Raw genomic sequence first — 115,343 nt, 5'->3', positions numbered from 1 at the left:
TGACCAGAATGAAATCCACTTCCGCGCCCAGATTCTTCCGGAGTTCCAGAGCTTCTTCAGCGGTATCCCACGACTGCGTGAACACGACGATACGTTCCGGATCCACTCCCAACTCCATGGCGGCGTCAGCCATGACCTTGGCATGAGGAACCGGGTCGAAAATCGCTCCGCCGGTGAAGACGAGCACGCTCTCCGGCAACAGGCGATGCAACCGGATTCCTTCGATCAGCCGCGCCTGGGAGGCGTCCGACAGCCGTCCCGTATGCGGCAGACGTCCATCGGACTCATGCCCTCCGCCCAGGACAACGACATGGCGGATATGCGAGAGCCCCTCGACAGTCCGGAGCGGATCATGCCTGCGTTCAAACGGATCCAGCAATCGATCCGCAATCGGACTCCATCCGGCGCCGAGAAAAAAAACAGTCCCCAGCACGAGCAGCGCTTTCCCCAATCTCTGACGCTGGGTGCGGCACAAAACGATCAGGCCGACGAGCAGCATCAAGCCCGCGAGACTCAATGGCATACAGAGCAGGCCGATAATTTTTTTCGCTATGAACATGAAGGATTATTGGGTTTGAAACCTGGATACCCAGCCAGGCAGTGTGGTTCTCAAATGCCTGAGGCGCATGTACAATCGACCCTGTGTACGCTAGATCTCGAACACGACCAACGCCGTACAGCTATCTACATACAGACCAGTTCTTTCTGACTTGATGTCGTTTTTTTCACCACGAAGGGCACGAAGAGCACGGAGGAAGATAAAAAAACGAAGTAACTGCTCAGCAGAGCCAGAAAAGACCTGGATACCGGCCTTCGCCGGTATGACTAGCGTGGGAAAGGCTTGCCCAGATACGTCATTCCGGCGAAAGCCGGAATCCAGTGCTGGAGAATGATCATGCACCGTATGTGCTGAGTAGTTGCAAAACGAAATCCCTTTTGCCGCACGACGCATCCGCAATCGTGATTATCCGCACACAAGCCCATCCTTCGTGTCCTTCGTGCTCTTCGTGGTGAATCATCCTGGCCATGGATTAGCTGAGAGTGGTTACTCTACGTCATCATCAACAAGGAGATTGACATGCCGATTTTTGAATATTCCTGTCCAGACTGCAAACATGTTTTCGAGGACCTGGCCCGGGCTTCGGATCAGAGCGACAAGACCTGCCCCCGCTGTGGTTCCGTCATAGCCGCGAAGATTCTTTCCGTCTGCAGCAAGCCGATGACCACGGGCTCTTCCGCTGACTCGTTTGCCGGTCATTCCGCCCCGGCTTCGGGCTGTTCTTCAGGGAGGGGATTTTCCTGAGGAGTGTAGTTCGGCTTCAGGTCTGAAGCCATTCATCCAGTCCGCACCGACGACACCCTGGACAGCCCGGCCCTGGTTTGTCCGAGACGAGCAATGAAGGGCACGGCGGGGTTTTGCGCCGTGCCCCGACTTTTTCCCATTCCTGCCACAGATAATCCCGGCTGACTCCCAGATCGACGACTTCCCAGGGGAATGCTTCACCGCGCCCTCGCTCCCGGTCCAGGTACCAGGAAGGATCACCGGACCAATCGGACAGGGCATCGTTCCAGACGTCCTGTTCCCGGCCTTGCCTGGCCGCGGCCAGGTGAATCAACTCATGAACGCGCATGTCTCCCCGGGCCAGCAGGCCCTGCAGGCGTGCCAGCCAGGGCGAATCCGAGCGCACCTGTACGCCGGGAATCTTTTTGGCCGACCGGCGCACCAGGGCAATTCGTTCCTTGAAGGTCTGCTCACCGGCCATGGTCGCCCACTGGAGCGGCGTCCAGGGCTTGGGTACAAGACAGCCGAGCCCCAGGGTGATCAACTTCAGGCTGGTTTTGCGCTTCACCGCGCCGCTGGTTCTGGCCGTATCCACTTCCAGAAGAAAACGTCCGAATTCTTCCCAGTCCGCTTCCGTCTCGCCCGGCCACCCCACGAGCAAGTAGATTTTCAGATGGTTGAAGCCCTTGCGTGAAAGCAGTTCAACGGTGCGCAAGAACGCTTCTTCCCGGACATGCTTGTTCATGGAGCAGCGCAACCCATGGCTGGCGCCCTCCAGGGCCAAGGTCACGGTCCGCGTACCCAATCCCCGCAGGATGTCCAGCAGCTCCTCGCTCACACCCTCGGCACGCAGGGAGGACAAGGAGACATCCACGTTCTGCTCCCGCAGCCAGGCCAGAAACGGAATCAAGTCCGGCCAGTCCGTCAGGGCCGTGCCCACCAGCCCCACCTTGCGCGGCTTCGCCTGGAGCACGTGCTCTTTCAGAACCTCCATGCGTGCCAGACGGGGGGGGCGATACATGTAGCCGGCGGCGCAAAACCGGCACCCATGCGGACAGCCGCGATTGACCTCCAGCAGCAGGGAATCCCGGAACACGGCGTCCGGCGACGTGAAGCAGGAGGAAACCGGTGCGGCAAGTTCGTTCGCGGACCGGTTGCCGACATGCACGGCCCGACGCACCGGAAGCCGGCTTTGTCCGGGCACGAAAACACCCGGCAGGGCGGCCACCGTCTCCAGAGCCAGCGCACGGGAGCCATTGCGAATGTAGATATCGGCCAGGGTCGTCAGACACTCAGCCAACCCGGCCTCGGCCTCGCCCACCCAGAACAGATCCACGCTGGGCGTGATCGGGGCGGGATTGAGAAAAGCCAACGCCCCTCCGGCCAGAATCAGTGGCCAGGAGGGGCGTTGGTCGGCCATGGGAGGAATGGCCGAAACATTCAGGATGCGCAGCAGGGCAAGATAGTCGAATTCATAGGTCAGGCTGAAAGCCACGACGCCATATTCGTTCAGCCCTCGGCTTCCGGCAGGCCGCACGAGCTTGCCCTGATCCGGATCCCAGAACACCGGCTCAACCGTCAGGTTGCTCTTGGCCTCCAGCAGTTGCAGGACCGCCTGCCAACCCAGGCTGGAATAGGCCAGGTTGGCCTTCTGCGGAAAGACCAGGGCAATGGGCAGACGCCCTCCCCAGTCCCGCTCCGGGACGGAAATGAGTCGGGCTTCCCGCCGTCGGCGCCTCACCCGGTCCTCCGCGCTGAATGACGAGTCGTGCTAATCCGCCTGTTTGCGCAAAAAGGAGGGAATCTCGAACTCCTCTTCATCAAAAATAAAGTCCTCTCCCCCGCCGCCGGCCGCAACCCGGAGCATCTTGTTCGGAGCCTGAGCTGAAGGGCCGGAATGCCCTCCGTGCGCGGAATGGCCCGGATGAGCCGCATAGCCACCATGGGCGGAATGGCCCTGTTCGGATTTCAAGCCCTTGCGCAGGTACGCCGGGATGCTTCTGTCTTCGTTGCCGGTCGGAACATACGGCCTGCGCACGACATTTCCGGAATTGCCGACGTTGTTGCGTACCCCGCCCAGGTCAATCACCCGGGAAACGTCCTCGCCGCGTCCGCATGCCGCGGATGCCGTGCCGATGCCCGTGGCAATGACCGTGATCCGCATTTCGTCGCCGGCTTCCTCATCGAAGACCGTACCGAAGAAGATTTTGGCATCGTCATGGGCTGCTTCATGGATGATGCTGGCGGCCTCGCTGACTTCGTCAATGGTCATGTCCGGAGCGCACGTGATGTTCAGCAGCACGCCCTTGGCCCCATCGATGCTCACGTCTTCGAGCAGCGGACTGTTGATGGCCTTCAATGCCGCTTCCCTGGCCCGGCCTTCGCCCTTGGCAATGCCGGTACCCATCATGGCCAGCCCCATTTCAGACATCACGGCCTTGACGTCCGCAAAGTCCAGGTTGATCAGGCCGGGAACCATGATCAGGTCCGAAATGCCCTTCACGGCGTAGAACAACACTTCGTCGGCTTTTTTGAGCATGTCCAGAAAAGCTGCTTTCTGGGAGGCCAGCGACAACAGTCGGTCATTGGGAATGGTGATGATGGTGTCCACGGCATCAGCCAGGGCTGCCGCGCCCTTTTCGGCCTGAAGCAGTCGTTTCTTGCCTTCGAAGTAGAACGGCTTGGAAACCACGGCCACGGTCAGGGCGCCCATTTCCCGGGCCACCTGCGCAATGACCGGCGCGGCGCCGGTTCCGGTTCCGCCGCCCATGCCCGCGGTCACGAAAACCATATCCGCCGGTTCGAGCATCTTGCGGATCTGGTCCACGCTCTCCAGGGCGGCGTCCCGGCCGATGTCGGGATTGGCGCCGGCTCCCAGCCCCTTGGTCAGCTTCTCCCCGAGCTGGATCTTGTGCTCGGCCCGAGACCGGTTCAAGGCCTGCAGATCCGTGTTGGCCGCGATAAAAGTGACTCCCTTCAATGCCGAGGATATCATGTTGTTCACGGCATTGCTTCCGCCCCCGCCCACACCGACGACCTTGATCAAGGCATTGGTGTCATTCTCAAGTTCCATGAATTGCATATCCTGCTCCTCCCTGCTTCGGTTTCCCATGTTCAAATTGTCATCAATCAGAATCAGCTTCGCACCAGCGCTCTTCCGACATCTCACTCTTTGTTTTTTCTTGCGTACCTTTTGCAAAATTCCAGAAGAAGACCTGGATACCGGCCTTCGCCGGTATGACTGATGTGCAAACGGCTTGGGCTCGACACCTCATTCCGGCGAAAGCCGGAATCCGGTGCAGATAATCAGCCAAACACATGGTGTGCTGAATGGTTACATTCCGCCCACCCATTCCCGGACCCAGGTCAGGAGACATCCGAGAACCACTTCCGCATCCTGTTCAGAATGCGGTTGAAAATATGCGTGTCCCGAATCCGAAACCGCTGATCCAGGCCTTCCTTGCGCGCCCCGTACATCAGCAATCCCACCGCGGTGGAATACATCGGATTCATGACCACGTCCTTCAAGCCGCCCACGTCCCGGGGGTACCCCACCCGGGTCGGCAGATTGAAAATCTGCTCTCCCAGTTCGGCCATTCCGTCCAGCAGCGACGACCCTCCGGTCAGCACGATTCCCGCGCCGATCAGGTTCTTGCAGCCGGACTGGTTGAGGTCCTGCTCCACCAGAGCCAGAATTTCCTCCATCCTCGGCTCGCAAATTTCCGCCAGGACCCGCCTGGAAACCCGCCGTGGCTCGCGCCCCCCGACGCTGGGCACATCGATGATTTCATCCTTTTGCACGATGTCCGTCAGTGCGCATCCGTACTTGATCTTGATCTTTTCCGCGGCCAGCATGGGCGTACGCAGGCCGAAGGCAATGTCATTGGTCAGGTTGCTCCCGCCCAGGGCCAGGACCGATGTGTACTTGATGGAATTGTTGGAAAAAATGGCCACATCCGTGGTTCCGCCCCCCACATCGACCAGGGCCACGCCGATCTCCCGCTCCTCCGGGGTGAGCACCGCTTCCGTGGAGGCCAGGGATTGCAGGACAATGTCCGCAACATCCAGTCCGGCCCGGTGACAGGAGCGGATGATGTTTTGCGCGCTGCTTACCGCTCCGGTGACGATGTGCACCTTGACCTCCAGGCGCACCCCGGCCATGCCGATGGGGTCGGCAATGCCGCTTTGTTCGTCCACGATGAATTCCTGGGGCAAAATGTGGATCACTTCCCGGTCCAGGGGGATGGCCACGGCCTTGGCCGCGTCGATGACCCGCTCGACGTCCTTCTGCGTGACCTCGCCGCCCTTGACCGCGATCACGCCATGGCTGTTGAATCCCTTGATATGACTGCCGGCGATGCCGGAATAGACCGAGCGAATCTCGCACCCCGCCATCAATTCCGCTTCTTCCAGGGCTTTTTTGATGCATTGCACGGTCTGTTCAATGTTCACCACGACGCCTTTGCGCAGTCCCGAGGACGGAGCCGTTCCGATACCCACGACGTCAACGCCGCCGGGAGTGGCCTCTCCAACCACGGTGCAGATTTTCGTGGTTCCGATGTCCAGACCGACAATGAGATCGGACTTGGATGATGCTTTCTTGGCCATCCTTTTGCTCCTCGATAGTTTTTCCGTCAGGGCTGTCTCAACTGGACCCACGCCTTGCCCGACATGACCGTCAACCGCTCGGTGTTCCGGAGTTCCCCTCTCGCCGTCAGGTCTTCCCAGACCCGGTTCATGATCCCGCGGTGCTCGCGCCACCCGGAAAGGTCAAAATGAACCATCATGCCTCGGTCCTCGAGATATATGCGCACAATGTTGGCGTCCTCGACCTTCAGCCAGGCCACTTCCGGGAAACTGAACGGAAATTCCAACCGTTCCACCGCGCGCACCCATTCGTCCAGCAACCGCCAGTTCGGCTCAATGCCTTCCTCGATGATCAGGGCCGGCAGGGAAACAAATTTCCCGATTTCCAGGGGAACGATGGGCATTCCGTTCCGGTCCGCGTAATACAATGCGCTGTCTCGCTGAATCCAGAAAAACGGTTCCCGCTCCACAATGTTGATGATCAGGCCGTCGGGCAAAGTCCGCCGGACGGTCACGCTTTCAATCCAGGGATTATTTTGCAGCTTGCGGCTTACCTCTCCCAGGCTGACTTCCAGGATGTTCATTCCCAGGCCGACTCCGCCCAGGCTCAGAATCTCCTCCGTGGACAACTGTCGATTGCCATCGATTTCCACTTGAGAAACCGCGAAGTGCGTGGAAGATGTCAGGGAACGGTATCCGTAGATCAGTCCCAGACTGATCCCTCCCAGCAGAGCCAGGATAAGCGCCAGAACAAGGATCCACCCCATGGCCCGCAACAGGACCACGAAGAATGCCAACGTCAAGCCACCCCTTCGGGCATGCGCGGATGCAACGTTCCTGGCAGCCTTGGCCGGCCTCTGCCGCGAGGAAGCAGGGGCTGCCTTCTTGCGCGTCCATTTGTTGCTCTTGCGCGAGGCGGATGCAAACCACCCGCCCGACCGTTCCCGAATGACGGCCACGCTCATGGGATGACCCTGACCTCGGTGGCCAGCGCCACCCCGAAAAGGGTCCAGACCCGCTCTCTGGCCATGGCCAGCAGCTCAAAAGCGTCACTGGCCGTGCCGCCGCCGAGGTTGATTAAAAAGTTGGCATGCTTGTCTGAAAAGGCCATTTTTCCAAGTTCAAAGCCGCGCAAGCCGGCCTGGTCCAAAAGCTTGCCCGCGGGTTGTTCCGGAGCCGGATTCTTGAAGACGCACCCCGCCGAGGCCATGGTCACGGGCTGGGTCTGCTTCTTCCGGGCATAGGACTGCTGCATCCGGTTTTGGACCACAAAAGGCGCGGCCAATCCAAGCCGCAACCGGATCGCGACCACGATCTGCAAGCCGTCATCCAGCCTTGAGTCGAAATGCCGGTACCCGAATTCCATTTCGTCTACGTTTCTCCAGATGCACCCATGGGTGGGCGTCCAGATCCGGACCTGTTCCAGAACATGAACCATTTCCACGCCGTACGATCCGGCATTCATGGCCACGGCGCCGCCCACCGAACCGGGGATTCCCGTCCACTGCTCCAATCCGCTGAACCCCCGGGAACGGCACCACGCAAGCAGGCGAGGCAGGCGCAATGCCGCGGGCGCCTGAATCAGAACAAAATCCCGTCCCGATTCCAGAACCTCCGGCTCTCCAGGTTGGGCCAAACGGACCAGCACCAGGGGCAAGCGCCCGTCGCCGGCCAGGATGTTGCTTCCCTCGCCGAGAACCAGCGTCTCGCCGCCCAGGGTCGCCAGCTGCATCGCCAGACCGTCCAGGTCCCGCTCATCCTCCAGGATGATTTCGGCAATGGCCGTGCCTCCAAGGCGCAGCGTCGTCCTTTCGGACAGGACCGGATCACTCAGAATTTTCACACCGCCTCCAGATAACTCTGGCCCACCTGCCATACGCTTCCCGCGCCCAGAGTCAGCAGCACGTCCCCTGGCCGCAGGATCTTGGGCAGGGCCGCGCCGGCCTTTTCCATGTCCGGAAAGAACGTCACCGGGGTCTTGCTGACCTGCCGAATGCCTTGGGCCAGGCTGATTCCGCTGATCCCCGGCAACGGAGCCTCGGATGCCGGATAGATTTCCAGGAGCAGCAATTGCCGGACTCCCTCGAAAGCGCGGCAGAAGTCTCCGAACAGGGCCTTGGTCCGGGAAAAACGATGCGGCTGGAACAGCACCACCAACCGGCGTTCCGGAAAATATTCCAGCGCGGTTTGAATCGTGGCGACGATCTCCTTGGGATGGTGCCCGTAGTCGTCCACCACGGTGACGCCGCCGCGCTCCCCCTTGATCTCGAAACGGCGGCCCACTCCGCCAAAGTTTGTCAGCCCCCGCAGCACGGCATCCCTGGGCAATCCGGTTTCAATGGCCACGCCCACCGCGCCCAGCGCGTTCAGGACATTGTGCCGGCCCGGATGCCCCAAATTGACCTCGCCCCACGGCTCACCGCGCCAGAAGATCTGAAAATGATTGCCGGGACGATCCCGGAGCGGCAGCCCGCGCACGTCGTTGTCCTGGCCGAAGCCATAGGTCACCACGGGCCGGCGCACCTGGGGCAGGACGTCCTGCACGCCGGGATCGTCGCCGCAGACCACGTTCAGCCCATAAAAAGGGATCTTGTTCATGAACTGGACAAAGGCGCTTTTGATGGTCGCCAGGTCCGGATAGAAGTCCAGATGGTCGGCATCGATATTGGTCACCACGCTGATGATCGGAAACAGGCACAGAAAGGAGCCGTCGGATTCATCCGCTTCGGCGATAAGGTACTCCCCCTGCCCCAGCAGGGCGTTGCTGCCGTAGCTGCTCAAACGACCGCCGATGATCACCGTGGGATCAAGACCGGCCTCCATGAAAATGGTTGCCAGCAGCGACGTGGTGGTGGTCTTGCCGTGGGTTCCGGCCACGGCAATGCCGGTGCGCAAGCGCATCAGCTCCGCCAGCATCTCCGCCCGCGGGATGACCGGTATGCCGCGTTCCCTGGCTTCCTGCACCTCGGGATTGTCGTCCCTGACGGCAGTGGATTTTACCAGGACCTGGGCCCGGCCCAGATTTCCGCGACTGTGTCCCACCGACGTGATTGCGCCCAGTGACCGCAAATGGTCCAGAACCGGTCCGGTGGCCAGATCCGACCCGGACACTTCATAGCCCAGGTTCAGCAGCACCTCCGCGATGCCGCTCATCCCGGACCCGCCCAGGCCGACCATGTGTATGGATTTGACTTTCGACTTCATGTTCCGTGTACCAAACCTTCAAGTTCTCGAACCACCGCGGCGCCGGCATCCGGCCGCCCCAGTTTCCAGGCAGCCCTGCTCATGTCCCGCAGCTTGCCGGGAATATCCAACAAATCCTTGACTACCGCCCACAGCTGGACCCGGGCCAGATAACTTTCCATCAACACCATGGCGGCTCCGGCCTGTTCCAGATGCCGCGCGTTGAGCATCTGGTGGTTGTGGGTGGCATAGGGAAAGGGAATCAGCACGCTGGGCTTGCCCATGGCCGTCAGTTCCGCCAGAGTGGTGGCTCCGGCCCGGCAGACCACCAGGTCCGCCCAGCCGTAAGCCTCGGCGACATTATCAATGAACGGCTCCACCCGGGCCTTGTCCCACCCCGACTGAGCGTATGCGTTGGCGACACGCTCCAGATCCGCTGCTCCGGTTTGATGCCATAACGAGATCCCCTCTTCCCGAAACCCGTTCAGGGATTCCAGCACCGCCTGATTGACGGCTTTGGCACCCTGGCTGCCCCCCAGAATCAGGACATTGCGCCGGGGGCTTTCGCCGGCGGGCTCCAGGGTTCGCAGTTCCCGCACGGCTTGCCGCAAGGGGTTGCCCGTGTACACGACCTTGCCCGGATCGAAGAACCCGCGTTCGTCAGGCAGGGAAAGCAGAACCTTGCGCACCAGCCTGCCCAGAAGCCTGTTGGTCATGCCCGGAAATCCGTTCTGTTCATGAATGGCCGTGGGAATGCGGCTCATCCAGGCAGCCAGAACCGTGGAAAACCCGGCATACCCGCCAAGCCCCAGGACCACTTCGGGTTTGAAGCGGCGCAAAATCCCCATGGCCTGGACCACACTGCGCGGAAGCCAGCCCAGAATTGCCAAAGCCCGCCAGCCCCGCCCCAGGACCCCGGCCACGGGAAGGGCCTCGAAAGGCACTCCGGCTTGGGACGCCAATTTTTCCTCAGGCCCTCGCGTGCCGCCGACAAACAGCAGTTCAATCGCGGGATGGCGTGCTCGCAGCTCCTCGGCCACGGCCAGGGCCGGGAAAATATGGCCGCCCGTGCCGCCCGTGGTCAGGATCACCCTGTTCATGCGCGACCGCCTGTCCGGGAAAGGTTCAACAGCACGCCCACGCAGAACATGGAAATGACCAGGCTTGATCCGCCGTAACTCAAAAACGGCATGGGCACCCCCTTGGGCGGAACCACGCCCAGCACCACGGCCATGTTCAGCACGGCACCCAATGCCAGAATGAGCAGCATGCCAAAGGCGATGAACCGTTCCTGCATGCCCTCCTGGATTCTGGCGATGCGCATGCCCCGCCAGAAAAGCAGGGCCATGAGAATGAAGATCATGGAAATCCCGATAAATCCGAGTTCCTCGCCGATCACCGCCAGAATGAAGTCGGTGTGCGCCGCGGGCAGAAAAAAGAGCTTTTGCTTTCCCGCTCCCAGACCGGCGCCCAGCCATCCGCCGCTGCCCAGCGCGTAGAAGGACTGCACCAGCTGATAGCCCACGTCCTGGGCGTCCTGGAAAGGATCAAGAAACGCAAACCACCGCCGGAAGCGGTAGGGGGAACTCATGACCAGGAATATCGCGGCCATCAGGGCGAGGAAGGAAGTCGCTCCCAGGTGAACCAGGCGTGATCCGCCCACCAGGCTGATGCAGAACAGCAACAGCATCAGGGATGCCGCGCCGCCGAAATCCGGCTGGGCCAGCAGGAACAGACACAGCATGCCGGTGATGCACAGCGGCGGCAGAAAGCCCACGCTGAAGGAGCGGATCATTTCCTGCTTGCGGCTGAAAAACGATGCCAGATAGAGAACCAGCGCCACCTTGGCAATCTCCAGCGGCTGGACCGTCAAGGGCCCTAGTGACAGCCAGCGCTTCGCTCCCCCGGCCTGCACTCCCAAGGGCGTGAAGATGGTCAGCGCCAGCAACCCCGCGGCCACCGCCAGCCAGACATACACGAACCGCAAATAGAGCTGGCGAGGAAGCAGCGCCGCCACGGCCATGACGCAGAGTCCGACAATCAGAAACACCACGTGCCGTTTGAAAAAAAAGTACTTGTCCCCCCAGAACCGCTCCGCCATGATCCCGGTGGAACTAAGAACCATGATCAATCCCAGCCCGCACAGCACGAGGGTCAGCGTCAGCAGCCAATAATCCAGGCCGGGCTGCGTCCCCGCGTTTCGCCCCGCGGCGCTCTGTCCGGAAAGAAGACTAGCCATGGCCGCGCTCCGCCAGAACTTGGGCATGCCGCTGAAACGCCATGCCTCGCTCTTTGTAATTCGCGAAGAGATCAAAGCTGGCCGTGGCCGGGGAAAGCAGCATCACGTCTCCGGCTCGGGCCGTTGCCCAGAGCCGGTCCATGGCCGATTCCAGCGTCGGATCCCAGGACAGTGGAACACGGGCTTCGGCCCAGGCCTGCTCAAATATATCCCGACTCGCGCCGAACAGTCCGACCTGGCGCACCTTTTGCGTCAGCAGGGGCTTGAGACCGGCCAGGTCGCCTCCCTTGAACACCCCGCCGGCCAACAGCAGCAGGGGACGGTCAAAGGCTTCCAGAGCCGCCTGCAGCGCCTGAACCGTGGTGCCCTTGGAGTCGTCCACGAAGAGCACGCCGAAGTGTTCCGCGACTCCCTGCAACCGGTGAGGCAAGGCCGTGAATCCCTCCAGAACCTTCTGTGCGGTGGGCTCATCCAGCCCGAACGGCTTGCAGGCCTGAAAGGCCGCTTCGATATTGCCTTGATTGTGCCTGCCGGGCAGGGCCGGACAGGACAGCCGGGAAACCGGCTCGACATACACTTTCCGCGCCCGAATTTCGGGGTGGCTTTGCACCAGTGCCCGCAGCTCGACGGCAATGATCGCCGTGTCCCGGGGTTCCTGCCCCGCGAACAGAGAAAGCTTGGCCTGGACGTACTCATCCATGTCCTGGTGGTAATCCAGATGATTCGGGCTGATGTTGAGCAGCACGGCCACTTTGGGACGCAGGGACGAGGTATTCAAAAGCTGGAAGCTGCTCACTTCCAGGACGAGAATGTCCGCCTTATTCCGATTCTTCTTCAGCCGGTCCAAAACATAGCTGGCTAGCGGCGTGCCGATGTTCCCGCCCACGAAAACTACGCGGCCCATGGCTTCCAGAAACACGCCGATCAGTGTCGTGGTAGTGGTTTTTCCACTGGTTCCGGTCACCGCGATGATTGGTTCGTCAACAAAGCCCAGCGCCAGTTCCAGCTCGGACAGCACCTGACCCGGGCCAAGATGCTCCAGCCAGGGCGCCAAGTTGCGACGATTCACCCCGGGGCTCAGAACCACCAGTTCCGCTCCCGAGAACTGCTCCGGATCATGTCCGCCTTCCCGTATTTCCCAACCCCGCCTGGTGGCGATTTCGCGGATCGGATCAGCAAGCCTGCCCGAATCCACGATCCGCACTTTGGCCCCCAAAAAGTCCAGAAGCTCCGCCGCGGCCAAGCCGGACGCTCCCGCCCCCACCACCACGGCGGTGGTGCCGTGGGAGATGTGCTTTGCGGCGTGGAGGGGCAATTTGGAGTGCATGGTTTTCATGTCTTTCGCAGGGTTAGCGCAGTTTCAGGGCGCTCAGGGAAATGAGGGCCATGATGATCGAAAAAATCCAGCAGCGCACGATGATCTTGGACTCCGGAACGCCCTTCAGTTCAAAGTGGTGATGCAACGGAGCCATGCGGAAGATGCGCTTGCCGCCGCTGACCTTGAAGTAGCCGACCTGAAGAATCACCGAGAGGGTTTCGACAACAAACAAACCGCCCACAACCAGCAGCAACAGTTCCTGCTTGGCCAGCACCGCGATGAATCCCAGCACGCCGCCCAGACTGAGACTGCCCACGTCGCCCATGAACACCTGGGCCGGATAGGCGTTGAACCAGAGAAAGCCCAGGCCGGCTCCCACCAGGGCGGCGCAGAACACCGTCACTTCGCCCACTCCGGGCACGTGGGCGACCTGCAGGTAATTGGCGATGTGGACGTGGCCGGCCACATAGACAAAAATGCCGAAACAGGCCCCCGCCACCACCAGGGGGCCGATGGCCAGTCCATCCAGACCGTCGGTCAGGTTCACCCCGTTGGAGGAACCGACCATGACCAGCACGGCAAAGGGAATGTACAGCCAGAGCATGTCGGGCTGCAGCATTTTGAAAAACGGAAAGTAGAGAATCGTGGAGTACGCGGGCTGCAGCAGCAGCAGGGAAATGGCTCCCAGTGCAACGACAACTTGCCCCATCAGCTTGCCGCCCGCGCTGAGACCTTGATTTTTCTTTTTGACCACCTTCAGGAAATCGTCCCAGAATCCGACAATTCCAAAGCCGACGAAGACGAAAATGGTCAGCCAGAGATAGACGTTGGTCAGGTCTCCCCAGAGCAGCACGCTGGTCAGCAGGGATACCGCGATGAGCAGCCCGCCCATGGTCGGCGTGCCGGCCTTGCCGTTGTGCGTGGTCACGTCCTCCTGGATGTATTGACCGCATTTGAGGCGTTTGAGCCAGGCAATGAAGCGGGGACCGAGGAGAATGGAAATTATCAGAGCCGTGAGCAGGGCGTAGATGGAACGGAACGTAATATAGCGGAAGACGTTGAAGAGGATGTATTCACTCCCCAGGGGAAAAAGTAGGTGATAAATCATGCGTCCAGCTCCGTGCGCAGCACGTCATAGTAGGTTTCCATTCCGCTGGCCCGGGAGCCCTTGAACAAAACGACTCCCGCACCGCCTGGCGCCTCCCAGCGTCGCCACTGGTCGAGGAATTCCGCGGGGGATTCGGCAGGAACGAGCCGTCCCTGCCATGAACATTCTTCCAGTCCGCCACGGACATCATCAAAGTGGCGACCATGGTAAAAAATGGTGGAACATCCCATTTCGGACAGAAGTCGCCCCAGCTTGCGATGTTCGTCCGTGGCCACCGCACCAAGTTCCAGCATGTCGCCCATTGCGCAGACCAGTCGCCCATTGCCCGCCAATTTCCGGGCCCTGCCCAGGGCCAAGGCCATGGACAGCGGGTTGGCGTTGTAGGTGTCGTCGATAATGGTCCAGCTGCCATGGCGCTGAACCGTGAACCGTCCCTGAAGTTTCATGGGCGCGGACAAGCCCTGCCCGACGGATTCCGGATCGATGCCCAGCAGGCTCGCCGCCGCGGCCACGGCCAGTACGTTCGCGGCTACCGGAGCCTGGTCCGCGGCCCAGGACAGTTCCATGGTTTGATCCTGAAGGCGCAGTTCCATGCGCACATTTCCCGACGGCGTCAACGTCTGTCCGTTGGAGTAAAACTCCGTGTCGGAATCCTGGAGGGAAAAAACGTGGATCTGGCGCCCGTATCTCAGGCTTTCACGCAGCAGTTCCGGGCAGTCCCGGTTGACCAGGGCGATGCCGCCGGGACGCAGATAGTTGGTCAGCCTGGCCTTGTCCTTGGCCACCTGCTCAACGCAGCCGAGTTCCGCCAGATGGGCCGCTCCGGCATTGATCAGCAGCGCCATGTCCGGCTGCAGGATCCGACCCAGATCGTCCATGTCCCCGGGCCGGCTGATCCCGGCTTCCAGAACCCAGTACGCCGCTTGGCCGCTGCAGGAGAGCATGGACATGGGCAGGCCGATCTGATTGTTCAGATTCATCTGGTTCTTGCACGTTGCTCCGGCCAGGGAGCAGACCTGAAAGAGCATTTCCTTGACCGTGGTCTTGCCGGCCGTGCCGGTCACCCCGATGACCTTGCCCGGGAACATCCGCCGCCAGGCCGTGGCCAGTTCGCCCAGAGCGGCCACGGCGTCGGAAACCACCAGCACCGGCACGCGCTTCGCGAGTTCCGACAACTCCCGGGTCGCCAGGACAGCCGCCGCCCCGCCCTCCACGGCCAGGGGCGCATGATCATGTCCATCGGTCCGGGTGCCAGGAAGGCAGACAAACAGGTCGCCCGGCCCAACCCGGCGGCTGTCGATGCAGATTCCTGCAATTTCGGTCTTCTGGGCTTCGCCGGGAAGAGGAACGCGCAGGACATCGGCCATCCAGGTGAGCGTCAGGCGCATGGACGCACCTCCTGAAGAACCTGGCCGGAAGATGTGCCGAAGGCAGACCCGGGGGTGTCGGCAAGGATGCCGCGGATTACCGTAGGGTCATGAAAGGGAAGGTATTCGTCGCCGATCTGTTGGGTGGCCTCATGGCCTTTGCCGGCCACCAGCAGAACATCATTGGGTCGCATCACTTCCAGGGCTTTTTCAATGGCCCGTTTTCTGTCCACTTCCCGGATCACCACGGCGCAATCCCCGAGCCCGGCCTGGACATCGTCCAGAATCGTTTCCGGATTTTCATGCCTGGGATTGTCGGAGGTCAGGACCGCGATGTCCGCGAGACGACAGACCGTCTGGCCCATGAGCGGTCGCTTGGCCCGGTCGCGGTTTCCGCCGCAACCGAACACGACGATCAGACGCTCAAACCGCAACTCCCGAAGCGTCTTCAAAACGTTTTCAAGAGCATCCGGCGTGTGGGCGTAGTCCACGAATATGTCCAGCCCCATGGGGTTGGTGACCCGTTCCAGCCGTCCCGGCACACCGGTAAAGTTTTCCAAAGCGCTCATTTGGGAGGGTTCCAGGCCCAGACACAGTCCCACGCCCTGGGCCGCTAAAAGGTTGGCTGCATTATGTCGTCCCACCAGGGTGGAGCGCAGAATCCAGCTCTGACCCTCAAAGAGCATGCGCAGTTCCAGGCCGCTTCGGTCACTGGATTTCATTTCCCCGCGCAGCACGCGAATGGCCGTGGAAGAATCCCGACCCAGTTCCGGAAGCCGGCCGTCATCACACAGGGTGCAGGCAATCCCTCCCCATTGGCTCAGCAGCCGTCGGCCATAGGGATCATCGGCGTTGATCACCCGGTGCCTGGGGCCGTCCGGCTGGGAAGCGTTGGGGGCGAACAGGCGGGCCTTGGCCTGGTAGTAGGTTTCCATATCTTGATGGTAATCCAGATGATCCTGGGTAATGTTGGTCAACACCGTTGCCTCGAATCGCAAGCCGGCGGTTCTTTTCTGTTGCAGGGCGTGGGAGGACGCCTCCATGCAGGCATGGGTCACGCCGCTATCGCGCATCCGGGCCAGAATCTGGTGCAGAGTCCAGCAGTCCGGCGTGGTCATGTTGCTGGCGAAAGCGCCTCCGGGCCACGTGGCGCCGATGGTGCCGATCAGTCCCACTTGTTTCCCCGCCAACCGCAGCAGATGATCCAGCAGATGAATGATCGTGGTTTTCCCGTTTGTTCCGGTCACGCCCACCAGAAGCGGGCCGGCCCTCTCCGTGCCGAAATGCGCCGCGGCCAGTTCGCCCAAAGCTTCCCTGGGATCAGGGTGTTCGAGAAGCAAAGTCCCGCCGGAAACATCTTTGCCTTGACCGGGACCGGCCACCACATAACCGGCATTCCTGGCAACAGCCTCGGCGATGTACGTCGATCCGCTGACCCTGGTTCCGTCCAGGGCCACAAAAACGTCGCCCGGCTGGACCTGGCCGGAGTGCGTTCTGACCATGCGCCCGTTGCGGACTTCGGTTTTCAAGGCGCGCCATGCTTCATTCAACAACATACGATGATCCCTCAGGACAATTCCAGCCAAAGCGTCAACTGCCGTTCCGGCATGGTCCACGGCTGGCCGGGTTCCGGCGACTGTTTCGAGACAATGCCCCCGCCGCCCTCGATCACCGGCATCACTCCGTATCCGCGCAGCTGTTCCACGGCACGTCGCACGCTCAGACCCAGCAGATTTGGAACCATGTCATCCCGGTTCTCGTCAACGACCAGACCGGTGACCAGGGAAGCATTCACGAAATTTTCTTTCCCGATCCGACCGCCGTAGGATTCCGCCACCACGGTGCGATAGGCTTCATGCTGATTCTCTTCCGGGAGTTTCCCGGCATACGCCAGCGCCCGAAGACCGATGTCGCGCACCGCCGGAGCGGCCACAACGCCCCCGTAATGCTGGGGGTGCGGTTCGTCCACGGCCACATAGATGAAATACTCAGGCCTGTCCCCGGGATAGAACGCGGCAAAGGAGGCCAGATACTTGTCTCCGTAGCGGCCTTCCGCCGTGGCCTTCTGGGCCGTACCGGTCTTGCCCGCGCCGATCACTCCGGGAATGCGCGCCGCCGTGCCGGTTCCGTCTTCCTCCACGACTTCCTGAAGCATGCTCATCACGGTCTGGGCGACCTTCTCGCGAAAGATCACGGTCATCGGTTCCAGCTCCTGTCTCGGCTCCAGGACGATCTGCAACGGTTTCATGACGCCGTTGTTGGCCAAAACAAGATACGCCCTGGCCATTTGCAGGGCGTTGGCGGACATGCCTTGACCGAAGGAAACAGCGGCCAGATCCACGGGGAACCAGGACCTGGGAGGTCGCAACAAACCAGGATTTTCACCCGGCAAGGGCAGGCCGGTCCGTTCGCCGAAACCCATTTTCCGCAGGTAGCCGTGATATCTGGTCGCCCCCAGATCCAGTCCGATTTTTGCCGAACAGATATTGCTGGAATACCGTAAAATCTTGTTGGCGGGGAGCCATCCCCGTCCCTTGACGTCCCGGATGTTCACGCCGGTCAGCCGCCACCGGCCTTCCTCGCAATAGTAGATCGTATCGTGATTGATGATGCCTTCTTCCAGGGCGGCGGCCATAAGCATTGGCTTGAGGGTCGAACCGGGCTCCAGGGCGTCCAGAGAGATTCTGTTGCGCCATTGTTCGGAATTTTGGCGAGGCATGTTGGGGTTGAAGAAGGGATAGTTGGCCATGGCCAGAATTTCCGCGGTGGGGACATGCACCACCAGGGCCACTCCGGACTTCGCGTTGAAGGACTTGACCGCGGCTGCCAGGGCTTCCTCGGCGAAGAACTGGATTTGCGCGTCCAGGGTCAAGGTGATGTTGGCGCCCCGCAAATCCTCTTCCCGGCCGTGGGCGTCCAGATACATGCGCCGCCCCGAGGCGTCACGCTGCGCGATGAAGGTGGCCTTTTTTCCCGCGAGCATATTGTCGAAGGTGCGCTCGATGCCTTCCAGCCCCTCGCCGTCCAGGCCCACGAACCCCAGGACCTGCCCGGCCAGGTGCCCATGAGGATAGAACCGGGCCGACTCCTCGGTCAGATAGACTCCCCGCAAACCTGCATTGATGATATTACGGGCATTGCGATCGCTGATCTGCCGCGCCAGCCAGACGAAGTTCTGGGGCCGCTGCAGCTGGTTTCGAACCTGGTTGACGGGCATTTCCAGGGCCGCGGCCAGGATCGGCGCGGCTGCCGCGGGATCTTCCAGTTCGAGTGGGCGGACATAAACCGAGTGAACAGCAGTGCTTTTGGCCAGCAATCGACCTTGGCGGTCGAATATTTCACCGCGCATGCCCCTTTCGAACTCCGCGGCCTTGTGCTGCCTGGCAGCCATTGCCGTCAGTTCGGGCCCGCGCAGGATCTGGACCTGGAACGCCCGGAACCACAGCCCGCCCCAGAGCATCAAAATCAACACGCCCACCAGAAGCATGCGCATCTTGACCCAATCCCAGGACGATTTTTTTTTGTTCCGATCCTTTTTCATGGCGAGCGTTTCCGTCTGTATCCGCGTGAAAATCAGGGCGTCAGGGTTCTGATCTGGCCCTGTCTGGCCTGCTGTAATTCGCTTTTCTCGGCCAAGGACCGCAATCGTGAGGAGGACAGGAGATTCATCCGCTCCACTTCCAGCTTGGCCTGCAAATTGGTCTTTTGCTCCAACTCTGTCTGCAACTGCTTCAACTCATAGGCCAGATCCAATCGCTCGATATTTATCCAAGCCAGCAGCAGGCCCAGCACCAGCACTCCGGTTCCGAGCAACGCCGTCAGCCAATGGATGGCGGATGATCTTTTCACGTTTGCGGCCATCAATCCCTCGAATCGAGCATCTCGATGCGTTGCGCCGCGCGCAGCTTGGCACTGCGACTGCGGGGATTACGAAGATTTTCTTCCTCTGAAGCCATGACCGGCTTTTTGGTCAGCACCTTCAAGGTCGCCGTGTGACCGCACGTACAGTAGGGCTGACGGGGAGGACACAGACATTTCTTGGCCTGATTCAAAAAGAAGTGCTTGACGATCCTGTCCTCAATGGAATGAAAGGATATGATTACAACACGACCGTTCTCAGCCAGATATGGAACAATTCCATCCAGAAAGCGGGTCAATTCTCCGACCTCGTCGTTCACGTACATGCGCAGGGCCTGAAAGGTCCGGGTCGCCGGATGGTTGCGGGCCTGGGCCCGCCTTGCGGGCGGATAGGCCTGTTCAACGATCCGGGCCAGTTCCAGGGTGGAGTCGATATGCGCGTATTGTCGATACTCGTCGATTCGCCGGGCAATCTTGCCCGCCAGGGGTTCTTCCCCAAATTCACCTATAATCTTGGCGAGTTGCCTCACAGGATAGGAATTGAGCACCTCACGTGCCGTCAAGACCGTCCCTTGCGGATCCATGCGCATGTCCAGCGGTCCGTCCGCCAGGAAACTGAAGCCGCGTTCGGGCGTGTCCACCTGGAAGGAAGAAAACCCCAGATCCAGCAAGGCGCCGTCAAGCCTGTCCCAACCCATTTCGTCCAACACATCCGCAAAACGACTGAACCGCTCATGCCGCAGGACGAGCTGGGCTTGGGGCCATGAACGGCGCAGTTCCTTCGCGGCCCAATCCAGGGCATGTTGATCCTGATCCAACCCCACGATTTCGGCGTCGCCATTGGTTTTCGCAAGCACCGCGGCGACATGGCCTCCGAAGCCAAGGGTTCCGTCCAGGTAGCGTCCACCGGGTAACGGGGAAAGATGCTCCAGCACCTGTTCCACCAGAACGGCTTGATGCGGTTTGTCTTCCAAAGGGTCTGACATCGGTTTCCCTGCGATACCGTCTGCTGACGCCAATCACCCGAATTAGATCCGCAACTCGCAATCGCTTTGGGCCAAGGCATCCATCACCTGGTCGAAGTCTTCTTCCATTTTGCGACGCTGTTCCTCGAAACGCTCCTGATCCCAGATTTCAAATTTTCGTCCCACACCGGCAAGCACGACTTCTCTGGTCAGGCCGGCGTAGGTTCGCAGATGCGGGGGGATAAGAATCCTGCCCTGCTTATCCAGTTCCAGCTCCATGGCTCCGGAAATAAAAAATCTCTGAAAATCACGAAGCTGTCGGTTGAGCATGTTGATGCGCTGGAAACTCTCTTCAATTACTTCCCACTCCTGGAGTGAATATCCCACCACGCATCCGTCAAAATTTGTCAAAATAACCCTTCCATGCTGCCCTGCTGAAAGAACAACATCCCGAAATTCCTGAGGAAGCATTAAGCGTCCCTTGGGATCCAGGCTTCGATAGGCATGTCCACGAAAGGTCATCACTTTTCCACTCATTCCCACATTTTCCCACTTTTTCCCACTTTCTTCCGCACATCCTCCTAAATGTCAAGGAATTTGAACTTTACCCAAAAAAAAGGGTAAATTTCCAAAATCAAATGAAAAGCAGACTTAATCCAGCGAGATCAAAATCATAAATTGAATATCCGGAAATTCAGCCCTATCCAGGATTATTAATCAAAAATCTTCTTACTCTAGTGGGATGCATCGCTCTCTGTCGCCTCTGCTGCAAAGTCCCAAAAGTATGCATCATCAGTGTTCGCGTCGGCACTGGAAAGGCTTTTCTGAATCCAAAACTTGAATTTCGCACACGTTGCGAAAAATTCACGGCACATCATTACGGGTGAAGAACGCATTGGATCCGGCGAGAGATAAATCCGCGAATGCATTTTTATTACAAGTAGGTTTCGAGATCCGTATCTGTTCAGCACATCCAGTGCTTGGTCATTGACCTGCACTGGATTCCGGCTTTCGCCGGAATGACTTCTTGCCGCAAGCCGTTCCAGATCAGTCATACCGGTGAACCGCCGGCACCGAGATCTCCTTCTCGACATTTGCTGAATGGATGCCGATATGTTTCCATGGAAAATTCGCAAACTGTAGAAAAGGCTGCAAATGAGAGGTTGCTTTTTGAGCCGCAATCACATTAATTGATATTGGGCTTGCAAGAAAGATATGCTGACTATTGACCTTGTTTGACCGATCGTTCGCCGCGGAGAAACGAGTCGGTGCTTTTTCCTTCGGAACGGATGCCGTATGCTCAGCATATACGCGGAGAATCCCGAGTATCACGTCACACTCAGCAGGCAGGCGCTTCGCCGCGGTGCAGGCAACAATGCTTTCTGCTTCCGGATGCTGCTGCCCCCTGAAACAGGCACTCCAGAATGAAAAACATCACGACGCAACCACTCGATCTTCATGAAGAATACTACCAGGCCAGCCCGCGCATTCTGGAAAGTTTCCCCCGCTTTCGGCCGCCCTTGGACATATTTTTTTTCAAGGAACAGGTCGCCCAGTTGCTTCTCCTGTCAAAGGCAAACGAACGTATCAGTGCCGAACAGCGCGAAGAGATCCTGAAAAAAAGCAATCACGGCTTGATCTTTCTTTCCCGTAAGGATCATCCCATTTACGCGCGGCACATTAGCAAACAGCTCGACCTCGTCCTCATGGACACCAATCTGAAGCCGGCGGAGATCGCGCTGATCTTTCAGCACGCCCTCACCGAACAGGTGGGGGCCTTCATGGATCAACCTGTGGCTCCGGTATTCGAGAAACTGCAGTCCGACTCCCTGGTTTTGACGGAATACCTGTGGCAAGATCCTTTTCGAATCAAGGAATTCAGGAAATGTCTCTGGCCGGACCACACATTGGCCAAGCACAGCGTCAACACAACGTTCGTCGGCCTGGCAATCTATCTGCGTCTCAACGAGGGCGAACTTCGCCGCAAACATCTTGACGAAGTCGCCCTTGGGCTGCTGGTCCATGATCTGGGCATGAGCAAGATTCCAGCGTTCATCCGCCAAAAGACCACCCCGCTGACCAGGGACGAGCTGGAAAAGATCAGGGAACACTGCTGGGTGGGAGCAAAATCTCTGCATTCCCTCAACATTCGTTCGGATATCGTGCTCAAACAGATTCTGGAGCATCAGGAACGACTGGATGGGAAAGGCTACCCTCAGAAAATATCCGGCAAACAGATCAGCATCGTCGCCCAGATCTGCGCCGTGGCGGATTCCTACTGCGCCATGATCACCCACCGCCCCTATGCCGAGGCCCAATCTCCCGAAGAAGCGGTCAAGGCTCTCAGTCAAAGCCCGGGCTTGAACGCTAAAATCGTGCGCATCCTCCAGGCGATCATATTAGGGTAGCCAGGGGAACAGCGGGAAAAAACCGCGGGGAATGGGGGGAAGTGAGATTTCTGGCGGTAAGCTGTGAGGTTCGTGAGTATTTGGTTACTGCTTGTTCCCTTCCATCAGTCGAAATCAGCCAGCAGGGCTCCGATGTGCATCCCGTCTCCGAGGCTGACCTGCTGGTACTCGGTCCGAATCCGCCACAGAGCCTGCTGGAGCTGGTCGCTGCTGATCCCGTTGCGCAGGGACGTGTACGCCTCCATGAAGGCCGCCAGGTTGTCGCAGACCTTCAACAGCATGCCGTCCTTGGGGTCGAAGCGGTCCTGGTTGTAGGGTTCCTGCAGCTGTTCCCAGGTCACTTCCCGAATCAGCCCTTGAAGGATGATCGTGCTCGTGAATTCGGAGCCCACATTCAGCCCGAGAAAGTAGGACAGGCGCTCGGCAAGATGCGCATACCCCCCCTGCTCCAGGGGTGCGAAGACCCGCTTTTCCAGCTCCTTCATCTCGTATTCCCGGATCAGGTCGCCGATCCGGACCACGGATCGCTTGACCGGGGAAATGATGTCCCGGGTCAACAACTCCGGCAGATCATGGACCAGGCCGGCAAAGAAATTGTTCTGGCTTCGGGCGTTGCAGGCTCCCACGGCCATGCTGAAAAAATAACTGTAACAGGCCACCACGAACATATGTCCCAGGACCGACGTCTCCGGAACACGCGGTGTCTGCGACCAGCGCTTCTGGAACCGCAACTGCCCGCTGAGATGGGCGAGCCTGCCCAGGTGGCTCCCCGTACCCTGCAGCAGCTCGGGCATGCCCAGCAAATCACGGTGCGTTTCCAGCTGCCCCCGGAAGCTTTCCTCGATCTCCTCCAGTTCGTCGTCGTAACTCCCGATATTGGTGATCAGGTGAAACTCCCAGCGGCTGGCGTAGCTGTGAGCTGCATCCAGAATCCTCCGGGCCAGATCGCCTTCCTCGGGATGGTCCAGCCAGAGCCGGAACCGTTCCCAGAAAGAGGCTCCGAGGCAGTCGACCCGGGGCTTCAACTGTTCCAGGACCCAGTCCGTTAATTGGCGGTAATGGGCCGGATTGGCCTTGATCTGATAAAATACCGGGGGCTTGATGTCCGTGATCACCAGCCGATACAGGTACTCGAAAATCCCCCCCTCCACGATCCGTCGACCGAGAATCAGGCGCTGATCATGGTCCATGTCCCGGGAGTTCAGCTCAAAAAGCATCCAGGCCACGATCATCTTGTGCGCCTGCTTGTCCACCTCCAGCAACTCCATGGGCCGCAGCTTGTCGTTCCAGCGCTTCATGAAGGAACCGGCGAAAATGAGCTGCAAGAGACTCTTGCGGATACTGGCCATGGCTTGATCTCCTTGTGTGGACTTTACGGCCTGGTGTCGGCAGTTCCAAACAATAGCCACTAGCATGATCAGGGATCAAAATCCACAGGACAATCCGCCGGGCCAGACTCTCTGGCCCGGGCTTCTGCCATGGCAGCACCTGCTCTGCGGCTGGATCCTCGGCATGCTGGCCTGGGAATGGCCCCTGCCCGCGACCACGGCCATACTTCTGTACCTTTGGGCTTTGCTTGGATCCTCGCTCAAGCCGGCAATATCTGCGCTCCCACCACAATTCCCATGGCACGGTTCCACGCTCAGCACGGAAGCCACTTCGGCAATCCTTCGCCAGGCCCGCCTATCGGTGTTCCTCGTTTTCACGTTTCTGGCCGGCATCGGAACCGTTCACCTGCTGCATCCGCAAAAGCCCCCTCCGGGAGCGTCAACTCCCTCGATGGAACGCGCGCTTGTGGAGATCACCGGCCGGGTGGCCGAGGTGCGGCCGCGTCCGGGACAACTGTATCAGATCATCCTGGACGACGTGCGGATTCTCGACGGGGTGAAAGAGGCCGTTCCGCTGGGCGGGAAATTGCTCTGGAACCGGCAGACTTCCGTCGACGTTCCCGGTCCGGGCAGTGAGGTGCGCACCACGCTGCGCATCCGCCCGATTCAGGGCATGGCCAACCCGGGCATGTCCCGCAGCGAAACCTACTGGGCGCGACAAGGAATCCGACACCGGGCCTACTCCCGGGGAGACAATACCGACATCCAGGTGTCCGGCGCCGCCAATCCCGCCTGGGAGAAGCGCCTCCGGATCCGGAGGGATCTTCTGGAAGCCAGCCCCCCGGGACAGGGACAGGCAATGCTTTTGGCCCTGCTCATGGGCGACCGCTCGCTGTTGCATCCGGAAACCATGGATGTCATTCAGCGGGCATCCCTGGCGCACAGCATGGCTCTTTCCGGCATGCACCTGGGATTCGTGGTCGGCCTGGGCTGGCTGTCGGCGACGCTGATCGGCTGGGCGTCGCCGGGAGTCTATCTCCGCCTGCCGCGCCCCAAGCTGGCCGTGCTGCTCAGCATCCCCCTGGTCCTGGGATACCTGTGGCTTGGCCAGGCAGTCCCGTCATTGACGCGCGCCGCCCTGATGTTCGCCTGCTGGGGCATTTTGCTGATGTTCAATCGCCAGCGCGTGCTCCTGGACGGCCTGTTTCTGGCTCTGCTTGTGATTCTCCTGCTCGATCCGCTGACGGTTTTTGATCTGCGCCTCCAGCTTTCCGCCCTGGCCGTGGCCGGACTGGCCCTGGTCTGGCCCTTGGGACGAGAAGCCATGCGTTTCACGCAGCGGCCCTGGTGGCAAAAACCCCTGGCAGCCGGATTGGGCATTCTGGCCGTGAGCACAGTGGCCACCCTGGCCCTGCTTCCGTTGCAGGCCTGGTATTTCGGACGTATCAGCCCCCATCTGTACCTGAACGTAATCTGGCTGCCGTTGCTCGGGCTGATCGTCTTCCCCCTGGGACTGACCGGTCTGTTCTTGCTGCTGCTTCCAGGCGCCGCCGAATTGGCCGGACCTGTTCTCAGCCTTGCCTGTCTTGTCCTGGAAAAGATGGTCCAGGGACTGCATTTTCTGGATGGAGCAGGCTGGCTTTGGGTGAGCATCCCGGCCAGACCGCTCTGGCCGCAGTTCCTGGGCTACTGGATGCTTCCGCTGGCCGTGGCGGCCTGGTGGACGCAACCGCGCACGCTTCGGCCGGGTCTGGTTTTCGCGGCCGTCGGGCTGCTGATGATTCCCATCTTGCACACCCTGTTTCAGGAACAGCGCCAAGGCATTACCCTGCGCATGCTCGACGTGGGACAAGGACAGGCCGTGCTGCTGGAATTGCCGAAAGGAAAACGCTGGCTGGTGGACGGCGGCGGATTCTGGACCTGGAACTATGACCTCGGGCAGGCAGTCATCACGCCGACGCTGACCCGCGGAAAACCGCCAAGACTCGACGGCATCGCGCTCAGCCACGCGGATTTCGACCACTACCGAGGCCTGTACTACCCTCTGCGCCATTTCCGAGTCAGGGAATATGCCTCCCAGGGAAGAGGGCCGGAGGGACATGACGGGCAACTCCTGGAAGAGATCCTGACCAGCCGGAACATCCCCGAACAGGTCTGGAGAAAGGGAGATTTCATCAGTCTGGGGCCGGATGTGGGCTTTGAAGTCCTGCACCCGGATGATCGATGGACGGGAGCGAACAAGGACAACGATGCCTCGCTTGTCCTGCGGCTGATCTGGAAGGACCGTCCTCTGGCGCTGCTCACCGGCGACATCGAACTGCCGTCCATCGCAGCCTTGCTGCAAAGTAACGCGGACCTGAGCGCCGAAGTCCTCATCGTTCCACATCATGGCAGCCGGTCCAGCTTCTCGCCGGAACTTTACGCCCGGGTGCGCCCCGGCTTCGCCCTGGTCAGCACCGGTTTTCTCAACCGCTTCAACCATCCTCATCCGGAAATCGTTCGTACCCTGCTGGATATGGACATTCCCCTCTACAATTCGGCGGAACATGGCGCCGTGACCATCCGCTGGAAAAATTCATCAGCCCCGCCGACCATTCGCTCCGAACGCCGCGGAAGGATCGAACATCCATGAATGACCAGGACTTCCAGCGAAAAGTCTCCCATGATACAAGCACGTTATTGAACGACTCATCGTATCTGCTCAGCAAATTGCTGTTGCCGAGTTTGGCATCGGAATCAGATTCGAAATCGGAGTCAGTATCAGGGTCGTTATCGGGAGCGAAGGCAATATGGAATTTTCGTAACCGATTCCGACCCCGATACCGATAACCGGAGGAAGATCGCAAACAGAACTTGCGCTCACGTAGTTACAAGGAAAGTACTTGTCCAATATTTCGGCAACAGACCGCCAGGTTCATCTTCAACCTGGTTCGGGAAACCGGTTCACATTCAACAGGAGGAGAAAGCGGATGCGGAAAATGATGATCTTGCTTGCGGGAATCAGTCTTGTATTGGCGGCGTCAAGCGTGACATGGGCTGGAAGCAATGCCCTGGAGCGAGCCCACCAACTATGCCTGGAAGAGTGTGTTGAGATGGACGAGGCGGTTTGCGCCGCATGTTGCGAGAGTGCTTTTCAACCCATTGTCATGGAATGCCGATCGATGTTCGTCCAATGCCTGGACGGCTGCCGGGACGATGACTGCAGAAACAGATGCATCTTCAAAATCGCCGACTGCGGAAGCGACTCCAGAGGCGTCCATGCCTGCCCTTGACGTCGTGTGGCAAAAGCTCTTCGCCTGAAGATCTTTCAGCCCGCTGCCGCGATAATGTCGCGCAACAGGTAGGTGGCGATGGAGAAATAGATCAGCACGCCTCCCACGTCTGCAATGGACGTGACCAGGGGAGCGCTGGCCGTGGCCGGGTCCATTTTCAGCCTGTTAAGCAAAAAAGGCAGGGACATGCCGACAAGGCTGCCGAAGAGTACGGTGCAGACCATGGTCAGGGCCACGACAAATGCCACTTCCGGACCAGCCCGGAAGATGCCGATGAAGGAGACCGCCACGCCCAGGCAGATGCCCAGAACGGCCGCAACCAGCACTTCCCGGCCCAGAAGGTGGAACCAATCGCCAAGCTGGGCCCGGCCTGTCGCCAGGGCGCGGATCATCAACGTCGAGGCCTGGCTGCCGGCATTGCCGCCGCAGTCGATGAGCAGCGGCAGAAAGAAGACAAGGGCCACCACCGCCGCGATGGTGTCCTCAAAATAGGCAATGCCCGCGCCGGAAAAAATGTTCATGAAGACCAAGACCAGCAACCAGGGCAGACGCTTGCGGACCATCAGCCAGAACGAGACGTCGCGCATGTTCAGAGTGGAAATGCCCGGTGGCTCCTGGTGCGAAACACCGCCCATGCGGTGAAAATCCTCGGTGACCTCCTGAACCATGATGTCGTGCACGTCGTCAAAGGTGATGATACCGGCCATGGCATCCTCGGTGTCCAGCACCGGGATGGCCAGCAGGTCGTACTCATGGAGTTTGGCGGCTACGACTTCCTGGTCGTCGTCCACCCGCACGAAAGGCGGATCGAACAGCATGACGTCCCCCACCCTGGTTTCTGGGCGGGCGATGATCAGCTTGCGCAGGGAGACCGTGCCCACTAGGCGGCGCTGGTCGTCCAACACGTAGACGGAATAGATGGTTTCCTTGTCCGGCGCCTCCCGGCGCAGCCGGTCCAGGGCCTGCCGCACCGAGATGTTCGCGCTCAACGAGGCATAGTCCGAGGTCATGACGCTCCCGGCCGTGCCTTCGGCATGGGAGCTCAGGTTGCGGATGTCCTCCCGTTCCGTCCTGGCCATCATGCCCAGCAGCGTTTCCCCCCGCTCCGGCGGCAATGTCTTGAAGAGATCCACCCGGTCGTCCGCGGGCATGTGGGAGATGATTCGGGCCAGCTGCGCGTCCGGCAGCAATACCGCGATTTCCTGTTGATCGTCGTGCTGCAGGCGACAGAACACCTCGGCGGATGTTTTAGGGCCGACCATTGCAAAAATTCGCAACTGTTCATCCCGTGAAAGACTGGTCAGCAAACCGGCCAAGTCTTCCGGATGCAGCATGGCACAGTATTCCCTGGCCTCCTGCTCCCTGTCCTCCACCAGCAACTGATTGATGGTGTTGAGCATCTCATCCCTGCTCATGAATCACCCCCCTAAATTTTTCGTCAAGACAACCGGGACGTTTGCGTCCGGCAATGGATCGATGAACGAATCCTGGCTCAGTCAGACAGGCGATGCCGAAAATCGAGACAAGCCGGAACAATCCAGGTCTTGTTGCGAAATGTGCTGTGTAGTTACCTTCTGAAAAAGGATAGGTACTGAAGACCCGATTCGCAAATCGCTGACGAGGATCAGGTTCTCCTCTCTGCAAGACGATCCATGATCTGCTTTACGGCATGCAGGGCGGTTTCGAAATCCAGTTTGCTCAGACTGTCCTGCAATGCGCTCAGCTGGGCGTCGACACCGTGTCCGGAGAGTTGCGGGGCAAGGGAGATGAATTGTTTGCGGGCCCGGAGATTGTTGTCCTGGAGCAGGGTTGCCAGTTCGGACAAAGCGGCTTGGGCTTGCGAGGGCTCCAGAAGAGAGTGCGTGGTGCGGGCAGGAAGCGGCGAAAGCTGTCCGGCGGGGGGGAAAACAGTGGTCACCGCTTTCAGGGCCTGCTTCAGGAAGACATCCAGCTTGTCCAGCAGGGCAGGGAAGTTGTCGTGTCGACCGTCCCGGAGTGCCGTTTCGACATTTCTGGCTGCTTCAGCGAGATCGCCGGCTTCCAGGGTCGCGGCCACGCCTTTCAGGGAATGCGCAAGGATACGGGCATCCTTGAGCTCACCTTGACGAACCATGGCATGCAACCTGGACATGGTTTCGGCATGCTCCTGCCCAAAACTCGTCAGCAGTCTCTGCAGCAGGTTGCGTTTCATGTTGCAGCGGAGCAGGGCTTTGGGGATGTCAAAGGGAGGAAGGACGTCAGGCAGACCTTTCGATGCAGTTTCGCTCTCCAGCGCTCGATTACCGGAGCCTGTCCCATCTCCACCTGGACGGGAGGCCGCCTCCCTGCTTTCAAGGTCGTGATATTCGCTCCGAAGCCGGTGCGTTGACGGGATCCATCGAAGCAAGGTCTGCTTCAGCTTTTCCGGGTCCACGGGCTTGGTCAAATGATCGTCCATGCCCGCCGCCAGACTGCTCTCCCGGTCCCCGGCCATGGCATGGGCGGTCATGGCGATGATGGGGATGCGGGGATGATGGATGCTGCTTTCCCATTTTCGGATCTCCCGAGTCGCCTCCAGACCGTCCATCTCGGGCATCTGCACGTCCATGAAAATCAGGTCGAAGGATTTTGTGGTCGCCAGCAGAACGCCCTCCCGACCGTTGACCGCCATCTCGACGGTCAGGCCTGTGTCGGAGAGCAGCTCCTTGACTAGATCGCGGTTCAAGGCATTGTCCTCCACCAGAAGCACCCGGCGGCCGGACAGGTCCTTGTTGGAAAGGGGAGCGGAGCGGAGTGACGATGGCCGTTCTTTGCTTTTGCTCTCCCGGGAAGGATTCGGTTGAAGAGCCTGAGCCAGGGCATCGAGGAGCATTGATTCGTTCATGGGCTTCAACAACAAGCCGGCTTCGATTTCCCTGGCCTGATGCATGATTTCCTCCCGGCCGAAGGCGGTGACCAGGATGAATTTCGGAATGCTTGTCAGTGATGCATCGGACCTGATCCGACGGATGGCTTCGATGCCGTCCACGTCGGGCAACCGCCAATCCATGAGCACCAGGTCATAGGGGCTTCCCAGGGCCGAGGCGTCACGGATCATGGCCATGGCCCGGTCGGCGTTTTCCGCGGCGACAACGTGGAAGCCGTGGTTTTGCAGCATGACGACCAGCGCCTCCCGGGCCTCCTCCATGTCTTCGACCACCAGCAGGCGATGGGCGGCGAGCCGGGAATCGGCATGTTCCATCCGAGCCAATGACTGTTGCTGATTCCCGGCCTTTTCCAGAAAAACCGTAAAGCTGAAGGTGCTGCCCCGCCCGAACTCGCTATCCACCTGGATGGTCCCGCCCATCATCTGCACCAGTTGCCGGCAGATGGCCAGACCCAGGCCGGTGCCGCCGTGCTGGCGGGTGACGGAAGCGTCTCCCTGGGTGAATGCCTGGAACAGTTGGGCGAGCTGCTCCTTTTTCATGCCGATGCCCGTATCGCGGACCGTAAAGAGCAGGCCGACATGATCCCCGGAGAGATGAGACACGGGCAAGGCTGAAGGCGGATTGGTCGGAGAGGGTTCGACGGAAAGAACCACGTTGCCCTGCTTGGTGAACTTGATTGCGTTGTTGACCAGATTGATCAGAATCTGATTCAAACGCAGGGCGTCGCCCACCAGCCGACGCGGCGTTTCCGGAGCCACGGAGAAGACCAGTTCCAGTTTCTTCTCCTCGGCCTTGAGTCCGACAATGGATGCCAGACTGCTGAACACCTCGTCCAGGTCGAAGGGGGCATGCTCCAGTTCGAGCTTTCCGGCCTCGATCTTGGAAAAGTCCAGAATGTCGTTGATGATGCCCAACAGGGATTTGGCGGCATTGTCGATCTTGGTCAGGTAGTCCTGTTGCTTGGGCGTCAGGTCGGTGCGCAGGGCCAGGTAGGACATGCCGATGATCGCGTTCATGGGGGTGCGGATTTCATGGCTCATGTTGGCCAGAAATTCGCTCTTGGCCCGGGTGGCGGCTTCGGCCTGCTCCTTGGCCTGTTGCAGCTCCCGTTCAAACTGGTTTCTGGAAAGAGCGTCGCCGAGGATGTGGCTCATGATCCGCAACAGCTGGACCTGCTCCGGATCCAGGATGCGAACGTCCCTCACCGCGTCATGGCCGAAATAGCCCAGCAGCTTGTCGTTCTTGACGATGGGCAGGCAGAGCATGGAACGCACTTTCTGGCGCAAAAGCAGCTGCTTGTCCGGACCCTCCGGCAGCACATCAACATCCCGGACCTCGAGCATTTCCCGCTTTGCAGCGGCCTCGGCGAGCCAGGGCAGGTTTGCCACGGCAAAGTCCCGCATGTCGGCGTTGACCGCCTCGATGCCCGGTGCACACCATTCGTGGGTGTTGGACATGTGCTGCTCATCCTGGGAGAACTGGAACAGGAAGGTCCGGTCCACACGCAGGAACTTCCCGTACCGCTCGAGCATGGCGTTGATCTTGTCGTCGATGTTCGACGTCGTGGCGTTGATGAATTCCGCGGACACGCGGGCGATCAACTCCTGGAGGTCGTTCTTGAAGCGGATTTGTTCCTCCAGGTGCTTGCGATGGGTTATGTCCACGTCTGAACCGCGAAAACCCCGGACTCGGCCATTCTCGTCGAGCAGAGGCACCCCGTTGGACAGGACCCACAAGATCCGCCCATCCTTGGTCTGAATCCTGTTTTCCATGTTTTCGATGGATTCCTTGGCTGAGATTATCCGCAATCCCATGACCTTGATGTTTTCCCGATCCGAATCGGGGACGAGATCCCAGAAATATTTTTTCTCAACCAACTCCACGGGTTGGTAGCCAAAAATTATCTCGCAGAGCGGACTGATGTATGTATACAGGCCCTGGGCATCCACTTCCCAGATCACGGTCCGACTCTGCTCGGCGAGCTGGTGGAAACGGCGTTCACTGTTGCGCACGGCCTCTTCGGACAGCTTGCGCTCGGTGATGTCCACGGCCACGCCGAGGATCGCCGGCTTGTCCAGCTCAGGATGTTGATAGGGAATCTTTATGGTCTGGAACCAGCCCATGGACCCGTCCTTGCGTAGGACTTTTTCCTCGGGAATAAACATCGGACGACCACTCTCGATCACCGCCAGATCCGCCTTGCGGTAGAAGTCCACCATCTCCTGCGTCGCCCCGTGGCCATGATCGGTCTTGCCCACAACCTCATCCGGCGACAGACCGAAAACATCGGCCATGGCCTTGTTGGCCAACAGAAACCGGCCGTCGATGTCCTTGGCGAAAATGTAGTTGGGTACGGTGTCGATCACCAGGCGCAGATGGTCGCTATGTTCCTTAAGCCGGCACTCGATCTGCTCCCGGGTGGCGATGTCGGACTTGAGCTGCCTGCCGAGCTCCTCCAGGCGTTTGTTTCGTCGCCGGATCTGGCCGCTCCAGGCCAGGGCGAGCAGGGCAAGCATCGAAAATCCGAAGCCGACCTTGAACAAATGTTGATAGTCGACGGGCGTTTCCACGACGATGTTCACGTGCTCGTTGACGATGCGGTCCCGCTCCCGAGGGGTGATGGTCAGGATGGCCTTGCTCAGGATGTCGCGCAATTCAGGCATGTCCATGACCACACCCATGCGCAGCCTGTTGAAATAATTCGGATACTGTCCGGCGATTTTCAGGTTGAACCAGCCGTCCCGGCGGATGGTGTAGGCCGCGATGGTCAGCGAGCGCAGGGTCATATCCGCCTTGCCTTCCGAAACCATTCGAAAGGCCTCGTTTTCGCTCTCCACTGTGATGATGTTCAGGTTCGGGTAGTCTCGACGCAGGAATTCCTCCATGGAGGTGCCGCGGGGCAGGACTACGGTTCTGTCCACAAGTTCCGCGGGGTCGGAGATGAAGTCATGCTCGTTGCGGGTGATAAAGACATTGGGGTTCGTGAACAACGGCTCGGTGAAGATCAGCCATTCCTCCCGGGCCGGTGTCTGGTTCAGGAAGGGGATGATCATGCACCCGCCGCGCTGGGAAACTTTCAGTGTTTCATCCCAGTCCACAGTGGGCACGATGACAAAGGGAATATTCAGACGCTGGGAGACGATGGCCACGAGATCCGCGGCGATGCCGGTAAAATTGCCCTGCCCGTCCAGCCGTTCGTAAGGTTCCCAGTCCGGATCCACGCACATGGTCACTTTGCCGAGTTCCCGCAGGTAGGCCTGTTCGGCCGGAGTGAGTTCAAGAGCGTCGACCTGCAAGGGCAGCAACAGCAGAACCAACACGATTAGAAAACGGTACGGTGCGGGCAAGCTCGTCATCCTTGTTTTGAAACAATCAGAATTGGGTAACTATTCAGCACATGATGTGCGATCTGCCTCCGACATCGGGGTCGGTGTCGGGATCGAAATCGGTTTTGAAAAATGTTGAGAAGACCTATGGATGGCTTCGCCTGCGATCCCGATTCCGATACCGACCCCGATCCCGATGCCAAAGTCCGCAGGGCAGTAGCATGCTGAACAGTTACAGAATTGATAACTATTCAGCAAAGTCAGAAAAAAGACCTGGATTCCGGCTTTCGCCGGAATGACTTATCGATGTCCGCAATTCACTTTGAATGAAAAACAAATTTGGTTTCGACCCTGGGATTTGGCCCGATACAACTCCTGATCAGCGTGGGCCACAATTTGGGAAGGGGTGATTTCCTGGGTGCAGCATGTGCCAACAACCCCAAGGCTGACGGTGACATGGTCCTCGGTGGGCGAGTGATCGTGGGGTATGCCCAGTGCTTCGACCCCCTGACGAATCCGTTCCGCCACAGCCTGGATTCCATTGCTGGATTTCGTATCCGGGAGGATGCAGGCGAACTCCTCGCCGCCGTAGCGTGCCGCCAGGTCCGTAGCCCGGTGCAGGGATTCCCGCAGAACTCCGGCCACGGCCCGCAGGCAATCGTCGCCCCGGACATGACCGTAGGTGTCGTTGAAGAGCTTGAAATGATCGATGTCCAGCATGATCAGCGCCAGTTCCGTCCCGGACCGGACATGACGGGCATGCTCCATAGCCAGGACTTCGTCGAATCGGCGTCGATTGGCCAAACCGGTCAGACCATCCGTCGTGGCCAGTTGGGACAGTTGGTCCCGGGCGCGTTTCAGCTCGATCTGGTTGCGAACGCGCATTTTGACCACCGGAGGATTGATGGGCTTGGCGATATAATCCATGGCCCCCAGTTCCAAACCTTTCGTTTCGGCCATGGTATCGCCCAGACCGGTGATGAAGATGACGGGGATGTCCCTGGTCAGCGGATCAGCCTTCAGCCGGGAGCACACTTCAAATCCGTCCATTCCAGGCAGCAACACGTCCAGCAGGATGACGTCCGGTGCGGAAGCCATGGCGATTTCCAGGGCTTTTTCCCCATTGACAGCAAAAAGCACCTCATGATCCTGATCGAAAATATCGGCGATCAATTCAATGTTTACGGGTTCATCATCCACCATAAGAATTCTGGCCTGACGTTCCTCAACCATCATGATTCTCCGTTTGATGCTTCAATGGCGTACATTGCCGAATGCCGCTCATGTGGTGCTTTTTCGCACAATGTCACTGATATTTGATACTGATGATGCATAGATGGAACACAAGAAGAGGTCAACAAATCATCGCAAATCGACATAACGTTCCCTGTGATGAACACCCCCTCAGCTGGTTTCAGGCAGAAGTGGCGTTATCACTACAGCGACATTATTTTGCGCGGAAGTCGGCAACAGATTGAACTGCGAGGGGGAACAAGATTGCGTTACAAGATGCACCACTGCAATGGGCAGGAGAGTTGATCATCCTGGTCGGCTGGCGAATGGACGTTTCGTTTCAGCATTATGCGACAGGCCGACAGGTGATATGTTCACGCTGGTTCATTCCCAGGAGACAGAACACCTCATAGGTGATGGTTCCCCACCAGGTGGCCAGTTCTTCCGGAGATATGGTCTGGCCGCCCTGCTCACCCAGCAATACGGCCATGTCGCCTGGCGCAACACCGGCAATGTCCGTGACATCCACGGCCGTGAGCTGCATGCAAACTCGACCGAGAATTTTGGCCCGCTGCCCACGGATGAGTATCCAGCCCTTGTTGGTAAGGCCGCGGGAATAGGTATCCGCGTATCCAGCGCCGACAATGGCCACTGTCTTGTCCTCATTGGCGACATAGGTTCGGCCGTAGGAAATGGAGGCGCCTCTCGGCAATGGATGCACGGCCAGTACCGGGGCCTGGACCTGCATGGCCGGGCGGAGTTCCCGTCCAAGGTGCGCCAGTTCCGTGCCGTGAAAGGGGTTGGCGCCGTAGAGAGCGATGCCGGGCCGTTGGGCGTCCCAGGCCAGTTCCGGAAAGGCCAGCAACCCGCCCGAGTTGACCAGAGAACGCCGCAAGGGAAATCCGGCATGGGAAAATTTATCGGAGATGCGCCGGAAGCGGGCGGCCTGCTCATGGACATAATCCGCCTGCTGGGGCTCGTCCGCCGTGGCCAGGTGGCTGATCAGCCAATCCGGACGCAAAAGATGCGCCTCACTCAGGGAGCGCAAGACCGTCTCCACGTCGGATTCGGCAAAACCCAGCCGCGCCATGCCCGTATCGAACTTCAGGGCAATGGGGATCTGCCGTCCCACACGGGCCGCTTCCCGTTGCAATCCGGACAGCTGATCGAGTCGCGCCACAAGTGGCAAAATGCCCTGTTCCACCACGACCCGGAAATCATCAGCGGACTGCGGCCCCAAAAGGGCCAGCACGGTTCCCTGCACAGCAGGCCGCAACCTGGCCGCCTCCCCCACCGTGCCCACGGCGAAGAAATCCGCGCCGACATCCGCCAAGGCCCTGGCCACGGGAATCAGGCCATGGCCGTAGGCATCGGACTTGATCACGGAAATCAACCGTGTTCCCCGGGTCGACAGCAGACGATAATTGGCCTGGATGGCTCGCAAATCAACGAAAACCTTCAGAAGGTTGTAATCAATAGCCATGATGGGTCGTCCTTGAGATGATAAACGCTCAATTCATTACACATGCCGAGAACAAACATCAGGCGCATATCTAACCTCGGCGAAACTCTCCCGGAATATCTGTCCCGGAGTTTGCTGGACGTCCGTCTCTACCCGCGCCATTTCCATTCTGATTTTCGCCAAGCTACTTTTTATGTTAGGTAAGTTGAGGCCTGCTTTTGCTCCAGATTCATTCAGTTTTTGAAATTGTTCCTGTCCTTTTCTGCTTGAAAAAAAACCTCCCAACCTGCCGATCAGGATAACCTTGTTGAGCGTGCCGTCCATGATCATTCTCCGTGTTGGAAGGTTTCCATCTCATTCAAAAAAACTGAATTTTGCTACCCGCATCAAGCGATCAAATCAAGAAAATAGCAGCCTTCAAAAAGCCTCAATGTACAAGCACGCTCGGCATTCTTTCCGGTCGGGCCACAGTTCCGCCGAACTCGGCGACCAATATATCGTCCATGTCATCGACAACCTCGCAGAACCGCTTCATGGCCTGGATGACATGGTCAACAACAAATGGGGCACCAGGAGTGTCGGTCACCGCAACTACCCGGTTCCTGTAATGAAAGAAATGCAAATATCCGCCCTGACGTTCAACTCGTTCAGCCTTTCATAGAGCCTGGGGCTTGGTTGGATATTGGAAAGCACGGGGGAATGAAACCGCACCAGCGGAGGATCGGCCTGGCAGCGGATGAACACCACCATGCTGCCAAAGGTGACGGCGGTATCCCTGTACTGGTCGAATTCCAGGTCAACAAGTCCGGTATACTCCCGAATCGTCTGTAGCAGTCGCTGCCGCATGATCTCTGGCTGGGAATGCTCGCACTGCACTTCGCGTTGTACTCCAAGATCCGCGTAGACTTGCGAATTTCCTTCAGTATCAAAACCTTTGTAGACGAGGGCTTCCAGACCTGTCACACTCAGGATCTCGGCTCTATTCCTTAGTTTTTTTTGCGCCTCTGCGTGAGAACACTTTTTCGGGTTGCGGGCTTTGCCCGCGTTGGATTTGTTTACGGATGCGGAAGTTGTCCGCGGGGATTGAGAGTGACTGGATTTCCATTTAGGTATTGTCACAAACAGTCATTGCATCTTTTTGCCAAATCATCCGCCATGCCCGTTATGGATGAAAGAAAAAATCGAATTTTTTTCAGATACATAAAGAGTGTTGTTATTTTTTTTACAGGCTTTAAGAAATCTCGGACCAACCCTCTGGAGACAATTTTTGCACTTCGAATATTCCTCAAGATGCCGGCCGGTGTTCTTTGGATCAGGTGTCGGGCCGGAATGGTTGTGGTGCAGCGATCGAACAATGGCTTCGCGCAAATGGCATTCATTAATTCTGGTAGCCCCAGTCTAAGGAAATATCTCCCTGAACCAGGGCATTGCCCTGGGCTGACATACTCAACCTTAAATGGAGGTCGCATGCAGATTGCCGCGGAGAAGAAACGGGAAATGCTCTGGACCATGCTGCTGTCCCGGCATTTCGAGGACGCCCTGGTCGATTTGTGCAAGATCGTCGGCAAGATTCCGGGGATGATGATCCTCTGCACGGGACAGGAGGCCGTGGGCTCCGGAGCCTGCGCGGCTCTGGAGCCGGAGGACGTGATCATCACCAACCACCGCAGCCACAACCATCTCTTGGCCAAGGGCGCGGACCCCAATGCCCTGATGGCCGAAATCTTCTGCAAAAGCACCGGCTGCAACAAGGGCAAGAGCGGCACGCTGCATCTGGCCGTGCCCGAAGTCAACGCGCCCTGCACGTCCACTGTGGTGGGGGCGAGCCTGCCCATTGCCGTGGGCCGGGCCTTTGCCCAGCAATACAGGGACGAGCAGCGGGTGACGGTCTGCTTTTTCGGCGACGGCGCGGCGGACGAGGGCTCCTTTCACGAAGCCTTGAATCTGGCCAGCCTATGGCAGCTGCCGGTGATCTTCGTCTGCGAGAACAACCTTTATGCCGGAGCCCAACGCTGCGAGGAGCATACCCTGGTCACGGACATCGCGGACCGGGCATCGGCCTATGCCATGCCCGGCGTGATCGTGGACGGCAACGACGCTTTGGCCGTGTACCAGGCCGTGCATGAAGCCAGACAACGCGCCCTGGCGGGCGAAGGTCCGACCCTCATCGAATGCAAGACCTACCGCTGCCGGGGCCACGGAGAAACAGACCCGCAACATTACCAGCCCCGGGATGAAATTTCGGCATGGCAGCAAAAATGCCCCATCCCCCGCCTGCAGGACGATCTTCTGCGACAGGGCATACTGACCGCAGACGACCTGCGGGAAATGCAGGCCAAGGCCGAGGCAGTTGTCCGGGATGCGGTTCAGTTCGCCGAAGACAGCCCCTACCCCGCTCCGGAAGAAGCCTTGGAGGATGTCTGGGTCGACTGACCTGCTCCCATTTCCAAACGATTCCAAAATCGCAATCGCAACCGAAATGCAATCGAAATCGAATCGAAATCGAATCGAAATCGAAAAAAACGGAATCATTGGTAAAAGGTCAACCAGCCAAGGACACGAACATCAACAGGAGCTGAACGAGCGCACTCGGAGCGGGAGTCGATTTCGATTGCGATTTCGATTTCGATTGCGATTGCGATCGGACCGAGGACCATATTCACTGGAGCACCTTTGAAAAACAACCCCCAGCGGGGTCAGCATAAATGGAGAGCACCATGCAGAAACTCGGAATGGGACAGGCCGTCAATCAGGCCTTGCGGGAGGAGATGCGCCGGGATCCCAACGTATTCATCGCCGGGGAGGGCGTCGGGGTCAGCATTCACGTCAACCCCATGTTTCCCACCACCGGATTGCTGGAGGAATTCGGACCAAAGCGGGTCAAGGACACTCCTGTATCCGAAGCGGCCATTGCCGGGCTGGCCGTGGGCGCGGCCGAGGCCGGTTTGCGGCCCGTGGTGGAGATCATGTTCAACCCCTTTTTCACCCTGGCTTCGGACATGATCGTCAACCATGCGGCCAAGCTGCGCTATCTCTCCGGGGGCAAGTCCAGCTTCCCCCTGGTGGTGCGCATGAAGACCGGCGCGGGATTCGGCGCGGGCTGCCAGCACTCCCACAACCTGGAGGCCTGGGCGGCCCATTGTCCGGGATTGAAGGTCGTCATGCCCGCCACTTCAGCCGATGCCAAAGGCCTGCTCAAGTCGGCCATCCGGGACGACAACCCCGTGCTGTTCATCGAACATATGGGGCTTTACTTCGCGCCCATGCCGGTTCCGGAAGAGGAATACCTGACCCCCATCGGCAAGGCCGAGGTCAAGCGCCCTGGAAAGGACGTCACCGTGGTGACCTGGTCCAGCATGCTGGGCGCGGCCATGGAGGCGGCCGAACAGCTGACCGGGGAGGGAATCGAGACGGAAATCGTGGATCTGCGGACCCTGGTGCCTCTGGACAAGGAGACCTTGCTGGCTTCTGTCCGGAAAACAGGTCGGTTGGTGGTCCTGCACGAGGCCACGCGGACCGGCGGTTTTGGCGGCGAAGTGGCCGCGGTGGTCATGGAGGAAGCGTTCGCCGATCTCAAGGCCCCCCTGCGCCGGGTCACCGGTCCGGACATTCCTGTTCCGACCAGTCCGCCCCAGGAACAGTTCTATATTCCCAACGCGCAAAGACTGATTTCGGCGATCAGGGAGATTTTGTAGAGGAATTGGCAATGGGCGGATATCTCCATCTTTCGTAACTATTCAGCACGTTGTATGATCTATCTCCGGAATCGGGGTCGGTGTCGGGGTCGGAATCGGGTTTCGAAAATTTTGAGTATCCCTCCACATTGCTTCTGTTCCGATCCCGATCCCGATCCCGATTCCGATACCGATACCGATACCGATACCGATACCGATCAGATACCGATGTCCAATCTCGGCTACGGCAGAGTATTTTGAATAGCGACCATCTTTCCCCCATCCTTTCAACACCGGAGGAATCATGCAAATCAATCGACGAAAATTTCTGCACTATTCGGCCCTGGTCACGTCGTCCTTGGCCCTGGGCGGAATTCCGCTGTACGCCTACGATGCCGCGGCGGGTCCGGGGAACCGGGACGAGGTCCGGCGCAGCTACTGCGGGCTGTGTCATCCCCGTTGCGGGATACTGCTGCACATGAAAAACGGCAAGGTCCTCGAAGTCAGCGGCGATCCGGACCATCCGGTGACCCGCGGGCTGATCTGCGAACGCGGTCTGCTCATGGCCGAGCATATCCATCATCCGGACCGGATAAATTATCCCCTCAAGCGCGTCGGCGCGCGGGGCGAAGGCAAGTGGGAGCGGGTTTCCTGGGACCAGGCCCTGGACGAGGTGGCGGAGAAGCTGGCCCGCCTGCGGGATGAATTCGGTCCGGAAACCCTGGGCTTCACCCACGGCACCAGCCGCACCCACCACTGGGATTGCCGGCGGTTCTACAACCTGTTCGGCTCGCCCAACATCTGCGGGGCGAACAACATCTGCATGTGTCCGTCCTACGCCACGGAGTTCGCCACCTACGGCGGCATGGCCCGGGGCAACCCCAGGCAGGCCAAGTGCCTGGTGATCTGGGGCCGGGCCTCGGCCAATTCCTCGCCGATCCAGGCCTGGCCGGGCGTGCAGGCGGCCAGCCGGCAGGGGGCCACGATCATCGTGGTCGATCCCCGGGAGATCGACGAGGTCGCCCTGGCGGACATGTGGCTGCAGATCCGACCGGGCACGGACCTGGCTCTGATGCTGGGCTGGATCCGGCTGATCATCGAGGAGGATTTGTACGACAAGGATTTCGTGGAAAACTGGACCGTGGGGTTTGACGAGCTTCGGGACGCGGTGCGGGAATACACCCCGGAAAAGGTCAGCGAGATCACCTGGGTCCCGGTGGAGCAGATCACGGCCGCGGCCCGAATCTACGCCACGACCAAGCCGGCCCAGCTGCCCTATGCCTACGGTCTGGACAAGCAGGGGGTGAATTCCAATCAATGCGCCCGGGCCCGGGCCATCCTGCGGGCCATCACCGGCAACCTGGAAATCCAGGGCGGGGAAACCTTCGGCCAGACTCCGGAAGTGGCCCGGGTACGCGGCGAGTTCGACCTGGTGGCCGCCGAGGCCATCGGGCCGGAACAACGGGCCAAGCAGCTTGGCGCGGACACCTATCCCTTCTTCGGATTTCCGGGCTGGGAGCGCAACCTGGCCAACAACCGGAAGCTGCCCAAGGGTCAGGTCAACCCGCCGTCCATGTACCGGACCTGCGTGGCCCATGCCCGGGACGTGTTCCAGGCGGCCATCACCCGCAAGCCCTACCCTGTCACGGCCATGATGTCCGTGGCCAGCAATCCCATGCTTTCGTTTCCGGACCCGAAAATGGTCTTCGATGCCCTGACCGCCCTGGAGCTGTACGTGGTCATGGAATACTACATGACCCCGTCCGCTGCCCTGGCCGATTACGTCTTTCCCTCGGCCACCACGGTGGAACAGCCCGAGCTGTGGGTCACCGGCGGATTCTGCATGGCCTGTCCTCCGGGCATCGAGCCAATGTTCGAACGCAAGGACACCTACCAGTTCTACCGCGGCCTGGGTCTGCGCCTGGGCCAGGAAGACCAGTGGCCCTGGGAAACCCTGGAACAGGCCTGCGATTTCCGCCTGGAGCCCACGGGCCTGACCTTCAAGCAGCTCACCGAGCAGTACGGATTTTTCGGAACGCCGGAGTTCAAGCGCTATGAGCAATCCGGATTCGGCACGCCTTCGGGCAAGGTGGAGCTGTACTCCTCCATTTTCGAGGAACTGGGCAACGACCCTCTGCCCAGGTACAAGGAACCGCTCTGGAGCCCCCTGGGCGATCCGGAGCTGGTGGCCGAGTTCCCCCTGATCCTGATCACCGGCAGCCGGTTCATGCCCATGTACCATTCGGAGCAGCGCCAGATCGAGTCCGCGCGCAAGCAGGTCCCGGATCCCCTGGTGCTCCTGCACCCGGATACGGCCGCGGAAATGGGGCTGGAGAACGGGCAGTGGGTCAATGTCGTCTCGCCCAGGGGCAAGGCCCGGATGCGCCTGCGCACCTCGGGACGCATCCACCCCCGGATGGTGGACGCCCAGCACGGCTGGTGGTTCCCGGAACGCCGGGAAGCCCTTCCCGAGCTGTTCGGGGTCTTCGAGTCCAACATCAACATGCTCTGCCCCATGGAGCCGGAATTCTGCAGCCCGGAAATCGGTTCCTGGCCGTTTTCAGCTTTGATGTGCAGGATTGAAAAGGCCTGATACAAAATGCCGCCCCTGCCGGGCGTTCAGGTCCGACAGGGGCGGCTTTAGTTCGTGAACCGATTCGTATCCACTCAGCTCATCCGAAAATCAGCGGGCTGGATACCCGCCTTCGCGGGTATGACTGACTCAGCGACGGCATGAAAAACAAAGTCATTCCCGCGAAGGCGGGAATCCAGGTCATGCTTGCCACAAGCTTTGAAAGATACCTCTTATCAAGCTGAATAGTTACGCCGATTCAATTGTTCTGAACTTGCAGCGGTGGCTGGTTGCAGCGCGATTATAGCATGCCCGCGGGATGTCTGCGGGTGGGCATGGCCAGAATCTTCTCCAGCAGCCGTTCTCGAAAGATGTCATGCAGCCGGCGCAACTCGGCCACCGGGTCGTCGTGCAGATCCACCCGGATATCCCAGAGGGGATACTCCTCGGTGTCCACCACATAGATGGTCGCGGAATCCTCTCCCTTCACATCACCTCCCGCGGCCTCGGACGCCTCCAGGGCCGCGACCAAGCGTGCCGCCAGATCGAGTTCCTCCAAATTCCCGGTTTTTTGAAGCGACTCCACCGCGGCGTCCACCACCTGCGCTCCGGCCAGGCGGTTGCCCTGGACCGAAAAGCCCTCATCTTCACGATGACCGGCCCAGGCCGGGCATTCCGTCCCGGTAAAAGCCACGGCCCGGCCGGCCATGTCCAGCACGGCAAATTGTCGGGTCTGGATCAACGGGTCCGACCGCCGGAGCAGCTCAGACACGTCGAGCGCCGCAAGACGACGGCGCAGCAATACCAAGCCGTCGATACCGAGATAGGGATTAATGCGCGCATGCGTTGCAATAGCGCCGATACGGGGAGCTGCATGCGTCAACAGCTTGCCGACAGCCGGCATGGCGGTGGCCGCGGCTACCCCGAATTGGCCGGTTCGAGGACAGTGGGCAACGATGGATAGGGTCATGGAGTCTCCTTTGCATGAGTGGCGCAACTTCTAAAATGTCCGCCCGAAGAAAATGACGGTCATGAAAGACACAGCTTTCAGTTCGCCATTCTGACGACGATGTCCAGCAAGAACAGTCGCGACGTATACGGCATGAGGCGCGGACGCCAATTAAAAACAATAGGACGGATGATCATGAACGCAAGTCGGCCGAAATCCATCCGAAACGATGTCTGTTTCCGGACCTGGGATGTATAATCCTTGCCATCCGATGGAATATGATTGTACGAACACATTCAGCCGAATCTTACTTCGTTTACAACCACTCTCAACTGAAGTGAACCACGGGAATTGGTCCGGGTTGCCTAGGTTTTGCGTAACAACAATCATCAAGGGCAAGTTATGCTCTTCAGGGAGACCATGACAGCATGTCCGAATCATTGACCTACGCAGACGACAGCGGCTTTGCTCCCGGCATCGACGTCCGGGATGTACTGAGAAGGGTTCCCATCAGTATCTTCACCTCCACGCCCGAAGGGCGCTACATCTCGGCGAATTCCGCGACAGTCCGCATGTTTGGATACGACTCCCCGCAGGAGTTGATGGACTCGATCACGGACATCGGCAGTCAACAGTACGTCAATCCCGCCGACAGACTGGAATTCATGTGTCTGATGGAAGAGCACGGAGAAGTGGTCAATCACGAATTCCAACTGCGTCGCCGGGATGGAACATTGTTCTGGTGTTCCCGCACCGCACAGGCCGTGCGTGACGAGACCGGAAAGATCGTTGCCTACCAGGGCTTCTACACCGACATTTCCAACCGCAAGCGGATCGAACTGGATTTGCGGGAGAGCGAAGCCCGCTTCAAGGCCCTGCATAATGCCTCGTTCGGCGGCATCGCCATCCATGATCAGGGCATCATTTTGGAGTGCAACCAGGGATTGTCCGAAATCACCGGCTATTCCCTCGAGGAACTGATCGGGATGAACGGCCTGCTGCTCATCTCCGAAAAGACCCGGAACATGGTGGTGAACAGGATCCACACCGGGTATGAAAAGCCCTATGAGGCGATCGGAGTCCGCAAGAACAGGGAAGAATACCCCATCCGCCTGGAGGCGCGGAACATTCCATACAAGGGCAAAATGGTCCGGGTGGTCGAGTTTCGCGACATCACCGAGCGGAAACGTGCCGAAAAGGCTTTGGTCCTGGCCAAGGAACAGGCCGAAGCCGCCAACCAGGCCAAGTCGGAATTTCTGGCCAACATGTCCCATGAAATCCGGACTCCGCTCAGCGGAATCATGGGCATGATGCAGCTTCTGCGGACTACGCAACTGGACAGCGAACAGACGCAATACGTGCAACTGGCAATGATTTCCGCCGACAGGCTGACCAGACTGCTCACGGATATCCTGGACCTGTCCAGGGTGGAAGCCGGCAAGATGGAAATACATCCCGCTGAATTCCAGGTCGCTGAACTTGGCGAATCCGTAGTGGAATTGTTCACGGTCACGGCCAGGGACAAAAGCATCGCCCTGGAGTGCATTGTCGACCCTTCCACACCTGAGCGAGTCATCGGCGACGAAGTTCGTATCCGACAGATCCTTTTCAATCTGGTGGGCAATGCCCTGAAATTTTCCGAACGGGGAGTCGTTCATGTCCAAATGCTTCCCCTCTCCCCCGCCAGAAACGGCGACCTGCGCTTGCTGTTCAGCGTATCCGACAACGGAATTGGAATTCCCCATGAAAATCTCAAAGACCTGTTCAAGCCTTTTGTGCAGGTGGATGGTTCCTACACCCGCTGCTACCAGGGAGCTGGGCTGGGGCTGGCCATCGTCAAGAGACTCGTGCATTTGATGGGCGGCGATGTTTGCGTGGACAGCATGGCGGGCGAGGGGACCAGGGTGCATGTCGTTTTGCCGTTCACACTGCCCATCCCAGTGACCATGCCGCCTATCCACTTCAAGGGTCCTTGAGGAAAAAAGCCGGAGCACCTTGCTGAACATACCGTGACGGACATCACAACATTTCCTTCAAAAACACTCTCGTAACTACTCAGCACATCATCCGTATGGTCATAAACCCGCACTGGATTCCGGCTTCCGCCGGAATGACATACTAAAAAAACCCGTTTTCACGTCATTCATATCGGCGAAGGCCGGTATCCAGGTCTTTTTTCTAAATTTGCTGAATAGTTACACACCCTCCAACTACCAATCCTTCTCCTCCCACTCCGCCAGGAACAGCAGCCAGGGCAGACTTTTTCTCCCGGCTGATTTACCCTTTTTTGGCCGGATCGAATGTGCCTTGCCGGGCTTGTATTCAAGCCCGTCCCGCTGTAAACCTTGCATCCATGACCAAGCACGGACATTCCCACCAAGCGGAACGTATCGCCCTTCGCGGATATCGAGGACCACTTCATGCCTGCGTTTGAAATCAGAGGCAAAGTCGCGCCATGTACCCTCTTCCGTCCATTGACCCCGGACCTGGATGAATTATTGACCGATGTGGACGACCGTCTCAGCCAGACGCCGGAATTTTTTCGGAATATGGCCGTCATCGTCGATCTCAGCGCACTCGGCGAACTGCGGGAAAGCATCAACCTGTCCGGGCTGGTCCGCGCCTTGCGCGACAAGGGGATGATGCCCGTGGGCATCCAAGGCGGCAATGAGTACCATGAGCGGCTTGCTCCGAATCTCCATCTCGGCGTCTTCGCCATCGGCAAGCAGACCGCGCCCCGGGCTTCAGTAGAGGAACCAATCTGCCCCTCCATCAATCAGCACGCCATGCTGGTGGAAAAACCGGTACGCTCCGGGCAACAGATCTACGCCAAGGGCCGGGATCTGATCGTCCTGGCCTCGGTTGGACCGGGCGCCGAAGTCATCGCGGACGGCAACGTGCACATCTACGCCCCGTTGCGCGGTCGCGCCCTGGCAGGCGTCATGGGCAACGAGAACGCCCGCATCTTCTGCAAGGAACTGCGTGCGGACCTGGTTTCCGTGGCCGGATTCTACCAGGTCAGCGAGGATTTGCCCCAGAACATGCTCGGCCAAGCCGTTCAGATCCGTCTTGCAGGACAGCAACTGCTGATCGACATCATTTGACCGGCGAGAATGTCAGGTTACGGATCCATTCATGCAATACATGCCCATATTTATCCGGTTTTGCCCCGACGCGGTTTTACGCGACAACAATACAAAACATTATGACGCCTTGAACAGGCCTTGATCAGGAGGAAGTGTGGGGAAGATAATCGTTGTCACATCAGGCAAGGGAGGTGTGGGAAAAACCACTTCCAGCGCTTCGCTGGCCACCGGTCTGGCTCGGCGTGGCTTTCAAACCGCGGTTCTCGATTTCGACGTGGGCCTGCGCAATCTGGATTTGATCATGGGATGCGAGCGCCGGGTGGTCTACGACTTCGTGAACGTGATCCAGGGCGACGCCACCTTGAATCAGGCCCTGATCCGGGACAAGCGGGTCGAGAACCTCTACATCCTGCCCGCGTCCCAGACCAAGGACAAGGAAGCCCTGAGCCAGGAAGGCGTGGCCGGCGTGCTCGAGGATTTGTCCAAACGATTCGACTTCGTGATCTGCGACTCGCCCGCGGGTATCGAACACGGCGCGCTCATGGCCATGCATTTCGCGGACGAGGCCATCGTGGTCACCAACCCCGAAGTTTCCTCGGTTCGCGACTCGGATCGCATTCTGGGCTTGCTGCAGAGCAAAACCGTGAAGGCCAAGAACGGCGAAGTCGTCAAGGAACATCTGCTCCTGACCCGCTATGATCCCCTCCGGGTGCAGCGCGGCGACATGCTCAGCGTGGAGGATGTCCAGGAAATTCTGGCCATTCCTCTGCTGGGGGTCATTCCGGAGTCCAAGGCGGTCCTGACGGCTTCCAATTCCGGTGAGCCGGTCATCCTGGATGAGGCCAGCGATGCCGGTCAGGCCTACGGAGACGCCGTAGCCAGACTGCTTGGGGAAGACGTGGCTCATCGCTTTATCAATCCCGCCAAAAAGGGATTTTTCTCGCGGTTGCTGGGGGGCTGAGATGGGTATTTTCAGTTATTTTCGCTCCAAGAAGGCCACGGCCCAGGTCGCCAAGAACCGTTTGCAAATCATTGTCGCCCATGAACGGGCTCAGAATTCCGGCTATGATTTCCTGCCCCAGTTGCGACAAGAGATCCTGCTCGTCGTCCAGAAGTATGTGCATGTCGAACTGGAGAACATCAATGTGGATGTGAACCGGGACGGCGATTGCGAAGTTCTCGAATTCAACGTGACCTTGCCGGACAACAAGTCCTGAGAGTGGCCAGGACTCCCAAGTGGTAACGACGGCAGCAAAGAAGATGATTCCGTCTTGAATCGGTTGCGCTGAGTTTTCGTCTCTTCTCGGACCGGGAATCCGTTCCAGGCAACGGCTCGCCGGTCCGGCAAGAGGCTGGAACGTTCTACGGTGAACAGGGCCGGGACATGCACTGTTGCTTCGGCAGAAGCTCTCTCCCGTCATGTTCGAACCCAAAAAGGTTGCCATGTTCCGGAATGTCCATCCCGCCCGAACCCGCCGGCTCTCCCCAGGCCGGTCCAAGGCAGGTCCTGTTGTCTACTGGATGAGTCGGGATCAGCGCGTCCGGGACAACTGGGCCCTGCTCTTCGCGGCTGATCGGGCCGCGGAAAATGGCGTCCCCCTGATCGTTCTGTTCTGCCTTTCCCCGACCTTTCTGAACGCCGCCATCCGTCACTACGACTTCCTCCTCAAGGGGTTGGCCGAAGTGGAAAGCTCACTGCGGGCGCACCGGATCGCCTTTGCCCTGCGCCTGGGCGAGGTGGTCCCGTCCGTCATTGACTTCCTGCGCAACACCCATGCCGGAATGCTGGTCACGGATTTCGATCCGCTGCGCATCAAGCGGCAGTGGAAGCAAGACGTGACAGCCGAAGTGGACATCCCTGTCTTTGAGGTGGATGCCCATAACATCGTGCCCTGCTGGGAGACGTCACCCAGGCAGGAATACGCTGCCCGAACCATCCGCCCCAAGATTCATCGCCGCCTGGACGAGTTTCTGACCGATTATCCCTCCCTGGCAACCCTCCCCGCGACAATGCCGGATCTTCCTCCAGTGGACTGGCAGGAGGCACGAAGCAGCCTGAAGGTCGACATGAACGTGCCTGAGGTGGATTGGCTGCGACCCGGCGAGGAAGAAGCGAAGACCATGCTCCGGGCATTTCTGGACCACCGCTTGGAGCAATACGAGCAGCGCAATGATCCCAATGCCGACGTACTCTCCAATCTTTCGCCCTATCTCCATTTCGGCCAGCTCTCAGCCCAGCGCGTGGCCCTGGAGGTCATGAACTCGAACAAATCTCCGGCCCCGCGAGAGGCTTTCTTGGAGGAGTTGATTGTCCGCAGGGAACTGGCGGACAATTTCTGCTGGTACAACAAGGACTACGACCGGGTGGACGGTTTTCCGGACTGGGCCAAAAAGACCCTGGACAAGCACCGGAAAGACTCCCGGGAACACGTCTATGAACTGGAAGCGTTCGAAACTGCCGCCACCCACGGCGATCTCTGGAACGCCGCCCAGAAGGAGATGGTTTCCACGGGCAAGATGCACGGCTACATGCGGATGTACTGGGCCAAAAAAATCCTGGAATGGACCTCATCGCCCGAAGAGGCTATGTCCATCGCCATCCTGCTCAATGACAAGTATTCCCTGGATGGCCGTGACCCCAACGGCTATACGGGTATTGCCTGGAGCATCGGCGGCGTCCACGACCGGCCCTGGTTCGAACGTCCCATCTTCGGCCAAATCCGCTACATGAACGCCAAAGGCTGCGCCCGCAAGTTCAATGTCAAATCCTATATCCAACGCTTCTCCGACCCATGACATTCCCCCCTGCCCTCCATCAGAATCGCCAATCGAAATCGCAATCGAAATCGAAATCGAACAAAAAACCAAATCGAATCAATCCCATAACATCGAAGACAGCAACCTCCATCCACCATTGAATGACAATCCCCAACCACGACACGCAATCCCAACCGCCACGTCATCCCCTCCCACGACCTCGGCGTGGGTCGCAAAGGAGCCGCAATGAACACCCGCAACCGTTTTTCTGCGCATCTTGTCCGTTCAGTTCACGGCTTGATCCTGCTTGGAGCCCTCGCAATCATATTTCTTCTGCCGACCCAGGGCCAAGCCCGTACCTTCCAGGAGATTCTTTCCAGCGGTGAACTGCGGGTCTGTTTTGCTCCCATTCACCCTTCCGTGGTCAGTGCGGAACCCAGTGACTGCCGGGAAGACTGTCGATTTTCCGGTCCGGTTTACGAGGCAGTACAGGCATTCGCCGCTTTTCTCGGCCACGATGTCGCCATCACGGCGGTTCGCGTGGACTGGGATGAACAGTTTTTCAACGAAGACGGCAAAACCGTGCGCGACGCAACATATACGCCGGCGCTACTGGCTTCCGGCAAATGCGACATCTACCCCAACAATCTGACCAGAACGGATTGGCGCCTCAACAAGATGGCCATTCCGACCATGTTCACCAACCGGCTCATCGTTCTGATTCACGCAGAAAATTCGGAGCAGTTTCGCGCCCCATCGGACATGGGCGGAAAAATCGCGGCAGTGGAAACGGACACCTCATTCCACGCCTGGCTGCAGCAAGAAAACAGTACGAGATTCGCGGCCAATCCGGTGGACATCCGCTTGATGCAAACAACCGAGGTCCTGCGGAATCTGGATGCGGGACTTGCCGATTTCACCGTCATCGACGCGGATGCGGCGTTCTGGATCATCCGTCACCAGTATCCTTCCCTGCACATGGCGTTTCCCGTGGGCGACATGAACGAGGTCGGCTGGGGCCTGCGCAAGGACGATACGGAACTTCAGGATGCGGTGCGGCTTTTCTTCTCACAGCAACGCTATGACAACACCTCGCCACTGAACCAGATCTGGCAACGCCATTACGGCATGAGCCTGAACCAGTTCATCGGCCTGCTCGGGTCAATCCAGGAATAATCCAAAAAGGAAACGACTCAGCATATTTCCATGACACTTGAGGACACAGCTGAGCCATTACCAAAGGGGCAATCCGTCATGGTCCAACGAATGTTCCTTGTTTTCACCCTGTTGATCATGCTGGCCTGGGGATTCTTTCCGGACAGGCAGGCCCAGGCCCGTGATCTCGAGCAGATTGTGCAATCTGGAGAGTTGCGAGCCTGTATCGTCCCCGTCACTCCGGCCTATGCCACATTTCAAGATCCATCCTGCAGGGAGGATTGTCTGGTCACCGGCTCGGTTCCCAGAATGGTCGCAGCCTTTGCCGCATTCCTGGACCCGGAAATCCGCCCTGTTTTCCATCGTCTGGAGTGGGATGAACAGTTTCATGACGCCACCGGTCAAACCGTCCGCGATGCGGAATACACGCCCCATTACCTGGAAACCGGGTTCTGCGACATCTATCCCACCCATTTGACGAAGCTCGCCTGGCGGATGAAAAAAATGGACATTGCCACGCTGTTCTTGAGCCGAATGATGGTCATCACGCGCCTGGAGCAGTTGTCCGAATTCACTTCCATCCAGGATTTGGCCGGAATGGCCGTCGGTGTGGCCTTGAACACCAGCCTGCATACCTGGGTTCAGGAACAGAACATGAACGAATTTCGTGATAATCCGATCCGGATGCAACTGATCGAACCCGGGGCTGAACTGGAATCCGTTCTGTCCGGAGCTGCTGACTTCACCCTTCTGGACGTCGAGGTTTCGCTGTGGGAGTCAATCAACCGATTTCAGGAACTGGGCGTGGCCTTTCCCGTCGGGCCGGTGGAGGAGATCGGCTGGGGAATGCACAAGGAGAATACGGAGCTGCTGGGGGCGGTACGTCGGTTCTTCGAGGAGCAGACCCTGAATGAAGCTTCCACATTGAACAGCATCTGGAAGGAGGAGTTCGGTCTGACGCTGAACCAACTTCGCGCCCTGATCCAGGCGACTCAATAAATCTCATGAACCGATTCTCAGCGCATTCGATTCGGACCCGGCTTCTGGCCATGACCGCCGGCATCGTGCTCCTGGTGATCCTGGCGCTCTCGCTGGGAACCGGGTACCGGGCCGCGGGATTGCTGGAGCAAGAGTCCCGACGGAATTTGCGCCATTCTTTGGACTTGACCACCGGAATCTTTTCCGAGTTCATCAATGTCCGTCAGGCCAACCTGAATGTCTGGCGGAACAATCCACTGGTCGAGTTCGTTGCCGGCGATCCACAGCTCAGTTCGGTGTTCATACCCAGCCTGCGCGGATTTTTCGCCCAGATCCGGGCCCAGGAGCCATGGATCGAAAACATCCTGATCCTCAAGGACGGGGAGATGCTGTATGAAGATACTCCCTACCTGCGCCGGCTCGGCCAACAGGAGAAAAGATCGCTGCTCACGGTTTTCGACACCGCGGAAGCGGGTACTCCCGTGGTATACACCCTGCCCTTGGCGGATCCCCGGACCACTGGCCCCGACGTCCTGATTTTCAAGCAGCTGATTTTGCGACAGGGAACGCCTGTCGAGAACAGCCACCTGATCTTGATGGTTAATCTGGATGCCGCGGGGCAAGCCCTGTTCGGCGCCACCCGGATCGGAAACCAGGGTTTTGTCAGCCTGGCCTATCAGCCTCAGGAGCAACTGTTTCGGGCATCGCCGGCCATTCGGAGCGGAATCGGAATCGACAAGACAGGAGCCGGAATCAGTCCCGTCCAAGAGGAATTCCTGGCTTCGGCCCAGACATGGACCAGAATCGATGAGATTCCGGACCGGACCTCCCTGCTGCTGCTGGATTCCCAGAGAATGGGCGATCTGCCGGTCTGGCTGATCGGCGTGGCCGCGGTGGACGATATTGATGGCCCGGTGCGCCGGCTCATCCTGTACATGGCTGCCATGGGCATCGGGACCCTGTTTCTGGGCATCGGCGCGGCCGCCTACTTTTCCAGCCGGATTGCCGGACCGATACACGCCCTGACCGACACGGTGCGCCATTTCACTATGTCCTGGCGCGAAACAAGAAACAGCCAAAAAGACACATCGGAATCGGCTCTGGATTCCGGACATGATGCCGGCGACTTCTCATCGTCCCCCGCACCGTTGGTTTCCGGAGATCATCCACCCGCGGAACATAAGGACGAGGTAGCCGTTTTGGCGCATTCCTTTGATCTGATGACTCGTGAGATTCACGATCTCTTTGCCCAGTCGCAGCAGTATGCACGGGAACTGGAGAAGCACAGCCACGGTCTGGAAACATTGGTCGAGGCCAGGACAGCCCAGCTGGCCGAGGCCAACATCAATCTGCTGGAGGCCAAGGAGGTCGCGGAATCCGCAACCAAGGCCAAGAGTTATTTCCTGGCCAACATGAGCCATGAGATCCGGACTCCCATGAACATCGTCATCGGGCTGAGCCATCTGGCTTTGAAGACCGACCTCACGAACCAGCAGCGCGATTACCTGGCCAAGATTCGGACCGCCTCCCAGAACCTGCTGGGCATCATCAACGACATTCTCGACTTCTCCAAAATCGAGGCAGGCCGATTGGACTTCGAACAGATCCCCTTCGATCTGGAAGCGGTGCTGACCAACGTCACGAATCTGTTTTCCGGCAAGGCCGATGCCAAGGGCCTTGAATTCTTGCTTTCCTGTTCGCCGCATATCCCACGTGACCTGATCGGCGACCCCTTGCGACTGGGACAGGTGCTGACCAATCTCACCGGCAATGCGCTGAAATTCACCGAGCACGGTGAAGTGAAAATCCTGGTCGAAACCGTGGAGGAAGACGCAGATGAGGTGACTCTGCGCTTCGCGATCCAGGATACGGGCATTGGCATGACACCGGAACAGACCACCGGCCTGTTCTCGGCATTCAGCCAGGCGGATGCGTCCACCACGCGCAGATTCGGCGGCACCGGACTGGGTTTGACCATTTCCAAGCGGCTGGTGGAGATGATGCACGGAACTATCGAAGTGCGCAGCACTCCGGAACAGGGCAGCGAGTTTTCATTCACGGCCCGCTTCGGCCGGCAAAAGGAGCGGCCGAAACATTGCCTGACCAGGGCGGATTTCGGCCGACGCCGGGTGCTGGTGGTGGACGACAGCCTCAGTGCCCGCGAAATTCTGGGCGACATGCTCGTCAGCTTCAATCTTTTGGTGGACACGGCGTCCTCAGCCGAGGAGAGCCTGCGCAGCGTGAAACAGGCCATTACGGAAGACAAGCCCTATGACCTGATCCTCATGGACTGGCAGATGCCGGGCATGGACGGGATCGAGGCCATCCGCCGGATTCGAAGCGCACCGGGAAACACGGCCATGCCCGTGATGATCATGGTCACGGGGTACGGCCGCGAAGAAGTCACCAGCCGGGTCAGCGACCAGGAGCTGGACGGGTTGCTGCTCAAGCCGGTCAATGCGTCCATGCTCTTCGACACCCTGACCAGCTTTTTTTCGGCGACGAAGTGCCACGTCACCAGCACATCCCCGGTGCTGACCGCTTCCCCCGCCGACGTGCTGCCGGTCAAGCCGGAATCGTTGACAGGCCACGTTCTCGTGGCCGAAGACAATCCCATCAATCAGCAGGTAGCCCGTGAGCTGCTGGAGAGCTTCGGACTGACCGTGAACCTGGCAAACAACGGCCAGGAAGCCGTGAATATGGCCCAGACCGAAGCCTTCAACCTGGTGCTGATGGATATCCAGATGCCGGTCATGGACGGGTACGAAGCGGCGAGATTGATCAGGAAACATGATTCCCGGATTCCCATCATTGCCATGACCGCCCACGCCATGACCGGAGACCGGGAAAAGAGCCTCAATGCCGGGATGGTCGACCATATAGCGAAACCCATTGATCCGGACCTGCTCCTGGCCGCTTTGGCCCGCCATTTGACCGCGAAACCAGGTGACGGCGTCCTGGAGGCCGCACTGCAACGGCAGCTGACATGCTCGCCGCGGACCGATCAACCGGCAGCGTCACCACAGTCGCCTCCACCAGCTTCACTTTTGCCTGGCGATTTGGCCGGATTTGATGCGGCAAGCGGGCTGGCCAGACTCCGCCGCAACGAGAAGCTCTATCTGCAGCTGCTGCGGGATTTTCATGCCTGCCATAACAATGGGCTGCAGAAAATCATCCAGGCTGCGGAATCCGGCCAATGGGAGCAGGCGGCACGCACCGTACATGCCCTGAAAGGCGTGGCCGGCAATCTGGGAGCAAATGAGCTGTTCGCCGCGGCCCAGGATCTGGAAGACAGGCTTCGGTCCGCGGAGACGACGGGCATGCAAGATCCGGCATCGGATTTTGCGCGGTTTCGTTCGGCCTTCACAACCGTGATGACCACGTTGTCCGGTTTGCCTGAAGAAGATGCCCGAGAGTCGGCTCTTGCGCCATCGCCGGCGTCACCTACGGACCCGAAGGACCCGTCGAACCTGGCGGAACCGGCGGACCCGACAGCGCCGGCAGAAGCGACGGATCATGGCGAACTGCTGCAATCCATTCACAAGCTGCGAGAGCTGCTTGAGGACGGCAACCCAAAGTCCGAGGAACTGGTCGAACGCTTGCCGGCAATGCTTCAAGGACGGCATAACGACCTCACCTCCGCGTTGATCCAAAATGTCCGGAATTTCGAATTTGAAGCCGCCGCGGCGCAATTGACTGAGTTGGAACAAAACATCAAGGTTCGCAATGAATGACGGAGGTTGACGCCGCCGGAATGCATGTTGCTGTTCCGACACTTTTAACGCCGCATTGTAACATTTAACATAACTACTCAGTTCATCCGAGAAAAATCGGGACTGGATACCGGCCTTCGCCGGCATGACTTAACCTGGAAAGGCCGTGATGTGACACGTCATTCCGGCGAAAGCCGGAATCCAGCTCTGGCGAGTGATCATAGAGCATGTGCTGAATAGCTACTTTTTTTGTATCTATTCAGCAAAATCTGCGAAAAAGATCTGGATACCGGCGTTCGCCGGTATGACTGTATAGATGCAGCTTGCCACGATAAGTCATTCCGGCGAACGCCGGAATCCAGTGCAGGTGAATGGCCAACACCGGATGTTCTGAATAGTTACCTTTTTTTGTAACTATTCAGGCGATACGAATGCTGTTGCCGGGTTTGGCTCGGAATCGGGGTCGGAGTCGGGGTCGGTATCGGGATCGAAGCCATGTGGAAGGGCATTCCATTTTTTTTCGATACCGATACCGCCCTCAATACCGATTATTAGAGGAAGAAGGTATGCTGAGTAGTTACGCCGCATTCACTACAGAACGGAGTCCCCATGTCCGAACAAAAGCCGCGCATCCTGATCGTCGATGACGAACGAACGAACATTCACGTTCTGAATTCCATCCTCCAGGAACATTACGAGATCAGTGTGGCCTTGAACGGTGAGCAGGCCCTGAAACGCGCTTTCGCCGAGAAAAAGCCGGAAATCATCCTGCTGGACATCCAGATGCCGGAAATGGACGGGTACGAAGTCTGCCGACGTTTGCAGGAACATCCGGACACCCGGGACATAGCCGTGATCTTCATCACGGCCAAATCCGAAGAAAAAGATGAAGAGTACGGCTTGGCCACGGGCGCTGTGGACTACATCACCAAGCCCTTCAGGTCGGTGGTGGTCCTGGCCCGAATCAGGGTGCATCTGGAACTCAAGCGCAAGCGGGACATCCTCAAGAACCTCTCCAACAAGGACGGCCTGACCGGCATTGCCAATCGCCGCCGTTTCGAGGAATTCTTTCATTTTGAATGGCAGCGCGCCATTCGCAGCGGAGATCCCATTGCCCTGATCATGGCCGACATTGATCATTTTAAGCTTTACAACGATCACTACGGCCATGCCGCCGGGGACGAATGTCTGCGTGAAGTGGCCTCGGCCATGCTGAACGTGGTTTCCCGGCAAACTGACCTGGTGGCTCGTTACGGGGGAGAGGAATTCATTTGCGTGCTCACCGGCACGGATTTACAGGGTGCCGCGGGCGTGGCGCAAAAAATTCGGCAAACGGTCGAGGAACTGGGGATTCCACATGCTTTCAGCCCGCTGGCGCCGGTGGTTACCTTAAGCCTTGGCGTGGCCGGGTTGAGCCCTCGACGTGACGGGATCTCGCCTCAGGATCTTTTGTTGGATGCGGACAAGGCTTTGTACAGGGCAAAAAGCAATGGCCGAAACAGGATAGCTGTTTCGGATGGCGTGGACGAGGTCGGCACCGTACCGTCGGAGATGGAGATCAGCAGCGGCCGGCAGCGTATCCTGGTCGTTGATGACGAGCCGATCAACATCAACGTTCTGAAAGCCATCTTTCAAGACAACTACGTCACGCTCAGCGCAACGTCCGGACTCCAGGCCCTGGAACTGGCGCGAAAGCGGCCTTTGCCGGACATCATTCTCCTGGACATCCAGATGCCGGACATGGACGGCTATGCCATATGCAAGGAGTTGAAGGAGGATCCCCGGACCCGCGACATTCCCATTCTGTTCATCACCGTGATGAACAAGGAAGCGGACGAGGCAAAAGGGCTGAAGATGGGCGCCGTGGATTATATTCCCAAGCCCTTCGATCCTTCAGTGGTCCAGGCCAGGGTCAAGACCCAGCTTGCTCTGCGCCGGACCCTGTTCGATCTGGCCCGTCGCAACAAGGCTTTGGAAGAGGCCTTGAGCATGCGCGATAGCGTGGAAAGGATCATTCGCCATGACCTGAAAGAGCCCTTGATAGACATCCTTCGAAACTCCGGCCAACTGGTCAAGACCAACGACATTCCTCCTGAGCACCTGGAAAAAATCCGCGACATCGAGCGGTCCGGCTTTGAACTGCTGGAAGCCGTCTCGGCGTCCATTGATCTCTGGAAGCTGGAGCGCGGAGTCTACCATGTCGTCCCCCATTCCGTGGATTTGGAGCGCATCACGAGGACCGTGGCCGGCTCCCTGATCCGGATGAAAATCAACAACGGCAAGATGATCCACATCCACCCTGATGAGAGTTCAGCACCCGGACAAAAACCCTTTGTTGTTCAGGCCGAGGAACTGCTTTGCTACTCCATGCTTTTCAGCTTGATCAAGAATGCCCTGGAAGCCAGCGTCCCTGGAAATCCTGTCAGTGTTCATCTGGAGCACGACCAGGAAAAAGTGCGCCTGCGGATTGTCAATTCCCGAGTTCTGCCACTGGAAATTCGCACCCGGTTCATGGAAAAAGGTGCCACCTGGGGCAAGGCCCAAAGAAAGGGACTCGGAGCTTATTCGGCGCGGCTGATTGCGGATTCACTGGGTGCGCAGATCCAGGTCCATGCCGACGACGAACGGGATCTTACGGAGATTGTGATCGATTTTGCGTTGTGATTGGTTTCGTTGTTCCAGAGAAAGCAAGAATCCAGTGTTGGGGAAATGATCATGCACAGCATGTGCTGAACAATGAGCTTTGCGATTGCGATTGAAGGCTGAGAATCCTGAACAGCAAGGAGGGGCAGTTTATGCGTTGGCTGCAATTTCTAACACCCGTCAAATCCATTGACGCGGAGCAGGCTCGAAAGGTTTTGACCGAGGAACCGGATCTGCAGATCGTGGATGTTCGGCAACCCGGCGAATACGAGCAGGGACATATCGCCGGGGCGCGGCTGATGCCCATCGGGCAGCTGGGGGACCTGGTGAATGAGCTTGATGTCGCCAAGCCGACGCTGGTCTACTGTGCCATCGGCGGTCGCAGTCGAGTCGCGGCGCAAATGCTGGCCGGAAAGGGATTTGACAAAATCCTGAATCTCAGCGGCGGATTCAAGAGCTGGAACGGCTGGACCGGCTTCGGGGAATACGAGCAGGGATTGCACCTTTTCACGGAGTCCATGACCCTGGAGCAGACTCTGTCCATGGCCTACGGCATGGAGTCGGCCCTGCGGGAATTTTATGAAAACATGGCCGAAACCGTTGCCGATTCCCAAGCCGTCAAGATCTTTACCCTGCTGGCGGCTGTCGAGTTGAAGCACCAGCAGGCCGTGGCGCAACGCTTGACGGGCGAGAATGCGCAACAGGACGCCCTACACGCGTCGGCAGCCGTGCCGGAAGGCGGCATTTCCACCGAGGACCACATGCACCGGATGGGCGTGGATCTGAAAAACCCGCGGGAGATCGTTGATTTTGCCATGGCTGTCGAGGCCCAGGCCATGGACCTGTATTCCCGGGCTGCTCGGCAGGCCCAGGGCGAAGTGCGGGAATTTCTCGAACAGATGGCTGAAGACGAAAAAACGCATCTCCAGCATCTGGGAAATCTGATGGACCGGCTTCAGGAGGATGTCTGATGGGCAGACTTCTCCTGGCCGGGGCAGGACATGCCCACATGGCCCTGATGGCCGCCATTCCCGAACTGACGGCCAAAGGTCACGCGGTGACGGCCATCGGCCCTGGAGAGCGGCATTACTACTCCGGGATGGGTCCGGGAATGCTTGGAGGAACATACCAGCCCGAGGAAATCAGCTTTCCAGTGAAAACCATGGTTGAAAGCCGCGGGGGAATGTTCATCCAGGACATGGTCACGGCCATCGATGCGGCCCGTCATGTCGTGATGCTGCGCTCGGGACGGGAAGTGGGGTACGATGTTCTGAGCTGCAATCTGGGCAGCCATGTTCCACGGGACATATCCGGGGACGTCGGGAATGCGGACACTGACTCCGCGGGCGAAGCAGTTTTTTCGGTCAAGCCCATCGAGCGCCTGCTGGCGGCGCGTCGGCGGATCCAGGAACTGGCCAAAAGCCAAACGGTGCGGATCGGTGTCTGTGGCGGCGGTCCGGCTGCGCTGGAGGTGGCTGGAAATGCCTGGGACGTGGGGCGTGAACGCGGCGGCAAGGGATGCCAGGTCCAGATCTTCACCGGCAGCAGGCTGATCAAGGACATGCCGGACAAGGTCCGCCGCATGGCCGAGGAGGTTCTACGACGTCGGGGCATCGAGGTCATTGGCGGAAGCTATGTGCAGGCCGTGGAATCAGGTGCAGTTCATCTGCAAAACGGGCAGCGCCACCCCCAGGATGTGATTTTCCTGGCTCTTGGCGTCCGTCCGTCCAACGTGTTCAAAAATTCCGGATTGGAAACCGGACCGGATGGCGGACTTCTGGTCAATCAATTCCTGCAGAGCGTGGCCCATCCGGACATTTTCGGCGGCGGGGACTGCATCTCGTTCCAGCCGCGGCCCCTGGACAAGGTCGGGGTCTACGCCGTGCGCCAGAACCCGGTGCTGCACCACAATGTGCAAGCCCGCCTGGAAGGCCGCGAACTCCGAACCTTTGATCCGGGAGGCAATTACCTGTTGATTTTCAACATCGGAGACGGTCAGGGGATTCTCTACAAGAACAGGATCGCCTTCGGCGGTCGTCTGGCTTTCTGGATCAAGGACCACATCGACCGCAAGTTTATCCGAAAGTTTCAGCCGTAGGAGAAACAGAACGCCTTTCGATTTCGATTTCGATTTCGAAAGTCTTGGGAGGTGTTGCGCTGAAAGTCAATTCGTCTTGACTCTCTGGTAAGATCCATCGCTGACGACGAGCATCGCGAGGCGAAAGCCCCTCCAGCTAAGGTTTTCTCCTACAGTTTGGCGTGCCGTTCGATGTGATCTCGGTAGGCCAGGACGCCTTGCACCAGGTTGGAGGCCAGGGTTCGGAGATAGGCGTCGGTGTTGAGCAAACGCGCTTCTTCCCGGTTGGTCAGATAGCCCATTTCCACCAGAACCGCCGGCATCTTCGCGCCCATCAGCACGTAGAACGGAGCTTCCCGGACGCCGTTGTCCCCCAGTCTGGGATGGGTGCGGCGCATGCCTTGGATCGTCCGGCCATGGATCTTGGTGGCCAGTTCCTTGGATTCGCTGATCTTGGAGTTGAGCATCAGGTCCGTGAGGATGAGTTGGAGATCGCTGATTTTTTTTGTTGAGACCGCGTTTTCCCGGGCCGCCACCCGCACCGCGTCCTTGTTCTTGGCCAGGTTCAGGGAGTAGATCTCAAAACCGTTCATGTTCGGATTTGGATGAGCGTTGGCATGAATGGAGATGAAAAGATCCGCCTTCTGGGCGTTGGCCATGGCCGTGCGCTCTTCCAGGGGAATGAAGACGTCCGTGGTCCGGGTGTAGATGACGCGAAAGCCTTTTTCCTCCAGCATCTTCCCCAGGATCCGGGACATGCGCAGGTTGACGTCTTTTTCCTTGATGCCATGGGCCACCGCGCCTGGGTCCTTGCCGCCATGGCCGGGGTCGATCATGATCGTATTCACCTTCAAGCCAAGCTGCTCCACGAGGCTGGCCGAAAGACCTCCCGCACCCGGGGTGATCTGCGGGTTACGCTGCTGGGCCGTCTGCCCGGAAGGGCGCGACGCGGAAGATCCGGCCAGTCTTTGCGCTGCTCCACTGACGTCCACAACGATCCGGAACGGGCTTTCCAGTGTAAAGACCCGAAAATCCTCAAGACGCTGGATATCCAGGACGACCCGACTGACCTGGGGCTGATTCTGGCCGGTGCGAATCTGGCGCAGGATGCCGTCGGCAACCTGGAGTTGCGGCAAGGTCTCCGGTCCCAATACCGTTCCCTGCAGGTCGATCATCAACCGATGGGGCGTGCCCAGGGCCGGGTCCGGATTAAGCAGCCTGTGACTGAAGTCAATCTCGGCATCAACATCCAGAACCACCCGCGTGTATTCGTCACTGCTCCAGTGGCGGACCTGGGTCAACCTGGCTGTTTCAGACCCGGAGTTCCCGACGCGCGGTGCAACTGACGGAGCGCTCAGTGCGGCCGTAACTATGGGGTCGGGCTGGGAAGAGGCGACGGACGAGGTTGCCGGAGCGGTTATCGTGGGCGCGGGCGCGGCAATGGCATTGCCTGGGGATGAGGAATTGACTTTGGCCAGGAATGCGGCATCCAGTTCGCGGAGCATGGACTGGGCCTGAGAAGCCATGTCGCCTTTGGAATGATTATGCACGATGGACAACAGATCGATATAGGCCTGGGCTGAGTCATTCAGGTGCTCAAGATGAATCTTGGCCTTGCGCAGCAGGGCGTCGTCCGCCCATGTGTGATTGGGAAACCGCAGAGCCACCCGCCCATAGTAATCCACCGCCTGCGTAAAATCCGCAGCCTGTCCGAAGCGTTGCCCCATTTCCTCATGCACGCGGCCCAAAAAGAAAAGCGATTTTGGAGCTTCAGGGCCTTCCGGCGCTTTCTGATACGCACTGTTGAACATGTTGCGCGCGGCAATCCAGGCGGTACGCTGCTTGGACTGAACGGGATCCTTGAGTAGCCGCTGGAATTCGTTCCAGCCGCTGGTATAGTCCCGCTCGGCACTGGCTCGGCTTTCGCTCGCCAATGGTCCGCTGCACAGAAATCCTATGAGAAAAAGAAACAGAAAGAGGTGGCGTATCGGCATAGTCGCCTCGGCTTGATTGGAATTTTTTGACGCTGATCAGGCCAACAAAGGTAACTGCTCTAAAAGGGGGACACGACCTGCGTGTCTCCTGGCAACTGGATCCCACTAAGCGGAAAGACTGATTGAGAGCGATTTTCCAAGGACGTCATGCCCGCTTTAGGTGGGCATCCAGGCCATGCTTGTCGCAATGTGTTGAGCATCTACCAAATAAGCATTGCGAATTCCGGGCCAAAAAAAATCAAAGAAGAGCTGCGGGTGCCGCGGCAAAGGAACCACTGTAATCCTTCACGATTATCTTCATCCCTCAACGCGTGACAAGATGCAGATTGACTACGATCCAGTGCCAAGTCAAGAGTTTGCAACATCTTTATGTTGACTTGGCGGCCGTTGCAGTTGCCATGACCCACTTTTGAAACGAGCTGGTCGGCTGGTTATCGGATAAAATCTTCAGACATTTGCAATCCCCGCAAAAATTCGGGCCAGGAACGAGCCAGCTCCTGCATGGCGGCAGCCCTGTGGCTGCGCTTGTTCTTTTGCTCCGGCAAAAGCTGGGCGGAGGTCAGCCCCAACTCCTCGTCGATAAAAAGCGGATCATAGCCGAATCCGTGCTCACCCAACGGGCTCAAGGCGATCCGACCGGACCAGCTTCCCCGGGCCAGCAGTTCTTTACCGCCCTGCACCGGCGCATGAACGGCAATCACGCTCACAAAGCGGGCTTGCCGGAATTCTTGGGAAACTCCCTTCAGTTTCGCCAGCAAGAGGGCATTATTGCTCTCATCAGTGGCATCCGGTCCACTGAAGCGTGCCGAGTAGACACCCGGCGCCCCCCCCAAAGCCTCCACCTCCAATCCGGAATCGTCGGCCATGGCGATCATTCCCGTCAACCGCGCCACAGTTCGCGCCTTGATCAGAGCATTCTCCTCGAAGGTCGTTCCAGTCTCCGGAATGTCTCCGATGTCGGGAAAGGCATCCATGGTTCGCACCTGGACATCAAACTGTCCGAGCAAAGCCGCAATTTCCGCCGCCTTGCCCCTGTTCCGCGAAGCAATAACAATTTCCACATCTTCTCCTTTTCCTAATCGCAATCGCAATCGCAATCGAAATCACAATCGAAATCGCAATCGAAATCTTAAAAAAGGCGTTACTATTCAGCACACATTCTGTACTCACTCGCCAGCACTGAATTCCGGTTTGCGCCGGAGTGACGTATTGTGCCTAAGTCCTTACCAAGTTCAGTCATATCAGCGAAGTCCGGTATCAGTCCGATTTTTCTGGGAAGAGCTGAGTAGTTGCAAACGGTGTAGCTATTCAGCACATCCGGTGATTGGTCATGCACCTGCACAGGGTTTCTCCTTTGGCCGGAATGCCATATTGGAGCAACCCCTTTTCACGTTGGTCATGCCGGCTTGCATTGGTATGGCTGATGTGGAGCCGGCTTATCATGACAAGTCATTCCGGCGAACGCCGGAATCCAGGACGGGCTTACGATCAAACGAAGTACTGAGTAGCATGTTCAATGGATCGATTTCGATTACGATTTCGATTTCGATTCATGCGATTGCGAACTCGGATTATGATTTGGAGGAAATCATAATCCGATCATTCTGCACCCTGATCAGTTTTTCTGGTCAGGGTCATGATTTTGGGAAGTTTGAGTATTGCTCTGGTGCCGGATGTTTCACTGCTTTCCAGTTGAAGTTCGCCGCCAAGATCAACGACGATCTTGCGGGTCATGGCCAGTTCCAGGCTGGTGAACGGATTGAAGGGCTGTTCCAGGACCTCGCTGGGCAGGCCGTGGCCGGAGTCCGCGACTTCCAGGAGGATGTTGTCCTTGTCCTCTCGTGTGGAAACGCGCAACTCTCCGCCGGAAGGCATGGTGGAAATGGAATTCTTGATCAAGTTCTTTAGGCACTGTTTGACCATTTCCGGATCAGTCATGATCTGACCGATTTTCTCATCCAGCTGCATGTGAACGCGGATCTTTGGCTGTTGAGCCGAAGCATCCAGAGCTTTCAAGGTTTTGACCACGGCGTCGTTGACGTCGAAGCGGCTCATTGTCAGTTCCAGCGGGCGGGAAAAGTTGATGAATATGCGCAGGATGTCATCCAAGCGTTTCGACTCGCTGAGGATGATCTTGATTTTTTGCATGGTGGTGGCGTCCAGGTTGGGCGCGCGAACCAGGGTGTTTGCAAACCCGCCAATGGCAAACAGGGGGTTGCGGATCTCATGTGCTATGTAGGTGGAGAATTCACCGATGGCGGCGTATTTTTCCGCTGCCTGGAGGCGGCGGACCATGGTGGAGAGGTTGGTGCCGAGTTCGCTGAGTTCATCATCGCCCTGGATATTGAAATCCGCCGTATAGTTCCCTTGGCGGATTTCCCGGCTGATCCGGGAGAGCTTTCCTATCCTGTCAATAACATGTGATCGCAGAAAGAGCAGAACGCATCCGAGGAGGACCGCCAGACCAACAAGAGCAATGAGCCCTCCGTGGAATTGCATGGTTCGCAACTGGACAAAATCCCGGTCCATATTCTGAAACTCGAAAAGCGCTCCAAGTATCGGCTGGCTTGACCCATGACAATGAAAGCAACCCGGGTCGTTGGAAATGCTCCGAACGCGCAGATAGTAGGGGTCGCCCTGGAGCTCAAGCAGTTTACCCGAGTCTCTGCCCTGAAGCAGGCTTTGATCCAACATTTCTCGAACTTCATGATGGTCGTAAATGTCGAGCAGGTCGTGCCGCAAGGTTTCCGGATCAGTGGAATACGTGATGTTTCCCCGAAAGTCGGTCAGGTAGACCCGAATGTCGTCGTACATTTCCGAGACGACACGGAATTGTTCATGAGTGCCTTCATTGTCGCCGCGGAGCATGGGACCATCAATGGCCATGCTCAGCAGTTCGGATGTCCGCATCCCCAGGCGGTCGATCTGATGGATGGTGATCGCATGTTTCCAATAGTAATTGGCGGCGAACAACCCGAAAAAGACTATACAGCTGACCAGGGTGATCAACCCCAAGATCTTCCACCCAAGAGAAATACGCGGACGCTTCATGGAGACACTCCTTGAATACTTGCGTACATAATATCGACATACTCAGGCTTGACCTTTGTTTCAAGCCCCGGCATTGCACCGGCGTGCTTTTCAGTCAGCCAAGGTTCTTCATGATTTCCGTAATCCTCCCGATTCATAATGCCGCCAAGACGCTGCCGGCGGCCCTGGACAGCCTGCTGGCGCAGACATGGATGGATTTCGAAATTCTGGCAGTGGATGATGGATCGGATGACGATCACGGCGCCGTTCCGGGCACCCGCGCCATTTTGTCGGAATATGCAGCCATGGACTCGAGAATTCTACCCCTGTTCATGGAGCATGAAGGAATCGTTCAGGCCCTGAATCACGGTTTGGCCTTTGCCGGAGGCGAGTACATCGCCCGAATGGATGCCGACGACGTCTGCCATCCGGATCGGCTGCGGATACAGGCCGACTTCCTGCGGCTCCACCCGGAGGTCGGACTTGTAGCTTGTACGGCCGATTTCGGCGGCAGCCCGGCTCATGCCGGAGGTTATAAACGCCACCTGGACTGGACCAACACCCTGCTCTCCCATGACCAAATATCCCTGGGACGATTCCGGGAATCTCCGCTGGTTCATCCCACAGTGATGTTTCGTCGCCGCCTGGTGGAACAGTTCGGGGGCTACCGCGACGGGCTGTTTCCTGAAGACTACGAACTCTGGTTGCGTTGGCTGGAGTGCGGGGTTCGCATGGAGAAAACCCCTGAGAAGCTCTATGTCTGGAACGATCCTCCCGGCCGCCTTTCCCGAACCCACCCCCGATACGACGTAACGGAGTTCTACAAGACAAAAGCTCGTTACCTGGCCCAGTGGCTGACCGCGCACAACCCCGGCCATCCCGAGATCATGGTCATGGGTGCCGGACGAATCACGAGACGCCGCGCCGAAATGCTCCTGCCCCACGGCGTGAGAATTTCGGCATGGGTGGATATCGATCCGCGCAAAGTCAATCGCCGCGTGGCCGACCGCCCCGTGATCCATCGCAACGACATCCCCCCGCCCGGAGAATGCTTCATCGTCTCCTATGTCGCCGGCCACGGCGCCGCGGAGGACATCACCGCCTTCCTGACCAGCAGAGGATACTCCCAGGGCCGCCATTTCCTCCTCGCCGCCTGAGCCGTCACATCATATTCGAAATCGAAATTGCTAATTAAGGCAGGGCAACTAACCACTACTGATACGTGCTGCCTGGATACCGGCCTTCGCCGGTATGACAAAATGGAGTGCCACGTTGGCAAGTTCCTTCGGTCGTCACCCCGGCGTAGGCCGGGGTCCAGGTGTTTTCGTATAGTTCAATCGCCAAGATTATTGAGCAGTTTCTCGAAATCGCAATCGAAATCGGAATCACGTCCGGCAACTACTCAAAAAACGTCGGGCATGCCTGGTAGTTGCCTTACTCCTGGATTCCCGCCTCCGCGGGAATGACTTCAACAAGGAGATGCTGTCAAAAGCGCGTTATTCCCGCGAAGGCGGGAAACCAGGCCACACTCGTCTCAAGATTTTGCACGGTACTCGTTTTATGCGCCCTCGCGGAGTGTGTGCTTTTGCCGCTTTATCGATGATGCTTGGTTGTTGACATGGGTTTGCGTGTTCATTTTTTTCGATTTCGATTTCGATTTCGATTTCGATTACGATTGCGATAAAAGATACGTTTTGGTTAATCCGAAAATGCGGTTTGCATGGCCTGCTCAAGTTGGCCGAGGGTGAACATGTCGCGCAGGATCAGTGGTTGCATTGCTCGTTCCCCATGGTCGAAAAGCGCGACAAGGGGGATGCTCTGGCTGCCCAGACCGCGCAACAGGGCCATGCCTGCCGGGTTGTCGTGGGTCAGATCCACTCTGATCAGCCGCAGTCCGTAGCGTTCCTGAAAAGGAGCCAGGTTGGCCGGCGTGAGTACGGTCTTTTCGAGGAATTTACAGTTCGGACACCAGTCCGCCGTGAACTCCACCAGCATGCGGTCTCGGCCGAGGGAATCCACGTAAAGATCCGCAGTAAAGAACTCCCATTCACTGGTCGTCGGTCTGGCCGTCAGGGCCCAGCCGCCTGCGGCCAGGACCAGGATCAAGGCCACGGCCCGGATGGACCAGCGCCGCATGGCGGAATGGGAAAGATTGGTCCACCCGCCCCAGATCCAGGCAGCCATGCCCGTGACCCAGAACAGGATCAACACGGGAAAGAGAAATTCCTCGGGCAGGAAGGAGAGCAGATAGATGCAGGTGGCCAGCAGTAAAAAACCCAAGGCCTTTTCCAGATAGAGGGTCCAGTTGCCGGGCCGGGGCAGAAACCGCACCAGGCGGGGAAAGAAGCTGACCACGAAGTATGGCGAAGCCATGCCCAGGCCGACGCAGAAAAAGACTCCGGCAACAACCAACGGCGGCTGAACCAGGGTCCAGGCCAATACGCCGCCCAAAAACGGCCCGCTGCAGGGCGTGGCCAACAGCGTAGCCAGCATGCCCGTGAAATAGGCCTGGCCCTCGCTGGACAAGGAAGAATCGCCCTTGCGGCCCATCTTGAGATCGATCACCGGCAGATTGAAAACACCGAAGAGGCTCAAACTCAAGGCCAGAAGCAGTGTTGCCAGGACAATTACCGTGGTCGGGTTCTGGAATAGCTGGCCCCAGACCATTCCGGTAAAGGAAAGCAGAAAGGCCAGGAACATGAAAAAGGTCAGGATGCCCAAAGCGAAAAGCTGGTTGTGGTCCCGGAAGGCCTTGCGCTGGATCTCCATGTCGCCTGCTGAAGTATCAGGAATCAGCCCCCGGAGTTTCAGGCTGACCACGGGCAGCACGCAGGGCGTCAGATTGAGAATCAGACCGCCAAGCATGGCCAGCAGCAATGCCTTGCCCAGGCCCCGGACTTCCAGGCCGGGCTGGAACGAGACCGGCTCAAGAAGTTCCGGCGCGAATTCTCCAGGTGCAACCTGAACTGGTTGAGCCACCCCCGGCGTGCCGGTGCGGACAAAAGGCGTCCTGGTCGCGCCGGGAGACGATGACGGCAGAACATCCATCCAGGCCTGTTGTTCCGGCAGTTCTGCCTCACGGGATGCGATCTGGTCGAGAAGTTCGTCAAGCGAATGCTCTTCGCGAACGTCGATGGGCCAGCAACTGCGATCCGAACAGAGCAGCATCCGCAGATGGACGTGCAGCATTTCCTCGTCGGCCAGATCTTCCCGATCCGGCAAAAGAATGAACAACGGCGTCGGGTCAACGAAAGCCTCTACCATCATCCCCGGCTCCAGGCTGTCCTCCTTGATGATTCCCGGCGGATACAGAACCTGCAGGTATTCCTCCTGAAAGGCGAGCATGGCCTGAAGCGTGGTGGGCATGCCGGTGGGGCCGGGATCGTGGGCATAGACGTACCATCCGGGAGCCGGAGTGATCCAATACACGCCCACAAGAGATCCTTTGGGCAACGGTCCAAGATCTTCTTCCAGGACATGCAACTCCAACCGGGAGGAATACGGAGCAGGAGCGGTATCCGCCAAAACCGCTCCCCTGCCCGTGCCCGAACCGGGCGCCGCCAGCACTGCCGGCAGAATAACAAGAAAAGCGACTAAAAAAGCCAGATAATGCCGTGCATTTATAAAGAGTTTTCCACTCCCGAGTGGAACGCGTCGCAATAAATCTTGAAACATGAGGTCATCCGCCTTGACAAAGTGCAAGCATGAAGTCTAAAGGTATCGACTTGCCGCAACGGCAAGCCGCCAAGCAGCGGGTCACTAGCTCAACTGGCAGAGCAGCGGACTCTTAATCCGGAGGTTCAAGGTTCGATTCCTTGGTGACCCACCATAAAAAATCAAGGGTTTACGATGAAAATCGTAAACCCTTTTTTTGTGCTTTTTGGAAATGGCCATTTTTCCCACCCCTGTCCCGCTTTATTTTCAAGGGGCTGTCCCTTGTTTTTCGTTCAAAAGGCTGTCCCACTTCTGCCCCTCGCTGATATGCAATGCCGGAGGGTGGCCTCGTCCGCTACGGTGCTCCGATGTGCTCCAGGTCGTGTTTCGTGATCAAAGCAATGCTCCGATCCAGCCGGGCCAAGTGTCCAGGGCAAGGGCCGAAAACTCGGCCTCGGTGTTGATAAATTCAAGCGTCCACGGATGGAATATAACCTTTTGCCTACACGGGCAAGATGAAGAGGGGGCTGAGTGAGGCAAATACGAGTATGATTTAAGGGAATCTTGTATCCAGTCCAGATGGTGACCAAACACTGGATGTGCTGAAAGTTTCATCAGGGAATCCATTGCATCATGCATTCGTCTTTCGTGACGTCGAGTTTGAACAGCTACACTTTCATGATTATTGCCCTGTCTGGTTTTTTGGTTTAGCGAAGCTATCAAGCCCTCTGCTGATCACATGATGTTTCAACACTGGTTGTTCAAGGTAATATACGGATGCCGTTCATCAAGATTGACGATATTGCACCGGGAATGAGCTTGGCCTCGGATCTGCATTCCCGGGAAGGACGCTTTTTGTTGCCCAAAGGGGCGGTGCTCAGCGAGAGAAGCATTCTCACCTGCAAAGCCTGGGGTGTAACCCGGGCCGACATTGTCGGACACGAGCAGGAGGATCTCAACGAGGCCAGAATGGCCGCTATTCCTCCGGAATCCATCACACTGGCGGAACAATACATCCGTCCGTACCTGAGTCATGTCGATCCACGACACCCTGCAATAGCGGAAATCATCAGAATTGCCATAGAACGTACGGCGCAAGGAATCTCAGCTGGAACGCCGATTGGGAGCAATGACGATGACGACCTGCTTTGGCAAATGACGCAAGGTAAAAGCAGGCCCTGCAATGAAGGATCACATGCCGTTTTGCGCCTGGTCCGGGAACAGGTTGGCCTGGTGTCCATGCCGGACATTTTTTATAAGATCATACAGGTGATGGAGTCCCCGTTCAGCTCCGCGAGCCATATCGCCGATGTCGTGGCCAAGGACAGCAGCCTGACCGCCAAGCTGCTCAAATTGGTGAACAGCGCCTACTACGGCTTCCCCTCCCGCATCGACACCATCCGCAGAGCCGTTGCCCTTTTGGGGACCAAGGAGTTGACCTCCCTGGCCTTCGGCGTTTCCGTGGTCAATACTTTTGACCGCATTCCCAAAAAGATGCTCAATGTGAAAAGTTTTTGGAAGCACAGCATCACATGCGGCATCTATGCCAGCCTTGTTTCCTCCCGGAAACAAAATCTGTCCGGAGAGCGATTTTTCGTAGCCGGGTTGCTCCACGACCTGGGACGGCTGATCATGCTCAAAGGCATGCCGGACGCCTGTCGAGAAGCCATTTGTCTTTCTCGGAAAGAGCGAATGCCGCTGTTCATGGCCGAGCGCAGGGTAATTGGTTTCGACCATGCCCGGGTGGGCGGATTGCTGTGCCGGGAATGGAAGATGCCGGGATCTCTCGAGCAGATGGTCCGGTATCACCATGCTCCTTCGAAAGCCGAAAACATCATGGAAGCAGGAATCGTGAACCTCGCCAATCTTATGGCATCCGTCACCGCTCCGGGAGCCTGCGGCGAAGGGGTGATTCCGCCTTTATGCTCAATCGGCTGGGAAAGCATGGGCATCGATGTCAGCGATCTTTCCCCGGTGGTGGTGCAGGCGGAAAGACAGCTTGACGAGATCATCCAAATTTTCACCGGCAGGGAGTGAAGATCCCATGAACGAGTTGGAAAAACGTATCCTCCGTCTCGAGGAGGAAAACCGATTCCTGCGCGAGGAAAAGAGAAAGTCCGTGGACGCCCTGGAAATGGCAGCCTGTCTCGGCCGATTCGACACCAGGCCGGAAGCGGGCATCGACAGGGGCTTTATCCTGCGCGAAACCGCCAAAAAAATCAGAAACCTGATCAAGTGCAAGGTGCTGTCATTTTTTCTGGTGGACTCCAAGGACAACGGTTTCCATCGTTTCTACTGCACTCCTGAGGACTTCGGGCCGGACCTGGATGCCGAGGTCGTTCAGCTTATTCAGGATCATCGCTTTGCCTGGATTCTCAGACGCGGCAGGCCAGTGGTCGTTACGAGCAGGGACAGGACATCAAGGCTTCTCCTGCACGCCCTGACCACCCCCTCCAGGATCAGAGGCATGTTCATCGGCGTTCTCGACAAGGAGGACGCTGACATTCCGGACGTGCAGCTGTCACTGCTTTCCATCGTCCTGTTGTCCAGCGCGTCGGCCCTGGAAAGCATCGAGACTTATGCACACATGAGCAAGCTGAACAGGGAGCTGGAAAAATACGCCCGGGAAACGGAACGGCAGTACCAGGAAATTTTCGAGAACGCACCCGTGGGCATTTTCCAGTCCACTCCCCAGGGGCGCTACCTCTCGGTCAACCCTGAGTACGCAAGCATCCTCGGTTTCCAGAGCCCGGAAGAGATGACCGAATCTATCACGGATGTCGCAACCCAACTGTATGTTCATCCGGAAGAACGGGAAATCTTCAAGGCACAGCTGAATTCCCACGGCCAGTCCAATAATTTTGAAGTAGAGCTGAGAAAGAAGGACGGAAAGACGATCTGGGTATCCATGAACACCAGGACCAAGCAAACCCAGGACGGTAGGACGATCTACGAGGGATTTCTCTCGGACATTACCCAGCGAAAAATGACGGAAAAGGCCATCAAGGATGCGCGTTTCGCCGCGGAAGCCGCGAACCGGTCCAAATCCGAGTTTCTAGCCAACATGAGCCATGAAATCCGTACCCCCATCAACGGCATCATGGGGATGATGCAGCTTCTGGAATTTACGTCCCTGGACGACGACCAGAAACAGTACGTGCAACTGGCTCTCTCTTCAGCCAAACGATTGAACCGGCTGCTCTCGGACATTCTGGATCTGTCCAGGGTCGAAGCCGGAAAGATGGATGTCCAGGAATCAGAAATCAATTTCGGAGAATTACGGGATTCCGTTATCGGCCTGTTCTCCATCAATGCAAGAAACAAGGGCATTGAACTCGTTTGTAGCGTTGACCCAACCCTGCCGCCGACGGTGATCGGGGATGAAACCCGTATCCGGCAGATATTGTTCAATCTAGTCGGCAATGCCTTGAAGTTTACCGAAAAGGGCAAGGTCTGCCTGGATTTCGGCTTGATGGAAGCAATGAGAGAAAATGCCCTTCGAATCCGGTTCACGGTTCAGGATACAGGCATCGGCATTCCCGAAGACAAGCTGGCGGATATTTTCGAACCATTCAGGCAAGTGGAAGGCAACTACACTCGACACTACCAAGGCGCCGGCCTGGGACTGGCAATCGTGCACCGACTGGTGCACCTGATGGACGGGACCATCGAGGTCCAAAGCGATATCGGCACCGGAACCAATGTTGAGGTGGCATTATGGTTGAAGGCCGAGCAGCAGACGCCTGCGTCCGGGATGGCAAAGACTGCCGGGAAAGCGGCAAAAACAAGGCGCCTCAACATCCTGCTGGCCGAGGATGAACCGTCCAATTCATTTCCGGTAATAAAACTGCTGGAGAAAGCAGGACATGCCGTGACCCTGGCCGAGGACGGCCAAAAGGCTCTGGAACTGCTCGCGGCCCAGAACTTTGACTGCGTGCTCATGGACATCCAGATGCCGGTCATGAACGGGATTGAAGCGACCAGGGAGATTAGAAGGCTGGAGGATGAAAAGAGAAGATTGGAAGGAGAAAATCCCAGTATTCCAGCAACTCTGCATTCCAGAACCCCCATCATCGCCCTGACGGCCTATGCCATGCTTGGCGACCGGGAAAAGTTCCTTCAGGCGGGCATGGACGACTATCTGGCCAAACCGATGCGGATGAAGGATCTGGAGACGATCATCGACAGAGTATGCAGCCGGGACAGATAAGCTTCGCGGCAAGGAGAAAGTATCCGCAAAACTGTTCCGCGGTTCCTGACATCAGACCCAGTTACGTCAATACCAGTTCAGCATCAGGCCATCTGCGCCTGAACCGAGAGATCATACCGAAAGATCATTGTGTCGCAAGCGATGCCGGACTCTAAGCCGTCCCGGCATAAAAAAAAAGGAACCCGGGCATGGCCTGGATTCCTTGATTTACCGGTGGTGGGCGGTCGGGGATTTGAACCCCGGACTTCCACCGTGTGAAGATGGCACTCTAACCACTGAGTTAACCGCCCACGTTCGTCTTTATTGCAAAGCACCAGGCTTGGCAAGAAAAATATTCACGAAACAGCACAATATGATGCTTATAACTGGACTTGGCGTGGGGAAGCGCATACCATGCCACCCTGTTCACAACACTCCAGAAGAGGGAAAGATTATGCTGCTGATCGAGGACCTCCATGTTTCCATCGACGACCGACAGGTACTCAAGGGCGTCAGCTTGGAAATACAGGAGGGAGAGACGTTTATTTTGTTCGGTCCCAACGGCTCCGGCAAGACTTCGCTGTTGATGACGCTGATGGGATTTGCAAATTATAATGTGACCAGAGGCAAAATTACATTCAAGGGCAAGGACATTACTCATGCACCGATCTATGAACGGGCTCGCTTGGGGATCGGGATGTCTTTCCAGCGGCCCCCGACAATCCATGGCTTGAAGACGCGGCACCTGATTTCCATGTGCGCACACCATCGCGACCGTGAGGTTGATGTGGACGCCTTGGCCCGGAAGGTCAATTTTGATCAATTCTTGGAGCGCGACATCAATGCGGGTTTTTCCGGCGGAGAGATCAAGCGCTCCGAGTTGCTCCAGCTGATGGCCCAGAAGCCGTCGTTGCTGCTGTTCGACGAGCCGGAGTCCGGAGTGGATCTGGAAAACATGGCCCTGATCGGCAACACCGTGCGCGAACTGCTCAACGGGTCCCAGGAACCGAAGCTGGATCTGAGTCTGAAGGATTTGCGGGCCAAGCGCCACACTTCCGGCCTGATCATCACCCATACGGGCTACATTCTCGATTACATTCACGCCGATCGCGGCCAGGTTCTGCATGACGGCGTCTTGTGCTGCGAGGCCAGTCCACGAGTGATCCTCGAGCATATCGGCAAGTTTGGCTACAAGGAGTGTGTGCGATGTCTGAATTAGTCAAAAAACCAGACCAAAACAATGCCGGGAAGCCGGCCGGCGTGGATGTTGCCAGGTTTGCCTTCACGAAAAAAGGCGAGGGTTTGGCGGATTTTCGCTCCTTGAGTCCGGAAGACAAGGAACGCCTGTTGATGTCCGGAGTCGACCTGGATCAGGCAAGCCGGAGCGGAACATTCCTGCAGGTGGACCACAAGAGCGTGCACTGCGACTCCTGCGATCCCAACGTGGAGATCCTGGACATCAACAAGGCTCTGGAAAAGTACGACGGCCTGCCGGAATACTTCTGGGGCGCCGTGAACAAGGAGCAGGACGACTTCACTCGTCTGGCGGCCAAGGAAGGGTTGCACGGCGGCTACTTCATCCGGGCCAAGGCGGGAATGAAGATCACCGAGCCGGTTCAGTCCTGCCTGTTCATCAAGGGCGAGGCCGTCGCCCAGAACGTACACAACATCATCGTCGTGGAGGAAGGCGCAGAGCTGCACGTGATCACCGGATGCGCCACGGCCCACAACCAGCAGTCCGCCCTGCACTTGGGCATCTCCGAGATCTATGTCAAAAAGGGTGGCAAGCTGACCTTCACCATGATCCACAACTGGGGCGAAAAGGTCATGGTCCGGCCGCGCACCGTGGGCGTTGTCGAAGAGGACGGCGAGTTCCAGAGCAATTACGTCCTGCTCAAGCCCGTGGAATCCGTGCAGTCCTATCCTTCCATCCATCTCAACGGCCCCCGCGCCGTGGCCCGCTTCAACTCCATCATTGTCGCGCCGACGGGGTCCCTGGTGGATACCGGAAATCGGATTTTCCTGAATGCCCCGGAGACCCGCGGAGAGATCATCTCCCGCACCATCACCACCGGCGGCAAGATCATCGCCCGGGGACACATCATCGGCAGCCATGTGCCGTCCAAGGGTCACCTGGAATGCAAGGGGCTGATTCTGGGCAACGGCATCATCCATGCCATCCCCGAGCTGGAAGGCACCATCTCCGGAGTAGAGCTGTCCCACGAGGCGGCGGTGGGCAAGATCGCCCAGGAAGAGATCGAGTACCTCATGGCGCGCGGATTGGATGAGGACGAAGCCACGTCCACCATTGTCCGCGGCTTTCTGAACGTCGACATCATGGGGCTGCCTGAAAAGCTGCAGCAGACCATCGAGAAGACGATTGAGGAAAATGAAAAGGACATGTTCTAGGAGCTGTCGCTGAACGACTCATAATCCGATTTGGAGACAAATCATGCCCGGTTTCAAGGCGCACCTTTTCGGGGGTGCGCTTTTTTTTGGATTGATTCTGGCGCTGGTTCTCTGGCTGGGAGTGTATCAGCCGGACCATCAGACGCTGTTGCTGTTGGCCCTGATCGCCCTGCTCAGCGCCCTGTTCCCGGACGTGGATACGGATTCCAAGGGCCGCGTGCTGTTTTACGGCGCACTGCTGGCGGTCTACCTGGTGCTGATGATCCAGGGCCGGTTCAGGCTGGCCGCGATCCTGGGCTTCTGCGCCCTGCTCCCGGCCATCGGCCACCACCGCGGCTGGACCCACAGTTGGTGGGCCATGTTCCTGGTGCCATTGCCGATCATCATCCTGCCGATGGCCTTCTATGACCGCTCCCTTGTTTCCGTCGTGCCGTTCTATCTGGCCTCGGTCACCGGCTACTGCTCGCACCTGGTCCTGGACAAGACCTTTTGATGACTGCCGATTCTAACGTCGATAATACGATTCCGGCTGGGCCACCCGCTCCAGGCAGGCCAGCATGTTCTGGCGGTGTTGTTGCGGCTGGAGCAGATTCATGTAGGCCGCGATGTCCAGTTCCAGGGTCGTGCCGTCGGCTGCCCCTGAGTGCTTGATCCCTTCCGGAAAGAGCATGGCCAGAACCTCTGAAAGTTCCGCGTTGTCCATAGTGTTTGCCATTCCTTCCAGGGCACTGTCTTCCAGGTTCAACAGTTCGAGGCAATGTTTGATCTCCGCGAATCGGGCGGGAAAGTGTTCCGGCGGGTATCGTCTGGCCTGCTTGATGAAAGCCTGCCGGACCTCGTCCGCCGTGGCCTCCGGATGAACGCGCAGTGTTTGAATGCATTTGTCGAGCATGATTTGATCCTGCTAGAAAAGGGTTCGCTGTTGCCGACGTAGCCCAGCTTTTTTTTGTGGTTTTTTGGTCGGTTTACCGTGCAGGGCAGTCTTCACGATGCGTAGCGCTTCGATGAACTCCTGGTCCGGTGGATTCTTGATCCAACCTTCCGCCTCCCAGATTTGCAACAACCCCGAAAACAGCTCGGTTCTGCTTGCGTCCTGCATGGTCTTGACCACTGCAATCCATTTTCCGGCCCTGGTTGCCTCATGCTTGACCCGGGACAGGACCTCCAGCAGAAATGTGTTGGTATACCGGCTCCTTGTGTGCCAGTTCAGGAACCAGATGACCAGAGACAGGGCCTGACTGTCCGGGGGAAAGTTCGCCAGAAAGGGAGCTGCTTCATCCTTCTTCCTGGGCAATACCTCCTTTTCCAGCCGGCTGACCATCCGGAAAAAACCGTACAACGGGCTGGTTGGCGCAAGATGTTCAGCCAGATAGCGGATCAGGTCTCCTTCGACCGCCTCCCAGTAGGAGTACTCGAAAAAGAACATCTCAACTTCCCCTCGCATGCCGATTTGCACCAGCTTATCGGCGCAGGTGCTGAGCAGGCATTGCCACGTGGCCTCCTCCAGCAAAGGTCGCCAAGCCTGCAAAAGATTCGTGAAATTTTTCGTCAAATCAAACGAGGAAAGAAGTTCACTGCATTCCTTCTCACTGAGCTGGATGCCGGGAGCATCCTCGTCGCGGAATTTCTCCACAAAAGCCCGGGCCTTTTTCTCGTAGAAAACGGCATCCGCATGGGCGGCAAGACAGAGCAGATTTTGCTTCGGGAAAGGAAAAGCGCACGAAAGTGCATGCAAGAACCGTATCTGTGTGTTCACGAATTCGAAGTCGGCGCTGAAAAGAAGGTTGTCCCAAATGTTGTAGGGCAGAATCCTGTTCTGGCCCTGGAGCCCGAGACGGAGCCGGATTTCATGCATCTCACGAAGCCATGCCGCGAGATTGGTGTTCACCTGCAAAATAACATCTTCGTCGTCTTCAAAAGCAAAGAGCTTCCTGGTTTGCTTGACTTTGTGCTCAAGCGCTTCCATGCCCAGAATCATCAGCAGATACCGTTCACGGGAAGTCCAGACATGGGATCGCAGCAGCGTACTGTAAAAGACATGATGGAACAGGTCGCCATCACCCGCCTCCAGGGCAAGCCGAATTGCGGTCTGGACTGCCAAAAGCCGCGGATGGTTGCGCAGCGAGCCATCCATCATTGATGGAATATGGATTCCCAGGAGCAAGCTCATTCGTTCCTTGTCCTGGGTAGAAAACATTCTTCCTTGCGACAAGAAAATTCGCCACATGTTGATCAGCACGGGGTGATCGATGAAATGAATATTGAGTCTCTTGAACATGAACAGCAAGGATACGTCCATGATCGTCTCGCCCTGTCGTTGGATGTTGTAGAGCACCTTGAAGGCCCGAACCAGGGCATGCAGATCATGCATCACCGACTTGTCGGCGCCGGAGTTGATCAGGTGGTTGATCAGGGCATCGGCATGCTTGAACCAGGTGTCGAATGGGCTGACGGTTCTGGGCAGAAAATTGGCCTGACGCAATTTTTCATAACTCTGGATAAAACTCTTCAACAGCTTGACGCCCGGATCCCTGGTTCGCTTGGGCAGGATCGGGGCCTGCTCTTCACTGTTTTCAAGCATTTCCAGCATTGCGCCGCGCAGCAAGCCAAACGGCGGTGGAAGATCCACCGGGAAGGTCAGGACCGCCTCCCTCGGAATCCTTGCGCCCAGAGCCTTGTGGTACAACCCGGCCAGATCAAGGCAGACCTGCACGTCCGGACTGAGCGCCGGCCCTTCTTTCAACGTGGCGATCAGAGCCGGGAGCATGTGTGGAGCCTTGTCCACGAACAGGGTTTGCACGAGCAGGTTGAAGACGGCGTCATTCCAGCGCCCGCTGATCTCGGCCGAGGTCAACTCGGACTGCTTGCGGGCGAACAAGGAGACGAACGCGTCCCACCGTTCCTCCTGCCAATACTTGAGGAGCTTGGATTCCGCGCGTGAAAACCGGAGATGTTTGTCCTTCTTCCCTTTCTTGCCGTCCTTGCGCTGCTTCTTGGCCATGGGGTCTACCCTGAAAGCTCATCGTTTTTCAGTTCATCCAGAAAATCCAGAAGTTCCTCCTCGGTCTCTTCCACCGCATCATCATCGCCGGATCCCAGTGCCTGTTCATAGGCGGCAATCAACGTTCGCAGTCGTTCCACATTATTTTCCTGCTGCTCTTGCCCCTGAATTTCCTCCAAAGCATTGCGGGCCTTTTGCAGGATGTAGTTCAGCAGTTGGGGCGCAGCCTGGTCGTCTTCCAACAGATCATCGTCCTGTTCTTCCAGGTCCAAATCAATGACGTCGTCCTCGGAGTCGATATCACCGAGCAATTGCCCTCGGCGGCGGGAATCCAGGTCAGCCTCTTTTTGGGTTCCATAGCCCTTTTGTTCCACTCTGACATGGATAATCCCATCCAGATCATAGGCATATTCGATGAGCAGCGGGCTGTTTTCCGGAGCCGGAACCAGGCGCACCCCGATCTTGCCGATCAGTTCGCACTCGTCCGGTTCTTTTGATTCGCCTTGATAGACCGTCACTTCGATACGTTTTTGCTGCGGATGGATGGTGTAGAACATTTCAGAGCGACGGACAGGAACCTGGGTATTCCTGGGAATGATGGGCACGACCGTACGCCGCCGATCGTAGCTGCTTTCCAGGGCTCCGGTGCCAAGCGTGTGCGCGGTGACGTCGATGAAGACATGGTCGCAGGATTGGCCGGTAATGATCCCGCCCTGGATGGCAGCCCCCCTGGCCACGCACAAGTCCGGATCCACCGGCGGCTTGCGGGCTTCGCCGAACACCTCGTCCATGAGCGCAATCACGGAGGGTATCCGCGTGCAGCCGCCCACCAGCAGGACGTTGTCGATATCAGAAGCCTTCAGGCCGGCTTCCTCCAAGGCCTTGTTCACCTCGCCCCGGGTTGCCTCCAGGTAGTCCGCGATCATTTCCTCGAATCGCTCCCGGGACAGCTCCAGGCTGATGTCGATGGTCATGTCCGGTCCCACCGGCAGGAGCGCTTCCTCGATCATGGTGTAGGGAGCGGTGGACAGTGCGATCTTGGCTTTTTCCGCGGCTGCCAGCAGCCGGGCCATGGTGGTCCGGTACGGGCGCGGATCCACCTGATGCCGTGTCTTGAGGTGATCGACGCAGTAATCAAGGATTTTATGATCGAAATCGTCGCCTCCCAGGCGAGTGTTGCCCGTACTGGCCAAAACTTCGGTGATCTCGCCGATGCGCAGCACCGAGACGTCGAAGGTGCCGCCGCCCAGGTCATAGACCAGGGCCAGCTGCTCCCCGTTGCCCCGGGACTCGTTCAGCTGGAGGTGGTTGTAGAACAGGGCAGCGGCACTGGGCTCGTTGATCACCCGCCGCACGTTCAGCCCGGCCAGCTCCCCGGCCGTACGCGTGGCTCTGCGCTGGGCATCGGAAAAATAGGCCGGCACCGTGATCACCACCTCCTCCACGGGCTGGCCCAGATGGAGAGCGGCCTGTTCCTTGAGGTAGGTCAGGATGGAGGCGGAAACCTGTTCCGGCGAAAGAGACTGGCCGGCAATGACCAACGGATCGGATTCACCCATGTGCCGCTTGACCGAGGCAACGGTTTGCTCCGGGTAGAGCAGGGCCCGGTTCCGGGCTCGCCGGCCCACGATGATCGCTTCCCCGTCATAACTGACTACGGATGGCACAATGTGATCACCCTCGATGGGAATCACCTCGGGTTTTCCATTCTGAAGCAGGCTGATGCAGGAATTGGTCGTGCCCAGGTCGATGCCGAAGATGGCGGCCATGGTTATTCTCCTTGAATGAGGGTCAAGTTGCTGCTGCGTTTATTTACGACCACCAAAGCCGGCGGGTTGACCTGGCCATGGATCACAAAACCGGGCCGGACCACCTCCAGGACCACCGCATCCGGCAGCGACGGATCATTGCGGGCGTCGCAAACCTGATGGCGGGAATCATCGAAAGGTCCATGCAGATCCCAGATGGCTTCAATACCCTGGGATTTCAGAAAGACGAAAAACTTGTGCGCGGCCTGCCGGAGGGATTCGTCCTCTTCGGTCCGGCTGGCGATGTACAGAACAAAGGCCTCGGCAAAGGTCAGCAGTTCCCGGCGATCCTGCCCATGGCGTTCCGCCAGCAGGGCATGCACCGCGCCCAGCTTCTGCTCCTGGGCCTCACGCAGCATTTCCAAAGCCACTCCCTGACGCCGAACCTGGGTCGCGGTCTTGCGCAGGGTTTCCTCCATGCCGCTCAGCGCCGCCTCGAGTGACGTAGCCAAAGCTTCCGTTCCCTGTCGGCATTCGTCCCGGATCAGCTCCAGCGGATCGGGCTTTTTTTTCCAAAAAGAAAACAAGTCGACAACCTCCGTAGATATGATTCCAATAACTCTGGGGATTTTCATGGATACCGGCTTCGGCCGGACTTCAACATGTTCCGAAATTTAATGGCAACTACTCAGCACACGCTCTTCCTCCGGCAATCGGTATCGGGGTCGGAATCGGGGTCGGGGTCGGGGTCGATTTCGACAACGTAGGGATGCTCTCCATGGCTTTGCTTTTCGATACCGACTCCGATACCGATTTCAAGCGGCAACACATGGCAACAACCATTTGCTGAGCAATTACCCATCAAAACGAATTTCGCCAAGAAGCACCAAGGATACGGTCCGTCATTCTGCCGTTTCTCAACTTGCCGACATATCCCTGGGCACGACGCGCAGGTACAAGTCGCCTTGCCAAAGGCCGATTTTTCGGCCTCGACCCTTGAGACGGATGGGATTGGATGGGGAAAAATCCGCAGGCAGGGTGATTTCCAGGGTTGTGGCGGGACCGCACCAACCCTGCTGGATCTGAATGCGCACGGTTTTGCCGGGCAGAAGCTGGGTACGGGGAAATGAGACGGTCTGGTGGTCGTCAAGCTGGTGTCTGAACCAGTCCTTCAGGCGGGATCTAATGGACCTGGAAAAGTCGAGTTCCAGCTTACGGGCGCCCCATTCCACGCGCAGCACCTTTCTGGCATGCTCCTCAGCCGATTCGCCCGGTTTGCCCTGCCCTGTTCCTCGGACACGGCTGTAAATGTCTTCATAAACCTGGCGGGCAAACGGGTCCTTGAGCAGGTCCTTGAGCAGATCCTCGCGCTGGTATGTGGCCTGGCGGCGATACCTGGAATGGGCTGTTTCCCGATCAGCATATTGTGTCTTGCCGAAACTTTCGTCGGTGGAGGTTCGGTCTTTTGAGGCAGATCCAGGAGGTTCGCGGCGAGGGGGCGTTGTTGTCCGCCTTGCCTCGGATCGATTTTCCAGGTGCCGGGACACCGTGATGTAGGCCTCGTTCAATTCCTGAAAGCGGCGCGACGCCTCGGGCATGTTTGGATGAAGGTCCGGATGATAGGCGAACGCCAACCTGCGAAAGGCTTTTTTGACCTCGTCGAGGCCGGCGTTTGGAGCGACCTGAAGAATTTTATAGCTGCGATCCAGAGACATGGCCAAATCAGTGGCAAGGTGCTGCTTTCCGGTGCCGGCTACGAAGCACGGCCTGAACATCGTTCATCAGCCGGACCTCCTTAGACGGGCATCCTACATGGACCTGTTCAGGGCATTCGGACTCGTGGCCGTGGAGGGTTCCAGGTCCAGATCCTGAAGATAGTCATTGCCCTGGGCGACGAACTCCGGATGGCCGGACTCGCTGTTGATGCCGGGGCAGGCATCCTGGGCCATCAGCCAGCTGTTCGCATCCACCATGTTGCCGCGAAAAAACGGCCAGGCCCGGCATACGGACGGCTTCGCGGGATGCACCGTGCACCCCTGCGCGAAAAAAATGCACCAGCCCTGTTCATTGGTGCGCAATCGGTTCTTGCCGTTGACGCTTTCCATATAGGCCGCGGCAAAAGAGGCCTGGTCCAGTTCCAAATGGCTGCAAAGCCGATGCACGTCCGAGGCATTGAGCACGATGCCGCCCTCGCCATGGCAGCAATTGCCGCAGCGCAGGCAGGTAAAGGCTTCGGGAGTCAAAACGGTAGCAGAAGATGTCAGTTTCGTCATGTAAAGGAAAGTTGTTGGTAACTATTCAGCACATACTCTGTGGTCACTCGCCAGAGTTGGATTCCGGCTTTCGCCTGAATGACATATCATACCACGTCCAAGTCAAGTCATACCGGCGAAAGCCGGCGCTATCGCTATCCAGTCCGATTTTTCTCGGATGAGCTGAGTAGTTACAGTTGTTGATGTTCGATCATCAGGCAGAGGTTTTCCACCACGAAAACCCCCGCGGCCTGCAACATGTTGCGGGCTTCAGCGTTGGAAATGCCGGACTGCATCCAGAATATCGCCGGCAGCGGATCCAGCTCAAGAACTTCCCGGGCGTGTTCCGCGCAAAACTGCGGCGCCCGGAAGACATCCACCAAATCGATGGGGTCTGGAATGTCGCTGAGCCGGGAGTAGGTCGGCAAGCCCCAAACGTCCCGACGCACGGGATGGACCGGAAAAACCTTGAAACCGCGACCGATCAGATAGCGGCCGACACGATCCACTGGCCGCCCTGACACGTCCTTGGCGCCGAGAACGGCGATCGTCTTGACCTGAGCCAATCGGGGGGCTAGCTCTGCAAGATTGAGCATGGCGGGACTCCTTGGAAGCCTTGGGCCTCGGCACGGCATTATAGGCAATGGAAATATTCAGCACCACTGACCATTCTCCTGCACCGGATTTCGGCTTTCGCCGGAATGACGAATTGGAGTAAGCCGTGTCTCGTTAGTCATACCGGCGAAGGCCGGTATCCAGATCTTTTTTCGTAACTCCTCAATAAGGCAGGGCAACCAACCACCGCGGATCCGTGCTGCCTGGATGGCGGAACGCGCCGGCCTGCGCCGGTATGACGGAGTGGAGTACCTCGAAAGCGAGTTCTCTCGGTCGTCACCCCGGCGCAGGCCGGGGTCCAGTTGTTTTTTCTATGATTCACTGCCCGGAGTTATTGAGTAGTTACCTTTTTTCCGGCTCATCTGAGTAGTTACAAGCCAATATCGCAACCGCTCACATGTGAACCGCCTCCGGAAGTGGAGTCAGGATGCGAATCAAATGAGAAGTAAGAAGCGAACTGGCTGAGTAGAGGCAAAAGGACTTTCTACCCTACGGCCCAGGGCAAGTAAACATGCCCGATAAACTGCTATTTGCCGGTGTTTTCGTCCGCGGTGATTCCTGTTAGGAAGACCCCGGGTGTTGCAGTCCAACCACGCAACTACTCAGCCGGACCAGTTCCCGGTCTTCAATCAGCTTGTGCAATCATTACCCAACCACATCAAAATCTCGCTACGGAAATGACAAGGTCAGGAGTTGAATAATGGCGAAGCAACGAATGAGTATGGCGGAAGCATTGAAACTGTGGGACGAGCAGGACGTCATCCAGCTCGGAGCTTTGGCGCACGCGCGCAGACTAGCCATGCACCCCCGACCGGTGGTTACGTATATTGTGGACAGGAATATCAACTACACCAATATTTGCGTATCGGCATGCCGGTTTTGCGCCTTCTACCGTCCCCCTGGCCACGCCGAGGGCTACGTCCTGAGTCCTGAGGAACTCGGAACCAAGGTCCAGGAAACCATGGAACTGGGCGGAAGGCAGATTCTGCTGCAGGGCGGAATGAACCCGGAACTGGGGCTGGATTATTATCTCGAGATGCTGCGGTTTCTGAAGCGGGAATTTCCCGAGGTGGCCGTGCACGGTTTTTCCCCTCCGGAAATCGTCTATCTGGCAAAGTCATCCGGATTGAGCATCGTGGATCTGGTGACCCGGCTGGCCGAAGCGGGCCTGAACTCCATACCCGGCGGGGGCGCGGAAATCCTGGTGGATCATGTTCGCGACAGGATTTCCCCGGAAAAATGCTCCGCCGGAGCCTGGCTGGAGGTCATGGCCTGCGCCCATCAGCAGGGATTGAAAACCACCGCGACCATGATGTTCGGCCACGGCGAGACCATTGAAGACCGGCTGGAGCACCTGGAGAAGCTGCGCGCACTGCAGGATAAGACCGGGGGCTTCACGGCGTTCATCCCCTGGACTTTCCAGCCCCGGAACACAAATATCGACGTGCCTGAAGCTTCCTCCGTGGAGTATCTCAAATTCCTGGCCCTGAGCCGCCTTTTTCTGGACAACATCCCGCACATTCAGGCCTCCTGGGTGACCCAGGGCCCGTCCGTCGGCCAGATGGCCCTGCTCTGGGGCGCGGACGACATGGGTTCGACCATGATCGAGGAAAACGTGGTCGCCGCCGCGGGCGTGCGCTTTCTCCTGCCGGAAGATGAACTGCGCGCCATTGTGCAGGGCGCCGGATTCACGCCGATGCGCCGGAAAATGGACTATACCTTGGTTGAGGCCGAGCAGGAATCGAGCAGGAATGAAGGAGAAAGATGATGTCGTTTGAAGCCTTGGAGTGCATTGCCAAAGAGGAATTATCCCTGCGGTGGGAACGGTGCCGGGGGCTGATGCGCACCGCCCTGCCCAGCGCGGGCGGGTTGCTCGTCTTCTCCCGCATGAATGTCTACTACTTCACCGGAACCTGGGCCAACGGCGTCTTCTGGCTGCCCCTGGAAGGCCCGCCCGTGCTGCTGATCCGGAAGGGGATCGAGCGGGTCCGGCTGGAATCGAGCGTGGAGCAGGTGTTCAGCTACCGCTCGTTTCGCGAGCTGCCCGGACTGATCAATGACGCCGGATCCGAGCTGTCGGCCGTGGCCGCAGTGGAGATGTCCGGATTGTCCTGGGCCCTGGGGCAGGGGTTGGCCAGACATCTGGAACCACATGAACTGGTCGCCGGAGACACCATCATCCACAAGACCAGGGCCGTGAAGACACCCTGGGAACTGGCCAAGATGCGTTTGATCGGCGCCCGGCACGACCATTGCCTGCGGGAACTGCTGCCCGAGCGGATTGCGCCGGGCATGACCGAGCGCGAAATATCCCTCCAGATCTGGAATGTCTTTTTCAGCCAGGGCCATCATGGTCTGTTGCGGATGCAAAACCCCGGCGAGGAAATTTTTCTGGGCCACGTCTCCGCCGGAGACAGCGCCAATTATCCCAGCGTCTTTGACGGGCCGGTGGGGTTGCGCGGCCAGCATCCGGCGATCACGCACATGGGCTATGCCGGGAAAGCGTGGAAAGGCGACGAACCGCTGGTCTTGGACGTGGGCTTTGGCCTGGAAGGCTACCATACGGACAAAACCCAGATCTACTGGGCCGGCAGGGCAGCGGAGATCCCCGAGCAGGCTCGCCGGGCGCACGACTTCTGCATCGCCGTTCAGAACTGGCTGGCGGAAAACCTGCGTCCCGGCGCGATTCCCGGCCGGCTCTTTCAGCACTGCTGGGGCTGGGCCGACCGGGAAGGCTGGTCAGAGGGATTCATGGCCCTGGGCGGAAACAAGGTTCGTTTTCTGGGGCACGGCATCGGCCTGGCCATCGACGAATGGCCGGCACTGGCCAAGGGATTCGAGGATCCGCTTGAAGAGGGCATGGTCATGGCCCTGGAACCCAAGATCGGCCTGCCGGGGCTGGGCATGGTCGGCGTGGAGAACACCTTCGAGGCCACGGCCGACGGCGGGCGCTGCCTGACCGGAAACGACTTTTCCATCATCAACGTTCAGGGAACGTGATCAGGTGACTGCGTTCAAGCCGGGCTATTCGAATTTGTCGTAGAAAATGCTGTTCGCGTCGATGCCCGCCTGTTTCAAGGCGGCGGCGCAGGAATCGATGAAATTGGATGACCCGCAGAGATAGGCTTCAAATTTCGTCGCATCGGGAATGTACTTGGGCAGGACAATGGGAACGCGGCCGCGTTCGCCCTGCCAGTTGGAGCCCTTGTCTTCCCGGGTCAGGCATGGAATGTAGCGAAAGTTGGGCAGTTCCTTTTCCAGGGCGAAAAGTTCCTCGGTAAAAAAGAGGTCGTCCTGGTTGCGACCGCTGAAGAAATAGTAGGATTCCCGGTCGTCTCCTTGTTCCTTCATGTCCCGGAGGATGCTCCAGATGGGCGCCATTCCGCTGCCGCCGGCCAGAAAAACCGCCGGCGCCTTGGTATCGCTGAGCTTGAATTCGCCGTAGGGACCGCTCAGATTGAGTTCCCGGCCTTCCTCAAGATGGTCGAAAACCCATGTGGTGCAGATGCCTTCGGGCATCCTGCGGATGATCACCTCCACATGCCGATCATCCGACGGGACCGAGGAAATGGAGTAGGCACGCATCACCGCGTCCCTTCCGAGATACTCCTGAGACTCCAACTGAATGTACTGTCCCGCCGTGAACTGGATGGTTGCCGGTTGAATCAGGGCAATTCGGAGTTCGACGATGTCGTAGGTCAATTGTCTTTTGCGAACCAGTTTGCCCTGGAAACGTTTCGCGAGGAACAATTCATCCGGGATCTCCAGCTTGATGTCCTGTCGCACCTTGACCTGGCAGGAAAGCCGCAAACCTTTTTTGATATCCTCCGATGAAAGATTGGACTCTTCCACCGGCCCAATCACCCCGCCCCCTTCCAGAACCTTGACCTTGCAATACGCGCAGGTCCCCCGCCCGCCGCAGGCCGACGGAATGAAGATCTCGTTCTCGCCGAGGCTGGAAAGCAACGGTGAACCGCCGTTCACCACCAGGGTCTTCCTGCCCTCGTTGATGTCCAGGGTGCAGGGACCGTAGTTGAGAATCCTGCGCTCGGCGAACAGCAGAAGCAACGCCAGCAAAAGCGTGACGGCGGAAAGAAATCCAACAGCGACGCCGATGGAAAAAATCATGTGGATTTGGAAGTTGCAGGTTCAGTAGAAAGGAGCATTGGCGCAATCATTGGGGTGGTTACATGAATCAATTCAGACGCTGCGTCAGATTTGGATCATACCGGAAAAACCGATAAATGCCAAAGACATGATCCCGATAATGATCAAGGTGATGCCGGGGCCGGCCAGCCCGCGGGGCAAGGCCTGCTCGTTGATCTTCTCCCGGATGCCTCCGATGATGGCGATAGCCAGGGCCCATCCGGTTCCCGCGCCAGCGCCGAAAGCCAAGGTTTGCAGAAGGTTGTAAGGCGTGCCGAGCATGAACAGGGATACTCCGAGAATGGCGCAGTTGACCGTGATCAGCGGCAGAAAAATTCCCAGGGCGTTATACAGCCCCTCGGAGATACGTTCCACCAGCATTTCCACGAACTGAACAAAGGCGGCAATAACCACGATGAACACGATCAGCCGCAGATACTCCAGTTCCAGGGGTACAAGCAGGTACTTGTAGACGAGATAATTCAAGCCCGAAGTGCAGGTGGTCACGAAGATCACCGCCGCGCCCAGCCCCAGACTGGTGTCCACCTTCTTGGATACGCCCAGCACCGAACACATCCCCAGAAAGCGGGCCAACAGGATGTTGTCCGTAAAGGCAGCGGAAATGAAAATCAACATGACCGGGGCCAGACTTGTCAGGTTTGCTGCTTCTTCCATTTGTATCTCCTCTTCACGTCGGCTCTGAAGAACCTAGTCCGGGCCGGGGCCAGTGGCAAGCTGTACCGTGGAGCGGGAGTAAGGATTAGAGAAATTCAAATTCGATCGTAACTATTCAGTAAATGCTGATTTAAAACCGGGAACTGGTCCGGCTTGCCTTGATTTTGTGGTCTCGCATGTCTGACTGAGCCAGGATTCGTTCATCGAACCATTGCCGGACGCTTGGAGCACCAAATGTTGTTTATTCGCGCAATGGTTCGATGTTACGAAGCCTGCGAAGGAGTTTGCGAGGCCACAAAATCAAGGCAAGCCGGACCACAGTTGAGTAGTTACATTCGATCGGGCAGTTGCCACACAAATTATAAGATGTTGACAGACAGGGACATTGCTTGCAGTATCAGCGGCCCGCGAATGGCAATCGGCGAGTATTTCTCATTTATGCAAGCACTCAGCTCATCCGAATAAAAAACGGACTGGATACCCGCCTTCGCGGGTATGACTGATCCGGAGACAGCATTGAAAACAAGTCATTCCCGCGAAGGCGGGAATCCAGGTCATGCTTGCTACAAGTTTTGAAAAGCTAACCTTTCCCGATCTGAAGCTGAGTAGTTACTCTATCATTTAAAAGATACACTTATGACATCACAAAACATGCAGGCCGTGTTCACTCCGGAAGTACTCGAGCAAATTTTCCCGCCTGAACGCAGCCATGACTTTTTTGAAGCCCTGTACGGGGATGCCGATGATGCGGCATTTGACATCAAACTGGCCTTTGCCGGCGCACAGGGCGATGACCTGCAGTTTGAATTCTTGCTGGTCCAGCGCCCCGGCAAGTGTCTGGCCTGCAACCTGACCTACGGCCTGCCCACGGTTTTTTCCCGCCACCCGGTGATCAATGTCCGCAAAATCCTCGAAGACGTGGCCCAGGCACTTGACCTGCCCGGATCCCGTTTTCAGTGGAAGCTGGGCCAGACCGAGCCCAGGCGCCAGGATCTGCATGCCATCCCCTTGAAGTTCACGATTCAGCCTGAATGACCCGGGCCGTGGAGCGGTAGGCAGACCAGGGCCTTTTTTCCAGCTCGCAGGGGCCGTACGCGGATCAGTTCGCGCACATTCCCACCGGAAGATTCCGGTTCAAGTCGGCAGGGCACATAGTACTCGCACATCCCCTGCCCCGGCCCACCGCCTTCCACGACCATGGTCAGTTCCTGCTGTCCCACAAGATCGGTCCAGAACTGCCTGCGTTTCGCGTCCGCCAGGGAACGCAGCGCCTTGGCTCGCTCGTGGCGAGTGCTTTCCGGCACCTGGTCGACACGCGCCGCGGCCGGAGTTCCAGGCCGTGGCGAGAAGGGAAAAACGTGAGCGTAGGTCAGGGGCAACGCCGAGCAGAAATCATAAGTTTCCCGAAAATGGTCTTCTTCCTCTCCGGGAAATCCTGTCAATAAATCCGCTCCCAGGGCAAACGGCGTGACATGTCGTCCCAGGTCCCTGCAGAAATCAAGAATGGAATCGGGTCGATAGTGCCCCCGCCCCATGCCGGCCAGAACGGCTTCGCTGGCGCTTTGCAGCGAAAGGTGCAGATGCGGGCAGACCATGCGCGATCCGGCGATCACGTCCAGCGCCTTTGTTCCCAGCATGGCCGGATCCAGAGAGCTGAGCCGGAATCTGGCCCGGCCGGTCCATTGCGGGGCAAAAGCTTGTTCCAACTTCCGCACCAGATCCCAAAAATCAATCCGTTCGTCCAGCCCCTGCCCGTAAAGCCGCAGGTTGATGCCGATCAAGCTTATCTCCCGGTATCCCGAAGCCAGCAGATTGCCCACTTCTTCCACCACCGCTCTCGATTCCCGGCTCCGTGCCGCCCCCCGTGCCAGGGGCACGATGCAGTAGGTGCACCCATGGGAGCAACCGTCCTGAACCTTCACCTGGGCTCGGGCGCGCTGAAAACGGCTGATTCCGGCGAGCATGCTGCCATGATCAGCCTGTGACAAATCACCCTCAGAAAGCGGCCGAGGCCCGAGCAGGAGCTGTTCGCGGTCCTTCAGTCCGATAACCCTCGATACGCCGCGCAGAGAGGCCAGCTCCGACGCAAAGGTCTGAGCGGCGCAACCGGCGATCACGATCTCGGCATGCGGGGCCGCCCTGTGCAACGCGGCCACGGTTTTGCGCAGATCCGCCACGGCCTTGGCGGTCACGGCGCAGGAATGGATCAGGATCACTTCGGCCTGTGAGGAATCTGCAACCTGCACATGCCCCTGTCGTGTCCAGTGTTCCAGAATGACCTGGGATTCATATTGATTGACCTTGCAGCCGAAGGTGGTCAGGTAGAATTGCATGGATTGTCTGGTTCTGCAGTATGGTCGTTGGCCGTCTGTTCAGGAGCTGATCACTCCCCCAGCCAAGACTTGGCCCTGGGTGGAGTAGATCACGCCGATCTGGCCGGGGACGGCGGGCTCGCGGGGTTCGGAGTATGACAGGGCGAGAGCGTCGGGCATGGATGATGACTCTGGGTCGTTTGCCGGAGCCGATGTCGAAGCCAGGCTGACTGGATCAGGTCGTTGGCGGTACCGGGTCTGCAGGAGAACCTTGCCGGACCATTGCGTGAGCGGAACAAGGACGTTGACGGACTCCAGCCGACAGGCGTCGCTGAGCAGTCTGGTTCGTTTACCCACGACCAGGCGGTTGGCGGCCATGTCCTTGCGCAATACGTACAGGGGTTCGCTCCAGGCGATATCCAGGCCCTTGCGCTGGCCAACGGTGTAGCGCCACAAGCCCTTGTGTCGACCGATGGTTCGCCCGTCCTCAAGAACAATGGGCCCGGGCGGCGGCAGGTCCGCAAGCCGCCGGACCAGAAAATCCCGGTAGTCGTCGGAAATAAAGCAGACCTCCTGACTTTCCCCGGGCAGAGGCGGGGTCAGTCCGAGGCGATCCAGTTCCGGAAGGACGTCCTGCTTGCGATGGTCTTCCAAGGGAAAAGCCGCATGTTGGAGCTGTTCCGGGGAAAGCAGAGACAAAAAGTAGCTCTGGTCCTTCGCCTTGTCCGCGCCCCGCCAGAGTTCGACGCGACTGTCCGTGCGAGTCAGGCGGGCGTAATGGCCGGTGGCCAGAGTGCCTGCCCCCTGTTCACGGACGGCGTCCAGAAGCAGGCCGAATTTGATCCGGACGTTGCACCAAGCGCAAGGGTTGGGCGTGCGGCCCCGCAGGTAGCTCTGGATGTACGGCGCGACCACCAGATCCTCGAACCGTGACCGCAGGTCCAGGACCTGGAATGGAACGCCCAAGACGCGGCAGTTTTTCCGCAGTCCGTCCAGGACCACGGGATCGGTCTCAGAGGCCAGCAGGGCGTGGACCGCGACGAGGTCGCGCTCCCGCTGCCGAAGCAGGGCCAGGGCCAGCAGACTGTCCCGGCCCCCGCTGACGGCCACGGCAACAATCATCGGATCAGGGAGGACACTCCGGTGGGCAGAGGCAGCCGGGGCAGGCGGCTTTCCAAAACATGGCCCACCTGAAGCAACAGATCCTCCCGAAAGGCCGGACCGAGGATCTGCATCCCCACCGGCAGGCCGCTGCGTTTGCCCAGTCCCACGGGCAGACTCAGTCCGGGAAGGCCTGCCAAATTCAGGGAGATGGTGAAGATGTCGGTCAAATACATCTGCAGCGGATCAGCGGTCTTCTCGCCCATGCCGAAGGCCGTCGTCGGCGTGACCGGTCCGCAGATCACGTCGCACTGCTCAAAGGCCGCCAGGAAGTCCTGCTGGATCAGGCGGCGGACCTGGGCGGCCTTCTTGTAGTAGGCGTCGTAATAGCCCGAGGACAGCACGTAGGTGCCGAGCATGATTCGCCGCTGAACCTCCTCGCCGAAGCCCTTGGTGCGGGAATTGCGGTACATCTCGATCAAATCAAGAGCATCCTTGTCCCGATAGCCGTAGCGCACCCCGTCGAACCGGGCCAGATTCGAGCTGGCCTCGGCCGTGGCCACGATGTAGTAGGCCGCCACGGCATAGGGCGTGTGCGGCAAAGAGATTGGCACGCAGGTCGCGCCCAGTTCCTCGGCCAGGGCCATGGCCTGCCGGCAACCCTCGGCCACGTCCGGCTCCAGGCCGTTCTCGCCCCAGAACTCCTCGGGCATGCCGATGCGCAGGCCGGAAAGATCGGTGCGCTCGGCCAACAGGGCCGGATAATCCGGTACGGGCCGGTCGGCGCTGGTGGAATCCTTGGGATCGTGGCCGGCAATGACGCGCAGCAGCAATGCGGCGTCTTCAACGCTCAGGGTCATGGGCCCGATCTGATCCAGGGAAGAGGCGTAGGCCACCAGGCCGTAGCGGGAAACCCGGCCATAGCTGGGCTTGAGCCCCACCACTCCGCAGAAGGCCGCGGGCTGGCGGATGGAACCGCCGGTGTCCGTGCCCAGGGCGGCGAAGCCCATGCGCGCGGCCACGGCCGCGGCCGAACCGCCGCTGGAACCGCCGGGAACCGTGTCCAACTTCCAGGGATTGGCGGTGGTGGTGTAGGCGGAATTTTCCGTGGAAGAGCCCATGGCGAATTCGTCCATGTTCACCTTGCCCAGAATGACGGCCCCGGCTTCACGCAGCCGGGTCACGGCCTCGGCATCGAAGCAGGGCGTGAAGTTGTCCAGCATCTTGGAGCCGCAGGTGGTCCGCATGCCCCGGGTGGTCAGCACGTCCTTGACGGCCAGGGGCACACCCCACAAGGGCTTGCTTGCCAGGATGTCCGGCCCTGGGCTGACGCGGTCCATTTCCCGAGCCTGGTTCAGGGCCTGCTCATCAGCCCGGGTGACGAAAGCGCGAATGGACGGTTCCAGGGCGTCCATCCGGTCCAGACAGGAACGAACCACGTCCTCGACCCGGACTTCCCCGGCGGCCAGTTGCCGACGAATCGCGGCCATGGTGTGCAGATGAAGTTCAGACATGCAAAGTGACCTTAACGTGTTATTGTTTTGAATTGAATGGAAGTGTGAACGTTACTACTCAGCTAATCCAATGGTCAGGATGATTAACCACGAAGAGCACGAAGGACACGAAGAAAGGATTTCGTGCGGATAATTGCGATGTTCAGTGCGGTATCAAGTGTTTCGTTTCCTGTCTTCACTAAGTGCTCTTCGTGCCCTTCGTGGTGATAAAATCGACATGAAATCAGAAAAACAAATGTAACTATTCAGTTCATCCGGAGGATGATCATTCACCAGCACTGGATTCCGGCGTTCGCCGGAATGACTTATCAAGGCAAGCTGCATCTATACAGTCATACCGGCGAACGCCGGTATCCAGATCTTTTTCGCGGATTTGCTGAATAGTTACAAACAAATCTACATCAGATTTTGTCGAGTAGTGAATGACGAAACTTTTGTAATGCGCTCAACCGACAATGCGGGGGACGATAAAATAGCTGCCGTCGGTGTCCGGAGCGTTGCCCAGGATTTCTTCCCGAGTGTAGTCCTGCCGGACCTCGTCGTCCCGAAACACCGTTTCATGGGTCACCGGCGAATACAGCGGCTCCACGCCGGAGGTGTCCAGTTCGTTCAATTTTTCCATGTAGCCGAGAATATCGTTGAACTGGCCGGCGAATTGCTCGACCTTTTCCGGTCCCAGGTTCAATCGGGCCAACCCGGCCACCTTGGCCACTTCATCTGTACTAATGCTCATTTCCAGCTCCCTGCAAAATTTTGAAGAAATGTCGGTAACTGCTCAATGAGGCAGGGCAACGAAATACCTCGGATCCGTGCTGCCTGGATACCGGCCTGCGCCGGTATGACGGAATGGAGTACATCGATAACGAGCTCCCTCGATCGTCACCCCGGCGAAGGCCGGGGTCCAGGTGTTTTTGTATGGTCCACATGCCCCAGAGTTATTGAGCAGTTACAAATGTCGTTCAGAAATACTTGCTGCGAAAGACGGTTGACAGGCAACCATCACCGTGAAAAACGCATCCGAATCCGGTCAATCTGGTTGCGCAACGCGGTGGGATCCATGATGGTCAGGCCCCGGGATGTCGGTTGGAAGAGGAACATGGATTGGCGAGCCTTGCCTTGTTCGTCCCAGGACAGCGGCGCCATGCTCCATTCGATATCCACGGCATCCGTCAACAAGGCATTCATCCTTTCGGGCGACAGGGCCCGGGAGGTGTGGCCCAGACGGGAGCTCATGCGGACAAAGTCATACCCCAGAGCCACCCAGAAATCGACGGGCTGGCCGGATTCTTCGGCAAGCCTCATCAGTTCCCTGGTTGCGGTGGACGGATTTTCCGACCACCAGCCGCCGGGCATGACCGCCAAACGAAAATACTGCTGTTCCATCTGCTCCGCGCGCTGGAGCCATGCCTGGCTCCATATTTCCGGACCAAGAATCAGCAATCGCTGTTCATCATAATAGAAAAACTGCGGGAGCAGCATCTCCGCGTTACGCAGGCTGTCCGGAATGAAGACCGCCTGGAACGGTGGATTGGGAAGACGCGCTTCTTCGTTCCGTCCTCGACGGACCTGTGCCGGCACGCCCAAAAGACCAGCCACGGACTCGCCCCACGTTGCATGCTCTCCGGGCACATAACTCCTGTACCCACGGACGCGTCCTCCCAGATTGGACACCTCTGCGTTAAAGGCCTCACCCATGTGCTCGCCGAAACGATCCTGGGGGAACAGCACCGCCATGTCGTAAATGCCCATATCATGCATGGCCAACCCGGCCAGGGCATGGACCTGATCCCGCGGACTGCCGAAGAACCGCCAGGCAAGGCTGCCCTCCTGTTCCTCGCCCATGGTCGGCAGAAAGGTAAAGAAATTGCGATCCGCGGCCAGCCCCGCGCCATGAATCCGGTCCCAGGTCTCGCGCTGAACCGGACCGCCGACAATGGCGCATTCCGGCGCCATCGTGGCGAGGGTGTCCAGCATGTCCTGGGCCTGGGAATTGATGATCTCCAAACGCAGGGTCATGCCGTCTTCCAGCAGGGCATTGCGACCGGCCTCGGCCCCGCGGACGATTTTCCAGCCGGTTTCGGCCAGCACGCCGTCCAGCGGCACCATCAATCCGACACAGACTCCCGGAAGACCGAACTGTTCATCCAGTTCCTCCAGATCCGCAACGAAAGAATCAACATCCGTCCAATCCCCCTGCTGCAGCAGGCGGTTCAACGTCATTCTGACTTGCGGCCAAGCCTCGGGACTTTCCTTGACTTCCCGGCGGCGCTGCTCCCACAAGAACACGGAGTGCGGAAAAAGAGCGACCTCTCCGGGCAGCACCCGCTCCGCAAGGTGCTCCAGTGCCGTGTCCGGAATTTCCCTGGCGATCCGGACGGCAACACGTTCCACCTCCACCCTGGCTGCGTCGTCGGGGGCCATGTCGTGCATGGTCGAGAAAAGCGAACTGAGCGCATCATACTCCCTGAATTGTCTATACATTTCCGAGAGCCGGATGCCGGCTGAGAAGCGCAGGGACCACGGTGTCTCCGGTTGCGTCATCAACTGACGCAGGTATTCCTCGGCTGCGTCATCCCTGCCCATGCCCAGGAGCGCGGTGACCCTGTACTCATGCCAAAACCAGTGCTGCCGCAGGGTCGGGTCGTGCAAAGCCGCACGTATCAGGGCATCCTGGGCGCGGGCGTGGTCGCCGGTCCGCAGGGAGCTGACGGCGAGGCGCTCCCAGGCCAGAGTCAGAAGGGACCGGTCCAGAGGCTCCTGGACGAGGAGTTCGTACAATTGCTTGCTGCGCTGATAATCCCCGGCCTGCCAGGCTCTGTCGGCCTGGAGAACCAGACTCTCCGTGGTTGTTGCCGTGGGAGGGGCAACGGGGGGCAGACGTTTCTTTTCAACGCACCCGCCGAGAGTCATGAGACTGATCAGGCACAGCAGCGGTATCAAGGCAAAATGCCGCAAAATCATTTATTACTCCGCGAAACATCAGGTAAGTGAACTGCAAAAAAAAGCCTGACCCGCGAACACGGATCAGGCTCAAGGTATAGAGAGTCGTGGAACGGCCTGTCAAGGCGACAGGCAGGAGACGGCTACTTCACCTCCGTGTAGTCCGCATCCACGACGTCGTCGTCCTTCTTGGAGCCGGAAGCCTGGGACGATCCAGCCTGGCCGCCCGGCTGCGCGCCTTGTTCCGCGCCGCTTTTCTGGGCATAGAGCTGCTCCGCCAGCTTGTGCGATGCCTGGGCCAGCTCTTCGGACGCCTTGCGGATTTCGGCTTCGTCATCACCCTCCATCAGCTTCTTCAGATTTTCAATCTTGGCTTCGATCTCGCCGCGGAGCACGGAATCCAGCTTGTCGCCAAGGTCCGTGATGGATTTCTGCGTGGCATAGATCAACGAATCGGCATGGTTGCGGGCTTCGATGAGCTGCTGTTTCTTCTTGTCGTCTTCGGCATGGGCCTCGGCATCCTTGATCAGGTTCTGGATTTCACTCTCGGACAGGCCGCTGGATGCGGTGATCCGGATGGACTGCTCCTTGCCCGTACCCAGATCCTTCGCGGAAACGTTGACGATGCCGTTGGCGTCGATGTCAAAGGCCACCTCGATCTGGGGCATGCCGCGGGGCGCGGGAGGAATGCCGGTCAATTCGAACCGGCCGAGGGTCTTGTTGTCCGAGGCCATGGGGCGCTCGCCCTGCAGGACATGGATGGAGACCGAAGGCTGATTGTCCGCGGCCGTGGTGAAGACCTGGCTCTTGCGTGTCGGAATGGTGGTGTTGCGATCGATCAATCGGGTGCAGACTCCGCCCAGGGTTTCGATACCCAGGGAAAGCGGCGTAACATCCAGGAGCAGCACGTCTTTCACGTCGCCGGCAAGGATGCCGCCCTGGATGGCCGCGCCCATGGCGACCACTTCGTCAGGGTTCACGCCCTTGTGCGGTTCACGCCCAAAAAAATCCTGCACCTTTTTCTGGACCAGGGGCATACGGGTCATGCCGCCGACCAGGATGACTTCATCGATGTCCGAGGTCTTCAACCCGGCATCCGCCAAGGCTTTCTTGCACGGCTCAATGGTCTTGGCCACCAGGTCTTCCACCAGGGTTTCCAGCTTGGCTCGGGAAAGCTTGATCAGCAAGTGCTTGGGGCCGTTCTGGTCCGCGGTGATGAAAGGCAGGTTGATCTCGGTTTCCATGGACGTGGAAAGTTCCTTCTTGGCCTTTTCCCCGGCTTCCTTGAGACGCTGCAGCGCCATGCGGTCCTTGGAGAGATCGATGCCGTTGTCACGCTTGAATTCGTTCACAAGGTAGTCGATCACCCGGTGGTCGAAGTCCTCGCCGCCGAGAAAGGTATCGCCGTTGGTGGCCCGAACTTCAACCACATTGTCCCCGACCTCGAGAATGGAAATATCAAAGGTGCCGCCGCCCAGATCGAAGACCGCGACTTTTTCGTTCTTTTTCTTGTCGAATCCGTAAGCCAGTGAAGCCGCGGTGGGTTCGTTGATGATCCGCTTCACTTCCAGGCCCGCGATGCGTCCGGCGTCCTTGGTGGCCTGGCGTTGGCTGTCGTTGAAATAGGCCGGCACGGTGATCACGGCTTCGGTGACGGTCTCGCCCAAATAGGCTTCGGCGTCGGATTTCAGCTTTTGAAGGATCATCGCGGAAATTTCAGGAGCGCTGTACTTCTTGCCGTCAATGTCCACGTAGCAATCGCCGTTGCCCCCTTCCACGATCTTGTAAGGGGAACTGCTTTTCCAGCCCTTGATTTCCGGGGCGTCGAACCGACGGCCCATAAGCCGCTTGATCGCAAAAACCGTCTTTTCGGGATTGGTTACGGATTGTCGCTTGGCAATTTCACCGACCAGACGTTCCTTGTCCGTGAAGGCGACGATGGAAGGAGTCGTGCGTCCGCCTTCGGGGTTGGAAATGCACTTCGGCTCCTTGCCTTCCATGACGTACACGCAACTGTTGGTTGTTCCCAAGTCAATCCCAATTATTTTTCCCATGTGCAAAATCCTCCTGAAAGCTTAGTATGTTGTGCAAGTTAAGTTTGAATGACGGCTTGTAAAGGGTCGTAATGGAAAAATATGGTGCAACTGTATCACCCGATGCTCTTAATCTGAACGGATACTTTTGCCTTTGTCGGCTACCGCCGAATCGTTGCATCATGGGTTGCATGCGGTACTGACCAGCACCTTGGCGGGCCGCAGCAGACGGCCTTTCAGGCGATAGCCTTTCTGAACGACCTGACAGATCTTGCCCGGCTCGAGTTCCGGGTCGGGCTGCTGCGCCAGGGCTTCATGCCATGCAGGGTCGAAGTCCTCCCCGGCTTCGCCGAGCGGCTCCAGACTGTGGCGGCTGAGAATGTCCAGAAAAAGCTTGCGGGTCATTTCCACGCCGCTGAGGAGATCCCGGCCCTGTCCGGACTTGCGGCCATGCTCCAAAGCCAGATCAAGGTTGTCCAGAACCGGCAACAGATCTTCGAGCACGGATTCCGTGGCGAATTTACAGAACTCCTCTTTCTCACGATGCAGTCTTTTTTTAAGATTTTCCGTTTCCGCCGCCATGCGCAGTTTTTCGTCCTGCACCTTGGCCAGCTCCTGGCATTGCGAGCAGACCTTCTCCTTGCAGAGCCGAAGCAGTTCCTCGTCTTCCATGGCGGTTACGGTTTCGTCCGTGATGACCTGATCCTCGCCACTCAGAAGATCCTTCATGTCGATATTGTCTCCGGCAGCGTTTTTGGCATTGCTGTCCGGTGATGCTTTCTGCTCTTTTGCCGGCATAAAATTCCTCCTTGCAAAATCTTGATGCCCATCAAAAACGATTCTTCAACAGTCGGCTGATGATCTGGGCCGTGAACTCAACCAACGGAACGACCTTGGCGTAATCCATCCGGATCGGCCCGATAATGCCGACAACGCCCAAAGGGTCTTCTTGTCCCAGGTAGGGAGACGAGATCAATGTGAATTCCCGCAACCCTTCCTGGTCTTCCTCCCGTCCAAAGACGATGGAAATGCCTTCAGGCTTGGAAACCTTGTCCAGTAGTTCCAAAAGCTGCGTCCGTTCCTCGAGCATCCGTAAGAGTTCCTGAAGTTTCGCCGGATTGGCGAACTCGGGATGGGTGAAAAAATTCACCGTGCCCTCAACGAACATTTCTCTTGGACTGTTTTCGCTGAAAACCTGCTGGGCCAGAACCAGCGCCTGCTGGCTGACCGCCTGATATTCGCGCTGAACGGCGTCCATTTCCTGCAACAGCTTGCTCCGGACCTGGGACAGAGTCCGTCCCTGAAAAAGCTGATTCAGATAGTTGCTGTACTTGGTCAGATCATCCGTGCCCAGTTTGGGATCCACCGTCACGATCTTGTTGCGGACAATTCCGCCTTCAACCACCAGTATGGCCATGGCCAGGCCGGCCTTCAGCAGGATGAAGTCGATGTGCTTGAAACCGATATTCGTGGCCTTGGGGGCCAGGATCATGCTCACCTGTCGCGTATAGGCCGAAAGCAGCCGTGAAGCGTTGCGCAACAACTCGGACACGTCCAATTTTTCGTCGCCCAGACTCGCCGCGAGCTGATTCCGCTCCTCCTGAGAGAGAGGCGAATACTTCAATACGGAGTCGACGTAGAATCGAAAACCCTGAGAGGAAGGAATGCGCCCGGCCGAGGTATGCGGCTGCTCCAGGTACCCCTTCTCGGTCAGGTCGGCCATGATGTTCCGAATGCTGGCCGGACTCAGATTCAGGTTTGATTTTTTGGCGATCGTCCTCGATCCGACTGGTGCGGCTGTTTGAATATAGTCTTCGATGAGCGTGACCAGAACGCCTATTTCACGTGCTTGCAGTTCCATATTGCCTTACCTTGCTGGCACTCGATGTGAGAGAGTGCTAGTCCCAATAAATATGTGAATAGGTTCTGTCAAGGAACGACATTTTTTTTGTTGGAATAAGTGCATCATCGAGATGCACTTATGGCTGGCGGCGTGTTGGAAGCAGGGCCCTGAATCCAGCACGGGATATGAGGTAATGCGAGGTTGTATTTCGATTTCGATTGCGATTTCGATGGAATGCGATTCGTTGATAAATACGAATAATTGAGATTCAAGGCAGGTGCTGAAAGACGTACTCTCTGAGGGCCTGAAGCCAGGGGCGGGGTTTGATGCCGGTGAGGGTGGTGAACGAGCTGGTATCCAGCACGGAATAGGCGGGTCGCTTGGCTTTTTGCGGATACTGGTCCGAAGAGATGGGAAAGACGTCGCACTGCAGCCCCTTGGCTTGCACCGCGGCCCCGGCCAGTTCGCACCATGTGGCGCAGCCGCAGTTCACCAGGTGAAAAATCCCGGTTCCATCCGCCTTGAACAGTTCCACGGAATAATCCGCAAGGTCCGGGGTATAGGTGGGCGAGCCGGTCTGGTCGTGGACGACGTTCAAGGATGGTCGCTGGGCTGCAAGAGCAAGAATCTTGGCCACGAAGTTGGTCCGGCCCGGCCCGAAAAGCCATGCCGTGCGGATGATGGTCAACCGCTCCAGGCCAAGATCCTGGAGCGCCTTCTCTCCGGCCAGCTTGGTCTTGCCATAGACGCTTTGCGGGTTGGTCTGACTTTCCGAGCAATACGGCGTATCGGATTTTCCGTTAAAGACGAAGTCGGTGCTGTAATGCGCCAGCCGTATATTGCGTTGTTTGGCCAACCGGCCCAGGGTTGCGGGCAGTCGATGGTTCAGACGCGCGGCCTCTTCCGGTTCATCCTCGGCCTGGTCCACCTGGGTATAGGCCACGGTGTTGCAGACAATGTCCGGCTCATGCTCGTCCAGGAAGGCAGCAACCCGGTCCTGATCGAAAAGATCCAGGTCGTCACGACCAACGGGGACAACCTGCCAACCGCTTTTCATCAGGCTGGCGCATAAGGATTGTCCCAGCAATCCCGTCTTGCCACCCAGGACCACAACCTTGGGAGACGCGGTGGAAATCATTGCCGTTCCTCGTACCATGCATTCATGAATTCCCGGTAGCTGCCGTCCTGAACCCTGGCCAGCCATTCCCGATTGTCCTGATACCACTGGATGGTCTCCCGCAGTCCCAGTTCAAAGGTGTATTTCGGAGCAAAGCCGAGTTCCCGCGCGGCCAGGGTGTAGTCCATGGCGTAGCGCCTGTCGTGCCCGGGCCTGTCCTGGACGTGACGGATCAAGGAGTGGGGTTTGCCCAAAAGGTCAAGCAGGGTGGTGACGACCTGCATGTTCGTTCGCTCGGCGTTGCCGCCGAAGTTGTAAACCGCTCCAGGTCGACCATGGTCCATGGACAGTTCGACGCCCCGGCAATGGTCCAGGACATGGATCCAGTCGCGAACATTGGCCCCGTCTCCGTATACCGGCAGCGGTTTATCCTCCCAGGCCAGGGTCAGCATCAGGGGAATCAGTTTTTCCGGAAATTGAAACGGGCCGTAGTTGTTTGAACACCGGGTGATCACCGTGGGCAGACCATAGGTTTCATGGTAGGCGCGCACCAGCAGATCCGCCGACGCTTTGGACGCCGAGTACGGACTGTTGGGCGCCAGGGGGGTTTGTTCGCTGAACAGCCCCGTGGAGCCGAGAGTTCCGTAAACCTCATCCGTGGAAACCTGCAGGAAAAGCTCGATATTCGCCTTGCGGGCAGCTTCCAGCAGATTATGGGTGCCCTGGATGTTGGTGGTGATGAACGGGGAGGAATCATGAATGGAGCGATCCACATGAGATTCGGCGGCAAAATTGAGTATGGCCTGTATACGATGTTCGGACAGCAGGCGCGGCACCAATACCGGATCGGCAATATCTCCGTGAACGAAAACATGGCGGGCGCCCTGCTCCTGGCGACTTGGGTCCTGCTCCAGTGCCAGCAGGTTCATCCGGTTGCCGGCATACGTCAGCTTGTCCAGGTTGACGATGTGCAGGTCGGATCGCTGTTCCAAGAGGGCAAGAATAAAGTTCGAGGCGATGAAGCCGCAGCCTCCGGTCACCATTATTCTGTTCAAACGGCGTTGCATGAACGTCTCCTTCTCAAGCGCAAATGAGGTGGGTATCTAGCCTTGTGGCTGGCCGAGGTCAAATTCGAGTTGACCAAGGTTCATACACCGTTCAACCGTAGCCGGTTCAAGTATTGGCCCAAAGACATTGAAGATAAAAAAAACCAGACGTAACTGCCCAGGCAAGTATGCGCTCTTCCTCCGAAAAATCGGGATCGGGATCGGGATCGGGGTCGGAGTCGGGATCGGAATCAATTTCGAAAACAATGGATGTCGCTCCACACGGTTTCGTTCCAATTTCGATTCCGATTTCGATTTCGATTTCGATTTCGATTGCGATTTCGAGTCTATTTCATGCCAAACTCGGCAACAGCATTGGTTTGCTGAAGTGGGTACGACCAGGCGATTCCAATCTGCTATCCCGTCGCCTCGTGCATCTCATGGGGAGCGTTCGCGTCTTCCTGCCGTGTCTGGAGACAGTTGCCCAGGCAAATCCGGTCCCTTCCGCCTCGTTTGGCAATGTACAGGGCTTCGTCAGCAGCCACGAGCATCGCGGAAGCGTCCGCGGAGTCCGCGGCCATGGCGGCGCCGACACTCAGGGTGACCGTGAAGTTTTCCGTATCCGCTGAAAAGCGGATTTCCTTGAATCGCATCCGAATATCATCCAATAACGCGATGGCTGCGTCCGCGTCGCAATCCACCAGCGCCACGGCGAATTCCTCCCCGCCGTAGCGACCGATGCTGTCGCTTTTGCGCAGCCGTTGCTTCAGGAGATGCGCAAGGGCCTTGATCACCTGATCTCCGACGGCATGGCCGTACGTGTCATTGACCTGCTTGAAATGATCGATGTCCAGCATGGCCACGCACAAGGGACTGCTGTGCCGTTTGGCCTTGGAATATTCCAAGGCGATCTGCTCCTTGATCCTGGAATGCTTGAGCAGTCCGGTCAGGCTGTCCTTGACCATCAATTCGTTCAGCTGACGCATCCGGGCGGCCCGCACCGAGACGGCGACCACGAGATGCCGGTCGGAAATGGGCTTGGTCAGGAAATCGTCTCCGCCACTGCTCATGGCCGACAACTGCTGATCAATATCGGTTTCCGCGGACAAATAGATAATGGGCAGACTGAGCCAGTCGTCATGCATCCGGATCACCCGGGCCAGATCGATGCCGGTATATCCCGGCATGTTCAGGTCCATCAGGATCAGGTCCGGCTGAAATTCGTCCAGAACTTCAAAGATGTGTACCGGATCGCTCAGTGTCCTGGACTCCATGCCGGCACCGCGCAGGATCAGGGAATAGTGCCCAGCCAGTTCCTGATCATCGTCAACGATCAGCACCCGGTACGGCAGGGCCTGCCTGCGGCGCACCGACTGTTCCACCCGATCGATAAGCTTGGGAATGTCCACGGGTTTGAGAAAAAAACCTTCGGCCCCGATTCGTGCGGCCTGCATCCGGATCTCAAAGGTATCCTGATCGGACAAAAAAATGATGGGACAGTCCAGGTCCTGAAATTCCGGCGAAAGAGCGACATGCTCGATGGTGTTCAAGCCATCGGGATGAAACGCCACGTCCAGAATCAGGACATCCGGCTTGGATCGAGCAAGATCTTCAGCAGCCTCGGCCAGTCGGGTATGACGATTGACCGAGTAGCCGAAGTGGCCGAAAACACGTGACAACTCCTGAGCAAAAGGCTCTTCGTTTTCAGCAAGGCAGATGCTGATTTCGTCGCCTTTGCGCAATCTTTCGGTAACGGCCTCGAAAATTGCCGCGGATCTTTGTGGTTGATGTCCGGCGACATAAACGCGCAAGGAATGGATCTTCCGCTGCAGGGCATGCAGTTCCTGGAGGCTTGGATTTTCACCCTGCAGCCATTGCTGCACGCGGACTTCCAGCAACCGGGCCGCGGAGCCCAGTTCGGAAAAGCCGAACGTTCCGGCGGAACCAGCCAGCTTATGCAGGATCTGGTTCAGTTCGATGAGATTCGTTTTGAGAAGAGGGCTGCTCCGGATCAGGAGCATGTCCGCCAGGCGTTGCAGTTCGGGAAGGTCCACGTCCAAACGCTGCCGGAACATGTCCCGCAATGCTTGCAACTGGGGTTCAATTGCGTCTTTCGGTTCCTCAGCCATTATGCCTTCTCTTTCAGTCAGGTCAGGTCGGGTCTGATGCAGCAGTATGCGAAGAGAGAATTGATAATCGCGAGATTACCATTTTGGTAACTATCCAGCAAACTTCACGGGCCGGTCTTGGGGCGAGAAGTCACCTGCTACCCCAGCCAGCGCTTACGGCGACGATAGTGCTTCACGTCGCGGTAGCTGCGTTTTTCCCCGCCATGACCCAGGCCGAGGTAAAATTCCTGGACATCCGGATTGTTCAGCAGGGACTCCGAGCTGCCGTCCATCACGATCCGGCCGTTTTCCAGGATATAGCCATGCTGAGAAATGCTCAAAGCGGCGCGGGCGTTTTGTTCCACCAGCAAAATGGTCACCCCTTCCTCCTGGTTGACCCGCTGGACAATGGTGAAGATTTCCTCCACCAGCAACGGCGCCAAGCCCAGGGAGGGTTCATCCAGAAGCAGCAGCTTGGGCTTGGCCATCAGGGCCCGGCCGATGGCCAGCATTTGCTGTTCGCCCCCGGAAAGAAACCCGGCCAGCTGCTTGCGACGCTCCTGCAAGCGTGGAAAGTACTCGTACACCCTGGCCAGGGATTCGGGAAATTCTGAAGAGGGGCGGGTGAATCCGCCGCAACGCAGGTTCTCTTCCACGCTCAGGTCCACGAAAACCCTGCGTCCTTCCATGACCTGAAAGATGCCGTCCCGAACGATCCGTTCCGGCAGGGACTTGTGGATTGGTCGGTCCTGGTAAAGAACCGAGCCTTCGGTAATCTCTCCGTCCTCGGTGCGAATCAAGCCGGAAACGGCCTTCAATGTAGTGGACTTGCCCGCGCCGTTGGGACCCAGCAGGGCCGTGATCCGGCCTTGCCTCGCCTTCAGGGAAAGCCCCTTGAGGACCAGGATGACGTCGTTGTACACGACCTCGAGGTTTTCAATCTTCAACAAATCCATGGTGGCAACTTTTCTGTTGAGAAAATGTTTTCCAAAGCACGGGCTTTATCCGTGCCGGTATCGTTTTTGTTATCTGTTATGGGGCCACTGCAAAAAGTCCGTGGACTGAATCCACAACCTTGTGAACTTCCGGCAACATGCTGATTTTACTGACCACAAACCACTGATCACTGACCACTGCTTGGTGCAAAATTACTTTTTGCACCAAGCTCTCCAGATAACAGATAACCAATAACTGACAACGATTCTAATCCTGCTCCTAATGCCCAAGCCACTCCGGTTTGCGTTCCAGGGTCTGCTCGGTCAGGAATTCCATGCGGTCCTCGAACAACTGATAGATGTAAACGGACATATTCGGCCGGTGGTCATCCGGATAAAAGCTGATGGGAGGAGTCAAACCCATGGGGTCGAAGTCGCGCAGGGTTCTGGCGGCTTCCTGGATCGACGGACCGGTGATTCTGCCTTTTTCCGCCGCGATGCGGATGGCCTCGGCCATGACGTACATGGAAGCGAAACCGCGTACGTAATGGATCATCTGCGGTCGGCCGCCGGTCATCTCTTTGATGACCTGCATACCCGGGACATCCGCGCCGTAAACCACGGACGTGTGCAGACCAAGATGGCCGTTCACGGCCGGTCCGGCCAGCTTCAGCAACTGCTCGTCGCTGCCCCAGATGTTGGTGATGAACTTGCCTTGCATGCCGATGCGCTGAGCGTCCTTGAGGATGACCGCGGTGGAGGAAATGGTCCCGCCCACCCAGATGAAGTCCGGAGCCTGGCGCTGCATGCGCAGAAGCTGGGTCGTGGCGTCCATGTCTCCCAGGCCCACGTTTTCCTCCCCGGCCAGCTCAAAACCCAACTCCGCGGCAAAGCTCTTGATGGCCGGAATCGGCGCCAATCCGTAAGGATGATTGGGATAGAGCAAGCCGAGTCTCGGCGCGCGTTCCTCGGTCCAGTTGTCCTTCAGGTACTGCAGGGCCGCCCGGGCCTGGGTGGAATAGTCCGCGGCAATGAAGAAGTTGTAGGGGGCGTTTTTGGGATCGGCCAGGTGCCCGGAATAGGATGCGGAAAAGGTCGGTATCTGATCCCGGGCCACGAAGCGGACCAGGGCTTCGGTGTCCGCCGTGCCCCAACCCTGCAGGGCCACGATGCCCTGGCTCTTGAAGCGGTTGTACGCGGCAATGGCCTGCTGGACATTGTAGGCATAATCCACCTGCAGCATCTCGATGCGCTGTCCCGCGATCCCTCCCTGCTTGTTCAGGTACTCGATGCAGTGGCGGATGCCGTCGGCATAGGGCCGGCCCACGTCCGAAGTCGGGCCGCTCAAATCGGAAAGTACGCCGATCTTGATCTGGGCCAGAGCCGGTACGGCGATGAACAGCAACAAGGCCGTGATTACGCTCGTCAATCCATGTCTCATCTCAATCCTCCTGGAAACATGTGCAAGGTGATATGTGGCATCAATGCGCAAAGGGATACAGTTTCCAATACGCCTTGATCAGTCGCCAGCGGTGGGCCAGGCCTTCGGGTTCGAAAATCAGGAACAGCACGAGGATCAGGCCGAATATGCCCTCGCGCAGGGCGAGAAAATACTGGCTGATGTTGGGAAAGAACGAGCCGGCATACTGGGCGAGGATGCCCAGACCTTCCGGCAGCAGAACCACGAAGACGGCGCCGAATATGCTTCCCAGAACGCTGCCCAGCCCGCCGATGATGATCATGGCCAGGTATTGAATGGACAACATGATATCGAATTGTTCCGGGGTGATGTACATCGTGTAGTGCGCCCAGAGGCCGCCGGCGATGCCGGCCAGAAAAGAACTCACGGCAAAGGCCTGGAGCTTGTAGGAAAACAGATTCACGCCCACGGATTCGGCGGATTGGTGAAAGTCGCGAATGGCCACGAAAGCCCGTCCATGGCGCGTGCGCAGGATGTTGGCCACCAGCAGCACGCAGGCCGCGGCTATTCCGAAGGTCAGGTAGAACATCCTGGCGTCGCTATCAAAAGCCATGCCCAGAACTACCGGAGCATCCAGCCCCATGCCGATGGCTCCCCCGGTAACGGATTCCCAGTGCAAAAACACATAGCTGAGGATCATCTGGGCGGCCAGGGTGGCGATAGCCAGATAGATGCCCTTCAATCGCAGCGACGGAATGCCGAAGATCATGCCCACCACGGCCGTGACCAGTCCGCCGAAGAGCAGAGCCGGAAAAAAAGGCCATCCGGACAGGGTGCACAGACCGGAGGCATAGGCGCCCACGCCGATGAACGCGCCGTGCCCCAGGGAAATCTGGCCGCAGCAGCCCGTGAGCAGGTTCAGGGACACCGCGCCGATTACGGCTATGTTGATCATGATCAACATGGAAACCTGGTAGTTGCTCAAGACAAGCGGGGAAAGGAGCAGCAACGTCAAAAAAAGGCCCAGACAGATTTTCTGGAATCCCGTCTGAAAAAAGTGGGACTCCGAAGCGTAGGAGGTATGGAAAAGTCCGCATTTACCGCGCATGAGCGACCTGCTTTATCAATTGAATCATGATGTGCATTGGACCTAGACCCTTTCAATTTCCTTGGTTCCGAAAAGGCCGTAGGGACGGATCATCAGAATGATCACCAGCACCACATAGGCGGCCACTTCCTTGAAGCCGGGCAGGTTGAAGACCTGCTGCATGAACCCGTCGGCCACGTTCTCCAGAACCCCAATGATCAAACCACCCAGGGCCGCACCGAGAAGGCTGTCCAGGCCTCCGAGGATCACCGCCGGAAAAACCTTCAAGCCCAGGTGTCCGAGCTGGGCGTTGATTCCGTTGATGTTGCCCAGAATGATGCCGCCGATGCTGGAAACCACCGCCGCGATGCACCAGGACAGGGCGAATATGTTCTTCACGCCGATGCCCATGGACTGGGCCGCCTGCTGATCCTGCGCCGTGGCCCGCATGGCGATGCCGGTCCGGGAATACTTGAAGAACAGGGCAAAGACAGCAAACAAAAGCGCGGAGAGGACAAAAGCCGCGATGTAAACCGGAGCCACCGGAACTCCGGCGATCCAGATCGGCGTCGTGGGCAGGATGGGCGGATAAACCCGGATCTGGGTGCCCCAGAAGAGCTGCACCAGGGACTTGAGAACCGTGGCCAGGCCAACGGTGACCATGATCACGCTGATAATGGGCTGCCCGATCAAGGGCCGTAAAATGACCCGTTCAATGCACAAGCCGAGAATCACGGAAAAAACCAGGGTCATGAAAAACGAAACCAGAAACGGCAGGCCCATCTGCACGGTCAGGGCGAAACAGATGTACGCCCCCACCATGACCATCTCGCCCTGGGCGAAATTGACGACCTTGGTCGCCTTGTAGATGATCACGAAGCCCAGGGCCACCAGACTGTAAATGCTGCCGACAACGAGACCGTTGACGATGAGTTGAAGGTAGTATTCCATGATTTGCGTCTATGTGGTTTTGGGGTCGTTGATGTTCAGTGGCTGAAACATTATTCATGCACCGAGGCGATCTGGATGGTTCCGCACATTTCCCGGATGCGCCCGTCCTGGTACTGAATGGCGGCAGTCAGATCGATGCAGGCGTCCGGCCCGTAGAGGGACTCGATCAGGCTGGCGTAGCGCTCCTCGACGACCTTGCGGCGCAGCTTGCGGGTTCGGGTCAATTCCCCGTCGTCGGCGTCCAGTTCCTTGAAAAGCAGGGCGAATCGCTTGATGCGCGTTGTTTTCGGCAAGGATGCGTTGATGTCCGCGATCTCACCGCGGATCAGATCGTAGACCTGTTCCTTGGATGCCAGATCCTGGTAGGTTGTGTACGTGATCAACCGGCTCTCGGCCCAGCGGCCCACGATTTCCGGATCAATGCTGATGATGGCCGCAAGATGGTCCCGATTCCGGCCCAGAACAACGGCTTCCCGGACATACGGGGAAAACTTGAGCTTGTTTTCCATGAACTGCGGGGAAAAGCGGGTTCCGTCAGCCAGATGCATGACGTCCTTGAGCCGGTCGATGACCACGAGCTGCCCGTTGTCCTTGAAAAAACCGGCATCCCCCGAGCGCAGCCAGCCATCCTGGATGGTCTCGGCCGTGGCTTCGGGATTGGCGTAGTAGCCCTGGAACACGGCCGACGAACGGGACAGGATTTCCCCTTCCTCGGAGATGATGATCTCGGTTTCCGGGATGGGTTCGCCCACGGAGTCGAAATCGATCCGGCCGTCCGCATGAATGCAGGATATGCCGGCAATTTCCGTCTGTCCGTAGATCTGTTTCAGATTCACGCCCAGGGCGTGAAAGAAACGAAAGGTGTCCGGGCCAAGAGCCGCGCCGCCGGTGGTGGCCGAACGGATTCGCGAGAAGCCCAGCCGGTCCCGCAACGGCCGGAACAGCCCGAAATCCGCCACGGCCCGCCCCAGTCGCAGCGCAGCTCCAGGCTTGGTTCCGGCCAGCAGACAGTCTGCATGGCGCATGCCCATGGGCAGCAGCAGATTGTACAGGAACCGCTTCAGCGGACTGGTTTCCATGATCTTGACCCGCACCCGAGCGGCCAGGTTTTCCCAGACCCGGGGCGGCGAAAATATCAGGTGGGGGCCGATTTCGCGAATGTTCTCCTGGACCGTGTCCGGTTCCTCCGGAAAATTAACGCAAAAGCCGAACAGCATGGCCGAGGCCACGGCCATCATCTGCTCGCCCATCCAGGCCAGGGGCAGAAACGAGACGAATTCGTCGCTGTCCCGCTTCGGGTCCACCCGCCCCAGATTCGCGGCCATGGACAGCAGGTTGCGGTGGGACAGCATGGCCAGCTTTGGCCGGCCGGTGGTCCCGGAAGTGGTGGCGATGAGACACGTGTCGTCGGGCTGGGTCTGATCGACCCAGGAGGCGAATTTGTCGATATCCCCGCGGCCCTGCTCGCAGATTCGTTCAAAAGGGTGCAGCCCTTCCTCGGTGGCCCCGGACAGCCCCTTGGGGTCGTGGTAGACGATGTATTTGAGGTGGGAAACCCGGCCCTTCAGAGAGAGCATCTTGTCCACCTGCTCCTGGTCCTCGGCCACGACCATCCGGCATTTGGTCAACGAGAAGATGTACTCGATCTCGTCCACCGGAGCGTCCTGGTACAATCCCAAAGCCATGCCGCCAATGGACTGCACGGCCAGTTCGGCCCAGAGCCACTCCGGGCGGTTGTCCCCGATCAGCACCAGCACGTCGCCCTTGCCCATGCCCAGCTTTTTCAGCCCGGCGGCGAATTCCGCGGTCTTGCGCAGATAATCGTCCCAGGAATACGGCTGCCAGATGCCCCACTCCTTCTCCCGCAAAGCGGTCTTGGCGCCGTAACGTTTCGCATTGTCCAGCAGCAATCGGGGCAGGGTCGATTCGTGCCCTTTCCCGTTGCGATGATGATCTTCCTGCATTGATTCTTCCGTATTCGTGCGTGTCTTGTCCGACGACGAACCAAAACCCCATGGTCGGGTCCGGCGTCATGTTCAGAGGTCGAAGGCGCCTCTTTCGGCAATTTTCAGTTCATGGACCGGCGGTCATCTTCCGATGAAGGCTGCATTGTCGCTGCCGAGATATGCGGCGATGACGTCGGGATCCGACTGAACCTGGGCTGGAGTTCCGGCGGCCAGGATCTGCCCGAAATCCAGAACCACGACATGGTCGGAAATATCCATGACAACGCCCATATCGTGCTCCACCAGGAGAATGGTGATGCCCCATTCCTCGTTGATGTCCAGGATGTAGCGGGCCATGTCCTCGGTTTCTTCCAGGTTCATTCCGGCCATGGGTTCGTCCAGCAGCAGCAGTTCCGGTTCTCCGGCCAAAGCCCGGCCCAGCTCAACCCGCTTCTGGACCCCGTAGGGCAGCTTGCCGGCAACCTGATGCCGGTAGGGCGACAGGCCCAGGAAATCGATGATTTCCTCGATTCGCCGCCGATGCAGGTCTTCCTTGCGCCGGGCCTTGCCCCAATAGCAAAGTGAGGACAGCAACCCGTAATCCAGGCGAACATGACGTCCGACCATCAGGTTGTCCAAAACGCTCAAGCCCTTGAACAGCGCGATGTTTTGAAACGTTCGGGATAGGCCGGCCTTGACCCGGTCATGGGCAGCCATGGGAAGCAGGTCTCGCTCGATGAGGGTGATCCGACCTGCATCAGGGTGGTAGCGGCCGCTGATGCAGTTGAGCATGCTCGTCTTGCCCGCGCCGTTGGGACCGATAAGGGATGCAATCTGCCCTTTTTCAACGGTGAATCCGACGTTCAGCAGGGCGGCCAGACCCCGAAAGGTCAGGGTTACGCCCTGGACTTCCAGCAAGGGCATGATCAGCACCATTCCTTGGCGAAATCACACGGGCCGACAATGTTGTAGTTGCGCTCCAGCAATGCCTTGATGATTGGCGCGGGATCGTCCATTTGCACCCGGATGACCACCATGCGTTTGCCGTTGTGATAGAAGGTGGCCGTGGAAATGATGCTCACGCTCATGTCCGCGATGAGGCCGGAGACCTCGGCGATGACGCCGGTGCGTTCCTCGACCTCGAAGACGATGCGTGAACCGCCCTGGGCCAGCCCCATCTCCTCCACCAGCACGTCCAGCATCACATTGCGGTTGATGTAGCCCAGCAGGTTGTTTTTGGAATCCACCACGGGCAGCCCCGCCAGGTCCTCGTCGAACATGATCTTGGCCGCTTCCTCGATTTCCATCTGCGGAGGAATGGATGGGATGTTCTTGAGGATCAATTTCTCTACGGTCAGTTTGGACATCAGATAGTTCAGTTCATGGCGGCTCAAGGTGGTCACGGGCGAAGGCAGGGCCGCCCTGACGTCTTCCTTGCGCACGGCGCCGAGAAACCGATTCTGCTGATCAACCGCCATGAGCATCCAGAGGCGGTTTTTTTCCATGATCTTGTCCGCTTCCATCACCAGTGTCGCGGGGGTGATGGTGGGCATGTCCGTGATCATTTTCAGTCCGACATACATGGCGGAGTGCTCCTTGAGGCTTGAGAAGGCGTGAGTATGAAAAAGGTCAACCAAGTGACGTCGCAAGCAGAACGTTGTCCATGTCTTTCTCCGCGAACGGCGATATCGCTGCATGAACGGAACAAAGTCTGGCGGAATCGTTGTCTGTCAGTGTCGCGACTGATAATCCCTCAGCGTCTTTGAGTCCAGTAAAGATTGCAGCGCCAAGGAGTTGAGGAGGGGCCCATGGTCATCATCACGGTTCGGTCCCGGTCGTGCATCTCTGGACGAGTTCCCTGGATTGCGATAATGACTGTTTCATGCATGAAATGTCCATCGCCGAATCGCTTATACGTATGGTGGAGGCGGAAATGGCCAATCACGGCCTGCGAACCGTCCACCGGATCAAGATCAAGCACGGCGCCCTTTCCACCATGGTGCCGGACGCTCTGGATCTTGCATTTGAAATCATGACCAAAGGAACGGCCCTGGAAGGGGTTGTCATCGAGTACGAAAAGGTGCCGCTGACAATGCGGTGCAATGCCTGCAACGCCACATTCTCTCCGGAAGTGCAGAGTCTGCATTTTGCTCCCTGCCCGTCTTGCGGCGAAGAGTTTGGCCATACCGTGATCAGCGGCAAGGAAATGAACCTCGAACAAATCGAAGGAGATTCGTAAGCCATGGCCAAGATCATCCCCGTGATCCGCAATATCCTGGAAGCCAACGACCGTCTGGCTGACCAGCTCCGAAACCTCTATGCCGCCAACAAACTGCTCGCTCTGAACCTGATGAGTTCTCCGGGAGCAGGCAAGACTTCCCTGCTGGAACGAACCTTGACCGACCTGCGGGAAGAATTGCGCATGGCCGTGATCGAGGGCGATCTGCAGACCGACAACGACGCCCAGCGCGTGGCCGCCACCGGCGCCCAGGCCGTACAGATCAACACGGACGGCGGATGCCATCTGGACAGTTCCATGATTCTGGAAGCATTGAAGCAGATGGATCTTGCCGAGTTGGACGTCCTGTTCATCGAGAACGTGGGCAACCTGGTTTGCCCCGCGGAATTCGACTTGGGCGAGGAAGCCAAGGTAACCCTGCTCAGCGTCACCGAGGGCGACGACAAGCCGGAAAAGTATCCGATGATGTTCGCCCAGTCCAAGGTGATGCTGCTCAACAAGATCGATCTGCTGCCCTATGTGGATTTCGATCCCGACAAGGCCGCACGATTTGCCCGGGCGTTGAATCCGGAAATACTTGTCTTTCCGGTGTCCTGCCGCACCGGGGAAGGACTGGAGGCCTGGTACGAATGGCTCCGCAACGCCGCGCGAAAAGCCGGGAAGTAAGGCCCGTCCATCGCAAGCTAAAAAATGGCGAACCACAGGTTCGCCATTTTTTATGAGCAGAATAGGACTGATGGGACGAATATGACCTATCAGCCCCATTCTGTATATGTAGTTAAAATTACATCTGGATCCTGCCCTCCGCTACTCCAGCAGTTGCAGTATCTGCTCATATGCACCCGGAAACATGGCCACTTCATCAATCCGGACGTCCACGTACGTTTCTCCGTTGCCCGGGCCGATGAGCACGGTGGACATGCCGAAGTCCTTGGCGGTTTTGAGATTCAGGGCCATGTCCTCGACCATGATGCATCGCGAACCCGCGAATCCTAGTCGCTTCAAGACCTCCCGGTATGGTTCCGGATACGGCTTGGGCCGGTAGGACGCCAGGCGGACATCAAATATTTCCGTAAACACTTCGCGAATCCCCAGGGCTTCCAGAACCCGGTGCGCATGCCCCAGGGAACCGTTGGTCAGGATGACCTTCGTTCCCGGCAAGGCGGCCAGCGCTATTGCCAATTCCGGACAAGGCTGCAGGACATCCACGACATTCACGTCATGGACGTATTCCAGGTATTCCTCCGGATCGACGCCATGGTGCAGGGTCAGTCCAACCATGGTCAGGCCATATTCCTGCCAGTAGCTCCGACGCAGATGGTCCACCTGGTCCTCGGGAATGCCCGCGTGTTCCATCATATACTTGTTGATCCGGGCGTCGATGAGTGGGAAAAGCGAGGCCGAAGCCGGGTACACAGTGTTGTCGAGGTCAAATATCAGTGCATCGATCATTTTATCACTCAAAATCTCATTTTCACGGCATCGAAAGTCTTCCAATCCTGCCTGAGCAGCCGTTTTTCAGGCAGCGGGCCTGCCAGAAACAACCGCGAAACATGACCTCAGCCCTACGTGCGAGTCAAGGGGTTGCCAGCTTCGTCGGTAATTGACAGTATGCATACCGATTGAGTCGGAGAACCACAACCGTTCGGAGTTTCCCCCATGAGCAAACTGCGTTTGACGATCTGCGGCCTTGTCGCCTTGTTCGCCGTGCATCTTTGGCCTCTGCAAGCCGATGCGGATTCCAAGGCAGAACAGCGAGTGCTTTTCCTGCAAGCCGAGGAAGCCCTGCGCAAGGGGCAGCAGCAGACGTACCGCAATCTTCTGCCCCGGCTTGAAGGGTATCCGCTTAAACCCTACCTGCTGGGACAGGATCTGGAAAGAAGACTGTGCCCAACATTGTCCCATGAGGTCCGCTCCTTTCTGGAAAAATACGGTGACTCTCCGGTGGCGGATTCCCTGCGTCGAAAATGGCTCGCTGAACTGGCGAAACATCGCCGTTGGAATGATTTCCTGCAGGATTACACTTCGCAATCCAATGAGAACCTGCAGTGCCTCTACGGTCAGGCCCTGCTCGGGGCCGGCAAAACAGACCAGGCCATGGAACAGGCCAGGGTGATGTGGTTGTCCGGGAAATCACGGCCCAAAAGCTGCGACCCATTGTTTGAAGCCCTGATCAACAGCAAGGGGTTGACCAGGGAACTGGTTATCCAGCGCATCCAACTTGCCATGAACGCCGGACAGATCTCGCTGGTCCGCTATCTGAGCCGCTTTCTGCCTGCCGAGGAGGACAAGGCCTGGGTGGCCTACTGGCAAAGCGTTGATGAATCCCCGCGCCTGGTGTTGGACCGGAACTGGAAAGGCGTGGAAAATGATTTCGTGATTCCGGTCCTGACCCACGGCATCCGCAAGCTGACCCGCGTTGACGCTTCCAGAACCGCCGCGGACTGGGACCGGCTGAAGTTGCGGCATGGGTTGATCGGGGAACGATTTACGGCCATTGAAGAAGATATCGCCTTGTTCATGAGTCTGCGCTTTGAGGACGGCGCGCTGGAAAGAGTGGGCTCGATGCCTGGGGATTTGCGCAGCGACCGTCTTCGGGAATGGGGAGTCCGGGCCGCCCTGCGCCATCTGGATTGGCCCCAGGTCCTGCATATGGTGGATGGCCTGACCGAGCTTCAGAAAGCGGAGCCGCGCTGGCAATACTGGCGCGCCCGGGCCCTGGAACAAACCGGATGGACGGAGCAGGCGGTGGCGACATATGAAGCGCTGGCCACGGCGTCTCATTATTTCGGCATGTTGGCGGCGGACCGGCTCGGCCGGCCCTATAACGTCGCCCACGCACCCATTGCGGTGACATCGGAGCAAATTGCCGTGGTTCGTCAGGACGCCGGTCTGCAGCGTGCAGTGGAATTGTTCGCGCTGAAACGGTATGGCCCGGGCCGCAGCGAATGGCAGAAGGCTTTGGGCAGACTCGATGGCAACCAGTCCCAAGCCGCGGCCCGGTGGGCACAAGAGATCGGCTGGCATGACCGGGCGATCACGGCAGCGGTCTCCGCCGGGCATTGGACGGACATGGATATCCGGTTTCCCCTGCCGCATACGGCTGCCATCGCCACGCAAAGCAGCGCCAGGAACCTTAATCCGGCCTGGGTCTACGGCGTGATGCGCCAGGAAAGCATGTTCATGGAAGATGTCGGTTCTTCGGCGGGCGCGCTGGGCCTGATGCAGATCATGCCTCAGACCGGCAAGCGGATTGCCGGGTGGCATGGAGAACAGTTAAGCAATTCCCGGCTTCTGCTCCAGCCGGACCGGAACATTCGATACGGGACGACCTATCTACGTCGGCAGTTGGACGACCTGCAAAACCACTACGCCTTGGCCACTGCCGCCTATAATGCCGGACAGCATCGGGTGAAGGGCTGGCTTCCCCGGGAAACCGACCTTCCTGCTGATGTCTGGGTGGAAACCATCCCCTTCAATGAAACCCGGAATTATGTCGAGCGCGTGCTGTGCTACACCGCAATCTATGAACACCGCCTCGGCAAGTCCCCCACCCGCCTCAGCGCACGTCTGGCCCCGGTCAGACCCCTGA

General features: G+C 58.1%; 89 protein-coding genes, 2 tRNA genes and 1 pseudogene (2 of these 92 only partly in view). 31 read left to right on the top strand and 61 right to left on the bottom strand.

Annotated elements, in window-relative coordinates; genetic code table 11:
* Together ACYQ15_RS18645 and ACYQ15_RS18640 are read right to left on the bottom strand one after the other, a co-directional pair.
* A protein-coding gene (locus tag ACYQ15_RS18645; protein WP_459938998.1) for an ElyC/SanA/YdcF family protein crosses the window boundary here: on the bottom strand, window positions 1–559 show its 5' portion. Its footprint begins 239 nt before the window's first position; 559 of the gene's 798 nt are visible here — the first part of the coding sequence; its start codon is at window positions 557–559; its stop codon lies beyond the left edge, outside the window.
* A gap of 90 nt (window positions 560–649) precedes the next feature.
* Window positions 650–952, bottom strand: coding sequence for a hypothetical protein (locus ACYQ15_RS18640; protein ID WP_459938997.1), 303 nt, complete (start codon window positions 950–952; stop codon window positions 650–652).
* A gap of 126 nt (window positions 953–1,078) precedes the next feature.
* Between ACYQ15_RS18640 and ACYQ15_RS18635 the strand changes: the two genes are divergently transcribed.
* Window positions 1,079–1,303, top strand: a complete 225-nt coding sequence (locus ACYQ15_RS18635; protein WP_459938996.1) for an FmdB family zinc ribbon protein — start codon at window positions 1,079–1,081, stop codon at window positions 1,301–1,303.
* A 16-nt stretch (window positions 1,304–1,319) separates the two neighbouring features.
* Here the strand turns inward: ACYQ15_RS18635 and ACYQ15_RS18630 are convergent, their stop codons facing one another.
* The 18 genes from ACYQ15_RS18630 to ACYQ15_RS18545 all read right to left on the bottom strand — a co-directional run bounded on the left by ACYQ15_RS18630 (window position 1,320) and on the right by ACYQ15_RS18545 (window position 20,962).
* On the bottom strand, window positions 1,320–3,023 hold the full coding sequence (locus ACYQ15_RS18630) for a radical SAM protein (RefSeq protein WP_459938995.1): 1,704 nt from the start codon (window positions 3,021–3,023) through the stop codon (window positions 1,320–1,322).
* Between the two features lie 30 nt (window positions 3,024–3,053).
* Entirely contained in the window at window positions 3,054–4,364 is a 1,311-nt protein-coding gene (ftsZ, locus tag ACYQ15_RS18625) for a cell division protein FtsZ (RefSeq protein ID WP_459938994.1), read from the bottom strand.
* A gap of 43 nt (window positions 4,365–4,407) precedes the next feature.
* Window positions 4,408–4,659, bottom strand: a complete 252-nt coding sequence (locus ACYQ15_RS18620) for a hypothetical protein (RefSeq protein ID WP_459938993.1) — start codon at window positions 4,657–4,659, stop codon at window positions 4,408–4,410.
* On the bottom strand, window positions 4,649–5,890 hold the full coding sequence (gene ftsA / locus ACYQ15_RS18615) for a cell division protein FtsA (RefSeq protein ID WP_459938992.1): 1,242 nt from the start codon (window positions 5,888–5,890) through the stop codon (window positions 4,649–4,651). The genes ACYQ15_RS18620 and ftsA overlap by 11 nt, the downstream gene beginning before the upstream one ends.
* A gap of 26 nt (window positions 5,891–5,916) precedes the next feature.
* A complete protein-coding gene (locus ACYQ15_RS18610; RefSeq protein WP_459938991.1) occupies window positions 5,917–6,834 on the bottom strand; it encodes a cell division protein FtsQ/DivIB in 918 nt (305 codons plus the stop codon).
* Complete coding sequence (murB, locus tag ACYQ15_RS18605; protein ID WP_459938990.1) at window positions 6,831–7,712, bottom strand: UDP-N-acetylmuramate dehydrogenase; 882 nt, start codon at window positions 7,710–7,712, stop codon at window positions 6,831–6,833. Before murB ends, ACYQ15_RS18610 begins: the two co-directional genes overlap by 4 nt.
* Window positions 7,709–9,073 carry a UDP-N-acetylmuramate--L-alanine ligase gene (gene murC / locus ACYQ15_RS18600; protein ID WP_459938989.1) on the bottom strand — a complete coding sequence of 455 codons (1,365 nt, stop codon included), beginning with the start codon at window positions 9,071–9,073 and terminating at the stop codon, window positions 7,709–7,711. Before murC ends, murB begins: the two co-directional genes overlap by 4 nt.
* Window positions 9,070–10,152: an undecaprenyldiphospho-muramoylpentapeptide beta-N-acetylglucosaminyltransferase gene (gene murG, locus ACYQ15_RS18595; protein ID WP_459938988.1), complete on the bottom strand. Its 1,083-nt coding sequence runs from the start codon at window positions 10,150–10,152 to the stop codon at window positions 9,070–9,072. Before murG ends, murC begins: the two co-directional genes overlap by 4 nt.
* Window positions 10,149–11,291 carry a putative lipid II flippase FtsW gene (ftsW, locus tag ACYQ15_RS18590; RefSeq protein WP_459938987.1) on the bottom strand — a complete coding sequence of 381 codons (1,143 nt, stop codon included), beginning with the start codon at window positions 11,289–11,291 and terminating at the stop codon, window positions 10,149–10,151. The genes murG and ftsW overlap by 4 nt, the downstream gene beginning before the upstream one ends.
* Window positions 11,284–12,627 carry a UDP-N-acetylmuramoyl-L-alanine--D-glutamate ligase gene (murD, locus tag ACYQ15_RS18585; RefSeq protein WP_459938986.1) on the bottom strand — a complete coding sequence of 448 codons (1,344 nt, stop codon included), beginning with the start codon at window positions 12,625–12,627 and terminating at the stop codon, window positions 11,284–11,286. Before murD ends, ftsW begins: the two co-directional genes overlap by 8 nt.
* A 13-nt stretch (window positions 12,628–12,640) precedes the next feature.
* A complete protein-coding gene (gene mraY, locus ACYQ15_RS18580; protein WP_459938985.1) occupies window positions 12,641–13,717 on the bottom strand; it encodes a phospho-N-acetylmuramoyl-pentapeptide-transferase in 1,077 nt (358 codons plus the stop codon).
* On the bottom strand, window positions 13,714–15,105 hold the full coding sequence (locus ACYQ15_RS18575) for a UDP-N-acetylmuramoyl-tripeptide--D-alanyl-D-alanine ligase (protein ID WP_459938984.1): 1,392 nt from the start codon (window positions 15,103–15,105) through the stop codon (window positions 13,714–13,716). The genes mraY and ACYQ15_RS18575 overlap by 4 nt, the downstream gene beginning before the upstream one ends.
* Complete coding sequence (locus tag ACYQ15_RS18570) at window positions 15,096–16,640, bottom strand: UDP-N-acetylmuramoyl-L-alanyl-D-glutamate--2,6-diaminopimelate ligase (protein WP_459938983.1); 1,545 nt, start codon at window positions 16,638–16,640, stop codon at window positions 15,096–15,098. The genes ACYQ15_RS18575 and ACYQ15_RS18570 overlap by 10 nt, the downstream gene beginning before the upstream one ends.
* An 11-nt stretch (window positions 16,641–16,651) precedes the next feature.
* Entirely contained in the window at window positions 16,652–18,625 is a 1,974-nt protein-coding gene (locus ACYQ15_RS18565; RefSeq protein WP_459938982.1) for a penicillin-binding transpeptidase domain-containing protein, read from the bottom strand.
* A 32-nt stretch (window positions 18,626–18,657) separates the two neighbouring features.
* Complete coding sequence (locus ACYQ15_RS18560) at window positions 18,658–18,945, bottom strand: hypothetical protein (RefSeq protein ID WP_459938981.1); 288 nt, start codon at window positions 18,943–18,945, stop codon at window positions 18,658–18,660.
* The gene (gene rsmH / locus ACYQ15_RS18555; RefSeq protein WP_459938980.1) at window positions 18,945–19,928 is read right to left on the bottom strand and encodes a 16S rRNA (cytosine(1402)-N(4))-methyltransferase RsmH; all 984 of its coding nucleotides are present in this window, start codon (window positions 19,926–19,928) and stop codon (window positions 18,945–18,947) included. The genes ACYQ15_RS18560 and rsmH overlap by 1 nt, the downstream gene beginning before the upstream one ends.
* Window positions 19,929–19,970: 42 nt before the next feature.
* Window positions 19,971–20,429, bottom strand: a complete 459-nt coding sequence (gene mraZ / locus ACYQ15_RS18550) for a division/cell wall cluster transcriptional repressor MraZ (RefSeq protein ID WP_459939620.1) — start codon at window positions 20,427–20,429, stop codon at window positions 19,971–19,973.
* Between the two features lie 212 nt (window positions 20,430–20,641).
* Window positions 20,642–20,962: a hypothetical protein gene (locus ACYQ15_RS18545; protein WP_459938979.1), complete on the bottom strand. Its 321-nt coding sequence runs from the start codon at window positions 20,960–20,962 to the stop codon at window positions 20,642–20,644.
* Between the two features lie 369 nt (window positions 20,963–21,331).
* On the opposite strand from ACYQ15_RS18545, the gene ACYQ15_RS18540 reads away from it, so the two are divergent.
* On the top strand, window positions 21,332–22,315 hold the full coding sequence (locus ACYQ15_RS18540; RefSeq protein WP_459938978.1) for an HD-GYP domain-containing protein: 984 nt from the start codon (window positions 21,332–21,334) through the stop codon (window positions 22,313–22,315).
* 104 nt (window positions 22,316–22,419) lie between these two features.
* Here ACYQ15_RS18540 and ACYQ15_RS18535 read toward each other — a convergent pair whose 3' ends face one another.
* Window positions 22,420–23,664: an HD domain-containing protein gene (locus tag ACYQ15_RS18535; RefSeq protein ID WP_459938977.1), complete on the bottom strand. Its 1,245-nt coding sequence runs from the start codon at window positions 23,662–23,664 to the stop codon at window positions 22,420–22,422.
* A gap of 64 nt (window positions 23,665–23,728) precedes the next feature.
* Between ACYQ15_RS18535 and ACYQ15_RS18530 the strand changes: the two genes are divergently transcribed.
* Window positions 23,729–26,275 (top strand): DNA internalization-related competence protein ComEC/Rec2, encoded by a 2,547-nt coding sequence (locus ACYQ15_RS18530; RefSeq protein WP_459938976.1) that lies wholly within the window; start codon window positions 23,729–23,731, stop codon window positions 26,273–26,275.
* 337 nt (window positions 26,276–26,612) lie between these two features.
* Window positions 26,613–26,915, top strand: coding sequence for a hypothetical protein (locus ACYQ15_RS18525; RefSeq protein WP_459938975.1), 303 nt, complete (start codon window positions 26,613–26,615; stop codon window positions 26,913–26,915).
* Window positions 26,916–26,950: 35 nt separating this feature from the next.
* Here the strand turns inward: ACYQ15_RS18525 and mgtE are convergent, their stop codons facing one another.
* From mgtE to ACYQ15_RS18495, 6 genes and pseudogenes are all read right to left on the bottom strand, one after another.
* The gene (mgtE, locus tag ACYQ15_RS18520; RefSeq protein ID WP_459938974.1) at window positions 26,951–28,330 is read right to left on the bottom strand and encodes a magnesium transporter; all 1,380 of its coding nucleotides are present in this window, start codon (window positions 28,328–28,330) and stop codon (window positions 26,951–26,953) included.
* A 209-nt stretch (window positions 28,331–28,539) separates the two neighbouring features.
* Window positions 28,540–33,168 carry a response regulator gene (locus ACYQ15_RS18515; RefSeq protein ID WP_459938973.1) on the bottom strand — a complete coding sequence of 1,543 codons (4,629 nt, stop codon included), beginning with the start codon at window positions 33,166–33,168 and terminating at the stop codon, window positions 28,540–28,542.
* Window positions 33,169–33,447: 279 nt separating this feature from the next.
* Entirely contained in the window at window positions 33,448–34,383 is a 936-nt protein-coding gene (locus ACYQ15_RS18510) for a diguanylate cyclase domain-containing protein (RefSeq protein WP_459938972.1), read from the bottom strand.
* 343 nt (window positions 34,384–34,726) lie between these two features.
* Window positions 34,727–35,863 (bottom strand): alanine racemase, encoded by a 1,137-nt coding sequence (gene alr, locus ACYQ15_RS18505; protein WP_459938971.1) that lies wholly within the window; start codon window positions 35,861–35,863, stop codon window positions 34,727–34,729.
* A gap of 36 nt (window positions 35,864–35,899) precedes the next feature.
* Window positions 35,900–36,166: a hypothetical protein gene (locus ACYQ15_RS18500; protein ID WP_459938970.1), complete on the bottom strand. Its 267-nt coding sequence runs from the start codon at window positions 36,164–36,166 to the stop codon at window positions 35,900–35,902.
* A gap of 103 nt (window positions 36,167–36,269) precedes the next feature.
* Window positions 36,270–36,688, bottom strand: a pseudogene (locus tag ACYQ15_RS18495) (T3SS (YopN, CesT) and YbjN peptide-binding chaperone 1).
* Window positions 36,689–37,309: 621 nt separating this feature from the next.
* On the opposite strand from ACYQ15_RS18495, the gene ACYQ15_RS18490 reads away from it, so the two are divergent.
* From ACYQ15_RS18490 to ACYQ15_RS18480, 3 genes are all read left to right on the top strand, one after another.
* Window positions 37,310–38,275 carry a thiamine pyrophosphate-dependent dehydrogenase E1 component subunit alpha gene (locus tag ACYQ15_RS18490; protein WP_459938969.1) on the top strand — a complete coding sequence of 322 codons (966 nt, stop codon included), beginning with the start codon at window positions 37,310–37,312 and terminating at the stop codon, window positions 38,273–38,275.
* A 284-nt stretch (window positions 38,276–38,559) separates the two neighbouring features.
* A complete protein-coding gene (locus ACYQ15_RS18485; RefSeq protein ID WP_459938968.1) occupies window positions 38,560–39,537 on the top strand; it encodes an alpha-ketoacid dehydrogenase subunit beta in 978 nt (325 codons plus the stop codon).
* Window positions 39,538–39,820: 283 nt separating this feature from the next.
* The gene (locus tag ACYQ15_RS18480) at window positions 39,821–42,109 is read left to right on the top strand and encodes a molybdopterin-containing oxidoreductase family protein (protein WP_459938967.1); all 2,289 of its coding nucleotides are present in this window, start codon (window positions 39,821–39,823) and stop codon (window positions 42,107–42,109) included.
* 280 nt (window positions 42,110–42,389) lie between these two features.
* On the opposite strand, the gene ACYQ15_RS18475 is transcribed toward ACYQ15_RS18480, so the two are convergent.
* Window positions 42,390–43,058: a DUF1028 domain-containing protein gene (locus ACYQ15_RS18475; protein ID WP_459938966.1), complete on the bottom strand. Its 669-nt coding sequence runs from the start codon at window positions 43,056–43,058 to the stop codon at window positions 42,390–42,392.
* A gap of 407 nt (window positions 43,059–43,465) precedes the next feature.
* Here ACYQ15_RS18475 and ACYQ15_RS18470 point away from each other — a divergent pair, with 407 nt between their 5' ends.
* The 11 genes from ACYQ15_RS18470 (at window position 43,466) to ACYQ15_RS18420 (ending at window position 59,467) form a co-directional block, all read left to right on the top strand.
* Window positions 43,466–45,013, top strand: coding sequence for a PAS domain S-box protein (locus tag ACYQ15_RS18470; protein WP_459938965.1), 1,548 nt, complete (start codon window positions 43,466–43,468; stop codon window positions 45,011–45,013).
* 444 nt (window positions 45,014–45,457) lie between these two features.
* Entirely contained in the window at window positions 45,458–46,141 is a 684-nt protein-coding gene (minC, locus tag ACYQ15_RS18465) for a septum site-determining protein MinC (RefSeq protein ID WP_459938964.1), read from the top strand.
* Between the two features lie 136 nt (window positions 46,142–46,277).
* A complete protein-coding gene (gene minD / locus ACYQ15_RS18460) occupies window positions 46,278–47,084 on the top strand; it encodes a septum site-determining protein MinD (RefSeq protein WP_459938963.1) in 807 nt (268 codons plus the stop codon).
* Window position 47,085: 1 nt separating this feature from the next.
* Window positions 47,086–47,340: a cell division topological specificity factor MinE gene (gene minE, locus ACYQ15_RS18455; protein ID WP_459938962.1), complete on the top strand. Its 255-nt coding sequence runs from the start codon at window positions 47,086–47,088 to the stop codon at window positions 47,338–47,340.
* A 202-nt stretch (window positions 47,341–47,542) separates the two neighbouring features.
* Window positions 47,543–48,919: a deoxyribodipyrimidine photo-lyase gene (locus tag ACYQ15_RS18450; RefSeq protein WP_459938961.1), complete on the top strand. Its 1,377-nt coding sequence runs from the start codon at window positions 47,543–47,545 to the stop codon at window positions 48,917–48,919.
* Window positions 48,920–49,126: 207 nt separating this feature from the next.
* Window positions 49,127–50,056 carry a transglycosylase SLT domain-containing protein gene (locus ACYQ15_RS18445; protein ID WP_459938960.1) on the top strand — a complete coding sequence of 310 codons (930 nt, stop codon included), beginning with the start codon at window positions 49,127–49,129 and terminating at the stop codon, window positions 50,054–50,056.
* A 78-nt stretch (window positions 50,057–50,134) separates the two neighbouring features.
* Complete coding sequence (locus tag ACYQ15_RS18440; RefSeq protein WP_459938959.1) at window positions 50,135–51,034, top strand: transglycosylase SLT domain-containing protein; 900 nt, start codon at window positions 50,135–50,137, stop codon at window positions 51,032–51,034.
* A gap of 5 nt (window positions 51,035–51,039) precedes the next feature.
* A complete protein-coding gene (locus ACYQ15_RS18435; protein ID WP_459938958.1) occupies window positions 51,040–54,747 on the top strand; it encodes a response regulator in 3,708 nt (1,235 codons plus the stop codon).
* A 588-nt stretch (window positions 54,748–55,335) separates the two neighbouring features.
* Entirely contained in the window at window positions 55,336–57,390 is a 2,055-nt protein-coding gene (locus tag ACYQ15_RS18430) for a response regulator (RefSeq protein WP_459938957.1), read from the top strand.
* 131 nt (window positions 57,391–57,521) lie between these two features.
* Window positions 57,522–58,340, top strand: a complete 819-nt coding sequence (locus ACYQ15_RS18425; protein ID WP_459938956.1) for a rhodanese-like domain-containing protein — start codon at window positions 57,522–57,524, stop codon at window positions 58,338–58,340.
* On the top strand, window positions 58,340–59,467 hold the full coding sequence (locus ACYQ15_RS18420) for an NAD(P)/FAD-dependent oxidoreductase (RefSeq protein ID WP_459938955.1): 1,128 nt from the start codon (window positions 58,340–58,342) through the stop codon (window positions 59,465–59,467). The genes ACYQ15_RS18425 and ACYQ15_RS18420 overlap by 1 nt, the downstream gene beginning before the upstream one ends.
* A 149-nt stretch (window positions 59,468–59,616) precedes the next feature.
* Here ACYQ15_RS18420 and ACYQ15_RS18415 read toward each other — a convergent pair whose 3' ends face one another.
* From ACYQ15_RS18415 to ACYQ15_RS18405, 3 genes are all read right to left on the bottom strand, one after another.
* On the bottom strand, window positions 59,617–61,440 hold the full coding sequence (locus ACYQ15_RS18415) for an N-acetylmuramoyl-L-alanine amidase (RefSeq protein WP_459938954.1): 1,824 nt from the start codon (window positions 61,438–61,440) through the stop codon (window positions 59,617–59,619).
* Between the two features lie 431 nt (window positions 61,441–61,871).
* The gene (gene rdgB, locus ACYQ15_RS18410; RefSeq protein WP_459938953.1) at window positions 61,872–62,501 is read right to left on the bottom strand and encodes an RdgB/HAM1 family non-canonical purine NTP pyrophosphatase; all 630 of its coding nucleotides are present in this window, start codon (window positions 62,499–62,501) and stop codon (window positions 61,872–61,874) included.
* 538 nt (window positions 62,502–63,039) lie between these two features.
* A complete protein-coding gene (locus tag ACYQ15_RS18405; protein ID WP_459938952.1) occupies window positions 63,040–64,491 on the bottom strand; it encodes a sensor histidine kinase in 1,452 nt (483 codons plus the stop codon).
* A 110-nt stretch (window positions 64,492–64,601) separates the two neighbouring features.
* Here ACYQ15_RS18405 and ACYQ15_RS18400 point away from each other — a divergent pair, with 110 nt between their 5' ends.
* Window positions 64,602–65,627, top strand: coding sequence for a glycosyltransferase family 2 protein (locus ACYQ15_RS18400; protein WP_459939619.1), 1,026 nt, complete (start codon window positions 64,602–64,604; stop codon window positions 65,625–65,627).
* 541 nt (window positions 65,628–66,168) lie between these two features.
* Here ACYQ15_RS18400 and ACYQ15_RS18395 read toward each other — a convergent pair.
* The gene (locus ACYQ15_RS18395; protein ID WP_459938951.1) at window positions 66,169–68,145 is read right to left on the bottom strand and encodes a protein-disulfide reductase DsbD family protein; all 1,977 of its coding nucleotides are present in this window, start codon (window positions 68,143–68,145) and stop codon (window positions 66,169–66,171) included.
* A gap of 78 nt (window positions 68,146–68,223) precedes the next feature.
* Between ACYQ15_RS18395 and ACYQ15_RS18390 the strand changes: the two genes are divergently transcribed.
* The 3 genes from ACYQ15_RS18390 to ACYQ15_RS18380 all read left to right on the top strand — a co-directional run bounded on the left by ACYQ15_RS18390 (window position 68,224) and on the right by ACYQ15_RS18380 (window position 72,334).
* Window positions 68,224–68,299, top strand: a tRNA-Lys gene (locus ACYQ15_RS18390).
* A 602-nt stretch (window positions 68,300–68,901) separates the two neighbouring features.
* On the top strand, window positions 68,902–70,161 hold the full coding sequence (locus tag ACYQ15_RS18385) for an HDOD domain-containing protein (RefSeq protein ID WP_459938950.1): 1,260 nt from the start codon (window positions 68,902–68,904) through the stop codon (window positions 70,159–70,161).
* Between the two features lie 7 nt (window positions 70,162–70,168).
* Window positions 70,169–72,334, top strand: a complete 2,166-nt coding sequence (locus ACYQ15_RS18380) for a PAS domain-containing hybrid sensor histidine kinase/response regulator (RefSeq protein ID WP_459938949.1) — start codon at window positions 70,169–70,171, stop codon at window positions 72,332–72,334.
* Between the two features lie 214 nt (window positions 72,335–72,548).
* On the opposite strand, the gene ACYQ15_RS18375 is transcribed toward ACYQ15_RS18380, so the two are convergent.
* Window positions 72,549–72,624: transfer RNA gene (locus ACYQ15_RS18375), tRNA-Val, on the bottom strand.
* Window positions 72,625–72,767: 143 nt separating this feature from the next.
* Between ACYQ15_RS18375 and ACYQ15_RS18370 the strand changes: the two genes are divergently transcribed.
* The 3 genes from ACYQ15_RS18370 to ACYQ15_RS18360 are packed head-to-tail and all read left to right on the top strand — an operon-like array spanning window position 72,768 to window position 75,215.
* A complete protein-coding gene (locus tag ACYQ15_RS18370; RefSeq protein ID WP_459938948.1) occupies window positions 72,768–73,532 on the top strand; it encodes an ABC transporter ATP-binding protein in 765 nt (254 codons plus the stop codon).
* Window positions 73,520–74,722, top strand: a complete 1,203-nt coding sequence (locus tag ACYQ15_RS18365; RefSeq protein WP_459938947.1) for a SufB/SufD family protein — start codon at window positions 73,520–73,522, stop codon at window positions 74,720–74,722. The genes ACYQ15_RS18370 and ACYQ15_RS18365 overlap by 13 nt, the downstream gene beginning before the upstream one ends.
* Window positions 74,723–74,765: 43 nt before the next feature.
* Window positions 74,766–75,215: a metal-dependent hydrolase gene (locus ACYQ15_RS18360; protein ID WP_459938946.1), complete on the top strand. Its 450-nt coding sequence runs from the start codon at window positions 74,766–74,768 to the stop codon at window positions 75,213–75,215.
* Between the two features lie 12 nt (window positions 75,216–75,227).
* On the opposite strand, the gene ACYQ15_RS18355 is transcribed toward ACYQ15_RS18360, so the two are convergent.
* The 7 genes from ACYQ15_RS18355 to ACYQ15_RS18325 form a co-directional block, all read right to left on the bottom strand.
* Entirely contained in the window at window positions 75,228–75,614 is a 387-nt protein-coding gene (locus ACYQ15_RS18355) for a hypothetical protein (protein ID WP_459938945.1), read from the bottom strand.
* Between the two features lie 12 nt (window positions 75,615–75,626).
* A complete protein-coding gene (locus ACYQ15_RS18350) occupies window positions 75,627–77,723 on the bottom strand; it encodes a hypothetical protein (protein ID WP_459938944.1) in 2,097 nt (698 codons plus the stop codon).
* Between the two features lie 5 nt (window positions 77,724–77,728).
* Window positions 77,729–79,492 carry an Hsp70 family protein gene (locus tag ACYQ15_RS18345; protein ID WP_459938943.1) on the bottom strand — a complete coding sequence of 588 codons (1,764 nt, stop codon included), beginning with the start codon at window positions 79,490–79,492 and terminating at the stop codon, window positions 77,729–77,731.
* 2 nt (window positions 79,493–79,494) lie between these two features.
* Window positions 79,495–80,106, bottom strand: a complete 612-nt coding sequence (grpE, locus tag ACYQ15_RS18340) for a nucleotide exchange factor GrpE (protein WP_459938942.1) — start codon at window positions 80,104–80,106, stop codon at window positions 79,495–79,497.
* Window positions 80,107–80,388: 282 nt separating this feature from the next.
* Window positions 80,389–81,246, bottom strand: coding sequence for a J domain-containing protein (locus tag ACYQ15_RS18335; RefSeq protein WP_459938941.1), 858 nt, complete (start codon window positions 81,244–81,246; stop codon window positions 80,389–80,391).
* A 33-nt stretch (window positions 81,247–81,279) separates the two neighbouring features.
* On the bottom strand, window positions 81,280–81,744 hold the full coding sequence (locus ACYQ15_RS18330; protein ID WP_459938940.1) for a YkgJ family cysteine cluster protein: 465 nt from the start codon (window positions 81,742–81,744) through the stop codon (window positions 81,280–81,282).
* A 170-nt stretch (window positions 81,745–81,914) separates the two neighbouring features.
* Window positions 81,915–82,319: a CoA-binding protein gene (locus ACYQ15_RS18325; protein ID WP_459938939.1), complete on the bottom strand. Its 405-nt coding sequence runs from the start codon at window positions 82,317–82,319 to the stop codon at window positions 81,915–81,917.
* A gap of 719 nt (window positions 82,320–83,038) precedes the next feature.
* Here ACYQ15_RS18325 and mqnC point away from each other — a divergent pair.
* Window positions 83,039–84,106, top strand: coding sequence for a cyclic dehypoxanthinyl futalosine synthase (mqnC, locus tag ACYQ15_RS18320; RefSeq protein ID WP_459938938.1), 1,068 nt, complete (start codon window positions 83,039–83,041; stop codon window positions 84,104–84,106).
* Window positions 84,106–85,338: a M24 family metallopeptidase gene (locus ACYQ15_RS18315; protein ID WP_459939618.1), complete on the top strand. Its 1,233-nt coding sequence runs from the start codon at window positions 84,106–84,108 to the stop codon at window positions 85,336–85,338. The genes mqnC and ACYQ15_RS18315 overlap by 1 nt, the downstream gene beginning before the upstream one ends.
* Before the next feature lie 24 nt (window positions 85,339–85,362).
* Here ACYQ15_RS18315 and ACYQ15_RS18310 read toward each other — a convergent pair whose 3' ends face one another.
* Window positions 85,363–86,466 (bottom strand): NADH:ubiquinone reductase (Na(+)-transporting) subunit F, encoded by a 1,104-nt coding sequence (locus ACYQ15_RS18310; protein WP_459938937.1) that lies wholly within the window; start codon window positions 86,464–86,466, stop codon window positions 85,363–85,365.
* A gap of 84 nt (window positions 86,467–86,550) precedes the next feature.
* Window positions 86,551–87,159: an electron transport complex protein RnfA gene (locus ACYQ15_RS18305; protein WP_459938936.1), complete on the bottom strand. Its 609-nt coding sequence runs from the start codon at window positions 87,157–87,159 to the stop codon at window positions 86,551–86,553.
* 636 nt (window positions 87,160–87,795) lie between these two features.
* Between ACYQ15_RS18305 and ACYQ15_RS18300 the strand changes: the two genes are divergently transcribed.
* Complete coding sequence (locus tag ACYQ15_RS18300; protein ID WP_459938935.1) at window positions 87,796–88,194, top strand: pancreas/duodenum homeobox protein 1; 399 nt, start codon at window positions 87,796–87,798, stop codon at window positions 88,192–88,194.
* Here ACYQ15_RS18300 and ACYQ15_RS18295 read toward each other — a convergent pair.
* The 18 genes from ACYQ15_RS18295 to ACYQ15_RS18210 all read right to left on the bottom strand — a co-directional run bounded on the left by ACYQ15_RS18295 (window position 88,182) and on the right by ACYQ15_RS18210 (window position 111,095).
* Complete coding sequence (locus ACYQ15_RS18295; protein ID WP_459938934.1) at window positions 88,182–89,492, bottom strand: MiaB/RimO family radical SAM methylthiotransferase; 1,311 nt, start codon at window positions 89,490–89,492, stop codon at window positions 88,182–88,184. The two genes, ACYQ15_RS18300 and ACYQ15_RS18295, sit on opposite strands and share 13 nt — an antisense overlap.
* Before the next feature lie 39 nt (window positions 89,493–89,531).
* Window positions 89,532–90,581, bottom strand: coding sequence for a tRNA 2-thiouridine(34) synthase MnmA (gene mnmA / locus ACYQ15_RS18290; protein WP_459938933.1), 1,050 nt, complete (start codon window positions 90,579–90,581; stop codon window positions 89,532–89,534).
* A gap of 8 nt (window positions 90,582–90,589) precedes the next feature.
* Window positions 90,590–92,086, bottom strand: a complete 1,497-nt coding sequence (gatA, locus tag ACYQ15_RS18285) for an Asp-tRNA(Asn)/Glu-tRNA(Gln) amidotransferase subunit GatA (RefSeq protein WP_459938932.1) — start codon at window positions 92,084–92,086, stop codon at window positions 90,590–90,592.
* Window positions 92,087–92,531: 445 nt separating this feature from the next.
* Window positions 92,532–92,819: an Asp-tRNA(Asn)/Glu-tRNA(Gln) amidotransferase subunit GatC gene (gatC, locus tag ACYQ15_RS18280; RefSeq protein ID WP_459938931.1), complete on the bottom strand. Its 288-nt coding sequence runs from the start codon at window positions 92,817–92,819 to the stop codon at window positions 92,532–92,534.
* A 266-nt stretch (window positions 92,820–93,085) separates the two neighbouring features.
* The gene (locus tag ACYQ15_RS18275) at window positions 93,086–95,047 is read right to left on the bottom strand and encodes a hypothetical protein (RefSeq protein WP_459938930.1); all 1,962 of its coding nucleotides are present in this window, start codon (window positions 95,045–95,047) and stop codon (window positions 93,086–93,088) included.
* A gap of 122 nt (window positions 95,048–95,169) precedes the next feature.
* Complete coding sequence (gene dnaK / locus ACYQ15_RS18270; protein ID WP_459938929.1) at window positions 95,170–97,080, bottom strand: molecular chaperone DnaK; 1,911 nt, start codon at window positions 97,078–97,080, stop codon at window positions 95,170–95,172.
* A gap of 159 nt (window positions 97,081–97,239) precedes the next feature.
* The gene (gene grpE, locus ACYQ15_RS18265) at window positions 97,240–97,857 is read right to left on the bottom strand and encodes a nucleotide exchange factor GrpE (RefSeq protein ID WP_459938928.1); all 618 of its coding nucleotides are present in this window, start codon (window positions 97,855–97,857) and stop codon (window positions 97,240–97,242) included.
* 31 nt (window positions 97,858–97,888) lie between these two features.
* A complete protein-coding gene (gene hrcA, locus ACYQ15_RS18260; protein WP_459938927.1) occupies window positions 97,889–98,920 on the bottom strand; it encodes a heat-inducible transcriptional repressor HrcA in 1,032 nt (343 codons plus the stop codon).
* A 250-nt stretch (window positions 98,921–99,170) separates the two neighbouring features.
* On the bottom strand, window positions 99,171–100,040 hold the full coding sequence (gene rfbD / locus ACYQ15_RS18255) for a dTDP-4-dehydrorhamnose reductase (protein WP_459938926.1): 870 nt from the start codon (window positions 100,038–100,040) through the stop codon (window positions 99,171–99,173).
* Window positions 100,037–101,086 (bottom strand): dTDP-glucose 4,6-dehydratase, encoded by a 1,050-nt coding sequence (gene rfbB / locus ACYQ15_RS18250; RefSeq protein ID WP_459938925.1) that lies wholly within the window; start codon window positions 101,084–101,086, stop codon window positions 100,037–100,039. The genes rfbD and rfbB overlap by 4 nt, the downstream gene beginning before the upstream one ends.
* 395 nt (window positions 101,087–101,481) lie before the next feature.
* Window positions 101,482–103,194, bottom strand: a complete 1,713-nt coding sequence (locus ACYQ15_RS18245) for a GGDEF domain-containing response regulator (protein ID WP_459938924.1) — start codon at window positions 103,192–103,194, stop codon at window positions 101,482–101,484.
* A gap of 137 nt (window positions 103,195–103,331) precedes the next feature.
* Window positions 103,332–104,129, bottom strand: coding sequence for an ABC transporter ATP-binding protein (locus ACYQ15_RS18240; protein ID WP_459938923.1), 798 nt, complete (start codon window positions 104,127–104,129; stop codon window positions 103,332–103,334).
* A 259-nt stretch (window positions 104,130–104,388) separates the two neighbouring features.
* Complete coding sequence (locus ACYQ15_RS18235; RefSeq protein ID WP_459938922.1) at window positions 104,389–105,549, bottom strand: ABC transporter substrate-binding protein; 1,161 nt, start codon at window positions 105,547–105,549, stop codon at window positions 104,389–104,391.
* A 40-nt stretch (window positions 105,550–105,589) separates the two neighbouring features.
* Window positions 105,590–106,636 carry a branched-chain amino acid ABC transporter permease gene (locus ACYQ15_RS18230; RefSeq protein WP_459938921.1) on the bottom strand — a complete coding sequence of 349 codons (1,047 nt, stop codon included), beginning with the start codon at window positions 106,634–106,636 and terminating at the stop codon, window positions 105,590–105,592.
* 42 nt (window positions 106,637–106,678) lie between these two features.
* Window positions 106,679–107,566, bottom strand: a complete 888-nt coding sequence (locus tag ACYQ15_RS18225) for a branched-chain amino acid ABC transporter permease (protein WP_459938920.1) — start codon at window positions 107,564–107,566, stop codon at window positions 106,679–106,681.
* Window positions 107,567–107,616: 50 nt separating this feature from the next.
* Window positions 107,617–109,530 carry an AMP-binding protein gene (locus tag ACYQ15_RS18220; protein ID WP_459938919.1) on the bottom strand — a complete coding sequence of 638 codons (1,914 nt, stop codon included), beginning with the start codon at window positions 109,528–109,530 and terminating at the stop codon, window positions 107,617–107,619.
* Between the two features lie 123 nt (window positions 109,531–109,653).
* Window positions 109,654–110,436: an ABC transporter ATP-binding protein gene (locus tag ACYQ15_RS18215; protein ID WP_459938918.1), complete on the bottom strand. Its 783-nt coding sequence runs from the start codon at window positions 110,434–110,436 to the stop codon at window positions 109,654–109,656.
* Window positions 110,437–110,438: 2 nt separating this feature from the next.
* On the bottom strand, window positions 110,439–111,095 hold the full coding sequence (locus tag ACYQ15_RS18210; RefSeq protein ID WP_459938917.1) for a CBS domain-containing protein: 657 nt from the start codon (window positions 111,093–111,095) through the stop codon (window positions 110,439–110,441).
* Between the two features lie 299 nt (window positions 111,096–111,394).
* Here ACYQ15_RS18210 and hypA point away from each other — a divergent pair, with 299 nt between their 5' ends.
* Both hypA and hypB read left to right on the top strand, forming a co-directional pair.
* Window positions 111,395–111,751 carry a hydrogenase maturation nickel metallochaperone HypA gene (gene hypA, locus ACYQ15_RS18205; protein ID WP_459938916.1) on the top strand — a complete coding sequence of 119 codons (357 nt, stop codon included), beginning with the start codon at window positions 111,395–111,397 and terminating at the stop codon, window positions 111,749–111,751.
* Between the two features lie 3 nt (window positions 111,752–111,754).
* Complete coding sequence (hypB, locus tag ACYQ15_RS18200) at window positions 111,755–112,417, top strand: hydrogenase nickel incorporation protein HypB (protein ID WP_459938915.1); 663 nt, start codon at window positions 111,755–111,757, stop codon at window positions 112,415–112,417.
* 141 nt (window positions 112,418–112,558) lie between these two features.
* On the opposite strand, the gene ACYQ15_RS18195 is transcribed toward hypB, so the two are convergent.
* Window positions 112,559–113,203 carry a pyrimidine 5'-nucleotidase gene (locus tag ACYQ15_RS18195; protein WP_459938914.1) on the bottom strand — a complete coding sequence of 215 codons (645 nt, stop codon included), beginning with the start codon at window positions 113,201–113,203 and terminating at the stop codon, window positions 112,559–112,561.
* 207 nt (window positions 113,204–113,410) lie between these two features.
* Between ACYQ15_RS18195 and ACYQ15_RS18190 the strand changes: the two genes are divergently transcribed.
* Window positions 113,411–115,343 carry the 5' portion of a transglycosylase SLT domain-containing protein gene (locus ACYQ15_RS18190; RefSeq protein WP_459938913.1) on the top strand. 56 nt of this gene lie beyond the right edge of the window, so only the first 1,933 of its 1,989 coding nucleotides appear in the window; it begins with the start codon at window positions 113,411–113,413; the stop codon falls past the right edge of the window.

This window comes from Desulfonatronum parangueonense (assembly GCF_054656975.1).
Note: the sequence above shows the minus strand (reverse complement) of the source record. Positions and strands in the feature narration are given on the sequence as shown.

Coding starts and splice junctions, on each gene's coding strand:
- ACYQ15_RS18640 (WP_459938997.1), bottom strand. CDS start 952: ATGCGTCGTGCGGCAAAAGGGATTTCGTTTTGCAACTACTCAGCACAT.
- ACYQ15_RS18635 (WP_459938996.1), top strand. CDS start 1,079: ATGCCGATTTTTGAATATTCCTGTCCAGACTGCAAACATGTTTTCGAG.
- ftsZ (WP_459938994.1), bottom strand. CDS start 4,364: ATGCAATTCATGGAACTTGAGAATGACACCAATGCCTTGATCAAGGTC.
- ACYQ15_RS18620 (WP_459938993.1), bottom strand. CDS start 4,659: ATGTCTCCTGACCTGGGTCCGGGAATGGGTGGGCGGAATGTAACCATT.
- ftsA (WP_459938992.1), bottom strand. CDS start 5,890: ATGGCCAAGAAAGCATCATCCAAGTCCGATCTCATTGTCGGTCTGGAC.
- ACYQ15_RS18610 (WP_459938991.1), bottom strand. CDS start 6,834: ATGAGCGTGGCCGTCATTCGGGAACGGTCGGGCGGGTGGTTTGCATCC.
- murC (WP_459938989.1), bottom strand. CDS start 9,073: ATGAAGTCGAAAGTCAAATCCATACACATGGTCGGCCTGGGCGGGTCC.
- murG (WP_459938988.1), bottom strand. CDS start 10,152: ATGAACAGGGTGATCCTGACCACGGGCGGCACGGGCGGCCATATTTTC.
- ftsW (WP_459938987.1), bottom strand. CDS start 11,291: ATGGCTAGTCTTCTTTCCGGACAGAGCGCCGCGGGGCGAAACGCGGGG.
- murD (WP_459938986.1), bottom strand. CDS start 12,627: ATGAAAACCATGCACTCCAAATTGCCCCTCCACGCCGCAAAGCACATC.
- mraY (WP_459938985.1), bottom strand. CDS start 13,717: ATGATTTATCACCTACTTTTTCCCCTGGGGAGTGAATACATCCTCTTC.
- ACYQ15_RS18575 (WP_459938984.1), bottom strand. CDS start 15,105: ATGCGCCTGACGCTCACCTGGATGGCCGATGTCCTGCGCGTTCCTCTT.
- ACYQ15_RS18570 (WP_459938983.1), bottom strand. CDS start 16,640: ATGTTGTTGAATGAAGCATGGCGCGCCTTGAAAACCGAAGTCCGCAAC.
- ACYQ15_RS18565 (WP_459938982.1), bottom strand. CDS start 18,625: ATGAAAAAGGATCGGAACAAAAAAAAATCGTCCTGGGATTGGGTCAAG.
- ACYQ15_RS18560 (WP_459938981.1), bottom strand. CDS start 18,945: ATGGCCGCAAACGTGAAAAGATCATCCGCCATCCATTGGCTGACGGCG.
- rsmH (WP_459938980.1), bottom strand. CDS start 19,928: ATGTCAGACCCTTTGGAAGACAAACCGCATCAAGCCGTTCTGGTGGAA.
- mraZ (WP_459939620.1), bottom strand. CDS start 20,429: ATGACCTTTCGTGGACATGCCTATCGAAGCCTGGATCCCAAGGGACGC.
- ACYQ15_RS18545 (WP_459938979.1), bottom strand. CDS start 20,962: ATGACTGATCTGGAACGGCTTGCGGCAAGAAGTCATTCCGGCGAAAGC.
- ACYQ15_RS18540 (WP_459938978.1), top strand. CDS start 21,332: ATGAAAAACATCACGACGCAACCACTCGATCTTCATGAAGAATACTAC.
- ACYQ15_RS18535 (WP_459938977.1), bottom strand. CDS start 23,664: ATGGCCAGTATCCGCAAGAGTCTCTTGCAGCTCATTTTCGCCGGTTCC.
- ACYQ15_RS18530 (WP_459938976.1), top strand. CDS start 23,729: ATGATCAGGGATCAAAATCCACAGGACAATCCGCCGGGCCAGACTCTC.
- ACYQ15_RS18525 (WP_459938975.1), top strand. CDS start 26,613: ATGCGGAAAATGATGATCTTGCTTGCGGGAATCAGTCTTGTATTGGCG.
- mgtE (WP_459938974.1), bottom strand. CDS start 28,330: ATGAGCAGGGATGAGATGCTCAACACCATCAATCAGTTGCTGGTGGAG.
- ACYQ15_RS18510 (WP_459938972.1), bottom strand. CDS start 34,383: ATGATGGTTGAGGAACGTCAGGCCAGAATTCTTATGGTGGATGATGAA.
- alr (WP_459938971.1), bottom strand. CDS start 35,863: ATGGCTATTGATTACAACCTTCTGAAGGTTTTCGTTGATTTGCGAGCC.
- ACYQ15_RS18500 (WP_459938970.1), bottom strand. CDS start 36,166: ATGGACGGCACGCTCAACAAGGTTATCCTGATCGGCAGGTTGGGAGGT.
- ACYQ15_RS18490 (WP_459938969.1), top strand. CDS start 37,310: ATGCAGATTGCCGCGGAGAAGAAACGGGAAATGCTCTGGACCATGCTG.
- ACYQ15_RS18485 (WP_459938968.1), top strand. CDS start 38,560: ATGCAGAAACTCGGAATGGGACAGGCCGTCAATCAGGCCTTGCGGGAG.
- ACYQ15_RS18480 (WP_459938967.1), top strand. CDS start 39,821: ATGCAAATCAATCGACGAAAATTTCTGCACTATTCGGCCCTGGTCACG.
- ACYQ15_RS18475 (WP_459938966.1), bottom strand. CDS start 43,058: ATGACCCTATCCATCGTTGCCCACTGTCCTCGAACCGGCCAATTCGGG.
- ACYQ15_RS18470 (WP_459938965.1), top strand. CDS start 43,466: ATGTCCGAATCATTGACCTACGCAGACGACAGCGGCTTTGCTCCCGGC.
- minC (WP_459938964.1), top strand. CDS start 45,458: ATGCCTGCGTTTGAAATCAGAGGCAAAGTCGCGCCATGTACCCTCTTC.
- minE (WP_459938962.1), top strand. CDS start 47,086: ATGGGTATTTTCAGTTATTTTCGCTCCAAGAAGGCCACGGCCCAGGTC.
- ACYQ15_RS18450 (WP_459938961.1), top strand. CDS start 47,543: ATGTTCGAACCCAAAAAGGTTGCCATGTTCCGGAATGTCCATCCCGCC.
- ACYQ15_RS18445 (WP_459938960.1), top strand. CDS start 49,127: ATGAACACCCGCAACCGTTTTTCTGCGCATCTTGTCCGTTCAGTTCAC.
- ACYQ15_RS18440 (WP_459938959.1), top strand. CDS start 50,135: ATGGTCCAACGAATGTTCCTTGTTTTCACCCTGTTGATCATGCTGGCC.
- ACYQ15_RS18435 (WP_459938958.1), top strand. CDS start 51,040: ATGAACCGATTCTCAGCGCATTCGATTCGGACCCGGCTTCTGGCCATG.
- ACYQ15_RS18430 (WP_459938957.1), top strand. CDS start 55,336: ATGTCCGAACAAAAGCCGCGCATCCTGATCGTCGATGACGAACGAACG.
- ACYQ15_RS18425 (WP_459938956.1), top strand. CDS start 57,522: ATGCGTTGGCTGCAATTTCTAACACCCGTCAAATCCATTGACGCGGAG.
- ACYQ15_RS18420 (WP_459938955.1), top strand. CDS start 58,340: ATGGGCAGACTTCTCCTGGCCGGGGCAGGACATGCCCACATGGCCCTG.
- ACYQ15_RS18415 (WP_459938954.1), bottom strand. CDS start 61,440: ATGCCGATACGCCACCTCTTTCTGTTTCTTTTTCTCATAGGATTTCTG.
- ACYQ15_RS18405 (WP_459938952.1), bottom strand. CDS start 64,491: ATGAAGCGTCCGCGTATTTCTCTTGGGTGGAAGATCTTGGGGTTGATC.
- ACYQ15_RS18400 (WP_459939619.1), top strand. CDS start 64,602: ATGATTTCCGTAATCCTCCCGATTCATAATGCCGCCAAGACGCTGCCG.
- ACYQ15_RS18395 (WP_459938951.1), bottom strand. CDS start 68,145: ATGTTTCAAGATTTATTGCGACGCGTTCCACTCGGGAGTGGAAAACTC.
- ACYQ15_RS18385 (WP_459938950.1), top strand. CDS start 68,902: ATGCCGTTCATCAAGATTGACGATATTGCACCGGGAATGAGCTTGGCC.
- ACYQ15_RS18380 (WP_459938949.1), top strand. CDS start 70,169: ATGAACGAGTTGGAAAAACGTATCCTCCGTCTCGAGGAGGAAAACCGA.
- ACYQ15_RS18370 (WP_459938948.1), top strand. CDS start 72,768: ATGCTGCTGATCGAGGACCTCCATGTTTCCATCGACGACCGACAGGTA.
- ACYQ15_RS18365 (WP_459938947.1), top strand. CDS start 73,520: ATGTCTGAATTAGTCAAAAAACCAGACCAAAACAATGCCGGGAAGCCG.
- ACYQ15_RS18360 (WP_459938946.1), top strand. CDS start 74,766: ATGCCCGGTTTCAAGGCGCACCTTTTCGGGGGTGCGCTTTTTTTTGGA.
- ACYQ15_RS18355 (WP_459938945.1), bottom strand. CDS start 75,614: ATGCTCGACAAATGCATTCAAACACTGCGCGTTCATCCGGAGGCCACG.
- ACYQ15_RS18350 (WP_459938944.1), bottom strand. CDS start 77,723: ATGGCCAAGAAGCAGCGCAAGGACGGCAAGAAAGGGAAGAAGGACAAA.
- ACYQ15_RS18345 (WP_459938943.1), bottom strand. CDS start 79,492: ATGGCCGCCATCTTCGGCATCGACCTGGGCACGACCAATTCCTGCATC.
- grpE (WP_459938942.1), bottom strand. CDS start 80,106: ATGAAAATCCCCAGAGTTATTGGAATCATATCTACGGAGGTTGTCGAC.
- ACYQ15_RS18335 (WP_459938941.1), bottom strand. CDS start 81,246: ATGTTCAGGCCGTGCTTCGTAGCCGGCACCGGAAAGCAGCACCTTGCC.
- ACYQ15_RS18330 (WP_459938940.1), bottom strand. CDS start 81,744: ATGACGAAACTGACATCTTCTGCTACCGTTTTGACTCCCGAAGCCTTT.
- ACYQ15_RS18325 (WP_459938939.1), bottom strand. CDS start 82,319: ATGCTCAATCTTGCAGAGCTAGCCCCCCGATTGGCTCAGGTCAAGACG.
- mqnC (WP_459938938.1), top strand. CDS start 83,039: ATGGCGAAGCAACGAATGAGTATGGCGGAAGCATTGAAACTGTGGGAC.
- ACYQ15_RS18315 (WP_459939618.1), top strand. CDS start 84,106: ATGTCGTTTGAAGCCTTGGAGTGCATTGCCAAAGAGGAATTATCCCTG.
- ACYQ15_RS18310 (WP_459938937.1), bottom strand. CDS start 86,466: ATGATTTTTTCCATCGGCGTCGCTGTTGGATTTCTTTCCGCCGTCACG.
- ACYQ15_RS18305 (WP_459938936.1), bottom strand. CDS start 87,159: ATGGAAGAAGCAGCAAACCTGACAAGTCTGGCCCCGGTCATGTTGATT.
- ACYQ15_RS18300 (WP_459938935.1), top strand. CDS start 87,796: ATGACATCACAAAACATGCAGGCCGTGTTCACTCCGGAAGTACTCGAG.
- ACYQ15_RS18295 (WP_459938934.1), bottom strand. CDS start 89,492: ATGCAATTCTACCTGACCACCTTCGGCTGCAAGGTCAATCAATATGAA.
- gatA (WP_459938932.1), bottom strand. CDS start 92,086: ATGTCTGAACTTCATCTGCACACCATGGCCGCGATTCGTCGGCAACTG.
- gatC (WP_459938931.1), bottom strand. CDS start 92,819: ATGAGCATTAGTACAGATGAAGTGGCCAAGGTGGCCGGGTTGGCCCGA.
- ACYQ15_RS18275 (WP_459938930.1), bottom strand. CDS start 95,047: ATGATTTTGCGGCATTTTGCCTTGATACCGCTGCTGTGCCTGATCAGT.
- dnaK (WP_459938929.1), bottom strand. CDS start 97,080: ATGGGAAAAATAATTGGGATTGACTTGGGAACAACCAACAGTTGCGTG.
- grpE (WP_459938928.1), bottom strand. CDS start 97,857: ATGCCGGCAAAAGAGCAGAAAGCATCACCGGACAGCAATGCCAAAAAC.
- hrcA (WP_459938927.1), bottom strand. CDS start 98,920: ATGGAACTGCAAGCACGTGAAATAGGCGTTCTGGTCACGCTCATCGAA.
- rfbD (WP_459938926.1), bottom strand. CDS start 100,040: ATGATTTCCACCGCGTCTCCCAAGGTTGTGGTCCTGGGTGGCAAGACG.
- rfbB (WP_459938925.1), bottom strand. CDS start 101,086: ATGCAACGCCGTTTGAACAGAATAATGGTGACCGGAGGCTGCGGCTTC.
- ACYQ15_RS18245 (WP_459938924.1), bottom strand. CDS start 103,194: ATGGCTGAGGAACCGAAAGACGCAATTGAACCCCAGTTGCAAGCATTG.
- ACYQ15_RS18240 (WP_459938923.1), bottom strand. CDS start 104,129: ATGGATTTGTTGAAGATTGAAAACCTCGAGGTCGTGTACAACGACGTC.
- ACYQ15_RS18235 (WP_459938922.1), bottom strand. CDS start 105,549: ATGAGACATGGATTGACGAGCGTAATCACGGCCTTGTTGCTGTTCATC.
- ACYQ15_RS18230 (WP_459938921.1), bottom strand. CDS start 106,636: ATGCGCGGTAAATGCGGACTTTTCCATACCTCCTACGCTTCGGAGTCC.
- ACYQ15_RS18225 (WP_459938920.1), bottom strand. CDS start 107,566: ATGGAATACTACCTTCAACTCATCGTCAACGGTCTCGTTGTCGGCAGC.
- ACYQ15_RS18220 (WP_459938919.1), bottom strand. CDS start 109,530: ATGCAGGAAGATCATCATCGCAACGGGAAAGGGCACGAATCGACCCTG.
- ACYQ15_RS18215 (WP_459938918.1), bottom strand. CDS start 110,436: ATGCCCTTGCTGGAAGTCCAGGGCGTAACCCTGACCTTTCGGGGTCTG.
- ACYQ15_RS18210 (WP_459938917.1), bottom strand. CDS start 111,095: ATGTATGTCGGACTGAAAATGATCACGGACATGCCCACCATCACCCCC.
- hypA (WP_459938916.1), top strand. CDS start 111,395: ATGCATGAAATGTCCATCGCCGAATCGCTTATACGTATGGTGGAGGCG.
- hypB (WP_459938915.1), top strand. CDS start 111,755: ATGGCCAAGATCATCCCCGTGATCCGCAATATCCTGGAAGCCAACGAC.
- ACYQ15_RS18195 (WP_459938914.1), bottom strand. CDS start 113,203: ATGATCGATGCACTGATATTTGACCTCGACAACACTGTGTACCCGGCT.